The sequence below is a fragment of the Duganella sp. HH101 genome (assembly GCF_001758795.1).
Lineage (GTDB): Bacteria > Pseudomonadota > Gammaproteobacteria > Burkholderiales > Burkholderiaceae_D > Rugamonas > Rugamonas rivuli.
In genome coordinates, this window is sequence record NZ_LRON01000007.1 from 1 (window position 1) to 114636 (window position 114636).

The 114636-nt window shown below is 66.0% G+C and carries 96 protein-coding genes (1 of these 96 only partly in view); 45 read left to right on the forward strand and 51 right to left on the reverse strand.

Features of this window, described 5'->3' with window-relative positions; all coding sequences use genetic code 11:
• The 3 genes from DUGA2_RS33485 to DUGA2_RS13045 form a co-directional block, all read left to right on the forward strand.
• A partial coding sequence (locus DUGA2_RS33485) for a diguanylate cyclase domain-containing protein (protein ID WP_141753259.1) occupies positions 1–186 on the forward strand: 186 nt, incomplete at its 5' end.
• Positions 183–1940, forward strand: a complete 1758-nt coding sequence (locus DUGA2_RS13040) for a bifunctional diguanylate cyclase/phosphodiesterase (RefSeq protein ID WP_070269689.1) — start codon at positions 183–185, stop codon at positions 1938–1940. The genes DUGA2_RS33485 and DUGA2_RS13040, both read left to right, overlap by 4 nt.
• A gap of 208 nt (positions 1941–2148) precedes the next feature.
• On the forward strand, positions 2149–4734 hold the full coding sequence (locus tag DUGA2_RS13045; protein ID WP_070269690.1) for a glycoside hydrolase family 2 protein: 2586 nt from the start codon (positions 2149–2151) through the stop codon (positions 4732–4734).
• 2 nt (positions 4735–4736) lie between these two features.
• Here the strand turns inward: DUGA2_RS13045 and DUGA2_RS13050 are convergent, their stop codons facing one another.
• From DUGA2_RS13050 to DUGA2_RS13070, 5 genes are all read right to left on the reverse strand, one after another.
• Positions 4737–5432 (reverse strand): hypothetical protein, encoded by a 696-nt coding sequence (locus tag DUGA2_RS13050; RefSeq protein WP_083296310.1) that lies wholly within the window; start codon positions 5430–5432, stop codon positions 4737–4739.
• Positions 5433–5742: 310 nt separating this feature from the next.
• Positions 5743–8181: a GH92 family glycosyl hydrolase gene (locus DUGA2_RS13055; protein WP_070269692.1), complete on the reverse strand. Its 2439-nt coding sequence runs from the start codon at positions 8179–8181 to the stop codon at positions 5743–5745.
• A gap of 134 nt (positions 8182–8315) precedes the next feature.
• Positions 8316–10352 carry a glycoside hydrolase family 97 protein gene (locus DUGA2_RS13060; RefSeq protein WP_070269693.1) on the reverse strand — a complete coding sequence of 679 codons (2037 nt, stop codon included), beginning with the start codon at positions 10350–10352 and terminating at the stop codon, positions 8316–8318.
• Positions 10353–10413: 61 nt separating this feature from the next.
• Positions 10414–11325: a carbohydrate kinase gene (locus tag DUGA2_RS13065; protein ID WP_070269694.1), complete on the reverse strand. Its 912-nt coding sequence runs from the start codon at positions 11323–11325 to the stop codon at positions 10414–10416.
• Entirely contained in the window at positions 11318–12535 is a 1218-nt protein-coding gene (locus tag DUGA2_RS13070; RefSeq protein WP_070269695.1) for an AGE family epimerase/isomerase, read from the reverse strand. Before DUGA2_RS13070 ends, DUGA2_RS13065 begins: the two co-directional genes overlap by 8 nt.
• 284 nt (positions 12536–12819) lie before the next feature.
• On the opposite strand from DUGA2_RS13070, the gene DUGA2_RS13075 reads away from it, so the two are divergent.
• Positions 12820–14139 carry a sugar MFS transporter gene (locus tag DUGA2_RS13075; RefSeq protein ID WP_070269696.1) on the forward strand — a complete coding sequence of 440 codons (1320 nt, stop codon included), beginning with the start codon at positions 12820–12822 and terminating at the stop codon, positions 14137–14139.
• 4 nt (positions 14140–14143) lie between these two features.
• On the opposite strand, the gene DUGA2_RS13080 is transcribed toward DUGA2_RS13075, so the two are convergent.
• From DUGA2_RS13080 to DUGA2_RS13100, 5 genes are all read right to left on the reverse strand, one after another.
• Positions 14144–14362, reverse strand: a complete 219-nt coding sequence (locus DUGA2_RS13080; protein WP_070269697.1) for a hypothetical protein — start codon at positions 14360–14362, stop codon at positions 14144–14146.
• Positions 14363–14449: 87 nt separating this feature from the next.
• Positions 14450–15388: a PaaX family transcriptional regulator C-terminal domain-containing protein gene (locus tag DUGA2_RS13085; RefSeq protein WP_070269698.1), complete on the reverse strand. Its 939-nt coding sequence runs from the start codon at positions 15386–15388 to the stop codon at positions 14450–14452.
• Positions 15385–16719, reverse strand: a complete 1335-nt coding sequence (locus tag DUGA2_RS34030; RefSeq protein WP_070269699.1) for a permease — start codon at positions 16717–16719, stop codon at positions 15385–15387. Before DUGA2_RS34030 ends, DUGA2_RS13085 begins: the two co-directional genes overlap by 4 nt.
• Entirely contained in the window at positions 16716–16976 is a 261-nt protein-coding gene (locus tag DUGA2_RS13095; protein WP_070269700.1) for a DUF2249 domain-containing protein, read from the reverse strand. The genes DUGA2_RS34030 and DUGA2_RS13095 overlap by 4 nt, the downstream gene beginning before the upstream one ends.
• Entirely contained in the window at positions 16973–17440 is a 468-nt protein-coding gene (locus DUGA2_RS13100) for a hemerythrin domain-containing protein (RefSeq protein ID WP_070269701.1), read from the reverse strand. Before DUGA2_RS13100 ends, DUGA2_RS13095 begins: the two co-directional genes overlap by 4 nt.
• Before the next feature lie 150 nt (positions 17441–17590).
• Between DUGA2_RS13100 and DUGA2_RS13105 the strand changes: the two genes are divergently transcribed.
• From DUGA2_RS13105 to DUGA2_RS13115, 3 genes are read left to right on the forward strand one after another with little or no spacing between them, the layout of a single operon-like run.
• Complete coding sequence (locus tag DUGA2_RS13105; protein WP_008449166.1) at positions 17591–18628, forward strand: peptidase U32 family protein; 1038 nt, start codon at positions 17591–17593, stop codon at positions 18626–18628.
• A 14-nt stretch (positions 18629–18642) separates the two neighbouring features.
• Positions 18643–19545 (forward strand): U32 family peptidase, encoded by a 903-nt coding sequence (locus DUGA2_RS13110; RefSeq protein WP_083296311.1) that lies wholly within the window; start codon positions 18643–18645, stop codon positions 19543–19545.
• Positions 19542–20039, forward strand: coding sequence for an SCP2 domain-containing protein (locus tag DUGA2_RS13115; protein ID WP_070269702.1), 498 nt, complete (start codon positions 19542–19544; stop codon positions 20037–20039). Before DUGA2_RS13110 ends, DUGA2_RS13115 begins: the two co-directional genes overlap by 4 nt.
• On the opposite strand, the gene DUGA2_RS13120 is transcribed toward DUGA2_RS13115, so the two are convergent.
• Genes DUGA2_RS13120 through DUGA2_RS13130 form a run of 3 tightly spaced genes read right to left on the reverse strand, consistent with a single transcriptional unit; the run spans position 20036 to position 22962 of the window.
• Positions 20036–20743: an anaerobic ribonucleoside-triphosphate reductase activating protein gene (locus DUGA2_RS13120; protein ID WP_070269703.1), complete on the reverse strand. Its 708-nt coding sequence runs from the start codon at positions 20741–20743 to the stop codon at positions 20036–20038. The genes DUGA2_RS13115 and DUGA2_RS13120 overlap by 4 nt on opposite strands.
• A gap of 1 nt (position 20744) precedes the next feature.
• A complete protein-coding gene (gene nrdD, locus DUGA2_RS34795; RefSeq protein WP_008449159.1) occupies positions 20745–20924 on the reverse strand; it encodes an anaerobic ribonucleoside-triphosphate reductase in 180 nt (59 codons plus the stop codon).
• 28 nt (positions 20925–20952) lie between these two features.
• Positions 20953–22962, reverse strand: a complete 2010-nt coding sequence (locus DUGA2_RS13130; protein ID WP_083296312.1) for a ribonucleoside triphosphate reductase — start codon at positions 22960–22962, stop codon at positions 20953–20955.
• Positions 22963–23204: 242 nt separating this feature from the next.
• On the opposite strand from DUGA2_RS13130, the gene DUGA2_RS34475 reads away from it, so the two are divergent.
• The 3 genes from DUGA2_RS34475 (at position 23205) to DUGA2_RS32615 (ending at position 24555) form a co-directional block, all read left to right on the forward strand.
• Positions 23205–23441, forward strand: a complete 237-nt coding sequence (locus DUGA2_RS34475) for a monooxygenase family protein (protein WP_070269704.1) — start codon at positions 23205–23207, stop codon at positions 23439–23441.
• Between the two features lie 131 nt (positions 23442–23572).
• A complete protein-coding gene (locus DUGA2_RS13140) occupies positions 23573–23986 on the forward strand; it encodes a nuclear transport factor 2 family protein (protein ID WP_070269831.1) in 414 nt (137 codons plus the stop codon).
• Between the two features lie 53 nt (positions 23987–24039).
• On the forward strand, positions 24040–24555 hold the full coding sequence (locus DUGA2_RS32615; protein ID WP_071658903.1) for an AAA family ATPase: 516 nt from the start codon (positions 24040–24042) through the stop codon (positions 24553–24555).
• On the opposite strand, the gene DUGA2_RS13150 is transcribed toward DUGA2_RS32615, so the two are convergent.
• The 4 genes from DUGA2_RS13150 to DUGA2_RS13165 form a co-directional block, all read right to left on the reverse strand.
• Positions 24548–25135, reverse strand: coding sequence for an SCO family protein (locus tag DUGA2_RS13150; RefSeq protein ID WP_070269706.1), 588 nt, complete (start codon positions 25133–25135; stop codon positions 24548–24550). The two genes, DUGA2_RS32615 and DUGA2_RS13150, sit on opposite strands and share 8 nt — an antisense overlap.
• On the reverse strand, positions 25132–25941 hold the full coding sequence (locus DUGA2_RS13155) for a formylglycine-generating enzyme family protein (protein WP_070269707.1): 810 nt from the start codon (positions 25939–25941) through the stop codon (positions 25132–25134). Before DUGA2_RS13155 ends, DUGA2_RS13150 begins: the two co-directional genes overlap by 4 nt.
• A complete protein-coding gene (gene nirK, locus DUGA2_RS13160; RefSeq protein WP_229212167.1) occupies positions 25938–27314 on the reverse strand; it encodes a copper-containing nitrite reductase in 1377 nt (458 codons plus the stop codon). The genes DUGA2_RS13155 and nirK overlap by 4 nt, the downstream gene beginning before the upstream one ends.
• Before the next feature lie 207 nt (positions 27315–27521).
• Positions 27522–29795 (reverse strand): nitric-oxide reductase large subunit, encoded by a 2274-nt coding sequence (locus DUGA2_RS13165; RefSeq protein WP_070269709.1) that lies wholly within the window; start codon positions 29793–29795, stop codon positions 27522–27524.
• A 186-nt stretch (positions 29796–29981) separates the two neighbouring features.
• On the opposite strand from DUGA2_RS13165, the gene DUGA2_RS13170 reads away from it, so the two are divergent.
• The 7 genes from DUGA2_RS13170 (at position 29982) to DUGA2_RS13200 (ending at position 38374) form a co-directional block, all read left to right on the forward strand.
• Positions 29982–30428, forward strand: coding sequence for an Rrf2 family transcriptional regulator (locus tag DUGA2_RS13170; RefSeq protein WP_070269710.1), 447 nt, complete (start codon positions 29982–29984; stop codon positions 30426–30428).
• Positions 30429–30511: 83 nt separating this feature from the next.
• A complete protein-coding gene (locus DUGA2_RS13175) occupies positions 30512–31786 on the forward strand; it encodes a nitrate/nitrite transporter (protein WP_070269832.1) in 1275 nt (424 codons plus the stop codon).
• A gap of 25 nt (positions 31787–31811) precedes the next feature.
• Positions 31812–33197, forward strand: coding sequence for a NarK family nitrate/nitrite MFS transporter (locus DUGA2_RS13180; RefSeq protein WP_070269711.1), 1386 nt, complete (start codon positions 31812–31814; stop codon positions 33195–33197).
• A gap of 13 nt (positions 33198–33210) precedes the next feature.
• Positions 33211–34629, forward strand: coding sequence for an oxygen-independent coproporphyrinogen III oxidase (hemN, locus tag DUGA2_RS13185; protein ID WP_070269712.1), 1419 nt, complete (start codon positions 33211–33213; stop codon positions 34627–34629).
• Between the two features lie 7 nt (positions 34630–34636).
• On the forward strand, positions 34637–35317 hold the full coding sequence (locus tag DUGA2_RS13190) for a Crp/Fnr family transcriptional regulator (protein WP_070269713.1): 681 nt from the start codon (positions 34637–34639) through the stop codon (positions 35315–35317).
• 9 nt (positions 35318–35326) lie between these two features.
• On the forward strand, positions 35327–35989 hold the full coding sequence (locus tag DUGA2_RS13195; protein ID WP_070269714.1) for a carbonic anhydrase: 663 nt from the start codon (positions 35327–35329) through the stop codon (positions 35987–35989).
• A gap of 165 nt (positions 35990–36154) precedes the next feature.
• Entirely contained in the window at positions 36155–38374 is a 2220-nt protein-coding gene (locus DUGA2_RS13200; RefSeq protein WP_168167783.1) for a hypothetical protein, read from the forward strand.
• A 143-nt stretch (positions 38375–38517) separates the two neighbouring features.
• Here DUGA2_RS13200 and DUGA2_RS13205 read toward each other — a convergent pair whose 3' ends face one another.
• A complete protein-coding gene (locus tag DUGA2_RS13205) occupies positions 38518–38739 on the reverse strand; it encodes a DUF3079 domain-containing protein (RefSeq protein ID WP_070269716.1) in 222 nt (73 codons plus the stop codon).
• A 1-nt stretch (position 38740) separates the two neighbouring features.
• Positions 38741–39127, reverse strand: coding sequence for a hypothetical protein (locus DUGA2_RS13210; protein WP_070269717.1), 387 nt, complete (start codon positions 39125–39127; stop codon positions 38741–38743).
• Between the two features lie 221 nt (positions 39128–39348).
• Here DUGA2_RS13210 and DUGA2_RS13215 point away from each other — a divergent pair, with 221 nt between their 5' ends.
• The 9 genes from DUGA2_RS13215 (at position 39349) to DUGA2_RS13255 (ending at position 51068) form a co-directional block, all read left to right on the forward strand.
• Positions 39349–39690 carry a hypothetical protein gene (locus DUGA2_RS13215; protein ID WP_070269718.1) on the forward strand — a complete coding sequence of 114 codons (342 nt, stop codon included), beginning with the start codon at positions 39349–39351 and terminating at the stop codon, positions 39688–39690.
• Positions 39691–39857: 167 nt separating this feature from the next.
• The gene (locus DUGA2_RS13220; protein ID WP_070269719.1) at positions 39858–43565 is read left to right on the forward strand and encodes a nitrate reductase subunit alpha; all 3708 of its coding nucleotides are present in this window, start codon (positions 39858–39860) and stop codon (positions 43563–43565) included.
• Positions 43562–45118, forward strand: coding sequence for a nitrate reductase subunit beta (gene narH / locus DUGA2_RS13225; protein ID WP_070269720.1), 1557 nt, complete (start codon positions 43562–43564; stop codon positions 45116–45118). Before DUGA2_RS13220 ends, narH begins: the two co-directional genes overlap by 4 nt.
• Positions 45111–45788 (forward strand): nitrate reductase molybdenum cofactor assembly chaperone, encoded by a 678-nt coding sequence (gene narJ / locus DUGA2_RS13230; protein WP_070269721.1) that lies wholly within the window; start codon positions 45111–45113, stop codon positions 45786–45788. The genes narH and narJ overlap by 8 nt, the downstream gene beginning before the upstream one ends.
• 10 nt (positions 45789–45798) lie before the next feature.
• Positions 45799–46482 (forward strand): respiratory nitrate reductase subunit gamma, encoded by a 684-nt coding sequence (gene narI / locus DUGA2_RS13235; protein ID WP_070269722.1) that lies wholly within the window; start codon positions 45799–45801, stop codon positions 46480–46482.
• 10 nt (positions 46483–46492) lie between these two features.
• Positions 46493–47239, forward strand: coding sequence for a peptidylprolyl isomerase (locus DUGA2_RS13240; RefSeq protein ID WP_070269723.1), 747 nt, complete (start codon positions 46493–46495; stop codon positions 47237–47239).
• 137 nt (positions 47240–47376) lie between these two features.
• Entirely contained in the window at positions 47377–48351 is a 975-nt protein-coding gene (moaA, locus tag DUGA2_RS13245; RefSeq protein WP_070269724.1) for a GTP 3',8-cyclase MoaA, read from the forward strand.
• An 86-nt stretch (positions 48352–48437) separates the two neighbouring features.
• A complete protein-coding gene (locus DUGA2_RS13250; protein ID WP_070269725.1) occupies positions 48438–50378 on the forward strand; it encodes a type IV pili methyl-accepting chemotaxis transducer N-terminal domain-containing protein in 1941 nt (646 codons plus the stop codon).
• A gap of 24 nt (positions 50379–50402) precedes the next feature.
• On the forward strand, positions 50403–51068 hold the full coding sequence (locus DUGA2_RS13255; protein ID WP_070269726.1) for a response regulator: 666 nt from the start codon (positions 50403–50405) through the stop codon (positions 51066–51068).
• A gap of 14 nt (positions 51069–51082) precedes the next feature.
• Here the strand turns inward: DUGA2_RS13255 and DUGA2_RS13260 are convergent, their stop codons facing one another.
• Positions 51083–51349, reverse strand: a complete 267-nt coding sequence (locus DUGA2_RS13260; protein ID WP_070269727.1) for a heavy-metal-associated domain-containing protein — start codon at positions 51347–51349, stop codon at positions 51083–51085.
• Between the two features lie 186 nt (positions 51350–51535).
• On the opposite strand from DUGA2_RS13260, the gene DUGA2_RS13265 reads away from it, so the two are divergent.
• Both DUGA2_RS13265 and DUGA2_RS13270 read left to right on the forward strand, forming a co-directional pair.
• Complete coding sequence (locus DUGA2_RS13265) at positions 51536–52741, forward strand: NnrS family protein (protein ID WP_070269728.1); 1206 nt, start codon at positions 51536–51538, stop codon at positions 52739–52741.
• 6 nt (positions 52742–52747) lie between these two features.
• On the forward strand, positions 52748–55279 hold the full coding sequence (locus tag DUGA2_RS13270; protein ID WP_070269729.1) for a cation-translocating P-type ATPase: 2532 nt from the start codon (positions 52748–52750) through the stop codon (positions 55277–55279).
• Here the strand turns inward: DUGA2_RS13270 and DUGA2_RS13275 are convergent.
• Positions 55276–56373, reverse strand: a complete 1098-nt coding sequence (locus tag DUGA2_RS13275) for an acyl-CoA dehydrogenase (protein WP_070269730.1) — start codon at positions 56371–56373, stop codon at positions 55276–55278. The two genes, DUGA2_RS13270 and DUGA2_RS13275, sit on opposite strands and share 4 nt — an antisense overlap.
• A gap of 141 nt (positions 56374–56514) precedes the next feature.
• On the opposite strand from DUGA2_RS13275, the gene DUGA2_RS13280 reads away from it, so the two are divergent.
• Positions 56515–57444: a Gfo/Idh/MocA family protein gene (locus DUGA2_RS13280; RefSeq protein WP_286162309.1), complete on the forward strand. Its 930-nt coding sequence runs from the start codon at positions 56515–56517 to the stop codon at positions 57442–57444.
• 6 nt (positions 57445–57450) lie between these two features.
• On the opposite strand, the gene DUGA2_RS13285 is transcribed toward DUGA2_RS13280, so the two are convergent.
• The 5 genes from DUGA2_RS13285 to DUGA2_RS13305 form a co-directional block, all read right to left on the reverse strand.
• On the reverse strand, positions 57451–58590 hold the full coding sequence (locus DUGA2_RS13285; RefSeq protein WP_070269731.1) for an ABC transporter permease: 1140 nt from the start codon (positions 58588–58590) through the stop codon (positions 57451–57453).
• Between the two features lie 3 nt (positions 58591–58593).
• Positions 58594–61344, reverse strand: a complete 2751-nt coding sequence (gene rbbA, locus DUGA2_RS13290) for a ribosome-associated ATPase/putative transporter RbbA (RefSeq protein ID WP_070269732.1) — start codon at positions 61342–61344, stop codon at positions 58594–58596.
• Entirely contained in the window at positions 61341–62414 is a 1074-nt protein-coding gene (locus DUGA2_RS13295) for an HlyD family secretion protein (RefSeq protein ID WP_070269733.1), read from the reverse strand. Before DUGA2_RS13295 ends, rbbA begins: the two co-directional genes overlap by 4 nt.
• Positions 62411–63934 carry an efflux transporter outer membrane subunit gene (locus DUGA2_RS13300; protein WP_070269734.1) on the reverse strand — a complete coding sequence of 508 codons (1524 nt, stop codon included), beginning with the start codon at positions 63932–63934 and terminating at the stop codon, positions 62411–62413. Before DUGA2_RS13300 ends, DUGA2_RS13295 begins: the two co-directional genes overlap by 4 nt.
• A gap of 151 nt (positions 63935–64085) precedes the next feature.
• On the reverse strand, positions 64086–65489 hold the full coding sequence (locus tag DUGA2_RS13305) for a bifunctional enoyl-CoA hydratase/phosphate acetyltransferase (protein WP_070269735.1): 1404 nt from the start codon (positions 65487–65489) through the stop codon (positions 64086–64088).
• 128 nt (positions 65490–65617) lie between these two features.
• Here DUGA2_RS13305 and DUGA2_RS13310 point away from each other — a divergent pair, with 128 nt between their 5' ends.
• Positions 65618–67369: an alpha/beta hydrolase gene (locus tag DUGA2_RS13310; protein WP_070269736.1), complete on the forward strand. Its 1752-nt coding sequence runs from the start codon at positions 65618–65620 to the stop codon at positions 67367–67369.
• A 45-nt stretch (positions 67370–67414) separates the two neighbouring features.
• Here the strand turns inward: DUGA2_RS13310 and DUGA2_RS13315 are convergent, their stop codons facing one another.
• From DUGA2_RS13315 to DUGA2_RS13340, 6 genes are all read right to left on the reverse strand, one after another.
• Positions 67415–68266 carry a universal stress protein gene (locus DUGA2_RS13315; RefSeq protein WP_070269737.1) on the reverse strand — a complete coding sequence of 284 codons (852 nt, stop codon included), beginning with the start codon at positions 68264–68266 and terminating at the stop codon, positions 67415–67417.
• 9 nt (positions 68267–68275) lie between these two features.
• Complete coding sequence (locus tag DUGA2_RS13320) at positions 68276–69118, reverse strand: universal stress protein (RefSeq protein WP_070269738.1); 843 nt, start codon at positions 69116–69118, stop codon at positions 68276–68278.
• Positions 69119–69294: 176 nt separating this feature from the next.
• Positions 69295–69798: a flavodoxin gene (locus tag DUGA2_RS13325; RefSeq protein WP_070269739.1), complete on the reverse strand. Its 504-nt coding sequence runs from the start codon at positions 69796–69798 to the stop codon at positions 69295–69297.
• Between the two features lie 80 nt (positions 69799–69878).
• Positions 69879–71294 carry an efflux transporter outer membrane subunit gene (locus DUGA2_RS13330; protein ID WP_070269740.1) on the reverse strand — a complete coding sequence of 472 codons (1416 nt, stop codon included), beginning with the start codon at positions 71292–71294 and terminating at the stop codon, positions 69879–69881.
• Complete coding sequence (locus DUGA2_RS13335; protein ID WP_070269741.1) at positions 71291–74422, reverse strand: efflux RND transporter permease subunit; 3132 nt, start codon at positions 74420–74422, stop codon at positions 71291–71293. Before DUGA2_RS13335 ends, DUGA2_RS13330 begins: the two co-directional genes overlap by 4 nt.
• Before the next feature lie 28 nt (positions 74423–74450).
• On the reverse strand, positions 74451–75608 hold the full coding sequence (locus DUGA2_RS13340) for an efflux RND transporter periplasmic adaptor subunit (RefSeq protein ID WP_070269742.1): 1158 nt from the start codon (positions 75606–75608) through the stop codon (positions 74451–74453).
• A 129-nt stretch (positions 75609–75737) separates the two neighbouring features.
• Here DUGA2_RS13340 and DUGA2_RS13345 point away from each other — a divergent pair, with 129 nt between their 5' ends.
• A complete protein-coding gene (locus DUGA2_RS13345) occupies positions 75738–76475 on the forward strand; it encodes a response regulator (protein WP_070269743.1) in 738 nt (245 codons plus the stop codon).
• A complete protein-coding gene (locus DUGA2_RS13350; RefSeq protein WP_070269834.1) occupies positions 76475–77560 on the forward strand; it encodes an ATP-binding protein in 1086 nt (361 codons plus the stop codon). Before DUGA2_RS13345 ends, DUGA2_RS13350 begins: the two co-directional genes overlap by 1 nt.
• Before the next feature lie 6 nt (positions 77561–77566).
• On the opposite strand, the gene DUGA2_RS13355 is transcribed toward DUGA2_RS13350, so the two are convergent.
• Together DUGA2_RS13355 and DUGA2_RS33115 are read right to left on the reverse strand one after the other, a co-directional pair.
• On the reverse strand, positions 77567–77959 hold the full coding sequence (locus DUGA2_RS13355; RefSeq protein ID WP_070269744.1) for a nuclear transport factor 2 family protein: 393 nt from the start codon (positions 77957–77959) through the stop codon (positions 77567–77569).
• Between the two features lie 78 nt (positions 77960–78037).
• Entirely contained in the window at positions 78038–78670 is a 633-nt protein-coding gene (locus DUGA2_RS33115; RefSeq protein ID WP_070269745.1) for a PEP-CTERM sorting domain-containing protein, read from the reverse strand.
• Between the two features lie 184 nt (positions 78671–78854).
• Between DUGA2_RS33115 and DUGA2_RS13365 the strand changes: the two genes are divergently transcribed.
• Together DUGA2_RS13365 and DUGA2_RS13370 are read left to right on the forward strand one after the other, a co-directional pair.
• Positions 78855–79913 carry an AraC family transcriptional regulator gene (locus DUGA2_RS13365; protein WP_070269746.1) on the forward strand — a complete coding sequence of 353 codons (1059 nt, stop codon included), beginning with the start codon at positions 78855–78857 and terminating at the stop codon, positions 79911–79913.
• Positions 79914–80050: 137 nt separating this feature from the next.
• Complete coding sequence (locus tag DUGA2_RS13370; RefSeq protein WP_070269747.1) at positions 80051–81178, forward strand: nuclear transport factor 2 family protein; 1128 nt, start codon at positions 80051–80053, stop codon at positions 81176–81178.
• Between the two features lie 188 nt (positions 81179–81366).
• Here the strand turns inward: DUGA2_RS13370 and DUGA2_RS13375 are convergent, their stop codons facing one another.
• A complete protein-coding gene (locus tag DUGA2_RS13375; protein WP_229214681.1) occupies positions 81367–82161 on the reverse strand; it encodes an ABC transporter substrate-binding protein in 795 nt (264 codons plus the stop codon).
• A gap of 279 nt (positions 82162–82440) precedes the next feature.
• On the opposite strand from DUGA2_RS13375, the gene DUGA2_RS13380 reads away from it, so the two are divergent.
• Complete coding sequence (locus DUGA2_RS13380) at positions 82441–83487, forward strand: porin (protein ID WP_070269835.1); 1047 nt, start codon at positions 82441–82443, stop codon at positions 83485–83487.
• Positions 83488–83555: 68 nt separating this feature from the next.
• Here the strand turns inward: DUGA2_RS13380 and DUGA2_RS13385 are convergent, their stop codons facing one another.
• From DUGA2_RS13385 to DUGA2_RS13395, 3 genes are read right to left on the reverse strand one after another with little or no spacing between them, the layout of a single operon-like run.
• Positions 83556–84023, reverse strand: a complete 468-nt coding sequence (locus DUGA2_RS13385) for a response regulator (RefSeq protein WP_008449070.1) — start codon at positions 84021–84023, stop codon at positions 83556–83558.
• Positions 84020–85852 carry a CHASE3 domain-containing protein gene (locus DUGA2_RS13390; RefSeq protein WP_070269749.1) on the reverse strand — a complete coding sequence of 611 codons (1833 nt, stop codon included), beginning with the start codon at positions 85850–85852 and terminating at the stop codon, positions 84020–84022. The genes DUGA2_RS13385 and DUGA2_RS13390 overlap by 4 nt, the downstream gene beginning before the upstream one ends.
• Positions 85849–86625 (reverse strand): LuxR C-terminal-related transcriptional regulator, encoded by a 777-nt coding sequence (locus DUGA2_RS13395; protein WP_070269750.1) that lies wholly within the window; start codon positions 86623–86625, stop codon positions 85849–85851. Before DUGA2_RS13395 ends, DUGA2_RS13390 begins: the two co-directional genes overlap by 4 nt.
• Positions 86626–86764: 139 nt before the next feature.
• Here DUGA2_RS13395 and DUGA2_RS13400 point away from each other — a divergent pair, with 139 nt between their 5' ends.
• Positions 86765–87262 (forward strand): SgcJ/EcaC family oxidoreductase, encoded by a 498-nt coding sequence (locus tag DUGA2_RS13400; protein WP_070269751.1) that lies wholly within the window; start codon positions 86765–86767, stop codon positions 87260–87262.
• Positions 87263–87280: 18 nt separating this feature from the next.
• On the opposite strand, the gene DUGA2_RS34800 is transcribed toward DUGA2_RS13400, so the two are convergent.
• The 7 genes from DUGA2_RS34800 to tssK all read right to left on the reverse strand — a co-directional run bounded on the left by DUGA2_RS34800 (position 87281) and on the right by tssK (position 96018).
• A complete protein-coding gene (locus DUGA2_RS34800) occupies positions 87281–87406 on the reverse strand; it encodes a hypothetical protein (RefSeq protein WP_286162310.1) in 126 nt (41 codons plus the stop codon).
• Positions 87406–88020 carry a M949_RS01915 family surface polysaccharide biosynthesis protein gene (locus tag DUGA2_RS13405; RefSeq protein ID WP_229214682.1) on the reverse strand — a complete coding sequence of 205 codons (615 nt, stop codon included), beginning with the start codon at positions 88018–88020 and terminating at the stop codon, positions 87406–87408. Before DUGA2_RS13405 ends, DUGA2_RS34800 begins: the two co-directional genes overlap by 1 nt.
• Positions 88021–88097: 77 nt before the next feature.
• On the reverse strand, positions 88098–88931 hold the full coding sequence (locus tag DUGA2_RS13410; RefSeq protein WP_070269753.1) for a hypothetical protein: 834 nt from the start codon (positions 88929–88931) through the stop codon (positions 88098–88100).
• Positions 88932–88934: 3 nt separating this feature from the next.
• Positions 88935–90962: a LysM peptidoglycan-binding domain-containing M23 family metallopeptidase gene (locus DUGA2_RS13415; protein WP_070269754.1), complete on the reverse strand. Its 2028-nt coding sequence runs from the start codon at positions 90960–90962 to the stop codon at positions 88935–88937.
• Between the two features lie 9 nt (positions 90963–90971).
• Positions 90972–93893, reverse strand: coding sequence for a type VI secretion system Vgr family protein (locus DUGA2_RS13420; protein WP_070269755.1), 2922 nt, complete (start codon positions 93891–93893; stop codon positions 90972–90974).
• On the reverse strand, positions 93893–94657 hold the full coding sequence (icmH, locus tag DUGA2_RS13425; protein ID WP_070269756.1) for a type IVB secretion system protein IcmH/DotU: 765 nt from the start codon (positions 94655–94657) through the stop codon (positions 93893–93895). The genes DUGA2_RS13420 and icmH overlap by 1 nt, the downstream gene beginning before the upstream one ends.
• A 14-nt stretch (positions 94658–94671) precedes the next feature.
• Positions 94672–96018, reverse strand: coding sequence for a type VI secretion system baseplate subunit TssK (gene tssK / locus DUGA2_RS13430; RefSeq protein ID WP_070269757.1), 1347 nt, complete (start codon positions 96016–96018; stop codon positions 94672–94674).
• A gap of 267 nt (positions 96019–96285) precedes the next feature.
• Between tssK and DUGA2_RS13435 the strand changes: the two genes are divergently transcribed.
• From DUGA2_RS13435 to DUGA2_RS13475, 9 genes are read left to right on the forward strand one after another with little or no spacing between them, the layout of a single operon-like run.
• Positions 96286–96888, forward strand: coding sequence for a M48 family metallopeptidase (locus DUGA2_RS13435; RefSeq protein WP_070269758.1), 603 nt, complete (start codon positions 96286–96288; stop codon positions 96886–96888).
• A gap of 35 nt (positions 96889–96923) precedes the next feature.
• Positions 96924–97427, forward strand: a complete 504-nt coding sequence (gene tssB / locus DUGA2_RS13440; protein ID WP_008449055.1) for a type VI secretion system contractile sheath small subunit — start codon at positions 96924–96926, stop codon at positions 97425–97427.
• A 2-nt stretch (positions 97428–97429) separates the two neighbouring features.
• Positions 97430–98914 (forward strand): type VI secretion system contractile sheath large subunit, encoded by a 1485-nt coding sequence (gene tssC, locus DUGA2_RS13445; RefSeq protein ID WP_008449054.1) that lies wholly within the window; start codon positions 97430–97432, stop codon positions 98912–98914.
• Positions 98915–98948: 34 nt separating this feature from the next.
• The gene (locus DUGA2_RS13450; RefSeq protein ID WP_008449053.1) at positions 98949–99440 is read left to right on the forward strand and encodes a type VI secretion system tube protein Hcp; all 492 of its coding nucleotides are present in this window, start codon (positions 98949–98951) and stop codon (positions 99438–99440) included.
• 26 nt (positions 99441–99466) lie between these two features.
• The gene (gene tssE, locus DUGA2_RS13455; protein ID WP_008449052.1) at positions 99467–99958 is read left to right on the forward strand and encodes a type VI secretion system baseplate subunit TssE; all 492 of its coding nucleotides are present in this window, start codon (positions 99467–99469) and stop codon (positions 99956–99958) included.
• 1 nt (position 99959) lies between these two features.
• Positions 99960–101804 carry a type VI secretion system baseplate subunit TssF gene (gene tssF / locus DUGA2_RS13460; protein WP_070269759.1) on the forward strand — a complete coding sequence of 615 codons (1845 nt, stop codon included), beginning with the start codon at positions 99960–99962 and terminating at the stop codon, positions 101802–101804.
• Complete coding sequence (gene tssG, locus DUGA2_RS13465) at positions 101768–102850, forward strand: type VI secretion system baseplate subunit TssG (protein ID WP_070269760.1); 1083 nt, start codon at positions 101768–101770, stop codon at positions 102848–102850. Before tssF ends, tssG begins: the two co-directional genes overlap by 37 nt.
• Before the next feature lie 27 nt (positions 102851–102877).
• Positions 102878–105541, forward strand: a complete 2664-nt coding sequence (gene tssH, locus DUGA2_RS13470) for a type VI secretion system ATPase TssH (RefSeq protein WP_070269761.1) — start codon at positions 102878–102880, stop codon at positions 105539–105541.
• An 11-nt stretch (positions 105542–105552) separates the two neighbouring features.
• Positions 105553–106230, forward strand: a complete 678-nt coding sequence (locus DUGA2_RS13475) for a hypothetical protein (protein ID WP_229214683.1) — start codon at positions 105553–105555, stop codon at positions 106228–106230.
• Positions 106231–106255: 25 nt separating this feature from the next.
• Here the strand turns inward: DUGA2_RS13475 and tssA are convergent, their stop codons facing one another.
• The 6 genes in view from tssA to DUGA2_RS13505 are tightly spaced (at most 36 nt apart) and all read right to left on the reverse strand, a layout consistent with a single transcriptional unit that may run on beyond the window.
• Positions 106256–107299 (reverse strand): type VI secretion system protein TssA, encoded by a 1044-nt coding sequence (tssA, locus tag DUGA2_RS13480; protein WP_070269762.1) that lies wholly within the window; start codon positions 107297–107299, stop codon positions 106256–106258.
• Between the two features lie 16 nt (positions 107300–107315).
• A complete protein-coding gene (locus DUGA2_RS13485) occupies positions 107316–108113 on the reverse strand; it encodes an OmpA family protein (protein WP_070269763.1) in 798 nt (265 codons plus the stop codon).
• Between the two features lie 2 nt (positions 108114–108115).
• Positions 108116–109102: a type VI secretion system-associated protein TagF gene (gene tagF / locus DUGA2_RS13490; RefSeq protein WP_070269764.1), complete on the reverse strand. Its 987-nt coding sequence runs from the start codon at positions 109100–109102 to the stop codon at positions 108116–108118.
• Positions 109099–113022, reverse strand: coding sequence for a type VI secretion system membrane subunit TssM (gene tssM / locus DUGA2_RS13495; RefSeq protein WP_168167790.1), 3924 nt, complete (start codon positions 113020–113022; stop codon positions 109099–109101). The genes tagF and tssM overlap by 4 nt, the downstream gene beginning before the upstream one ends.
• Positions 113023–113055: 33 nt before the next feature.
• Complete coding sequence (locus DUGA2_RS13500; RefSeq protein ID WP_229214684.1) at positions 113056–114435, reverse strand: hypothetical protein; 1380 nt, start codon at positions 114433–114435, stop codon at positions 113056–113058.
• A 36-nt stretch (positions 114436–114471) separates the two neighbouring features.
• Positions 114472–114636 carry the 3' portion of a M15 family metallopeptidase gene (locus tag DUGA2_RS13505; protein ID WP_008449031.1) on the reverse strand. 675 nt of this gene lie beyond the right edge of the window, so 165 of the gene's 840 nt are visible here — the last part of the coding sequence; the start codon falls outside the window, past its right edge; its stop codon occupies positions 114472–114474.

The window sequence follows — 114636 nt, forward strand, 5'->3', positions numbered from 1 at the left end:
GAGTTGGCGCCATCGCCGGCGGCGGCGCCGGCGATCGCCTGCACCGTCAGCGTCGGCGTGGCCGCCATGGACGATGGCGTGGGCGGGATCGATGCGCTGATCAAGCGCGCCGACCAGGCCCTGTACGCGGCCAAGCGGCGCGGCCGCGACCAGGTCGCCGCCTGGGGCGGAGCGGAGGCGCCATGAGCAGCGACGCCGAAGCCGCCTATGAGGCGCTGATCCAGTTTCTGTACCGGGCGCCGGTGGCGCTGATCCAGCTGCAGAGCGACGGCGCCATCGAGATGCTCAATCCGATGGCCGCGCAATTGCTGATGCCGCTGGCGCCGCAGGGCGACTTGCTCAATCTGTTTACCGTGCTGGCGCCGTATGCCGACGATTTGCCGCGCCTGTGCGGCAGCTTTGCCGCCAGCCACGGGGTGATATGCGAAGGGCGGCGCCTGCTGGTGACGGCGGCGCGGCCGCAGGCGGGCGCGCCGGCGGTGCTGTCGCTCGGGCTGCTCAAGGTCGACGATGGGCGCCTGATGGCGGTGCTGGCCGATGTGACCCAGGAGGTGGCGCGCGAGCAGCGGCAACTGGCCAGCCGGCTGGCCAGCGCGGCCCGGGTCGACGTTTTGACCCAGCTGCCCAACCGCGCCGGCGCGCTCGGCATGCTGCAGCGCATGGTGCAGCGGCCGCGGCGGGCGGAGGACGCGGCCGGCGCGCTGCTGTTCATCAATCTGGACCGCTTCAAGCAAATCAACGATAGCCACGGCAACGAGGCCGGCGACCGGGTGATGGTGCTGGTGGCGGAGCGCTTGCGCAGCACGCTGCGCGCCAGCGACCGCGCGCCGGGGCGGCACGGCGCCAGCGAACTGGCGGCGCGGGTCGGCGGCGACGAGTTTGCCGTGCTGCTGGACGGGCTGCCGGGGCCGGACATCGCCGAACGGATCGCCGCCCGCCTGCTCGACCGGCTCAGCAAGCCCTACCAGCTGGGCGCGCAGGAGCTGGCGTGCAGCTTCAGCATGGGCATCGTGCTGCTCGGCGCGGACGCAGACGGGGCGGAAGCCGACGATCTGCTGCGCGATGCGGCGACCGCGATGGCGGTCGCCAAGGCGGGCGGCGGCGACCGCTACGCGGTGTTCGCGCCGGCCATGCGCGAACAGGCGGCCTTGCGCGGCGGCCTGGAAGCGGACTTGCGCCACGCCGTCGAGCGCGGCGAATTGTTCAACGTGTACCAGCCGGTGGTCGGCTTGCAGGCCGATGGCCAGGTCGACCGCGCGGCCGGGGTCGAGGCGCTGGTGCGCTGGCGCCACCCGGTGCGCGGGCTGGTGGGGCCGGTGGAGTTCATCGGCGTGGCGGAAGAGTGCGGTCTGATCAGTGCGATCGGCGAGCAGGTGCTGGCGGCCGCCTGCGCCGACTTTGTCGGCTGGCAGCGGCAGCTGGGCGCGCGGGCGCCGCGGCTGCTGGCGGTCAACCTGTCGCGCGCGCAGCTGGCGCAGCCCGGCTTGTGCGGCCGGGTCGGCGCCATCCTGCGCGCCACCGGCATGCCGGCCGAGCGTCTGCAGCTGGAAATCACCGAGAGCCTGGCGGCCCAGGGCCAGGACATCCAGCAGCAATTGCTGGAATTTAAGGCCATGGGCATCAAGCTGGCGCTCGATGATTTCGGCACCGGCTATTCGTCCTTGTCCAGCCTGCATTTGCTGCCGGTGGATACGGTCAAGATCGACCGCTCGTTCGTCAGCGCGGCCGACACCAGCCGCCACCACGAAGTGCTGATCGAAGCGACCGTCAAGGTGGCGCGCAGCCTGGGCATGAGTACGGTCGCCGAGGGCATCGAGACGGTCCAGCAGGCGGCCGTCGTGCGCCGCCAGGGTTGCGATAAAGGGCAGGGCTATCTGTACAGCCGTCCGCTGGCGGCGGAGGCGCTGATGGCGTGGCTGATGGCGGAGCATAGCCTATAAGGCGCCGCTGCCTCTGGCCGGCGGACGCGGCAGCAGCGCCAGCGCCAGCGCGAGATGGTCCGGCGCGTCAGCAGCGCGGCGTTCGCGCTGGAGGCGGGCGGCCGTGTTTATTAAAGCGGCCTAAACGCGGCCGGGTTTTGGCGGTTTTTGCAAATTTCATTTTTCGCGATGGTATAAATACACTGCCCAAAATGAAAACGCCGCAACCATGACCTCTATCGTTTCCCTGTGCTCGCATGCCGACGGCGTGCCGGCGCGCGACTGGCAGTTCCGCCTGCCGCCTTCCGATCCCCAGGCCGCAGGCCGCGCCGCGCTGACCGAATGGCATGCGGCCACGGTGCCCGGCCATGTGCACACCGACCTGCTGGCCGCGAGGCTGATCGCCGATCCCTACCAGGAGCACGAGGAAGCGGGGCTGCAATGGATAGGCAACGCCGGCTGGGAATACCGCCTGCGCTTCGACGTCGACGCGGCGACGCTGGCGCACGGTCGCCAGCAGCTGGTGCTGGACGGCGTCGACACCTATGCCGACATCTGGCTCAACGGCGTCAAGCTGCGTTCGACGGCCAACGCCTTCCGCGGCTGGCGCCTGAACGTGCGCGGCCTGTTGAAGGCCAGCGGCAACGTGCTGCTGGTGCAGCTGCAGTCGCCCATAGGCCGCATGCTGCCGGCCGTGCAGGCGATGCCGCACAAGTTGCAGGGCAATTACCCGTCGCCCTACGGCGACGAGCCGCGCGATGCGATGACGGCCAACTTCGTGCGAAAGCCGGGCTATCACTACGGCTGGGACTGGGGGCCGCGCTTCGTCACGGCCGGCATCTGGCGTCCGGTCAGGCTGGAGACGGGCGACGTCGCGCGCCTGGCCGGGCTGCACGTGCAGCAGCTGGAAGTGAATGCGGAGCGCGCGCGCCTGAACGTGCAATGCTCGCTGCGGCTGGACCGGGCCGCGCCGCTGAAGCTGCAACTGACGCTGCTCGATCCGGATGGGCGGCAAGTGCGCAGCGTTACGCGGATGCTGGCGCTGCCGGCCGGCGTGCAGCGCGAGCAGTTCACGTTGCAGGTCGATCGTCCGCGCCGCTGGTTCCCCAATGGCTACGGCGAGGCCGCGCTCTACACGCTGCTGGTGCAGGTCAGCGATGTGAACGGCGCGGTGCTGGAGCAGCGCCGCCGCGTCGGCCTGCGCAGCGTGGAGTTGCGGCGCGCGCGCGACCAGTGGGGGCGGCAGTTCCATTTCGTCGTCAACGGGATTCCGGTGTTCGCGAAGGGCGCCAATGTGATTCCCTTCGATATGTTCCCCAACCGGGTCAGCCCGGCGGCGATGCGCGCGATACTGAAGTCGGCCCAGGCGGCCAACATGAATATGCTGCGCAACTGGGGCGGCGGCTACTACGAGTGCGAGCAGTTCTACGACATCGCCGACGAGCTGGGCCTGATGGTCTGGCAGGATTTCATGTTCGGCGGCGGCGTGGTGCCGGCCTACGATGCGCGCTTCCGCAGCAATGTGCTGTTCGAGGCGTTGCAGCAGGTGCGCAGGTTGCGCGAGCATGCCTGCGTCGTGCTCTGGTGCGGCAACAACGAGGAGGAGACGGCGTGGAAGGATTGGGGCATCGGCGCCAAATTGAAGGCCGAGGCGCCGGAGTTCGCCGCCACCGTCTGGGACGGCTATGTGCAGTTGTTCGGCACGCTGCTGCGCAAGGTGGTCGCCAAACATGGCGGCGGCGCGGGGTACTTGTCCAGCTCGCCAAGCAACGACCTGGACGGGCCGGCCAACGATTCCAACAACGGCGACAAGCATTACTGGGATGTGTGGGCGGGCTCCAAGCCGGTCGAGGAATATCAGCGGGAGACGCCGCGCTTCATGTCGGAATTCGGCTTGCAGGCGTGGCCGGTGGCCGCCACCATCGACAGCGTGATCGCGCGCGAGCATCAGCAGATCGACTCGCTGCAGGTGCGCGCGCACCAGAAATTCCTGGCCGGCGCGGGCAACGATCGGATCTTGCTCTATATCCGCGCCAACTACCGCGAGCCGGCCAGCTTTGCCGACTTCGTCTACCTGAGCCAGGTGATGCAGGCCGAGGGCATAGAGCTGGCCAGCCTGCATCACCGCGCCAATATGCCGCGTACGATGGGTTCGCTGTATTGGCAGCTTAACGATGTGTGGCCGGGGGCTTCCTGGGCCAGCGTCGATTATTACGGACGCTGGAAGGCGCTGCAGTTTCATACGCGGCGCTTCTTTGCGCCGGTCATCGTTGCGGCCAGCCGCGATGGCGGTGTGACGCGGGCGACGCTGGTGTCGGACAGCCAGCAAACGCAGATCGGCGAGCTGCGCATCCGCGTGATGGACTTGCATGGCCGCTGCCTGCGCGAAGAGGCCGAGCAGCATGTGATGCGGCCTGTTTCGGCGACGCGGGTGGCGAGCTACTGCGATGACTATCTGCTGGGGGAGCTGAGCCCGCGCCGTCACGTGGCGGTATTTGACCTGACGGTGGGCGGGCAGCTTGTGTCGCGCAGCGTGGTCTACTTTGTGGCGGCCAGGGAGCTGGATTTTCCGGAGCCGGCTTTGCACGCCGAGTTGAGCGAGCAGGCAGGGCATGTGTACCTGCAACTGTCGTGCAAGGCGCTGGCGCGTGCGGTGTGGGTGGAGTTCGAGGGGCTGGATGTCGAGCTGTCGGACAACGCGCTGACCTTGCTGCCCGGCGAGCGGCGCGTGCTGCGCATCGGTGGCGTTGGTGGCGCCAACATCGCCGATCTGCGTCGTTGTATGAAGCTGCGCCATTTGGGCGCGGCAGCCTGATTTCAGGAGGTGGTTTTTGCCGCGCGCCGCTTGCGGCGGCGGGCGCTTCGTCCGGAGCCGCTGCTGGACTGTGTGCCGTTGCCGGGCGTCGCTGCCGGCGCGCCGGGTGGGCGGCCGCTGGATAGTCGCGGCGTTGTTTGGCGCGCTGCCGGACTGGCTGTGCGGCGCTGTGATGGCTGCGTGGGGTGGTCTTGCGCCGGTTCGATGGCCTTGTGGGCGCGCTGGCTATCCTCCTGCGCCTCGCCCGCGAGCATACGCGTGATCGCCGCTTTCCGCGCCGCCCGGCAGACATCGGCCAGCAGCCATGCGTCGCTGCCCGGAAGGCGCAGCCAGACGGCTTTCCATGCGTTGCGGTTGCCGCTGCCCTGCAGGTTCGCAAAACACGACGGCGACACCGCGTGTTTGCCGTACTTGATTTCCGTTCCTTCCACGGTGGCGAAGTATTGCTGGCGGTCGAAGCTGGCGCGCAGCCTTGTTCCTTCGGGAAGAAACACCTCCTTCCATTGGTAGCCTGTTTCGGATAGCGCCGCCGGTTGCTGTGGAGGTGGCGGGGGCGGATTGATGTAGTTGCGGATGGCCTCGCAGACGAAGGGCTCCAGGCCGAAAGTATCCGACCAGAATTTGCCGGTGAATTCGCCCAGCTCCAACAGTACGTCGTCGGGCACGCGGATCGGGAATTGAAGGCTATGAGTAGGCATGGGGGTTCCCAAAAATCGGGTTTTTACTAAGCGCTGCTAACCACCGCTAAGCAGTACTACAGCGCGCTAAGGCTTACTAAAATTGCCGTACCGATCGCTAATCGATACTAAAATTTTGAGGCCTATATGCGTTAGAACCGATTAGTAGCGGTTAGTTCCCAATTAGTGCGAACTCTGACGAAATATCGATGGTTATCATGAGGTAGTAGCGGGTAGCGCGTTTTAGTAAAACCTCAAAAAAAACGAACCACCCCCTGTATCCTCCGATCATGTCTTCGGGGCGACGCGCCGCGGCGTCGCCCGCGTGCTATCAGTTTGCGTCCGGCGGTACGCTGGCGGAGCTGCTGCCCCAGTGCGCGGCGGCCGGGTCGGTGGACAGTTGCATGCGCAACTGGCCGCCGCGCTGCAACTGTTCCCAATCCAGCCAGACCTTGTCGTGCGGACGGGCGTTCCAGCTCAGCTGCGTGACGAAGGAGGGCTGTGCCTCCGGCGACAGGGCCGACGCTGCGGCAGGCAGTGCATCCTTCTCGATGCTCAACTGCTTGCCGTTGCCCAGGTCGACCTGCGCCTTGGCGAACTTGGGCTCATGCAGCAGGAAGCGGCCGCTGCCCGGCGTGGACGGGTAGATGCCCAGCGCGCTGAACACATACCATGCCGACATGGTGCCCAGGTCGTCGTTGCCGGTCACGCCGTTAGGCGCATTGCTGAACAGGGTTTCAGCGGCGCGCAGCACGGTCGCGGTCTTCCACGGCTGGCCGATCAGCGTGTACATCCATGGCGCATGCAGGTCGGGCTCGTTGTTCGGATTGTAGTGGTACTGGTTGTAGTAGTTGTACGCACCCATCACCCATTCCTTGCGCACCGCCTGGAAGGGATCGGCGCGCAGCGCGTCGTAGGCGAAGAAGGCGTCGAGGCGGCGCGCGGTCTGCTCGCGTCCGCCCATCGCCTTGACCATGCCGCCCACGTCCTGTTGCACCAGCCACTGGTACTGCCAGGCCGTGCCTTCGTGGAAACCGTGCTCGGCGCGCGGCGTGTAGCTGCCGTCGATCTCGGTGTACCACTGGCCGTCGCTGGTCTTGGCGCGTGGGAAACCCTGGAAGCCCAGCGCCTTGTCCTGCGCCGTGGCATCCCACACATTGCGCCAGTTGCCGGCGCGCTTGCGCAGCAGCGCCGCGTCGTCCTTCTTGCCCAGCGCCTCGGCCATGAAGGCCAGCGCGCCGTCGGCCTGCGCGTATTCCATGGTGGCCGAGCCGCCGTGGTGCGGATCGACATCCATGCCCTTGGCGCGGAACGACAGGTCGTACTGCACATAGCCTTTGGACAGGTAGCTCGGGTTGCCGGCGCGGCCTTCGTTGCGGCTGCCGAACGGCGGCACGCCGAAGGCGTTCTCGCGCAGCGCCGCGTATGCCTGCTGCTCGCGGCCCTTCAGCGCGCCGTAGCGCCACAGGTCGACCAGGAAAGGCGTGACCGGATCGCCCGTCATCACGTTCGATTCGAAATTGGCGTAGCCCCAGCGCGGCAGCCAGCCACCCTGGTCGCGGATCTTCAGCACGGAATCGGCGATGTCGCGTGCGCGCTCGGGGCGCAGCAGCGCGATCAGCTGGTTCTGTGCGCGGTAGGTATCCCACAGCGAGAAGAATTCATAGTAGGTGGACTTGCCTGACGTATGAATGCGGTCGTCGTAGCCGCGATAGCGGCCGTCGCTGTCGTTGCCGGTCAGCGGTTGCAGCAGCGAGTGGTACAGCGCGGTGTAGAACACGGTGCGCTGGTTCTGGTCCGCGCCTTCGATGTTGACCGACTTGAGTTCCTGCTGCCACGCCTGCTGCGCCTGCTCGCGCATCTGGTCGAAGCTGCGCGGCGCGCCCTGGGCGTAGGCGTCGGCGCGCAGGTTGCGGCGGGCGCCGTCGGCGTCCACGTGCGAGATGGCGCTGATCGCCGTCACCGCCTTGCCGTCCTTGACGTCGAAGGTGAACCAGGCGCCGTGCGGGCGGCTGTCGCCTTGCTGGCTCAGCAGCTTGGAGCCGGGCAGGCCGCCGTTTTCATTCCACACGCCGTGCGCGCTGAACGGACGGTCGAACTCCATGCGGAACCAGGTGGCGTACTGGGCGCCGCCGCAGAAGCTGCGGGTGACGATCTTGCCTTCGACGGTGCGCTCGTCGACCACGCGCAGGCTGCTGCCGACCACCGAGTGGCGTTCGTTGGCCTGGCCCAGGTTGACCAGCACATGGCCCTGCGCGGTGCCCGGCGCGAAGGTGTAGCGCTCGGCGGCGGCGCGGGTCAGCGCGGTGGTCTCGGCGACGATGCCGCCGTAGCTGGTCAGCTTGACCTTGAAGTAGCCGGCTTCGCCGACTTCGCCGTCATGGGTGTAGTCGGCGGCGTATTTCTTGTGGTCGAAGCCGCCGGGTTTGCTGATATCGAAGTTGCCGCCGGGCCCGATGCTGCCGGTGACGGGCAGCACGGACAGCTGGCCGCCTTGCTCCCAGCAGCCGGCGCCGGACAGGAAGAAGTGGCCGAAGCCGCGTATCTTGGGATCGGTGTAGTGCCAGCCGGCGTAGTGCTCGCCGATGGGGCTGACCTGCAGCATGCCGAACGGCGCCGATGCGCCGGGGAAGGTGTTGCCGTCGTCCTGGGTGCCGATGAAGGTGTTGACCGGCGCGGCCGGTGCGGCGGCCTGGCTGATGCAGGCGGTGCCGAGCAGGGCGCCCGTCAGCAGCGGCAGCAGGGATTTGGACGGTGGGAAGATGTGCATTACGGTTTCCTCAGTGTGCGGGTGTCAAGTTGCATATGCTTGCATGTATAGCATCGGCAAAAATCGGGGTCAACGCGGGCGGAAAAACGGCGGGCAGTTTAACGGCTTTTAGTAAACACGGCCCGCCGTGGCGCTTACTTGTCGAGCGCCTTGAAGCGCACGGCCGCGCCGCCGCCCGGCGCCAGCCACAGCGCCAGCATGTCTTCGCGGCCGACCTCGCGGGTTTCGATGACGATGTCGTAGGGGTTGGTGTCCCAGTCGGCCTTGGCGCCGTCGCGGTAGATCTGCGCCTGGTAGCGCCTGGACGGCGCCAGGAAGTCCAGCTTGAGGTTGAGCGTGCGCGCCGTTTCATTGGTCAGCGCGCCGAGGAACCAGTCGGCGCCGCCGCGCTGCTGTCGCGCCATGGCGACGTACTGGCCCACTTCGCCGGCGATGGCGCGGCTCTGCTCCCAGTCGGTCGGCACGTCGACGATGAACTGGAAGGCGTCGCGCCGCGCTTCGTAGTTTTCCGGCAGGTCGGCGGCCATGTGGATGGGGCTGTACAGCACCACGTACAGCGACAGTTCCTTGGCCAGCGTCGAACGCACGCGGTTCTCGGACTTTTCGCCGTTGGGCTTCAGGTTGAAGATGCCTGGCGTGTAGTCGAACGGCCCGGACAGCATGCGCGTGAACGGCAGGATGGCGGTGTGTTCGGGCGGGTTCGGCGGGAAACCCCAGGCGTTGTATTCCTGGCCGCGCGCGCCTTCGCGGGTGATCCAGTTCGGATAGGTGCGGCGCAGGCCGGTATCCTTGATCGGCTCGTGGGTGTCGATGCTGATGTGGCGCTTGGCCGCCTGCTCGACCGAGCGCAGGTATTCGCCGGCCATGTACTGGCCGTCGTGCCATTCGTAGCGCACGCGGCCCTGCTCGTCGATGCGTTTGATCTTGGCGTTGTCGGCCACGTAGCCGGTCTTCACCTGCGTCACGCCGTTGTCGCGGTAGTAGTCGTAGGCGGCGTCCATCTGGCTGGCGTAGTGGCTGACCGCGCCCGAGGTTTCGTGGTGGCCGATCAGCTGCACGCCAGTCTTCTTGCCATAGGCGGCGATGGCTTTCATGTCGAAGTCGGGATAGGGCTGGGTGAACTTGAACAGGTCGCCGTTGTCCGGCCATTCGCCGTCCCAGCCCACGTTCCAGCCTTCGACCAGCACGCCGGAGAAGCCGTACTTGGCGGCGAAGTCCATATAGCGCTTGGTTTCGGCGGTGGTGGCGCCGTGCTTGTCGCCGGACGACCAGGTCTTCTGCCACAGGTGCATGGCCCACCAGATGCCGACGTACTTGCCCGGCTTGACCCAGGAAACGTCGCCCAGCTTGTTCGGTTCGTTCAGGTTCAGGATCAGGTCGGAGTTCAGCAGCGACGGCGCGTCCGGCGCGATCTGCACGGTGCGCCATGGCGATTTGAAGTCGGTGCGGGTCTTGACCTTGATGCCGTCATACCACGGCGTCAGGTCGGCCTTGAAGACGCCGTCGCGCTGCTGCGCCAGCGTCATCGACGCGTAGTCGGTCAACGCCGCTTCGTGGATGCTCAGGTGTACGCCCGAGGCCAGGCGCATGGTGAACGGCGTTTCGACGTGCACGGCTTCGCGCAGCGAGGTGTTGCGGTACAGGTATTCCAGGCTGCGCCAGGCGCGGGCGGGGATCCACCAGGCGCGCGTGGCGTCGACTTCGGGCAGCACGAATTCGCTGGATTCGTCGACGATCTCGACCTGGTCCATGCCGGGCTGCTTGGGCACCTCGTAGCGGAAGCCGATGCCATCGTCGAACACGCGGAAGCGTACGGTGAAGCGGCCGGTGCCGCCGCCGTTGTTGCCGCCGAAGTCCACGCGCAGCTCGTTGTGTTTGTCGCGCACCAGCTTGCGTTCGCCCCAGGGCTGGGTCCATTGCGTGTCGGCCGAGGCGGGCGCGCTGGCGACGATGCGGTAGCCGTCGCCAAACGCGGCCTGGTCCTTGAACACCAGGCCCAGGCGCGAGTTGGCGATGACTTCCTTGCCGCGGTAGCTGACCTTGTAGCTGGGATGGGCGCGGTTGTCGCTGACGGTGACGACGACGGCGCCGTCGGGGGATTGCACGCTCAGGTCGGCGGCGCCGGCAAGCGGCGCTATCAGGGCGAGCAGCAGAATGGTACGGGTATGCATGGAGGCGGCTCCAGGTGATCGGTGGTGAAAAGGGCCGCGCCGGACCGGCGCGGCCTGGTGCTTACAGCAGTTGCAGGATCGCGGCCAGCGACGGCGGGGTGGCGCCGTGGCCCTGGCAGGCGGCCGCGCCGGCGGCCACCGCGAAGCGCAGGTGTTCCTCGGGCGTGTCCAACGGCTTGCGCATCAGACTGTACAGCAAACCGGCGATGCTGGCGTCGCCGGCACCGACGGTATCGGCCACCGTGACCGGCACGGCCGGCACGCTCCAGCGTTGGGTGCCGATGTGCAGCTCGGCGCCGGCCTCGCCACGGGTGTAGAGGCAGATGGCGTCCGGATTCCAGCTGCGCAGCGTGGCCAGCGCAGCGTCGAGGTCGAAGGTGCGGAACAGGCCCGCCAAATCCTCGTCGGACACCTTGATGACGTCGGCCAGCCCGGCCATGCGGCGCAAGGTGCTGTCGTAGCCGGCGTCCATCAGGTTGCGGAAGTTGGGATCGTAGCTGATGCGCACCCCGGCGTCCTTGAGCGTCTGCGCCAGCGCCACCAGCTTGCCGGCCAGCGGCTCGCGGGCCAGGCTGATGCCGCCGAAGTGCACCCAGCGCGCCTGGCCGATCCAGCCGGCCGGCAGCTGCGCCGGATCGAAGTGCAGGTCGGCGCTGTCGCTGCCGATGAAGAAGTAGCTGGGCGGCGAGCGCCGGTGCACCACCGCCAGCAGCGGCGCCTTGGGCAGGCGCTGGAGGAAGCGCAAGTCCAGCCGCGCCGCCGTGCTGGCCTGCCACAGCGCCTCGCCGAACACGTCGGTGCTGATGGCGCCGGCGAAGGCGGTCGGCACGTCCAGGCCGGCCATCACGCGCGCCACGTTCCAGCCGGAGCCGCCGACCTGGCTGGTCCAGCCGTTGCCGCCGTCGGCGTCGACGATCATGTCGGTGAGCGCCTCGCCGGCCACGACAAAGCTCGGCAATGCGACATCAACCATGCTCGTTGCCCAATACGTTCAGCACTTCGTAGCAAGCGCCCATGGTGTGGTAGTCGGTCTTGCCGGCCGGGCTCTTGTAGATGCAGATCTTGCTGTTGTCGGCCGCCAGGATGCGGTACCAGGCGCCGTGCTTGTGGTCGACGAAATGCTGCCAGCTGTAGTCCCACAGGCGCTGGTACCAGTCCCAGTAGACGGCGTCGCCGCTGTGGTGCGCCAGCAGGGCGGCGGCGGCCAGCGATTCGGCCTGAACCCAGAAATACTTGTCGCCGTCGCAGATCGAACCGTCCGGCGCGAAGCCGTAGTACAGGCCGCCGTGTTCGGCGTCCCAGGCGCTGCCGACGGCGGCGTCGAACAGGGCGCGGGCGCGTTCCAGCAGCCATTCCGGCGAGCGCGCCAGGTGGGCCTGGTGGCGCTCCAGGATCAGCAGCAGCTTGCACCACTCGGTCAGGTGGCCCGGCTGGTAGCCCCACGGACGGAAGATGTTGTTGCGGTTGTCCTTGTTGTAGTCGGCGTCGACCGACCAGTCGGCGCGGTAGTGTTCCCAGATCAGGCCGCCGGACAGGGCCGCCTGGCGCACCGTGATGTTGTGCGCCAGCGTCTCGGCGCGCAGCAGGTAAGGGCGGTGGCCGGTGGCCTCGAAGGCGGCGATCAGCGCCTCGCAGGCGTGCATATTGGCGTTCTGGCCGCGATACGGCGCCAGTTCCGACCAGTCGCCGCTGGCTTCGTCGGCGTACAGGCCGTGGCCCTCGTCCCAGAAGCGCTGCTCCATCAGCGCGAAGGTTTCGGCGATGTAATCGTTGGCCTCGCTCACGCCGGCCATGCTGGCGTGGGCGTAGGCCAGCAGCACGAAGGCCAGGCCGTAGCAGTGGTTGGTGGCATCGGTGATCAGCTTGTCGGTGCCGTTCCAGCACAGTTCCCAGGCGTAGCCGCCGGTCTGCGGGTTGCGGTGCACGTCGCGCAGGAAGTCGATGCCGTGGCGTACGCGCTGCTGGTATTCCGGCTGGCCGAAGTGGCGATAGGCCATCGCGTGGTTGAAGATGAAGCGCGTGCTGCTGACCAGGTGGCGGGTGTGGCGGTCGTAGACCGTGCCGTCGTCCTGGTAGAAGTGATAGAAGCCGCCGCTCGGGTCGACGCAGCGGGGATCGTAGAAGGCCATCGTGTGGCGCACATGCGCCAGCAGTACATCGCGGGAGAGGAAATTCGGGGCCATTATCGCTTGTGGTTAGTTTGCGGGGATGGTCTTGGTGGACCGTGGCGCGATTTAATCACAGCGAAAAACGCCGCAGAGGGGGAATCTTTCCCGGACGGCTCAGTTTATCGCGTTTCACTAAACACGCTGCTGTTCGCCCCGCGCGCGACGCCTCGCTTGTTTAGTGAATCTCGCGAAACTGGCGCCCCTGTCGAGGCAGTGTTTGACCTGGCTGCGGCGGCCATGGAAAATTCGTGGCGCCGGCTGGACAGGCGACAGAACAACAAGACCACGGAGATCGAAACATGGAACATATTTCAGGACTGGGCGTCGCCCAGCGCGGCGATGGTGATACTCAGGAGGGCGGCAGCAACACCGCGCCCTTGATGATCGTGACACTGCTGTTTTTCCTGTGGGGGCTGCTGACGTCGCTAAACGACGTGCTGATTCCGCACCTTAAGGCGGTGTACTCGCTGAACTATGTGCAGGCGATGCTGGTGCAGTTCTGCTTCTTCGGCGCGTATTTCATCGTCTCGCTGCCGGCCGGCATGCTGATCAAGCGGCTGGGCTACCAGAACGGCGCTGTGGCCGGTTTAGTGATCGCCGCAGGCGGCTGCGCGCTGTTCTACCCGGCGTCGACGGGCGGCTACGGCATGTTCCTGTTCGCCTTCTTCGTGCTGGCCGCCGGCATCACGGTGCTGCAGGTGGCGGCCAATCCCTATGTGACGGTGCTGGGCGATCCGGCCACGGCGTCGAGCCGCTTGAGCCTGACGCAGGCGTTCAATTCGCTCGGCACGGCCATCGCGCCTACGCTGGGCGGCTTGCTGATCCTGTCGGGCGGGGTGCTGACCGAGGTGCAGTTCGCGCAACTGCCTAGCGTTGAGCAAGTGGCTTATCAGGCCCAGCAGGCCGGTTCGGTGCGTGGCCCGTATCTGGCGCTGTGCGCGGCCTTGCTGATGCTGGCGGTGCTGTTCGCGCTGGTGCGTCTGCCGAAGATTGCTTATGCCGACACCACGGCGCAGGATGAGGCGCAGGACGCGCCGTTGAAGGCGTCGCTGTTCTCGTACCGCCATCTGGTGCTGGGCGCGATTGGTATCTTCGTGTATGTCGGCGCCGAGGTGAGCATCGGCAGCTTCCTGATCAACTTCCTCGGCGAGGCCGATGTGGCCGGCCTGGCGCCGAGCGCGGCCGCGCACTATGTCAGCTACTACTGGGGCGGCGCCATGGTGGGACGCTTTATCGGCTTCGCCGTGATGCGCTACATCAGCCCGGGCAAGACGCTGGCTTTCAATGCCGCCGTTTCCATCGCGCTGATTTTGCTGGCCATCCTGAGCAAGGGCCATGTGGCGATGTGGGCCGTCATCGCGGTGGGCGTGTTTAATTCCGTCATGTTCCCGACCATCTTCAGCATGGCGCTCAACGGCCTGGGCCGGTTCACCGGACAGGGTTCGGGCGTGCTGTGCATGGCTATCGTCGGTGGCGCCATCGTGCCGTTCGTGCAGGGTTATGTGGCCGATGTGGCCGGGCTGTACACCTCGTTCCTGGTGCCGGCCGTTTGCTACTGCTACATCGTGTATTTTGGCGTCAAGTACGCCGCCATGTACCGCAACGCGCCGAAGGCCTGAGCGGTCAGCGCTTGCCGGCCGGGATCGCGGCGCCGGCCGGTGGGGCGGGCGTGCCTGCCGCGCCGAACAGCGCTTCGACCATCGGGTCGCGGCGCACCGTCAGCTTGCTGGCGCGCAGCGGATAACAGGTGTCGTCGATCAGGCGGTGGACACGGCTGCCTTCGCGGCTGATCGTGATGCTCAAGGTAGGACCGTTGTAAAAGTCCTCTGCCATAGACTCCATGCTTTTTCTCCTGGAATGGATGTGGGTATTGTGGCCGGACGCCGGCCGGCGGCGCAATCGGCAATAAGGACTAGGCCTGGCCCCGCCTTATGCCGCCACCAGACTGTCCGATGTGAGTAGCGCGCGCCGCAGCCGCGGCGCGGCGGCTGCCGGCTGGCCCGCCGCCGCCACGGCCGCCGTCACCGCCTGGATATGGCGCCGCGCCTGGCTCGCGCAGCCGCAGTACAGCGCGGTGTAGGCCTGGTAGGCCGCCATCGCTTGCCATGTCGAAGGCAGCAACTCTTGCGGCAACAGCGGATCGCTGCGGCGGCAGTGCTGGTAGCCGTGGCTGACCAGCAGCCGTATCAAGAAAGCCTGCTCATCGCTGATGGCCCCATGCTGGGCCAGCAGCTTGCGCAAGGGCTGGAAGCGTTGCTGGAACTGGCGGTACAACGCATCGGCCGCGTCCAGATCGCAATCGCTGCGGCCGAACAGCGGCTGGCGCATCGCCGCCGCCAATTGCGCGCCGCCGACATCGAACAATGCCAAACCATGTTCTTCCGACGCCGGCATGTCGCGCTCGACACCGGCCCTGACCCGGTAGGCCGTCGGCCGCGCCAGCAGGTTGGGCGCGAGCTGGCAGTAATCCAGTGTCAGCAGACGCTTGCGCACCGCGCCGTAGCGCGCCGCGCTGATGCCGCCGCTGTTGACCAATATGGTCCAATCCTCGCCGAAACTGCGGGCCGGCGGTATGTCCAGCCGCTGGCGCGCAGCCGCGACGGCCTGTGCGGTGGCCGGAGCCAGCCGGCACAAGCTGCGCCTGCCGTGCCGCTCGACCCGCACCGCCTGATGTGCTGCCAACCGGAACAGGGCCGTGCGTATCGCCCGCTCCTGGAAACCCAGCGGCTCCATCAGCGCGATGGCGCTGCCCAGCCACTGGCTGTTCTGCCCGAACAACTGGGCTTCGCTGAACATCAGGATCAGCATGGTGTTCAGGCGTGGCCTGGCTTGTTGCAGACAGGCGTCGAGATAACTGGTGGTGCTCATGTTGTTGCGCTTACAGAAAAGGATGGAGCGGGCGCAGCGCGCAGCCGCCAGTACAGGCGTGCCGCGCCGGCCAGGTTGAACCACAGCCACAGGCAAGACGCGCACATCAGCGCCGCCGCCGGCCGCGCCAGCACGTCCGGCTGCCAGCAGGCGGCCGCCAGCGACAGCAGGGCCAGGACATGGGTCCAGAACTGGCGCTGCGCGCGATGCTCGGGAATGATCTTGCTAATGCCGGGCAGCTTGCAGCGCGGGTCCGGCGCCGCCTCGCGCAGGTGATACCAGGCGAGGAAGGGCACGATCTTGTACAGCATGCCCTGCACGGCGGACTGCGCGAAGCCGGCCACCAGCAGCACGCCCACCAGCAGGGGCCGCACATTGGAAGCCTGGCTGTCCGGCCACAGCCACACGGCCAGCGCGGCCAGCAGGCAGGCCATGGCGGTGCGCCAGTACAGCGTGGTGGGATCGGCCTTGGGACGCTTGCGGCGCGCCAGCAGGTACAGCGTGCAGCCGCCGAACAGGCCGTAGCCCGCCGCCAGCAGTACCTGGCTGGCCAGATGGAACAGCCGGCCCGGTCCGGCCAGTCCGCTCGACAGCGACACCGCCGTCAGCAGCAGGAACAGCGCCGTGGTGTAGCCGCCGGTGAGCAGCGCCGGGTAGGGTGGCGTCACCATGAACATCGGCACCACCTGGAAGGCGATCGCGATCACCAGCAGGCCGACCCAGCCCTGCAAACCCCACATGGCGTGCAGGTCGGTCAAACGTTCCAGCGGCCAGCTGGCCGCGCCGGGCCAGGCGAAGGCGCCGGCCAGCATGCCGCCCAACACCATCGTCACCACCAGCGCCGCCAGCGCCAGCCGGATGCCGGCCATCACCGCGCCCGCGCCGGGCGCATGCGGACGCCACATGCCGACCGTGCACGCGCCCAGGAACAGCAGCAGCGCGCCCAGCAGCGCCGCCATCGCGCAGCGGAACAGCACCGGCTGCTCCAGCCAGAAGGCGGCCGCCAGCAGCAGCGTGCCCACGCACAGGCCCGCATGCACCAGCGCGCCCACGGTGCGCGCGCGCGGCACGGCGATGCCGCCGACCACCGGCAGCATCTGCAACAGCGCGCCCACCATCGTCATGCTGAGGCAGCCCAGCACCATCAGGTGCGTCAGCGCCAGCGTCTGCGGCGACCAGCGGCTCAGCAGCGCCGCCGGCCCCTGCCACGCCAGCAGCGCCGCCGCCAGCGCCGCGAACAGCGGCGCGCTGAGGAAGTAGCGCATCGGCAGCGACAGCGGCGGATTGTGTTCGAACGACAGCGCGCGCTGCGGAGCGTCGGCGGCTTTCATGCGGAGGCGGCGTCCGGCACCAGCCAGATCAGCACTTCATAGCGCTGGTCGGCCTGCGGCGTGGTGCGGTGCTGGTAGCCGTAGCGTTGTAGCACGCGGTAGAGCGGGATCGGATCGCGGTCGATCAGCACGCGCAGGCGCTCGTCCGGGCCCAGCGTGTCGATCGCTTCGAGGATGCGCACCATCGGCTCGGGCGGCTCCATGCCGCCCACGTCCAGCAGGCGGGTGCTGCCCAGGTGTTCGGCCGGCGCGTTCATGCGGGACTCCCGGCTTCGGCTTCGGCCAGCGCCAGGCCTTCCATGCTGGCGACGATGGCCTCGGCCTGGCCCGCCAGCACGCGGTCGGCGTGCGGATACAGGATGCCTTCCTCCTTCAGGTTGTGCTGGCGCATCAGCACGCGCAGCGTGTCGGCATGGTCGAAGAAGGCGTCGCTGTCGCGCCGCAGGATGGCAGCGCGCATGTGGTCCAGCTCGGTGCGCAGGTGGCCGTGTTCGGCGCGCATGACGGCGGTGGGGCCGTAGGCGTTGCCCATGGCGCGGTCCAGGCAGGGGAACAGGATGCGCTCTTCCTTGTCCAGGTGGCGCTCGAACATCCGCAGGAACAGCGTGAAGCGGGGCGCGGCGGCGGTCCAGTCGCGGCGGGCGATATCGGCCTCGGCCAAGGTGTATTGATCGTCGCAGCGGCGATGATCCTGATCGAGATAGTGGGCGATCGTATGCATGCTGTTGTCCTTCGTTATGTGCTGGTAGGCATTGTCCCACCCGCTGAAGCGGAATTTCTTTGATTCACATCAAGGATTTCCGGCTTGACGGCGGGATACAGTTCGTTCGCCGTTTGGCCATGATTTTTTTACCCGTGCCTGATCCCCCACATGAATCGAACCGACTCTTCCGTTTCCACTCCCACGCGGCCCATTGAGCTGGTGTGTCCCGCCGGCAGCCTGCCGGCGTTGAAGGCCGCCGTCGATCTGGGCGCCGATTGCGTCTACCTGGGCTTCCGCGACGCCACCAATGCGCGCAATTTCGCCGGCCTCAACTTCGACGACGCCGCCATCGCGGCCGGCATCGCCTACGCCCACGAGCGCGGCCGCAAAGTGCTGCTGGCCCTGAACACCTACCCACAGCCCGACACCAGCGCGCTGTGGCGCAGCGCCATCGACCGCGCCGCTGCAGCCGGCGTCGACGCCGTGATCCTGGCCGATCCCGGCCTGATGCAATACGCCTGCGACCACCACCCGTCGCTGCGACTGCATCTGTCGGTGCAAGGCTCGGCCACCAACGCCGAGGCGATCAATTTTTACCAGCGCCACTTCGGCATCGCCCGCGCCGTGCTGCCCCGCGTGCTGTCGCTGGCCCAGGTCGAGCATGTCGTGAAGAACACCGATGTCGAGATCGAAGTGTTCGGCTTCGGCAGCCTGTGCGTGATGGTCGAGGGCCGCTGCGCGCTGTCGTCCTACGTGACCGGCGAATCGCCCAACACCCACGGCGTTTGCTCGCCGGCCAAGGCGGTGCGCTGGCAGCAGAACGCCAACGGCCTGGAGTCGCGCCTGAACGGCGTGATGATCGACCGCTACACGCCGCAGGAAAACGCCAGCTATCCGACGCTGTGCAAGGGCCGCTTCGAAGTCGAGGATGAAACCTATTACGCGGTCGAGGAACCGACCAGCTTGAATACGCTGGAATTGCTGCCGCAGCTGCTGGAGATGGGCGTGCGTGCGGTCAAGATCGAAGGGCGGCAGCGCAGTCCGGCCTATGTGTCGCAGGTGACGCGGGTGTGGCGCGAGGCGCTCGACCAGTGCATGGGCAATGCCGCGCGCTACTCGGTCAAGCCGGGCTGGATGTCCGAACTGAACACCCTGGCGGAGGGGCAGCAGCACACGCTGGGCGCCTATCACCGCTCGTGGAAATGAAACCTGGAGTCACCATGATGAAACTTGCATTGGGTCCGCTGCTCTACTATTGGCCGCGTGCCGAAGTGATGGCGTTTTATGAAGAGATCGCCGCAACGCCGGTCGATATCGTCTACCTGGGCGAAACGGTGTGCTCGCGCCGCCACGAACTGCGCGCCGCCGACTGGCTGGAACTGGCGGCCATGCTGGAGGCGCGCGGCAAGCAGGTGTTGCTGTCCTCGCTCGCGCTGATTGAATCGAGCGCCGACTTCGGCGCCCAGCGCCGGCTGGCGGGCAACGGCCGCTACCGGGTTGAGGCCAACGACATGGGCGCGGTGCAGCTGTTGTCGGGGCAGGGCGGCTTTGTCGCCGGCCCGCACCTGAACATCTACAACCCGCCGACGCTGTCGCTGCTGCACGGGCTGGGCGCGCAGCGCTGGGTCATGCCGCTGGAGATGGGGCGCAGCGGACTGCGGCATATGCAGGCGCAACGCCCGGCCGGCATGGAGACGGAAGTGTTTGCCTTCGGCCGCATGCCGCTGGCGTTTTCGGCGCGCTGCTTCACCGCCCGCAATCGCAACCTGCCTAAGGACGATTGCCGCTTCAGCTGCATCGAACATCCCGACGGGCTAATGATGCGGACCAAGGAGAAGCAGGAATTCCTGGTGTTGAACGGCATCCAGAGCCAGTCCGCGCTGGTGTACAACCTGATCGGCGAAATGGACGAGATGAGCGCGATGGGCGTCGATGTTGTGAGGCTGAGCCCGCAGTCCCAGCATATGCCGCAGATTATCGCGGCCTTCGACGCTGCGCGTGGCGGCGCCTCGCAGGCCACGCCGACGGCGCAAGCCATGGAAGCGCTGCTGCCGGCCGCCGCCTGCAACGGCTATTGGTACGGCCAGCCCGGACTCGACTATCACCTGGAGCACGCAGCATGAATCCCGTCACCACTCATCAATCGGGCGGCGCGGCGCGGCCGCTGCCTGCCGCGCTGGCGGCGTTCGGCCGTCTGCTGCCGGCCTATCCCGGCGCGTTCCTGTGCGTGGCCGCGCTGAACCTGGTGCTGCGTCCGCAGTTGCCGGACGATGTGCGCGCCAGCCTGCAGGGCAAGCATATGCGCGTGTGCGTCACCGATGCCGGCGTGTCCTTCGACTTTACGTGGCGCGGCCAGGGCTTTGCGCCGTTGCGCTCGGCGGGCGAGCCTGACCTGGAAATCGGCGCCTGCACGCGCGACTTCATCGCCCTGGCCCGGCGCGAGCAAGACCCGGATACGCTGTTCTTCTCGCGTCGCTTGTCGATGCAGGGGGATACGGAGTTGGGATTGCTGGTCAAGAACACGCTGGATGCGACCGCGCTGCCGTTGACGGAACTGGGCAAGCAGGCCTTGACCCGCTTGCTCGACAGTCTGCCGGGCCGTCGCGCCCGCGCCTAATGGTTGCGGCGCACGCTGAAGCGGGAGAACAGCGGCGCGATGCGCGCCAACAGCTCGTCGCCGGGATAGCCGGCGACGGCGCTGGTCAGCAGCGCCTGGTCCTGGCAGCCGGTGGCGCGGAATTCCTGCAACACATAGTTGTCGACGCCCAGTTCGGATAGCGTGTGCGCCAGCGCCGTCAGTCGCGCCGGCGGCAGCTGGGCCGGATGCACGGTGGTGCGGCACTCGTAGTCGACACCGCTGGCCAGCACGGCGGCGATGCTGTCGCGCACCGGATCGCCGCTGCCGGCCACGCCGATGACGGCGGCGTAGTGGGCGAACGGCGCCTTCACGTCCAGCCCCACCCAATCGAGCAACGGCAGCAGGCCGGCCAGGCGCTCAGGATAAATGCCCGCCGTTTCCAGTCCGATCTTGAAGCCCAGCGCCCGCACCTGGCCGATGGCGCTTGCCAGCGCCGGGTCCATCGTGGCCTCGCCGCCGCAGAACACCACCGCATCAAGCAAGCCCACGCGCCGTTCCAGCGCCGACAGAATGTCCGCCCACGGCAGCGGGCTGGCGTTCGTGCGCGGTTGCAGGTGCGGGTTGTGGCAATAGCCGCAACGCCACGGACAACCCTGCACGAACACCACGGCCGACAGCAGGCCGGGATATTCGGTGGCGCTGAACGGCGTGTAGCCGCCCACCTTGAGGCTGGCCTGGCCCATGTCAGCGGCCCGCGTTGACAGCGGCTTCGCTGAAGAATTTGCGTTCATGGAACTCGCCCTGCTTGCCGATGTTGAAAGAGGCAAGCGGACGGTGATAGCCCATCACGCGGGTCCAGATTTCGCACGGTTGGCGCTCTGCGTTGTCGAGTTCGGCGATGGTGGTTTGTGGCAGATTGTTCATGAGAGTTCCTTGGTTGGGTTTAAAAAATTCAGGCATGGACGGCCTGTTTGCGGGCCAGCAGTTCGGCATCGCATTTCGGGCAGTAGGCATGGCTGCCGTTCAGGTAGCCGTGCTTGGGGCAGATCGAGAAGGTCGGCGTGACCGTGATGTAAGGCAGGCTGAAACGGCTCAGCGCGCGCCGCACCAGCGAGCGGCAGGCGTCCGCGCTGGACAGCGCCTCGGTCATGTACAGATGCAGCACCGTGCCGCCGGTGTACTTGCGCTGCAAGGCGTCCTGCTGCTCCAGCGCCTCGAACGGATCGTCGGTGTAGCCCACCGGCAGCTGCGAGGAGTTGGTGTAGTAGGGCATGTCCGCCGTGCCGGCCTGGCGGATGGCCGGATAGCGCTTGCGGTCTTCCTTGGCGAAGCGGTAGGTCGTGCCTTCGGCCGGGGTGGCTTCCAGGTTGTACATATGGCCGGTTTCGGCCTGGAACTCGACCATGCGGGCGCGCACGTGGTCGAGCAGGCGCAGCGCCAGTGCGCGGCCCCAGTCGCTGGTGATGTCGCGCTCGCCGCGTGTATCGAAATTGCGCACCATCTCGTTGATGCCGTTCACGCCCAGCGTGGAGAAGTGGTTGCGCAGCGTGCCCAGGTAGCGCTTGGTGTAGGGGAACAAGCCATTATCCATATGGCGCTGGATCACCTTGCGTTTGATTTCCAGGCTGTCGCGGCCCAGTTCCAGCAGGCGGTCCAGCGCGGCAAGCAGGCCGTCCTCGTCGCCGCGATGCAGATACCCGAGGCGCGCGCAGTTGATGGTGACGACGCCCAGCGAACCGGTCTGCTCGGCCGAACCGAACAGGCCGTTGCCGCGCTTGAGCAGCTCGCGCAGGTCCAGCTGGAGGCGGCAGCACATCGACCGTATCATGTTCGGCTTGAGCTCGGAGTTGATGAAGTTCTGGAAGTAGGGCAGGCCGTAGCGCGCCGTCATCTCGAACAGGCGTTCGGCGTTGGGGCTGTCCCAGTCGAAGTCCTTGGTGATGTTGTAGGTCGGGATGGGGAAGGTGAAGGCGCGGCCTTTGGCGTCGCCGGTCATCATGATCTCGATGTAGGCGCGGTTGATCATGTCCATCTCGGCTTGCAGCGCGCCGTAGGCGAACGGCATTTCCTCGCCGGCGATGAGGGGGATTTGCTCGCGCAGGTCGTCCGGGCAGACCCAGTCGAAGGTGAGGTTGGTGAACGGCGTCTGCGTGCCCCAGCGCGACGGCACGTTGAGGTTGTAGATCAGCTCCTGCATGTACTGCTTGACCTCGTCGTAGCTGAGATTGTCCTTGCGCACGAAGGGCGCCATGTAGGTGTCGAAGGAGCTGAAGGCCTGGGCGCCGGCCCATTCGTTCTGCAGGGTGCCGAGGAAGTTGACGATCTGGCCGATGGCGCTGGACATGTGGCGCGGCGGGCTCGATTCCACCTTGCCCGGGACGCCGTTCAAGCCTTCGTTGAGCAGGGTGCGCAGCGACCAGCCGGCGCAGTAGCCGGCCAGCATGTCGAGATCGTGGATGTGCAGGTCGGCCTCGCGGTGGGCGCGGCCGACTTCGGGCGGATAGACGTGGTTGAGCCAGTAGTTGGCGATGACCTTGCCCGACACGTTGAGGATCAGCCCGCCCAGCGAGTAACCCTGGTTGGCGTTGGCGTTGACGCGCCAGTCCTGGCGGTCGAGGTATTCGTTGATCGAGGCGGCGACGTCGACCAGCGCGTGGCGGTCCTGGCGCAGCGTGGCGTGCTGTTCGCGGTAGACCACATAGCGGCGCAGGGTGTGGCGGTAATCGGCGTCGTAGAGCACGCGTTCGACGGTGTCCTGTATCAGCTCGACGGTCATGTGGTCCTGCGGGTGCAGCGACGACAGGTGGAGCAGCGCGCACTCGGCCAGGTGGCGGGCTTCGGGCAGGTCGAACTCGCCGCTGGCGCGGCCTGCCTTCAACAGCGCCGCCTCGATCTTCGCCAGCGAAAAGGCTTGCTCGCTGCCGTCGCGTTTGGTGATCTGCGTATGAAACAATCCTTGCATGCTTTCTCCTTGATCCCATATCTAGTTGGTTTGAGAAGGTTATGCACTAGATATGGTGCCGTCAATTGAGGAAGACGCAATGTTGTGATTTCTTGATCTAGATTCCGCTGGACCGGCAAAAAGGCTCATGGGCGGTCGCTTTTCGGCGGTCGGGAAGCGGCAGAAACTTGATCTGGTAAGTTGTCAAACAAGCTACAATAGCTGGCATCCGGGTGCCGGACACTAATCGAATGGGAGTGTAGATGATTCATTCCGAACGCCTGACCGCTGAAGTGGAGGGGGACTTCGTGGTCTTCCTGATTGGCATGCGCATCAACAAGCCGTGGAAAATCCACAAGTGGCTGCCGGTCGTGCTGGCCACGTGGGGAGGGTCAAGTCTGACATTTGGACACGAGCTCGACAGTATCGGCATGCTACGGCTGGGGCCGTGTCCAAATGTCAGACTTGACCCCATTGTTGTGACCTCATTGTTGGGATAGCGGGAATTTTGCAAATGCTTTAAAGTTAACGTCGCCATTTTGATAATGGTTCCGGCCTGGCCGGATCAGGGGCACCCAGCCTGGTGTCCGTTCTATGCAGGGATTACATCGCTCACGAGAGGAAGTATTTCATGTCGAACCTTCAAAAGATTGGTGCACTTTTCGAAGCATATGCAAGCAAGAATGTCGCTGCGGTCAGCGATGTCATGGCGGAAGATATCGTCTGGCGCATTCCCGGCCATCACCCTCTCGCCGGCGAGAAGCGCGGCATCAGGGAGGTGCTGGCTTTCTTCGATCAACTCGGAAAAGCCGAGTTTCAGGCTCAGCCCTACGCTATCGCGGAGCAAGGCGACTATGTTATCGACCACCACCGGGGATGGAGTACTGCTGGCAGCGGCCTGGACTTGACCTGGTGCCTGGTCTTCCGGTTCGAGCACGGAAAAATCAAGGAAGTGACCAACTTCTGCTCAGACCAGCACAAGGCCGATCTGTTCTTCCATGAGCATTACCGGCTCAAGCCTATCCCCGAGCGTCTGGCAGAGTAAATCCTGACTGCGGACACCATTTTCACCGACTTTAGCAGGGCCATTCATTCATCATGCCTACTGTCTACTTAATCGAAGGTCCAGTTGGAGCCGGGAAGTCTACTTTCGCCACTCAACTGGCCTCGCGTACTGAGGGCGTCCACATCGCACTGGACGAGTGGTTCGTGAGACTGTTCAGTGCCGACCGCCCCGCCGGAGAATTCATACCTTGGTATGTTGAACGGAAAGATAGATTGGTCGATCTTATCTGGGACCATAGCCGGCGCCTTTTGGCAGCGCAGAAGGATGTCATCCTTGAGCTCGGACTGATTCAGCGCGGGCCGCGCATAGAGTTTAGCCGCAGAATCAGCCATAGTGGGCATGCTCCTGTTCTTCATATACTGGATGCTCCGATCGATGTCCGGCGCGAGCGGGTACGGCGGCGGAATACTGAAAAGGGCGCGACGTTTTCGATGATCGTGCCGGACCATGTATTCGATATCGCAAGCAGTCTTTGGGAGGCGCCTGATGACATCGAATGTGATGAGTTCGACGTAAAATTCGTCAATCGCCAGACCTCCACTACCTGATCAACGCAGCCACCCGCTTGACGAACGCCGGATCAGGTTCGGCATCGAGCCGGGTGGTGTCCACCTGCACCGTGCCGCTGGTGTCCAGCAGCGCGATGCGGTTGGTGTGATTGATCTCGCCGCTCTCCAATACCCGATACTTGATGTTTAACACAGCCGCCAGCGCGCGTGTCTGGCTGTCGCCGTCCGCTACCACCAGCCGGAACTGCGACGAATCGAGCTGATGCATCTTCAGCAGCCCTGACAGTGTGGCCGGCGTGTCGTGGCGCGGATCCAGGCTGATCATCAACACCCGCAGCCGCTTGCCGTCCGGCCCCAGCGCGGCTACCGTGCGCTTGAGCGTCTCGATGATGATCGGGCAGGCCGCGTGGCAGTCGCCGTAGAACATGGTGATCAGTACCGGCGTGCCCGCCATGTCGCGCAGGGTGAAGTGTTGTCCTCCGGCGTCGGTCAGCGCGGCGTCGAGGCGGTAGATGGAGTTGCCGGGCAGGGTGGCTGCGGCCGGGGCGCTCCAGGCGTGCAGCGGCAGCAGCAGCGCGGCGGCCAGCAGGGCGCGGCGTATGGAGGTGAGCTGTTTCATGGTTTGCTTCCTTGATCGTGAGGGACGGGATCGCGCACGCAGCGGAATCCCAGGTTGGCGCCGTCCTGCCTTGCTTCCATCGCGGACAGCAGGGCCAGGCGCATCAGAATCGCGTAGTTGCGGCGGTCGGCCAGCGAGACGGCCGCGCCACCACAGTAGTCGAGCATTTTTTGGTCGCCGTTGGCGCGGCTGTCGGCGTTGACGAACAGGCCGCTGTAGTCTTCCACCCATTCCCATACCAGGCCGTGCAGGTCATGGATGCCGTAGTAGTTGGCCTCGCCGGCCGCCACGCTGTGCGGCGGCTGCTTGCCGGCGTCGGCGTACCAGCCGAGGATGTGGGCCAGCCACTCGGGATCGTCGCGGGCGTCGGGGCGGCCGGCGTCGGCCGCGGCGGCGAATTCCCATTCGTACCAGCGCGGCAGGCGGCCGCCTTCGGACTCGCAATAGGCGCGGGCGGCGTACCAGCCGACGCGCACCACCGGGGCGTCGCCGGCCAGCGGTGCGTAATCGGTGGCGCTGCGCCAGCCGGAAAGGTAGCTGGGCGCAGCCATCAGTGCGGGCACGAGGCCGGGCTGCCAGGCCGGTGTGCGTTGAAGGAAAGCTGCGAACTCGGCGTTCGTCACCAGCCGGGTGCGCAGCAGATAGGGCGCCACGCCGGCCGGCGCCGCCACGCCGTCGGCCGGCAGCACGCTGCGCAGCGTGCCGCCGGCGATGGCGCGGTAGTCGGCGTCCGCCGCCATGCCGCTGCCGGCCGGCAGGGCCAGCAGGGCCAGCAGGAACGGCATCAGCGCGGCGCAGGGCTTCATGGCTGACGCGACCTGCGCATGTCGCGCACCTGAGCCGGCGTCACGACTGGCGTGCCCTTGTTCATGTCGACGCCGACATAGTTGATGACGGCCGCGATGTCGTCGTCGCTGAGGTCTTGCGGCGGCATCACGCCGTTGTAGTGCTCGCCATTGACGACGATCTCGCCATTGCGTCCGTTGAGCACGATGTGCGCCATCTCATACGGCCGCTGCTGGAAGAAGTCGGAATTGGCCAGCGGCGGGAACACGCCGGGCACGCCCTTGCCATCCGCCTGATGGCAGGCTGAGCAGTTAGCGTCGTAGACCGCCTTGCCGCGCAGCTGCTGGGCGCGGTCGGCCGCCGTCGCGACGGGCTTGGCGACAGGCTTCTCGGCCGGCTTGGCCGCAGCCGCCGTAGCCGCTCCGGGCAGCGCTTTCTTGATGCCCTTGCCGTAGATCTCAGGCCGCTCCGGGCCGCTCACCGCCATCAGACCGATGGCGCCCTTGTTGAAGGCGCGCGTCAGCGAATGGTCCACCAGCGTCAGGTTGCCCGGCACGCGCGGCGTGAATTCGACGATGGTCGAACCGCCCGACGGCACCATCGTCGTCTGCACATTCTCCTGGTAGTGGCTGCCGCCCTCGGTGTAGACGCGGTCGAAGATGGCGCCGATCACGTGGAAGCTGGAGGTGATGTTGGGACCGCCCACGCCGAAGTACATGCGCACCTTCTCGTTGGCCTTGGCGGTCAGCGCGTTGGCGCCTGTCAGCGCGCCGTCGGCGCCGTTGAACAGCACATAGGTCGGTTTTTCATCGATGGCCTTCTGCATGTCGAAGCCCTGCAGGCCGGGCGCGCGATAGGCGCCGTTGGTGTAGAACTCGCCTTGCATCACATAGTATTCGCGGTCCACCGGCGGCAGGCCTTCCTTCGGCTCGACCAGGATCATGCCGTACATGCCGTTGGCGATATGCATGCCGACCGGCGCGGTGGCGCAGTGGTACACATACAGGCCGGGCGCCAGCGCCTTGAAGGTGAAGCTGGCTTCGTTGCCGGGCGCGATCAGCGTCTGCGCGGCGCCGCCGCCAGGGCCGGTGACGGCGTGCAGGTCGATATTGTGGGGCAGCTTGTTGTCAGGCAGGTTGAGCAGGTGCAGCTCGACGGTGTCGCCTTCGCGCACCCGTATCATCTTGCCCGGCACCGTGCCGCCGAAGGTCCAGAAGGTGTAGCGGGTGCCGGGGGCGATCTCGCGCTCGACTTCTTCCACCGTCAGGTTGACCACGACCTTGGCCGGGGTCTTGCGGGTGATCGGTGGCGGCAGCAGCGGCGGCGCCAGCAGTTCCTGGGTGATGGTGGGCAGCACCGCCTCGGGGGCGGCGGCCAGGTTGGCGTGGGTCATGGCCAGTACGGCGCCGGCAAGGCCGGCCGCGACCAGTTTCAATTGCGTTCTCATTTTTATGTCGCCTTTGGTTGTTGGCGCACTCTCAGTTGAGTGCGCATCCATGCTAGGGGAAGCAAACGGCAAAATCCTTGACCTGGGTTGTCGAATTCGACATTGGCGGCCGGAGATGTGGAGCGGGGCGGCAGGCCGCCCCGCGAAGAACGATCAGGCGCGGTCTGCGGACACTGCCGCCAGGCGGGCCTTGTTGCCACGCGCCGTCAGCAGGCGCCAGGCGAACAGCGCCAGGAACAGCGTGCCGATGGCGAACACCACGTCACCGGGTACGCGCATCCAGACCAGCGTTTCCATCAGCTTGGAGTGGATCACTTCCGGCGAACGCGCAAACCACATGCCGGTGCTGACGCTGGCCCAGGCCTGGTAGATGCCGGCCGGCACCAGCGAGATGAACACCATCATCGCCAGGCCGAGGTTCAGGCACCAGAACATGACCTTGAGCAGGGCGTCGGACCAGGCCAGGCGGTCGCACAGGCCGCGCAGGCAGAACAGCAGCAAGCCGATGCCCAGCATGCCGTACACGCCGAACAGCGCGGCATGGCCGTGCGCCGCCGTTATGTTCAGGCCTTGCATGTAGTACAGCGCGATCGGCGTGTTGATCGAGAAGCCCAGCAGGCCGGCGCCGACGGTGTTCCAGAAGCCGACCGCGATGAAGCACAGGATCGACCACTTGTAGGTGCTGACCCAGGGCGCGGCCTTGGAGCGCTGGTAGTTGCGCCAGGCTTCGACGCCGATCATCGACAGCGGCACCACTTCCAGCGCCGAGAACATGGCGCCGATGGCGATCACGAAGGTCGGGGTGCCGGTGAAGTACAGGTGGTGCAGCGTGCCGAGGATGCCGCCGAACAGGAACACGATGGTTTCCAGCACGATGGCGCTGTTGGCGGTGGATGCGCGGATCAGGCCCAGGCGGGTGAACAGCAGGGCGATGACGGCCGTGGCGAACACTTCAAAGAAGCCTTCGACCCACAGGTGCACCAGCCACCAGCGCCAGTATTCGATCATCGAGTAGTGGGTGTGACGGCCCCAGGTCAGCGAGGTGGCGTAGAAGCCGCCGATGCACAGCGCAGCCAGGAACACCATGACGATCAGGCCACGGCTTTCCGACTTCTTGACCAGTGCCGGCCACAGTGCGCGGCCCAGCAGCGTGACCCAGAACAGCAGGCCGACGAACAGCAGGATCTGCCAGATGCGGCCCATGCTGGTGAATTCCAGGCCCTGGTTGCCCAGCCAGAAGGCGAAACCGGTGCCCTTGTGTTGCAGCGAACCGAGCCAGCCCATGGCGGTCGAACCGACCACGATGAACAGCAGCGCGTAGAACAGCAGGTTCACGCCCAGCTTCTGGAACCTGGGCTCGTGGCCGGAGATGGCCGGTGCGATGTACAGGCCGGTGGCCAGCCAGGCAGTGGCGATCCACAGCACGGCGAACTGGGTGTGGATGGTGCGGCTGACCACGAACGGCAGGATCTGCGCCAGCGGGTAGCCGAAGAAGCTATGGCCTTCGACCGCGTAGTGGGCGGTGATGACGCCCATGCCCACTTGCGCCAGGATCAGGCCGATGACCACGAAGAAGTACTTCTTGGTCGCCAGCATCGATGGCGTAGGCTTGAGGTTGAACAGCGGATCGGTCTTCGGCGGCACCGGATCGGCTTCTTCCTTGGCTGCCGAATGCACCATCACCATGGCGGTGATGGCGCCTATCATCAGGATGATGCTGGCGATGGACCAGATGCCGGCGCCGGCACTGGGACGGTTGTCGATCAGCGGTTCGTGCGGCCAGTTGCTGGTGTAGCTCAGGTCGACGGAACCGGGGCGGTCGGTGGCGGCGGCCCAGGCCGACCAGAACACGAAGGCCGGCAAGGCCTTGAGGTCGTCCGGATCGGGCAGCGAATTGGCGTTCATCGCGTACTGTTCGCGCAGATGGTCCAGCGCGCGGTCGTCGCCGAACAGGCTGGTGTAGTGGCTGGCGACTTCACGCACGGCGGCGGCGCGGTCGGCCGACAGCACGATGGTGCCGGTGGCGGCGTCATAGCTGTTGCGGCGCATTTCCTCCTTCAGCCGGGCGTTCAGCGCGGCCTGGTTGGATTTGCTCAGATCGTCGAAGCTGGCGCCGAAATCGCGCTTGGCCCAGATCTGGCGCAGCGCCAGCGCCTCGCGGTGCAGCCAGTCGGCCGACCAGTCGGGGGCGACATAGCTGCCGTGGCCCCAGACTGTGCCGAGCTGCTGGCCGCCGGCCGACAGCCAGGCTTGCTGGCCGCGGTCGACCTGGCCTTCGCCGAACAGCTCGTTGCCGTCGACGCTGGTGATGTGTTTGGGGATGGGCGGCGCCGTCAGGTAGATTTCCGCACCCACCCAGCCGAGAACGGCGAAGGAGAGGGCGCAGATGATGGCGAGCCAGGTCCAGAGCTTGCGTGTGGCGTGCATGGCATGGTTCCTTAAGTTGGCTGATGAGAGGATGGAGCGCGAACCGGCGATGGCCGGATCGACGGAGCCGATTCTAGGCGCGGCGCTTAAACATGTATATTCGATCCCGGTTTTTCTTGATCCAGGTTATGAACAAATATTTTGGATGCATGAATAATGGCGCTGCCCTCTACAACGGAGTCCACCATGCGCCTGACCGCCTTCACCGATTACACCTTACGCACGCTGATCTACCTGGCAGGGCAGCAGGACCGGCTGGCGACGATCGCTGAGATTGCCGAGCGCCACGGCATGTCCAAGCACCACCTGACCAAGGTGGTGTACCAGCTGGGATTGACGGGCGTGATCCGCACCGTGCGCGGCCGGCATGGCGGCATCGCGCTGGCGCGCGCGCCGTCGGCCATCCGCATCGGCGAGGTGGTGCGGGCCAGCGAGCCCGACTTCCACATGGCCGATTGCTTCGACGCCCGCCAGGCCACCTGCGTGCATGCGGGCCGCTGCTGCGTGCAGGGCATGCTGGGGCAGGCGGTGCTGGCCTACCTGTCGGCGCTGGACGCGGTGACGCTGGCCGACATCGCCTGTCCGGTCGAGGCCGTGCCAGTCCAGGCCCAAGACCTAGTTCTTTTGGCCTAGGCCGCTAGCCTGTTTGCAGTGGCGGTTTGGCCGTCCTGCCGATGGTCGGCGGCCAGCCCAGCGCTTACCCTGATGCCATCCCTATGTCCGTCAGGAGATTCAAAGTGTCTAACAATAACAAAGCCGTCCAGGTGCTCGCGAGCAGCACGGTGTCGTTCACGATCTGCTTCGCGATCTGGATGATGTTCGCGGTGCTGGGCATCCCCATCAAAAAAATGCTCGGCTTGAACGAAACCGAATTCGGCCTGCTGGCCGCCATGCCAGTGCTGAGCGGCTCGCTGGTGCGCGTGCCCTTGGGCATCTGGTGCGACCGCTACGGCGGCCGCATCGTCTTCTTCCTGCTGATGCTGGCGACCGTGCCGGCCATCTACCTGGTCGGCCTGGCCACGCAGTTCTGGCAGTTCCTCGTGCTGGGCCTGTTCATCGGCCTGGCCGGAGGTTCGTTCTCGGTCGGCACGCCTTACGTGGCGCGCTGGTTCTCGCGTGAGCGGCGCGGCCTGGCGATGGGCATCTTCGGCGCCGGCAATTCCGGTTCGGCGCTGACCAAGTTCGTCGCTCCCGCCATCATCGCGGCCTGGGGCTGGCAAGCGCTGCCCACCGTGTATGCGGTGACGATGCTGGTGACGGCGCTGCTGTTCTGGGTGTTCTCCGCCACCGATCCGTCGCACCAGAGCGGCGCCAGCGTGCCGCTGTCCGAACAGCTCAAGGTGTTGAAAGACCGCCGCGTGTGGCGCTATTGCCAGTACTACTCGGTGGTGTTCGGCGGCTACGTCGGCCTGGCGCTGTGGATGACCAAGTACTACGTCGGCGAATACGGTTTCGACCTGCGCCTGGCGGCGCTGCTGGCGGCCTGCTTCTCGTTGCCGGGCGGCGTGCTGCGCGCGCTGGGCGGCTGGATCTCGGACCGCTACGGCGCCTACAAGGTCACGTGGTGGGTGATGTGGGTGTGCTGGGTTTGCTTCTTCCTGCTGTCCTACCCGCCGACGGCGATGATCGTCAAGACCACCCACGGCGACGTCCACCTGCAACTGGCGCTGACGCCGTGGATGTTCACCGCGCTGCTGTTCGTGGTCGGTACCGCGATGGCGATCGGCAAGGCCTCGGTCTTCAAATTCATCGGCGACGATTTCAGCGACAACATCGGCGCCGTGTCCGGCGTGGTCGGCCTGGCCGGCGGCCTGGGCGGCTTCGTGCTGCCGATTCTGTTCGGCGCGCTGCTGGACCTGACCGGCGTGCGTTCCAGCGCTTTCATGCTGCTGTACGGCACGGTCTGCGTGTCGCTGGTCTGGATGCATTACTCGTTCCGGCCAACGGCAGCCGAACAGCCGCAGCCGCTGGCCGGCGCTGTGCCTGCCTGAGCCACAACTATTCAAGGAGAAAATGATGAGCAAATACATGATTAACACGTGGGAGCCCGAAAGCCCCGCCTTCTGGGGCAGCGGCGGCAGCAGCACCGCCAACCGCAACCTGTGGATCTCCATCCCCGCGCTGGCGCTGGCGTTTGCCGTGTGGATGGTGTGGAGCGTGGTGGTGGTCAACCTGCCGGCCATCGGCTTCCAGTACAGCACCAACCAGCTGTTCTGGCTGACCGCCTTGCCGGGCCTGTCCGGCGCCACGCTGCGTATTTTCTATTCCTTCATGGTGCCCATCTTCGGCGGCCGCAAGTGGACCACGATATCCACCGCCTCGCTGCTGATTCCGGCCATCGGCATCGGCTTCGCGGTGCAGGATGTCACCACCGGCTACCCGACCATGCTGGCGCTGGCGCTGCTGTGCGGCTTCGGCGGCGGCAACTTCGCTTCGTCGATGGCCAACATCAGCTTCTTCTACCCGAAAGCGCAGAAGGGCTATGCGCTGGGCATGAACGCCGGCCTGGGCAACCTGGGCGTGTCGGCGGTGCAGTTCGTCGTGCCGCTGGTGATTACCGGCAGCGTGTTCGGCGCGCTGGGCGGCGATTCGCAAAGCGCCACCAAGGCCGGCCACACCACCACGCTGTGGCTGCAAAACGCCGGCTTCATCTGGGTGCCGTTCATCGCCGTCAGCAGCCTGCTGGCGTGGTTCGGCATGAATGACCTGGCGTCGGCCAAGGCTTCGTTCGCCGACCAGGCTGTCATCTTCAAGCGCAAGCACAACTGGCTGATGTGCTGGCTGTACACCGGCACTTTCGGTTCCTTCATCGGCTACTCGGCCGGCTTCCCGCTGCTGATCAAGACCCAGTTCCCTGATGTCAATCCGCTGCAATACGCCTTCCTCGGCCCTCTGGTCGGCGCGCTGGCGCGTGTGGCCGGCGGCATCATCTCCGACAAGCTGGGCGGCGCCCGCGTGACCGTGTGGACCTTCGCCAGCATGATCGCGGCGGTGTACGGCGTCATCACCTTCCTGCCGCACGGCGGCACGGGCGGCAACTTCAACGGCTTCTTCTGGATGTTCATGCTGCTGTTCGCCGGCACCGGTGTCGGCAATGCCTCGACCTTCCGCATGATCCCGGTGATCTTCCTGACGGAACGCCAGCGCGCCGCAGCCGGCCAACCGGCCGCCGTGCAACAGCAAGCCATCGTCGATGCCAACAAGGAAGGCGCGGCGGTGCTGGGCTTTACCTCGGCCGTGGCGGCCTACGGCGCCTTCTTCATCCCGAAGAGCTACGGCACCTCGATCGCCATGACCGGCGGCCCGGATGCGGCGCTGTGGTGCTTCATCGGCTTCTATGTCAGTTGCATCGCCATCACCTGGTGGTGCTACGCCCGCAAGAACGCGGCCATGCCTTGCTGAACGGAGTCCTGTCATGTCATCCGCCAGAGTGATTGCACTGACCCCGTCCGTCGAATTCGACGCGGCGCTGGTGCGCAAGTTGAACCAGATGGGACCGCGCTACACCTCGTACCCGACCGCGGACCGCTTCGACGGCGGATTCGGCGCGCAGCAGTACCGCGCCGCCGTGGCCGGGGTCGATCCGGCGGCGCCGCTGTCGCTGTACGTGCATATCCCGTTCTGCGCCTCGCTGTGCTACTACTGCGGCTGCAACAAAATCATCACCCAGGACCGCGACAAGGCGGTCGAGTACCTGGATTACCTGTATCGCGAGATCGCGCTGCAGGGCAGCCTGCTATACGGCCGCCGCCGCGTCGACCAGCTGCATTTCGGCGGCGGCACGCCAACCTATCTGAGCGACGGGCAGATGGGCGACTTGCTGGCGACATTGCGCGGCCAGTTCGCGTTCGCGCCGGATGCGGAGGGCGAGTTTTCCATCGAAGTCGATCCGCGCACCGTGACGCCGGCGCGCATCGCCACCTTGCGCAGCCAGGGTTTCAACCGGATCAGCCTGGGCATCCAGGATTTCGATCCGGCGGTGCAGCAGGCGGTCAACCGCATCCAGTCCTACGAGCAGACGATGGAAGTGTTGCAGGCGGCGCGAGACTGCGGCTTCCGCTCGGTCAGCGTGGACCTGATCTACGGCCTGCCGCTGCAAAGCGTGGCCAGCTTCGGGCCGACGCTGGACAAGATCGTCGCGGCGCGGCCCGACCGCGTGGCGGTCTACAACTACGCCCACATGCCGCAGCTGTTCAAGTCGCAGCGCCTGATCAAGGCCGAAGACTTGCCGGACGCCGACACCAAGCTGGCCATGCTGGGCCTGTGCATCGAGCGGCTGACCGAGGCCGGCTATGTCTACATCGGCATGGACCACTTCGCGCTGCCGGACGACGACCTGGCGCGCAGCCAGCGTGAAGGCAAGTTGCAGCGCAACTTCCAGGGCTATTCCACCCATGCCGATGCGCCGATGGTGGCGCTGGGCGTGTCGGCCATCAGCGCGGTGGGCGCCAGCTACAGCCAGAACGAGAAAACCCTGTCGGCTTACTACGAGCGCCTGGACCGGGGCGAACTGCCGATCGCACGCGGCATCGAACTGAGCGCAGATGACCTGCTGCGGCGCACCGTGATCGGCCAGCTGATGTGCGATTTCGAGCTGGACTACGCCAGCCTGGCGCTGCCGGAAGGCGTGGCCGCCGCCGACTACTTCGCCGCCGAGCTGGAGCGCCTGAAGCCGCTGGAGGAGGAGGGCTTGCTATGCATAGGCAGCAGGGGATTGCGCGTGAAGATGCGCGGCCGCCTGCTGATACGCAATATCTGCATGGCCTTCGACCGCTATCTGCACGCGCCGCGCGCGGAAGGCCCGCAGCCGGTGTGGTATTCGCGAACCATTTGAGGCAGGTATGGAAAAGAACAAAATCAAAGTGCAGACCTTCCTGGCCAGGGTGCCGCTGTTTAACTCGATGGGGGCGGAAGAGCTGTCGCGCATCGCGCTCGGCACCACCGAGCTGCGCGTCGAGCGCGGCGGCACCATCTTCCAGCGCGGCGACGATTGCGTCGGCTTTCACCAGGTGGTGTATGGCCAGGTCAAGCTGGCGTTCACGTCGCTGGCCGGCGGCGAGAAGGTGATCGAGCTGATCGGCCCGGGCCAGAGCTTCGGCGAGGCGCTGATGTTCATGGGCAGTCCCTACATCGTCTCCGCCCAGGCCACCGAGGACACGCTGCTGCTGCACGTGGCCAAGCCGGCGATCTACCGCGAGATCCACGCCGACCCCGAGTTCGCGTGCAAGATGCTGGCCGGCCTGAGCCAACGCATGCACAGCCTGATGTGCGACATGGAGTCGTTCTCGCTGCGCTCGGGCACCCAGCGGGTGGCCGGCTATCTGCTCAAGGAGCTGCACGAGGAAACCGGCGGCGAACTGACGCTGCCGGCCACCAAGGCCGTGCTGGCCTCGCGCCTGAACCTGACGCCCGAGCACTTTTCGCGCATTCTTGCCGATCTGAGCACGCAGCAGCTGATCGCTTTCAAGGGACGCAAGATACACATCCTGGACGTGCCTGCGCTGCGGCGCTGCGCCGCCTGAAGGACAAGCATGCAAGACATCGAAAAATTCATCAGCGGTTTCGGCCGCTTCCAGCAGCAGTATTTCAACAACAGCGAAAGCCCTTACGGCACGTTGCGCACGGGCCAGCGTCCCGGCACGCTGCTGATCGGCTGTTGCGATTCGCGGGTCGATCCGGTGCTGCTGACCGGCAGCGATCCGGGCGACATCTTCGTGGTGCGCAATATCGCCAACCTGGTGCCGCCGTGCACGCCGACAGCGTCGGCCGGCGTCAGTTCGGCGATCGAGTTCGCCGTCTGCGAGCTGGAGGTCGAGCGCGTGATCGTGCTGGGCCACGCCGGTTGCGGCGGCATCCGCGCGCTGATGGCGCCAAGGCCGGCGCAGCGCGAGACGGATTTCGTCGGCCAGTGGATGCGGATTGCCGAGCCGGTGGCGCAGCGCGTGCGGCGCGACCTGGCGCATCGCGGCAGCGCCGAGCAGCACCATGCGTGCGAGCTGGCCAGCATCCTGCTGTCGCTGGACAATCTGCTGACCTATCCGTGGCTCAAGCGCCGCGTCGACGAGGGCAAGCTCAAGCTGCACGGCTGGTACTTCGATTTGCAGAGCGGGGCGCTGATGGCGTACTCGCCGCGCCGCCAGCAGTTCCTGCCGCTGGTGTGCCCGCTGACGGGGCGGGAGGCGCTATCGGCCTAGTCTGGCATGTCATGCTGGCGTACCGGCTGCCGTGCATGATACGGAATGCGCCGGGCGGTTTGTATAGTCTTCTTGGACTGGTCTTTTGGTGCTGTTTTCTCAACTACCTCGACGTACAATTGGCGCATTCAAATTGGACTCTGGAGGAAAGCAATGGCAGACAGCATGCAGTTGAAAATGTTATGGCTTGGCGAGCAGGCGCTCAGCAGTGGCGACGTCGCCGGATCGCCGGTGCGGGTGTTCGACCTCGGCCAGCCGTCGGTGCAATGGTATATGGAAGCGCAGCCGCTGCAGGATCAATGGCTGGCACTGCGCTGCATTTTTCACGGCGGGTATTTCTCGACAGGGGCGCAAGGGCTGCTGCTCACCGAGCCGGCGTCGCCGTCCGAACTGCATAGCCCCGACGGCTTGAACAGGTTTGGCTTCAGGCTGGTACCGGAAGGAAATCGCGTCCTGTTGATGAACCGCGCCGGCCTGTTTGCCGTCGGCGATGGCGCCGGCGGCTTTGTGATGTCGTCGACCGGCGAGGGCGCTTTGTTCACGGTACAGGACAGCACCATGGACACGTCGACCTTCAAGGACCAGGTCAATGCCTGCTTCAACCGCGAGCAACTGCCGCCGCAGGCCGACGGCGCGCCGCACGATCATCGCGTGCGCGATGTGCAGTGGGATGACAAGGAACACGAACGGCTCGTCGCCAACGCCTTCGCCATCGTCAAGGCCCATGGCGCCATCCCCGGCGCCAGGCGGGCAACCGAGTTGTTCAAAGAGGAAGCCTTCAGGGGTGGTCTCTTCAAGGGCTTGCGCGATGCCGACGACAAGGGGGAGTACAACGATTCTATCGGCATCATCCCCACCTACAAGTCGCACTTCTTCAATCCCGCGACCGGCAAGAACTGGTGGGGCGACACGGCGCCCACGGCCTTGACCCAGGCCATCGTGTTCGCCTACAAGTCGCTGAGTTACTGTGCCTTGCTGGAGGACCAGCCCCAGCAGCCGGAAGCGCAGTTGAAGGAATGGCGCACTCAGGCGGGATATGCCTTAGGCCTGGCACTGCACTATGTCACCGATCTGAGCCAGCCGATGCATGCCGCGAATTTCATCAACTGGCCCTTGTCCGGCGACTGGCGGCATAGCGGCTTCGAAGCACTGGCCGAACTGGTGGGCGCCAAATTCCAGCTCGATCCCGCTTCCGTGCGCGCGGACCAGATCGATCCGGACAGTTTGAATTGCCATAGTCTGAAAGATCTCATCATGGCGCTGTCGCAGCAGCAAAAGGCACTCTACGACAGCAAGCTCAAGCCCCTGCTGGCGCGCAAGGTGCGGATCGTGCATGGCGCGCATGGCGCGCATACCTTTTACGACAATACGTTCACGGAAGAGGAGTGCGGCGCCATCCTGCGGCCCTCGTTGCACACCGGGCAGTTGTATGCCGCGGCTTTCCTGCTGCAATGGGGACGTATCACCGATGTCTGGAACTACGTCAGCGTGTTCAACCGCGCCCACAGTTCCTGGGCGCCCACCTTCTTCGCCTACAAGGGGAAGACCTGGGTAGGCTTCACCGATTCGGATCGCTGGCGGGTCGTCTTGCAGCCGCTCGATCAAATGGATCGCTATCCCGAGGGATCGATCGTGGTCGGACCTGCTGCCACGCCGGCGGTGGGCTTCGAGAGCCCGGCCATCGCGGCGGGGGATGACACCATCATGGTGGCCTACCACGACAAGGGCAATCAGGATCTCTACGTCTGCCAGGCCAGCGGCGAACTGAGCGCGAGCAGCAGCTGGGACAGGACAAAATTCAGCACTGCCCGCATCAAGGATTTTACGAATCCGGCCATGGCGCGCCTGGGCGACGAACTGGTGCTGGCCTGGGCCGACTACGGCGACCGCATGCCCGGCAGCGGGGACCGGGACGGACTGTATGCCAGCTACTACAATCTGAAGACTGGCGGTTCCTGGAGCAGCCCTGAAAAGCTGCCGGGACGCGACACGCAACGCTCACCGGCATTGGCGGTCTACAACGATCAACTGGTGATGGCCTGGAGCGGCTACCACGGCGGCACGCCGATCTTTTCCGCCAGCCTGGCCAAGGGCAGCCGCAACTGGTCGTCCCAGGTCAGGCTGGCGGACGACACCGCGACAGACCGTGGGCCGGCCCTGGCGGTGCAGGAGGGCGTGCTCTACTTGCTGTGGCGCCGTGGCGACCGTGTCTTTTACGCCACGGGCAACAGCTATGCCAGCTTCAGCCAGGCGGCCTTGCTGCCAGTCGATAATTGCTGGTCGCATCAGGATGTACGGGCGTTCGGCGGTGCCGACAACAAGACGATCTATGTCGGCTGGAACGAGAACTGGCAAATGAAATACACCACCCGCAGGCTGACGTAGGATCGGGAGGGCGGCGGTGCGACCTGGTCGAAGGCGTACATCAGGGCCGCGATGCCAACCTGGCCGGGCGCATCGTTGGCGTAGTCATTCCTGGGTTGGCGCGGCCGGGCCTATAGTCTGTTTGACCTGCTTGCCTGGCGCGCTCAGGTCTGGGCGGCCGGCGGCGGCTGGCCGTCATCGTCGGGGTTCGGGGCTGGCGGGGCATTCAGGCCAAAGCTTTCCCAGCCCTCGCCGAATAGCTCGTAGGGATGCTGGCTGCGATCCGAACCGTTCCCGCAGATCATGGCGTTGGCCGGGCAATAGCGGTCGCAGCCCCAGCAGATCAGCTCGGGCCGCGCCGGGCGCAGCGGGAAGATCTTCGCCATCTCAGGCGTAGCTCATCAGGTCGCCCTGGCGGTCGAAGGCCAGCAGGCGGTCCATCTGTCCCTGCTGGATCGCGCCCAGCATCTTGTTCAGCGCGACATCGGTCTGTTGGGCGTCGGGCAGGCGGCCATCCCTGCCGGACAGGGTGGTGATCAGCAGCACGTCCCATGGCTGGCCCATGTGCTGGGCTTCCTCGGCCAGGTTGGCGAAGGTGTCCAACTCGCCGACCTGCTTGTCGACGCACATGACGGGCACCAGCGTGGTGCGCGGCGACATGCCGGGCGCGGCGCCCGGTTCCGGTTCGGCCACTGCAAAGGTCAGCAGCAGGCGTTGTGGCTGCGCCTGGACGGCGGCGGCGATCAGCAATTCTTCAAACGTGGCGATGTTCATAAACTTCCTCCATATGCAATGGCGCGCGCGACGCGGCGGCCCAGGCTCTATGTATAACGCGGACCGGGGCCGCTGCCCATCGACATGAATGACTAGTCGGCCTAGTTCCTTTGCCTTGTTGGCCGCCCGGCAGCGCTTGATTCAAGTCAAGGACCGGCACGTGGCGCCCGGCCAATAATGGCGGCGCGGCCCGCACTGCGGCCGGATGCAAAGGACGAGGAATGAGGTTCACCAGGAAATATCGGACGGCTGGCCGGCTGGCCGTCGCGCTGGCGGTCGCCGCCGGAACCGGATGGATGTGGCAGGGCTACGGCCCGGCCGCCAGCGGGCCATGGACGCCGCCGTCCGGCGCGCGTTGCGAGGCGCCCGCCGCCGCGCCGGACATCGTCGGCCAGATACGCTACGACAGCGGCCTGGTGCTGCGCTATTGCAGCGTCGGCGCCATGCTTGCCCAGCTGGGCGCGCTGGAGCAGCCGGGCCTGGTCCGCGCCGCCGCCGTGCGCGCCGCCGATGGCCGCTGGCTGCCCGCCTGCACCGGCCACGATTGCGCCGGTGCGCTGTGAACTAGTCACTTCGGCCTAGTCCCCCTAGTCCTTCTCGCGCCGCCCGGCCGCCTTCTTGCCGATTCACACCAGCGTCCGCTCTCCTTAGACTGCAATCATCGTCGAGTCCATGCATGTTGCATGCGACCGCATGCCCGGTCCCCGCCGGGTGCAAGTTAGGAGGCAGCATGAGTCACTTTCTGGATCGCCTGAAGTTCTTCAATAAAACGGTATCGACCTTTTCCGACGGCCACGGCGCTGTCGTGCACGAGGACCGCACCTGGGAAAACGCCTATCGCCAGCGCTGGCAGCACGACAAGATCGTGCGCTCCACGCATGGCGTCAACTGCACCGGTTCGTGCAGCTGGAAGGTCTATGTGAAGAACGGGCTGATCACCTGGGAAACGCAGCAAACCGATTACCCCCGTACCCGTCCCGACCTGCCCAACCACGAGCCGCGCGGCTGCCCGCGCGGCGCCAGCTATTCGTGGTACGTGTATTCGGCGCAGCGCGTCAAGTACCCGATGGTGCGCGGCCGCCTGATGGAAATGTGGCGCGAGGCGCGCAAGACGATGGACCCGGTCACGGCCTGGGACTACATCAGCCAGAACCCGGAACGCGCCGCGCTGTACAAATCGGTGCGCGGCCTGGGCGGCTTCGTGCGCGCCACCTGGGAAGAGAGCAACGAGATGATCGCCGCCGCCAATGCGCTGACGATCAAGAAATACGGCCCGGACCGCATCGTCGGCTTCTCGCCGATTCCCGCCATGTCCATGGTCAGCTATGCGGCCGGCACGCGCTACCTGTCGCTGATCGGCGGCGTGGCGCTGAGCTTCTACGACTGGTACTGCGATTTGCCGCCGGCCAGCCCGCAGGTGTGGGGCGAGCAGACCGACGTGCCGGAATCGGCCGACTGGTACAACTCGACCTACCTGATGGTGTGGGGCTCGAACGTGCCGATGACGCGCACCCCCGACGCCCACTTCTACACCGAGGTGCGCTACAAGGGCACCAAGACGGTGGCCGTGTCGTCCGACTTCGGCGAGATGGCCAAGTTCGGCGACATCTGGCTGGCGCCCAAGCAGGGCACCGACGCCGCGCTGGCGATGGCGATGGGCCACGTGATACTGAAAGAGTATCACGCGCACCACCAGTCGGTCTACTTCAAGGAATACGCCAAGCAGTACACCGACTTCCCGATGCTGGTGCTGCTGAAAGAGCAGAACGGCAAGCTGGCGCCGGAGTACTTCCTGCGCGCCTCGCACCTGGCCAACAACCTCGACGAAACCAACAACCCGGACTGGAAAACCCTGGTCATCGACGAGGCCAGCGGCCGCATCGTCGCGCCGGCCGGGTCGATCGGCTTCCGCTGGGGCGAGTCCGGCAAGTGGAACCTGGAAATGAAAGAGGGCGGCAACAACGCGCCGGTCGATCCGCAGCTGTCGCTGATCGCTTGCAGCGATGAGGTGCTGGCGGTCGGCTTCCCTTACTTCGGCGGCAAGGACAGCAGCGATATGCTGATGCGCAACGTGCCGGTCAAGCGCCTGACGCTGGCCGACGGCAGCACCGCGCTGGTCGCCACCGTGTTCGACCTGACGCTGGCCAACTACGGCATCGACCGCGGCCTGGGCGGCGGCAACGTCGCCACCGGCTACGAGGACGACGTGCCTTACACCCCGGCCTGGCAAGTCAAGCACACCGGCGTCAAGGCCGCCGATGTCATCACCGTGGCGCGCCAGTTCGCCGAGAACGCCGACCAGACGCGCGGCAAGAGCATGGTCATCGTCGGCGCCGCGCTGAACCACTGGTACCACATGGACATGACCTATCGCGGCATCATCAACATGCTGATGATGTGCGGTTGCGTCGGCCAGTCGGGCGGCGGCTGGGCGCACTACGTGGGCCAGGAAAAACTGCGTCCGCAAACCGGCTGGACGCCGCTGGCGTTCGCCCAGGACTGGAACCGTCCGATGCGCCAGATGAACGGCACCTCGTTCTTCTACGCGCACACCAGCCAATGGCGCCACGAGAAGCTGCACACCGAGGAAATCGCCTCGCCGACGGCGGGCCCCGATGTCGCGCCGATGACGCTGCTGGACTACAACGCCAAGGCCGAGCGCCTGGGCTGGCTGCCATCGGCGCCGCAGTTGCAGACCAATCCGCTGGAAGTGACGCGCGCCGCCGCTGCGGCAGGCATGAGCCCGGTCGACTACGCGGTCGGCCAGATCAAGGACAAGAAGCTGGAGTTCTCCTGCGACGATCCGGATAATCCGGCCAACTTCCCGCGCAATATGTTCGTGTGGCGCTCCAACATCCTGGGCAGCTCGGGCAAGGGCCACGAGTACTTCCTCAAGTACCTGCTGGGCACGCAGAACGCGCTGATGAGCGACGAGGACGACTGCATCAAGCCGCGCGACGTCAAGGTGCGCCCGGCCGCAGAAGGCAAGCTGGACCTGCTGGTGGTGCTGGACTTCCGCATGTCCACCACCTGCCTGTACGGCGACATCGTGCTGCCGACCGCGACCTGGTACGAGAAGGATGACTTGAACACGTCGGACATGCATCCCTTCATCCATCCGCTGTCGGAAGCCGTGCAGCCGCTGTGGCAATCGCGGTCGGACTGGGAAATCTACAAGGGCATCGCCAAGAAGTTCGAGGAAATCGGCGGCGCCTACCTGGGCACGCAGCAGGATCTGGTGCTGACCCCGCTGATGCACGATACGCCCGGCGAACTGGGCCAGCCGTTCGACCCGAAAGACTGGCGCGCCGGCGAATGCGAACCGGTGCCGGGCAAGACCATGCCGAACTTCACCGTGGTCGAGCGCGACTACACGCAGATTTACCAGAAGTTCACCTCGATCGGCCCGCTGCTGGAAAAAATCGGCAACGGCGGCAAGGGCATCAGCTGGAAGACCGGCCACGAGGTGGACGTACTGCGCGGCATCAACCGCACGGTGACGGCGCCCGGCGTGGCGCACGGCCAGCCGCGCCTGGATACCGCCATCGATGCGGCGGAAATGATCCTGTCGCTGGCGCCGGAAACCAACGGCCACGTGGCGGTCAAGGCCTGGGATGCGCTGTCCAGGATTACCGGCCGCGACCACACCCATCTGGCGCTGCCACGCGAGCATGACAGCATCCGCTTCCGCGACGTGCAGGCGCAGCCGCGCAAGATCATCTCCTCGCCGACCTGGTCGGGCCTGGAGTCGGAAGAGGTCAGCTACAACGCCTGCTACACCAATGTGCACGAACTGATCCCTTGGCGCACGCTGACCGGCCGCCAGCAGTTCTATCAGGATCACCGCTGGATGCGCGATTTCGGCGAGGGCATGTGCGTGTACAAGCCGGCCATCAACACCAAGACCACGGCGGCGATGCTGGGTGCTCAGCCGAACGGCAACAAGGAAATCGCGCTGAACTTCATCACGCCGCACCAGAAGTGGGGTATCCACTCGACCTACTCGGACAATCTGCGCATGCTGACGCTGTCGCGCGGCGGCCCGCACGTGTGGCTGTCGGAGACCGACGCCAAGGCGGCCGGCATCGCCGACAACGACTGGATCGAGGTGTTCAACGTCAACGGCACGCTGACTGCCCGCGCCATCGTCAGCCAGCGCGTGCCGGAAGGCATGACCTTGATGTACCACGCACAGGAAAAGATCATCAACGTGCCTGGCGCCGAGATGTCGGGCAAGCGCGGCGGCATCCACAACTCGGTGACGCGCGCCGTCACCAAGCCGACCCACATGATAGGCGGCTACGCCCAGCTGTCGTGGGGCTTCAACTACTACGGCACGGTCGGCTCCAACCGCGATGAATTCGTGTTGGTGCGCAAGATGAACAAGGTCGACTGGCTGGAAGGCCCGTTGAAGGAAACGAATGGGAGCAAAGCATGAAAATTCGCGCGCAAATCGGCATGGTGCTGAACCTGGACAAGTGCATCGGCTGCCACACCTGCTCGGTCACCTGCAAGAACGTGTGGACCAGCCGTGACGGCGTGGAGTACGCCTGGTTCAACAACGTCGAGACCAAGCCCGGCATCGGCTATCCGAAGCACTGGGAAAACCAGGACAAGTGGAACGGCGGCTGGCGCCGCACCGACGCCGGCAAGATCGAGCCGCGCCAGGGCAGCCGGCTGAAGATCCTGGCGCAGATTTTCGCCAATCCCAACCTGCCGCAGATCGACGAGTACTACGAGCCGTTCACCTACGACTACGAGCGCCTGCAAAACGCGCCGTTGTCGGAAACACCGCCGACGGCCCGTCCGATCTCGGTGTTGACCGGCAAGAAGATGGAAAAGATCGAGTGGGGTCCGAATTGGGAGGATGACCTGGGCGGCGAATTCGCCCAGCGCAGCCAGGATACGCTGTTCAACAACATGCAGAAGGAAATGTACGGCACCTTCGAGAACACCTTCATGATGTACTTGCCGCGCCTGTGCGAGCATTGCCTCAATCCGACGTGCGTGGCGTCTTGCCCGTCGGGCTCGGTGTACAAGCGCGAGGACGACGGCATCGTGCTGATCGACCAGGACAAGTGCCGTGGCTGGCGCATGTGCATCTCCGGTTGCCCGTACAAGAAGATCTATTACAACTGGTCGTCCGGCAAGGCCGAGAAGTGCACCTTCTGCTACCCGCGCATCGAAGCGGGCCAGCCCACGGTGTGCTCGGAAACCTGCGTCGGCCGCATCCGCTACCTGGGCGTGCTGCTGTACGACGCCGACAAGATCGAGCAGGCGGCCTCGGTGGCCGATCCGCGCGACCTGTATCCGTCGCAGCTGGGCCTGTTCCTCGATCCGCACGATCCGGCCGTGATTGAGGAAGCGCGCCGCCAGGGCATCCCGGATTCGTGGCTGGAATCGGCCAAGCGTTCGCCGGTGTACAAGATGGCGGTCGAGTGGAAGGTGGCGTTCCCGCTGCATCCCGAATACCGCACGCTGCCGATGGTGTGGTACATCCCGCCGCTGTCGCCCATCCAGGCCGCCGCCGAGTCCGGCCGCATGGGCAAGAACGGCATCCTGCCGGACACCGCCAGCCTGCGCATCCCGGTGCAATACCTGGCCAACCTGCTGACGGCGGGCGACCAGCAGCCGGTGATACGCGCCTTGGACCGCATGCTGGCGATGCGCGCCTATATGCGCAGCAAGCATGTGGCGGCGGTGCCCGACCTGGAGGTGTTGAAGCAGGTCGGACTGGAGGCGGAGATGGTGGAGGACATGTACCACATCATGGCCATCGCCAATTACGAGGACCGTTTCGTGATTCCGAGCAGCCACAAGGAAATGGCCGAGGACAGCTTCAACGAGAAGGGCAGCTGCGGCTTCAGTTTCGGCAACGGCTGCTCGGACGGCGTCAGCGACGCCAGCCTGTTCGGAAAACGCAAGCACGGGTCGGAGATCTTCATGTCGATGCCGAAGTCACGCAAGAAAAAGGAGAACCTCGATGTCTGACCATACCAACGAAGCCCACGGCTATTGCGTGCTGTCGGCGCTGCTGCTGTACCCGGAACCGGAGCTGCTGGCCGAGCTGCCGGAGCTGGACCGGCACCTGCTGGACACGCTGCCACGCTGGCACGCCGCGCTGGAGGGGCTGATGCTGCACATGCGCCGCACCGCGCTGATCGACTTGCAGCAGCAATATGTGATGACCTTCGACCGCAACCCGTCGCATTCGCTGCATCTGTTCGAGCATATCCACGGCGAATCGCGCGACCGGGGGCAGGCGATGGTCGACCTGCTGGCCGAGTACAGCAAGCACGGCCTGCAAATGGTCGGCAACGACTTGCCGGACTATGTGCCGCTGTTCCTGGAATACCTGTCGCAGCTGGAGCAGGCCGAGGCGCAGCGCGTGCTGGGCGACGCCATTCATGTGCTGGCCTACATCGGCCGCAAGCTGCACGCCAACGGCAGCCCGTATGCCTGCGTGTTCGACCTGTTGCAGACGCTGACGCCGGTGCCGGCCGAGGAATTGAGCGAGCCGCCGGTGCGCGACATGGACGAGGCGCTGGAAACCTTCGGCCCCGGCGCCGACGGCATCGAACCGCTGCTGGCGCCGGCCATGGGCGGCGGCGCCCATCCGGTGCATTTCTATCCGAAGGCGGCGGCGCCGCAGCGTCATTGAGGAGAATAATATGAACTATTTACATCAATTCTTGTTTGGCATCTATCCCTATATCGCGCTGGCCATCTTCTTTGTTGGCAGCCTGATCCGCTTTGACCGCGAGCAGTACAGCTGGAAGTCCGAATCCAGCCAGACGCTCAACAGCGGCATGCTGAAGCTGGGCAGTCCGCTGTTCCATATCGGCGTGCTGGGCCTGTTCTTCGGCCACATGGCCGGCCTGCTGACGCCGGTGTGGGTGTGGGATACGCTGGGCGTCACCCACGGCGCCAAGCAGCTGGTGGCGATGGTGGCCGGCGGCGTGATGGGTTCGCTGTGCCTGGTCGGCCTGCTGATGCTGATCGCCCGCCGCCTGAGCAACGACCGCGTGCGCGCCCGCAGCACCTTCAAGGACAAGCTGGTGCTGGTGTGGCTGCTGGCGACCTTGCTGCTGGGGCTGTCGTCGATCTTTGTGTCGGCGTCGCATATGGACGGGCACATGATGGTTCTGCTGATGAGCTGGGCGCAGCATGTGGTGACGCTGCGCGGCGACGCCGCCGGCTTCATCGAGGAAGCGCCGCTGGTGTTCAAGCTGCATCTGTTCATGGGCATGTCGCTGTTCGCGATCTTCCCGTTCACCCGCCTGGTGCATGTGTGGAGCGGCTTCGGCGCCGTCACCTATTTGAGCCGCGCTTATCAACTGGTGCGTCCGCGCTGAGGAGACGATCATGGGTATCGCAGTCAATGGCGTCGACATCGACGACAGCGTCATCGCGGCGGAGCTGCCGCACCAGGCCAAGGCGGACAACCCGCTGCGCCAGGCGGTGCACGAGGCGGTGCTGCGCCAGGTGTTGTTGCAGGAGGCGGACCGGCTGGGCATCGCCGGCGCCGATGAAGATGAGCGCATCGAGAAGCTGTTCGCGCAGGAAGTGGTGGTGCCGGAGGTGGACGAGGCCAGCAGCCTGCGCTACTACCAGAGCCAGCCGCAGCGTTTCCGCAGCGGCGATCTGGTCGAGGCGCGCCACATTCTGTTCCAGGTGACGCCGGCGGCGCCGCTGGAGCTGCTGCGCCAGACGGCGGAGCTGATCCTGGCCGAGCTTCAGGCGCGGCCGGAGCGCTTCGAGGAGTTGGCGCGGCAGTATTCGAACTGCCCGTCGGGTGTGGTGGGCGGCAGCCTGGGGCAGCTGGCGCGCGGACAGTGTGTGCCGGAATTCGATGAGTTGTTGTTCCGTTTGCAACAGGGCGAGCTGGCCGGGCGCTTGCTGGAAACGCGTTTCGGCTTGCATATCGTGCAGGCGCAGCGGCGGGTGGAGGGCGCGATGGTGCCGTTTGCCGCCGTGCAGGCGCAGATTGCCGACGAGCTGCGCCGGCAGTCCTGGCAGCGCGCCTTGCACCAGTACCTGCACATCCTGGTCGGCCGCGCCGACATCCAGGGCGTGGAACTGGACGGCGCGCAGTCGCCGCTGGTGCAGTAACGTCATTCCCGCTTTCGCGGGAAGGACAGGGGGCGTCTAGTCATTTCGAACTAGGCCGGCTAAGCCGTCATGCGCAGTGGCAGGACGCTTCCCGGCCGCTACAATGGCCTCACACCATTGAAAACAGGAGAGCGACGATGTTAAGCGACCGTTTTGGTCGATCGATCGACTATCTGCGGGTGTCGGTCACGGACCGCTGTGACCTGCGCTGTACTTATTGCATGCCCAAGGATTTCAAGGGCTATGAAGACCCGCCCGACTGGCTCAGCTTCGACGAGATCGAGCGGGTGGTCGCAGCCTTCGCGCGGCTCGGCACCTCCCGCGTGCGCCTGACCGGCGGCGAGCCGCTGACCCGGCGCAACCTGCCGCAACTGGCTTCCCGGCTGTCCGCGCTGGACGGCGTGCGCGACCTGTCGCTGTCGACCAACGGCACCCGGCTGGCGCGCTACGCCGAGGCGCTGGCCGCCTCCGGCATCTCCCGCGTCAACGTCAGCCTCGACACGCTGGACCGCGAATGCATGGCCGGCATCACCGGGCGTGACTGCCTGCCCGCCGTGCTGGACGGCCTGCAAGCGGCCAAGGCAGCCGGACTGGCGCCGGTCAAGATCAATATGGTGGCCATGCGCGGCGTCAACGACGCCGAGATCGATGCCATGGCCGCGTTCTGCATCGAGCAGCAGTTTGTGCTGCGCCTGATCGAAGTCATGCCCATGGGCGAGACGGGCCGCAACACGGCCTATCTGAACCTGGCCCCGGTGCAGGCGCGGCTGGCGGAAAAATTTAATCTGGTGCCGCAGGCGCTGGAACTGGGCGGCGGGCCTGCGCGCTACTGGGCCACGGCCGACGGCAGCGCCAGCATCGGCTTCATCACGCCGCTGTCGCAGCACTTCTGCGCCACCTGCAACCGCGTGCGGCTGGCGGTGGACGGCACGCTGTACCTGTGCCTGGGCCAGGAGCAGCAGTATCCGCTGCGCCCCTTGCTGCGCGGCGGCGCCAGCGATGCCGAACTGGAGCAGGCGATCCGCGAGGCCATCGAACTCAAGCCCCAGCAGCATGACTTTGGCCAGGCACCGGCCAAGATCGTGCGCTTCATGTCGCAGACCGGTGGATAGCCTGCTCACCGCGCGTGTATACTTGCAACTCGGATGTTGAATAACGGAGCAACCATGTCCCATATCGCCCGCCGGCGCATCACGCCGTGCTGAAGCCGACGCTGTTCGCCGGCTGGCAGAAATTGTCGACCCGCATCGTCGGCCTGCTGCTGAGTTTTCTGGCGGTCGCCCTGATGGTGATCGGCGGCACGCTTTTGCTGTCGTGGCAACTGGAAGGCAGCGCCGCCGCGATCAATGTGGCCGGCAGCTTGCGCATGGATAGCTACCGCCTGGCGATGCTGGCGATGCAGGTGGAGAACGGCGGCGGCCGCACGGCCGCAAGCACCCAGTTGAACGCCCAGCTGGGCCGCATCGACAACACGATGGCGCTGCTGCGGCGCGGCGATCCGCAGCGTCCGCTGTCCCTGCCGCCGACAGCCGCGATCCGCACCGCCTATGCCGACGTCGAACAGCAGTGGCGTAGCGTGCTGGCGCCGCCGGCGCGCGCGCTGGCGGCGGCCGAAGCCGTGCCTGCCACCCAGCAGCAACTGATACGGCAGCGCACCGAGGAGTTCGTGCAGCGCGTGGACCAACTGGTGCAGCGCATCGAGCGCGACAGCGAAAACCGCACCTTCTGGCTGCGCGCTTCGCAATTGTCGTTGCTGGCCCTGGCCCTGGTGGGCACGGTCAGCATCATCTACCTGCTGTTCGACATGATCGTGGCGCCGGTGACGCGGCTGCAAGCCGGCATGGACCGGATGCGCGAACAGGATTTCAGCGTGCGGCTTCCCGTGGACAGCAATGACGAATTCGGCATGCTGGCGCGCGGCTTCAATCAGATGGCCGACAAGCTCAAGGATTCCTACCAACACCTGGAGCAGCGGGTCAATCTCAAAACGTCCGAACTGGAACAGCAGAACCGCGAACTGGCGCTGCTGTACGACAGCGCGTCCTTCCTGCAGCAGGCGCAGTCGGCGGAGGCGATGTGCGAGGGTTTCCTGCAACGCATCAGCGAATACTTCAAGGCCGACGCCGGCTCGGTGCGCATCCTCGATCCCAACCGCGACAACCTGCATATGCTGGTGCATTGGGGCTTGTCGGAGAAACTGGTCGAGACCGAGCGCTGCCTGAAAGTGGGCGAATGCCTGTGCGGCGAGGCGGTGGTCAACAAGCTGGCCGTGATCCACGACCTGCGCCGCAAGGACGACCGCAATATGCTGCAATGCCACCGCGAAGGTTTCGCGACGATTTCGATCTTCCACATCTTTGCGCAGCGCCAGCATCTGGGCTTCTTCAATCTGCACTTCCGCGCGACGACGGTGTTTTCCGCCGCGCAGACGGCGCTGCTGGAGACGCTGGGCCAGCTCCTGGGCACGGCAATCGAAAACCTGCGCCTGCAAGGGCGCGACCGCGAGCTGGCCATTTCCGAGGAACGCAACCTGGTGGCGCAGGGCCTGCACGACAGCATCGCCCAAGGCTTGAACTTCCTGAACCTGCAGGTGCAGATGCTGGAGCAGTCGCTGCAGAACCAGCGGCTGGACGAGGTCGAGAGCATCGTGCCGGCGCTGCGGGCCGGCGTCGAGGAGAGCTACCAGGATGTGCGCGAGCTGCTGCACAACTTCCGCACCCGCCTGCAAGAAGGCAATCTGGTGACGTCGCTGGAAACAGTGGTCGACAAGTTCCGGCGCCAGAGCGGTATCGCGGTCGATTTCGAGGCCGATTCCGACGGCGCGCCTTTCCCGCGCGAGCACCAGCTGCAATTGCTGTTCATCGTGCAGGAAGCGCTGTCGAACGTGCGCAAGCATTCCTCGGCCAGCCAGGTATGGGTCAGCCTGGTGGACGAGCAGGACTTTACGCTGAGCGTGCGCGACAACGGCCATGGCTTCGATCCTGCCGCGCTGGAGTCGCTGGGCGAGGCCCATGTCGGCATCAACATCATGCGCGAGCGGGCGCAGCGCATCGACGCGCAGCTGCACCTGAAGTCTGCGCCGGGCGCCGGCACCGAGGTGGTGCTGCGCTTGCCGCGCGCCCAGCGCCGCGCCGCATAAACCTATCAAGAAAGGCTGGAACCGATGGACAATGATGCAAGCCCTATCAGCGTGCTGCTGGTCGACGACCATACGCTGTTCCGCAGCGGCATACGCTCGCTGCTGCAGCGCCACCCGGAATTCGCGGTGGTGGGCGAGGCGGCCGACGGCTTCGAAGGCGTCAAGCGCGCGCAGCAGCTCAAGCCGCAGGTGATCCTGCTGGACTTGAACATGCCCGGCATGTCCGGCGTGGAAACGCTGCAGCTGCTGCGCCAGGATTGCCCCGACAGCGCGATCGTGATGCTGACCGTGTCCGAGGATGCGGAGGACTTGAGCGTGGCGCTGAAGGCGGGCGCCAGCGGCTATCTGCTGAAGAATATCGACACCGACTACCTGACGCGGGCGATACGCCGCGCCGCCGCCGGCGAGACCGTGGTGGCCGAGGCGATGACCGCCAAGCTGGTGGCCCAGTTGCAGAATGGCGCGGCGACGCCGGCGGCGTCCGAGCTGGACAAGCTGACGCCGCGTGAACGGGAAATCCTCGATTGCCTGGCGCGCGGCGAGAGCAACAAGGGCATCGCGCGCACGCTGGACCTGGCCGAAAGCACGGTCAAGATTCATGTGCAGAATGTGTTGAAGAAGCTGAAGCTGAGCAGCCGGGTGCAGGCGGCTGTGTATGCGGTCGAGCACCGCATGCACGGCGGCGGTTGAGACGTGGTGGCTGTCTAGCCGCCGCAGCAGCCGCCGCAGCAGCCGCCCGCTGCGGCCGCCGGCGCGGCCTCGGTGGCGGCGCTGGAGGCGTAGCCGGCCATCGCCAGCTTGCGCATCAGCAGGTGCGGCGAGGTCAACGATTCATCGATGCGCGCGCTGGCGCGGCGGTCGCGCAAGGAGACGCGCACATCGCTGACGCCGTCGATGTCGCCGAGTACGCGGGCGATGATGTCGGCGCAGGCTTCGCCGTCCATGCCGTCGATAATGAGTTCTGTTTGCATAGTATTCCTTGGTTATTGGTGACACGCAGACAGCCTAAGCCAAAGCTCGCCGGCGGTCGATAGCAGGACGGCAAAAGCGGCGGGCAATTGGATTTTCCTTGATCCAGGTTATGCGAAATGGGCGTCAACTTTCACCGCGCGGCGGCTGCGACCACAATGGCCGCATACTCTTACAGGATGTAGATCATGAGCTTGCTCCATATTGAAGAACCTGCCGGGAAAGCCGGCGCATGGGATGGCAGCCATCCCCTTTGGCGGCTGGGCTTCCGGCCGTTCTACCTGGTCGCTGCGGGCTTCGCGGCGCTGGCGATTCCGCTGTGGATGCTGCGCTACCTGGGCTGGTGGCCGGCCGGCGCCGAAAGCTGGCTGCATGTCGGCTTCGCCTGGCATATGCACGAGATGGTGTTCGGCATGGCGGCGGCGGTGGTGGTGGGTTTCCTGTACACGGCCGCGTTCAACTGGACCGGCAACTGGACGCCGGTGCGCGGCAAGCTGGCGGCGCTGGTGGCCTTGTGGCTGCTGGGCCGGCTGGCGATGCTGCTGGCGCCGCCGCTGGCCGGCGCGCTGGTGGACTGGCTGTTCCTGCCGGCGGCGGCCTGGCCGCTGTGGCGCGTGATGCAGAAGGCCGGCAACCGCCGCAACTACTTCCTGGTCGGCCTGCTGGTGCTGATGGCGGTGGCCAACGGCGTGTTCCATGCCGTCACGCTGGGCTGGCTGGCGGTCAACCCGATCGCGCCGGTGCAGGCGGCGATCCTGGTCGTCGTGCTGATGGAAGGCGCGATCGGCACGCGCATCATTCCCATGTTCACCCGTAATGGCGCTCCGGGCACCACGCCTATCGTGCAACCGAAGCTGGACAAGTGGTCGCTGGGCTTGCTCGCGGCGTTCGCGCTGGGCTGGGTGGCCGGCGTGCCGGCCTGGCTGATCGCACCGGTCGGCGTGGCGGCCGCCGCGCTGGTGCTGCTGCGCCTGTGGCGCTGGCAGGCGCTGAAGACGGGCCGCGTGCCGCTGCTGTGGATCATGCACCTGTCCTACGCGTGGATCGCCGCCGGGCTGGTGCTGCTGGTGCTGTCGCGCTGGCAGATGGTCAGCGCCAGCGCGGGCTTCCATGCGCTGACGGTCGGCTCGATGGCCGGCCTGATCCTCGGCATGATGACGCGCACCACGCTGGGTCACACCGGCCGGCCGCTGCGCGCGGGCAGGGCGGAGACCGCGATGTTCGCGCTGATCCAGTTCAGCGCGCTGACCCGGGTGTTGTCGGCGCTGGGCTGGGATGGCGGTGTCGGCACCCTGGTGCTCAGCGCCGCATGCTGGACCGTCGCTTTCAGCCTGTATGCCTATGTCTATGCGCCGTACCTGACCAGTCCGCGCGCGGACGGCAAGCCGGGCTGACGCGGCATGAGCGGGCCGCACGACCTGGAAGGCTTGACATGTTCCGAGGCCGCGGCCCGGCTGCTGGCGGACGGGCCGAACGAGTTGCCGGCGTCGCGCCCGCTGGGCGCATGGCGGCTGCTGGTGGACGTGGTGTCCGAGCCGATGTTCCTGTTGCTGGTGGCCTGTGGCGGCGTCTACCTGAGCCTGGGCGACCGTGGCGAAGCCTTGATGCTGCTCGGTTTTGTGCTGGTCGTGATCGGCATGACCTTCTTCCAGCAACGGCGCACCGAGCGCTCGCTGGAGGCTTTGCGCGACCTGTCCTGCCCGCGCGCACTGGTGATACGGGATGGACGGCAGGCGCGCATCGCCGGCCGCGAGCTGGTGACGGGCGATCTGGTGCTGCTGGCCGAGGGCGACCGCGTGCCGGCGGACATGGAGCTGACCGCCGCCTCCAATCTGACGGTCGACGAGTCGATGCTGACGGGCGAGTCGGTCCCTGTGACCAAGCACGCGGCGGCCGAAGGCGTCGGGGAGGCCGAGCGGCGTGTGTACTCCGGCACGCTGGTCACGCAAGGCACGGCCAGCGGCATCGTCGTGGCGACGGGCGAGCGCAGCGCGCTGGGCCGCATCGGCGCGTCGCTGGCGACGCTGGGTGTCGAATTGACGCCGATACAATTGGAAACCCGGGGCGTGGTCAAGACCGTCGCCGTGGCCGGTCTGTGCCTGGCGGCCTGCCTGGCCTTCGCCTACTGGTGGTTGCGCGGCGACTGTCTGCAAGGCTTGCTGGCCGGCCTGACGCTGGCGATGGCGATCCTGCCGGAGGAACTGCCGGTCATCCTGACGCTGTTCCTGGGACTGAGCGCGCGCCGGCTGGCGCGCGAGCAGGTGCTGGCGCGCAGCATCCCGGCGATTGAATTGCTGGGCGCGACCAGCGTGCTGTGCGTGGACAAGACCGGCACCTTGACCGTCAACCGCATGGAAGTGTCGCGGCTGTGGTCGGAGCAGGGCGACTACCTTTGCCTGCCGCCGGGCGCGGCCGCGTTGCAGGAGGAGCTGCACGGCTTGCTTGAATATGCGGTGCTCGCCAGCCACCGCCGCGCCTTCGATCCGATGGAGCACGCCATCGGCGAGGCCGGCGCACGCCTGCTGGCCAATACCGAACATCTGCATGCCGACTGGATGCTGATCGACGATTACCCCTTGTCGCGCCAGATGCTGGCGATGTCGCGGGTGTGGCGCTCGCCGGACCAGTCGGCCTATCTGGTCGCCGCCAAGGGCGCGCCGGAAGCCATCGTCGACCTGTGCCACATGGCGCCGCAGCGCGCCGCCGCCGTCGCCGCCCAGGTCGCGGCCCTGGCCGACAGCGGACTGCGGGTGATCGGCGTGGCCCGCGCCACGTTCCCGGCGTCGCGCCTGCCGGACAACCAGCATGATTTCGATTTCGAGTTTCTCGGCCTGGTGGCGCTGGAGGACCCGGTGCGGCCGGAAGTCCCGCAGGCGGTGGCGCAATGCCATGCGGCGGGCATGCGCGTGGTGATGATCACCGGCGACCATCCGGCCACGGCGCTGGCGATTGCGCGGCAGGCGGGCATCGCCGACGGCGCCGGCACGCTGCTGTCCGGCGAGGAGCTGGCGGCGATGGACGATGCGGCGCTCCGGGCCAGGCTGGCCGGGACGACGGTGTACTGCCGGATCGCGCCGGAGCAGAAGCTGCGCCTGGTGCAGGCCTTGCGAAGCGAGGGCGACATCGTCGCCATGACCGGCGACGGCGTCAACGACGCGCCGGCGCTGAAGGCGGCCAGCATCGGCGTGGCCATGGGCGCGCGCGGCAGCGACGTGGCGCGCGAGGCGGCGGCGCTGGTGCTGCTCAAGGATGATTTCTCGTCGCTGCTGTTGGCGGTGCGGCACGGCCGCCGCCTGTTTGCCAATCTGCGCAAGGCGATCGTGTTCATCGTCGCGGTGCATGTGCCCATCGTCGGCTTGTCTATCCTGCCGGTGCTGCTGGGCTGGCCGATACTGCTGATGCCGGTACACATACTGTTCCTGCAACTGGTGATCGATCCGGCCTGTTCCATCGTGTTCGAAGCGGAGCCGGTCGAGGCCGGGGCGATGGCGGCCAGGCCGAGAAGCCGGGACCAGCGCCTGTTCGACCGCGACCTCCTGATCCGCGGCCTGCTCCAGGGCGGCGGCTTGCTGCTGATGTTGATCGTCTACCACGTGCTGTTGAGCGGGGCCGGCATATCGGAGGCCGGTGTCCGCACCACGATCTTCGTCACGCTGATCCTGGCCAACCTGGGGCTGATCCACGCCAACCGCAGCTGGACGCCACGGGGCCGCGAGCGGCGCGTGTCCGCGAACCGGCCGTTCGCCTGGATCGGACTGTCCGCCTTGCTGCTGCTGGCCGTGGTGCTGGGCGTGGAGCCGATCCGGGACATGTTCGCCTTCGCGCTGCCCGGGGCGGCGGCGCTGGCCATGTCGGTCCTGGTCGCCGCCCTGGGCGTGGCGTGGTTCGAATCGGTTAAGTGGGTGCAGGCCCGCTGGCGGTGGCCGGCCTAGGGCAGCAGCAAGGAATGCTGGCTGGCGGTGTGGAAGTCGCGCCAGACGCGGTTGATGGTACTGTCCTCGTGCGCCGCGTACAGGCCGCAGTAGGGATACAGCTCGTCGACCGCAGCGCGCGAGGCGGCCACCAGCGCCAGGGAGCTGGCCTGCACGGCGTGCATGGCGTCGGCGTCGAGCTGCGTGCCGTCAACCACCTGCGTCCAGCTGCGGTCCAGCACCGCGTAGAAATGCGTGCGGGCGGAGGCCAGGGCGCTTTCCTTGTCCCGCAGCAGCGCGGCGACTTCCGGCACCTCCAGCAGCGGCAGGTCTTTCACCGCGTGCCGGCGGCGGCGCATGCAGGGCTCGGCCAGCCGCACGAAATGGCCCGCCATGCCCGCGATATTGGCCGCCAGCGTGACATAGGCCAGCGAGTAAAACGGAAAACGGTATAGCGGCCCGTCCGCCGTCGCGGCATCGGGGCGGATGGCGAAGCCGTGCTGTTCGCTCACCCAGGCGCCGTCGACGCGGTAGCTGTGCGAGGCGCTGGCGCGCATGCCGATGCTGCCCCATGACGGCACGATCTGCACCTGTTCCGCCGGCACCAGGAAGGCGCGGATGCGCGGCGCGCCGTGCTCGTCCAGCAGCGGCTGGCCGTTGGCGCGCAACACGGCGTTCAGCGTGAAATGGGTGGCCATCGGGGCGCCGCTGGCGTAGTCCCAGCGGCCGGTGATGCGGAACCCTGCGGCTTCCCCATCGACTTCCTGCTCGGCATAGCCGGTCGGGGCGCCGCTGCCGCCCAGGCAGACGCGCTTGCCGCCTATGATGTCGCGCGCCAGCGCCGGCGGCAGGAAGCCGGCGAACCAGCCGGCGCCCGCGCACAAGGTCAGCACCCAGCCCATGCTGCCGTCGACGGCGGCCACGGCTTCCTCCAGCCGCACCGCGTCCGGCAGCGGCAGTTCGGCGCCGCCGCTGGCGCGCGGGGCCAGCATTTTGAGCCAGCCGCGCCGATGCAGCAGCGCTTGCTGGATCGGGTGCAGGAAACGGGCGGTGTCCGCCATGGCGGCGTAGCGTTCGATGCGGCGCGCGTCGCGCGCGAGGAGGTGAGGTGTCATGCCCGGTATTTTCGCATTATCGGCCGTCGAGCGGGGACAGCCATTCCATTTCCGTATGTTTGCAGCGAGAAAAATGATTGGTATCCCCGGCGCGGGCGTCGTAGCATGATGGCGCGCAATCTCCCATTTTATGAAAGACTGATGATGTCAGCAATCAAACTCGCGATCGTCGGCGTCGGCAAGATCGTCCACGACCAGCACCTGCCGGCCATCGCGGCCAACGCCGATTTCGAACTGGTGGCCTCGGCCAGCCGGCATAACACCGTGCCTGGCCTGCCGGGTTTCACCTCCATCGAGGCCATGCTGGCGGCGGTGCCGGAGATCGACGCCGTGTCGCTGTGCATGCCGCCGCAGTACCGCTACCAGGCGGCGCAGGTCGCGCTGGCGGCCGGCAAGCACGTGTTCCTGGAAAAGCCGCCGGGTGCGACGCTGTCGGAAGTGGCCGACCTGGAGGCGCTGGCCGCCGCCAAGGGCGTGACGCTGTTCACCAGCTGGCATTCGCGCTACGCGCCGGCGGTGCAGCCGGCCAAGGCCTACCTGGCCGCCCACGCGCCGACCGCCATGCAGGTCAGCTGGAAGGAAGATGTGCGCCAGTGGCACCCGAACCAGGAGTGGATCTGGCAGGCCGGCGGCCTGGGCGTGTTCGACCCGGGCATCAACGCGCTGTCCATCGTCACCGAAATCCTGCCGGCGGGGATCTTCCTGAACCGCGCCACGCTGGAGTTCCCGGAGAACCGCGACGCGCCCATCGCGGCCGAACTGCATTTCCAGGACGCTGCCGGCATGCCGGTGCACGCCCAGTTCGACTGGCGCCAGACCGGCCCGCAAAGCTGGGACATCGTGGTGCAGACCGCCGACGGCGAACTCAAGCTGAGCAACGGCGGCGCCCGCCTGTGGGTGCACGGCGTCGAGCAGCCGCTGGAGAAGGAGGCGGAATACCCGTCGCTGTACCGCCGCTTCGCCGAGCTGGTCCGCGCCGGCCGCGCCGACGTGGACGTGGCGCCGCTGCTCCACGTGGCCGACGCCTTCATGCTGGGCCAGCGCAAAGTGGTGGCCGCCTTCCACGACTGACGCCGTTCAGGCCATCTGTCCGATGGTCTTGCGGAAGCGTCGCAGCGACAGCGCGAACAGCACCGCGCCGATCGCCGCCAGCGCCAGCAGCTGCGGCCAGATCACGCCCAGGCCGGCGCCCCGGTACAGGATGGCCTGGGCCGCCGCGACGAAATGCGTGGTCGGCGCCGCCAGCATGATGTCCTGCACCAGCGCCGGCATGCTCTCGCGCGGCGTGGAGCCGCCCGACAGCAGTTGCAGCGGCAGCAGCACCAATACCAGCAGCATGCCGAACTGCGGCATGCTGCGCGCCAGCGTGGCCAGGAAGATGCCCATCGAGGTGGTGGCGAACAGGTGCAGCGCCGTCACCAGCACGAACAGCGCGATCGAGCCGCTGATCGGCACCGCCAGCGCGCCCTGCACGATGAACACCAGCGCCGCCAGCGCGGCCAGCACCACCACCGTCCCCATCGACCAGACCTTGGCCAGCATGATTTCCATCGGTGTCACCGGCATCACCAGCAGGTGCTCGATGGTGCCGTGTTCGCGCTCGCGTATCAGCGCCGCGCCGGTCAGGATGATGGACAGCATGGTGACGTTGTTGATGATCTCCATCAGCGAGCCGAACCACGACTGCTCCAGGTTGGGATTGAAGCGCATGCGCAAGTCCAGCGCCACCGGCGGCGCGGCGGCTTCCTGCTGGCGGCGCAGGAAGTCGCCGACCTCGGCGCCGACGATCTGCTGGATGTAGCCGTTGCCGGTGAAGGCCTGGCTCATGCGTGTGGCGTCGACGTTGAGCTGTATCGTCGGCGCCCGTCCGGCCAGCGTGTCGCGCTGGTAGCCGGGCGGGATGGCCAGCACGAAGGTGTAGTCGCCGTTGTCCAGGCCGGCGTCGGCCCGGGCCGCGCTGACCAATGACGGCGTGCGGAAATGCGGCGGGTAAAAGCCGGCCGCGATGCGCGCCGACAGCGGCGAGCCGTCCAGGTCGACGATGGCGATGGCGGCGTTGTGCAGGCTTTCCGGCATCGCCGTCGCCGCCACGTAAATCGACAGCGAGAAGGTGTAGACGATCAGCACCAGCATGGCCGGATCGCGCAGCAGGCTCCACAGTTCCTTGACGCCCAGCCGGTAGATGTGCGCCAGGCGCGTGTTCAACGGTGTACGCATGGTTCAGCGCTCCTGCTTGTCGAGCAACAGCACCGACGCTGTCAGGATGACCGGCACTGCCGCCAGCAGCGGCCACAGCGATCCGCCCAGCTCGGCCAGTCCGAGCGCCTTGCTGAACACGCCCCGGCTGATGGTCAGGAAGTGGGTGGCCGGGTAGATGCGGCCGATCAGCGCGCCCGCGCCGCTCAGGCCGGACACCGGATTGAGCAGCCCGGCAAACTGCACGCAGGGGATGACGGTGCCGATGATGGTCACGAACAGCGCGGCGATCTGGCTGCGGGTGAAGGTCGACACCAGCAGGCCCAGGCCGGTGGCGCACACCACGTAGACCAGCGCGGCCAGCGTCAGCGCCGCCAGGCTGCCCTTGACCGGCACGCCGAACACGGTGGCCGCCAGCAAGGTCAGCAGCGCGAAGTTCAGCATGCCCAGCGCGATATACGGCAGCTGTTTGCCGAGCAGGAATTCCAGCCGCGTCACCGGCGTCACGTACAGGTTGAGGATGGAGCCCAGCTCCTTCTCGCGCACCACCGACAGCGCGCTGAGCATGGCCGGTATCATCATCAGCAGCATGGGGATCACCGCCGGTATCATGGCCGGCAGGCTCTTGACGTCGGGGTTGTAGCGGTAGCGCGTTTCCAGCGTGCCGGCGCCGGCCAGCTTCATGCCCAGCCGGTGCTGCGCCATGTCGGCCAGCCACAGCTGGTGCATGGCTTGCACGTAGCCGCGCGTGGTCTCGGCCCGCATCGGCATGGCGCCGTCGACCCAGGCGCCTATCGTCACCGGATCGCCGCGCTGCAGGGTGCGGCCGAAGCCGGGCGGGATCTCGATCGCCAGCGCCAGTTCGCCGCTGCGCATGCGGCGGTCGAGGTCGTCGTAGTCGGCCAGCGGCGCGTGCTCGACGAAGTAGCGCGAGCCGGACAGGTTGAGCGCGTAGTTCTGGCTCAGGCCGCTCTGGTCGCGGTCCAGCACGGCGTAGGACAGGTTTTCCACGTCCATATTGATGCCGTAGCCGATGATGAACATCAGGATCGCCGTCCCCAGCAGCGCCAGCGTGGCGCGCACCGGATCGCGCCGCAGCTCCAGCGTCTCGCGCAGCGTGTAGCTGGCGGCCCGTTGCAGGCTGCGGCGCCAGCCGGCGCGCGGCGCGGCCGGCGCTTGCGTGGCTGCTTGCGTTGCCTGTTGCGGCGGCGCGCCGGTCTGCGGCGCCGGGCCGGCCGCTTCCTCCAGGTAGGCGATGAAGGCTTGTTCCAGCGTGTCGACGCCGCGCATGGCCGGCAGTTCGGCGGGCGCGGCGCTGACCAGCACGCGGCCCGCATGCATCAGCGAGATGCGGTCGCAGCGCTCGGCCTCGTTCATGAAGTGGGTCGAGATGAAGATGGTCACGCGGTCGTTGCGGGCCAGGTCTATCATCAGGCGCCAGAACATGTCGCGCGCGACCGGGTCGACGCCGGAAGTCGGTTCGTCGAGGATCAGCAGCTCGGGCTGGTGCACCATGGCCACCGCCAGCGACAGGCGCTGGCGCACGCCCAGCGGCAGCGCCTCGGGCAGCGTGTCGAGCGCGGCGGTGAGGCCGAAGCGTTCGGCCATGTCGGCCACGCGGCCGGCGATCTGCGCCTCGGGCACGCTGAACATGCGCGCATGCAGCACCAGGTTTTGCGCCACCGTCAGTTCGCCATACAGCGAGAACGCTTGCGACATGTAGCCGACGCGGCGGCGCGTGGCCATGTCGCCGGCGTCGACCTCGGCGCCGAACAGGCGGGCGCTGCCCTCGGTCGCGGGCAGCAGGCCGGTCAGCATTTTCATCGTGGTCGACTTGCCGCAGCCGTTGGAGCCGAGGAAGCCGAAGATCTCGCCGCGGCGGATGCGGAAGTCCACATGGTCGACCGCGACGAAATCGCCGAAGCGCATCGTCAGGCCCTGGGCTTCGATGGCGATGCTGTCGCCGCCAGCCTCGGGCTGGAACGGCGGCACCGTGACCGCCTGGTGGCCGCCGCGCTTGTCGGCCGGCAGCAGCGCGATGAAGGCCGCCTCCAGCGTGGTGGTGGCGGTGCGGGCGCGCAGTTGCTGCGGCGTGCCGGTGGCCAGCACCTGGCCGGCGTCCATCGCCACCAGCCAGTCGAAGCGGTCGGCTTCCTCCATGTAGGCGGTGGCCACCACCACGCTCATGGCGGGGCGCTGGCGGCGTATGCCGGCGATCAAGTCCCAGAACTGCGCGCGCGACAGCGGGTCGACGCCGGTGGTCGGCTCGTCGAGGATCAGCAGGTCGGGATCGTGGATCAGCGCGCAGCACAGGCCCAGCTTCTGCTTCATGCCGCCGGACAGCTTGCCGGCCGGGCGTTGCAGGAAGGGCGCCAGGCCGGTGCCGGCGGTCAGCTGGTCGATGCGCTGGCGGCGGCTGGCGGCGTCGTGGCCGAACAGGCGGCCGAAGAATTGCAGGTTTTCCTCCACCGACAGCGTCGGATACAGGTTGCGGCCCAGGCCCTGCGGCATGTAGGCGATGCGCGGGCAGACGGCGTCGCGGTGGCGCTTGCTGTGCATGTCGCCGCCCAGCACCGTCACCGTGCCTTGCTGCACGGCGCGGGCGCCGGCCACCAGCGACAGCAGGCTGGACTTGCCGACCCCGTCCGGTCCGATCAAGCCTATCATGCGGCCGGCCGGCAGATCGAGGTCGATGCCGGCCAGCGCGCGGGTGGCGCCGTATTGCAGCGAGACGCCGCGCAGCCCGGCGACGCCGGCCGCCAGCGCGTCGCTCATTGCGGCACCCTGACTTCCAGGTCGGCCGGCCATGGCGTGGCGGCGTCAAGCCGCACCCAGGCCACGCCGGGCAGGCCGGTCTTGACCAGCTTCATGTGCTTTTGCAGCAGCGCCGGATCGATCTGGGCCTTGACGCGGAACATCAGCTTCTGGCGCTCGCTGGTGGTTTCCACCGTCTTGGGCGTGAACTGCGCGGTGCTGGCGACGAAGGATATCTTGGCAGGCAGCACGTACTGCGGCGCGGCGTCGAGCACCACGCGCACCGGCGCGCCCAGCGCCAGCTTGCCGGCGGCCTGCTCGGGCACGAAGAAGGTCATGTAGACATCGGCCAGGTCGACCAGGTTGAGCACCTTGCCGCCGCCGCCCAGCACTTCGCCCGGCTGGGCGATGCGGTACTGCACGCGGCCGGCGCGTGGCGCGGTCAGCGCGCTGTCGGCCAGGTCGACGTCGATGCGGCCGACGGTGGCCTGGGCCGCCGTGACGGCGGCGCGGGCGCCGGCCACCTGGGTGCGCGCCGCCTCGACCGCGCTGGCGGCGGCCGCCACCTGGGCGCGGGCGGCGCGGATCACGGCGGTCATGGCGCGCACGCGGCTGCGGTCGTCATCCAGTTCCTGTTCGGACGAGGCGCCTTCGAGCACCAGCGTTTCGGAGCGCTTGAGGCGGCGCTGGGCCGCGTCCAGTTCGCTTTCGCGCTGCACCACCAGCGCTTGCGCGGCCTGGTGGTCGCTCTCTCGCATGGCGACCATGGCGTCGGCGCTGGCGACGCCGGTTTGCGCCTGGGCCTGGCGGGCGGCCGCTTCGTCGCGCTGGGCTTGCAGCGAGGTCGCCTGCATATGGCCGAGCACCTGGCCGGCGCTGACGAAGTCGCCTTCGTTGACGGCGATGTCTTGCAGGCGGCCCGGCAGCTTGGCGGCGACGTCGATTTCGGTCGCTTCGATGCGGCCGTTGCCGCTGGTGAATTCGGGGCCGGGGCCGGCGGGATGCATGCGGTGCCAGGCGTAGGCGCCGCCGCCCAGCAGGGAGGCGGCAACGGCGACGGCGGCGAGTTTGCGGATCAGGTCAGGTGTCATGTGTGGTCGGGGGCAAGGTCGGTGGAAGCGGCCAGCGGCGCGGCGGCGACGGCGGGATCGCCGCCGAGCGCGCTGTACAGGGCGATGCCGGCGCCGAGCGCGGCGCGGCGCAGCTGTATCAATTGCTGCTCGGCGCTGAGCAGGTCGCGCTGGGCGTCGAGCACGTCGAGGAAGGCGGCGGCGCCGTTGTCGTAGCGCAGCTGCGACAGGCGGGCGCGCTCGCGCTGGACTTGCAGCGTGCGTTCGGCGATGGTCAGTTGCCGGCCCAGCCAGGCTTGCGCCGACAAGGCGTCGGCGACGTCGCGGAAGGCGCCCTGGATGGTCTTCTCGTAGTTGGCGATGGCGCTGTCGCGGCGCGCTTCGGCCAGGCTCAGGTTCTGGTGGCGGCGGCCGCCGTCGAACAGCGGCAGCGTGATGCTGGGCGCGAAGGTCCATGCGCGGCTGCCGCCGGCGAACAGGCCGTCGAGCTCGGCGCTGGCGGTGCCCAGCGCGGCGGTCAGGCTCACTTGCGGGTAGAACGTGGCGCGGGCCGCGCCGATGTTGGCGTTGGCGGCGCGCAGCTGGTGTTCGGCGGCGACGATGTCGGCGCGGCGCTCCAGCAGCGCCGACGGCAGTCCCGGCGCCAGCGCGGGCAGCGTGTCGCCAAAGGCCGTGTCGGCCGATGTGTTGGCGGACCTGGCCGCGTTCGGCGCATCGGGCGGGGCAGGCGCGTCGGGCGTCGCCGCCAGCGATGCGCTGCTGCCGACCAGCAGTTGCAGCGCGTGGCGCTTGCGGTCGCGTTCCTGTTCCAGCTGGCTGGTCAGCGCTTGCGCTTGCAGCAGCAGGGTTTCCACCTGCGCCAGGTTGAGGCGCGAGGTGGCGCCGACCGCCACCCGGCGCGCGTAGATGCGGTAGCTTTCCTGGCGCGTGGCCAGCGTGCGGCGCGCCAGGGCGATGCGCTGGTCCATTTCGCGCACGTCGAAATAGCCTTCTGCCACATGGGCGATCAGCGCCATGGCGACGGCGCGGCGGGCGGCGTCGCTGGCCAGGTACTCTTCCAGGGCGGCGCCGCGCAGGCTGGCCAGGCGTCCCCACAGGTCGAGCTCCCAGGCGCTCACGCCCAGGCCGGCCTGGTACTGGCTGGTGATCATTTCCTTGCGCGTCAGGCTGAGGTCGGCGGGCACCTGCTGGCGTTGGCCGGACGCTTGCGCGGCGACCAGCGGCAGCCGGGCGGCGCGCTCGATGCCGTAGGCGGCGCGGGCTTGCGCGACCCGTGCAATGGCGATGCGCAGGTCGCGGTTCTGCGTCAGCGCTTCGGCGATCAAGGCTTGCAGCGCCGGCGCGGTGAAGTAGGCGCGCCATGCGGGCAGGGCGCTGTCGGCGGCGGCGATGGCGGGCGCATCGTAGCTGGCGGCGACCGGCAACGGCGGCCGCGCATACTGCGGCGCCAGCGAAGCGCAGCCCGCCGACAGCAGCGCGGCGGCCAGCGCTGCCGTGGTCACGGCGGTGCGCGGCCTGGCGAACGGCGCGGGCTTGAACATGGTGAAACTCCTTGTGATGGGAAAAGTAGTGCCGCCTGTCAAGCGGCGAACGCAGTGTAAGGCGGCGGCACAGGCGGTGTAATTGATGTAGATCAAATTTCAACGGATGGACGGCGGCCTGTGCTGGCCGCCGCCGTTGCCGGGCGGGCGGCTACGGCCGCTGCTGGCGGTAGCGGTGGGCCAGCAGCAGCGCCAGCGCGGCCGAGGCGGTGCGGGCGGCGGCGTCGCCGGCGCGGCTGGTCAGGGCGATTGGCACGGCCGCGCCCAGCACCACGCCGCAGACGGCGGCGCCAGCCAGGTATTCGAGCTGCTTGGCCAGCAGGTTGCCCGCCTCCAGGTCGGGCGCGATCAGGATGTCGGCATGGCCGGCCACCGCCGAGGCAATGCCCTTGGCGCGCGCGGCCACCGGCGAGATGGCGTTGTCGAAGCCCAGCGGGCCGTCGAGCAGCGCGCCGCTGATCTGGCCGCGCTCGGCCATCTTGCACAGCGCCGCCGCGTCCAGCGTGGACGGCAGCTTGGACGTGACCGTCTCGACCGCCGACAGGATGGCGACCCGCGGCTCGGCCGTGCCCAGCGCGTGCGCCAGGTCGATGGCATTCTGCACGATGTCGACCTTCTCGGCCAGGCCGGGCTGGATGTTGAGCGCGCCGTCCGAGATCAGCAGTACCTTGTCGTACAGCGGCACTTCGATGCGGAACACGTGAGACAGGCGGCGCGCGGTGCGCAGCTTGGGCTCGGCCAGCACGGCGGAGATCAGCTCGTCGGTGTGCAGGCTGCCCTTCATCAGCATCTCCACCTCGCCGGCGGCGGCCATGGCGGCGGCCCGCGCCGCCGCCGCATGGCTGTGCGGCACGTCGACCAGTTCGATGCCGTCCAGCGCCAGGCCGGCGGCCTCGGCCACCGCGCGCAGCCGCGCCTGCGGCCCGACCAGCACCGGCACGATCAGGCCGTGGACGCCGGCGTCGAGGGCGCCGCGCAGCGAGGCTTCGTCACAGGGATGGACCACGGCGCAGCGGACCGCCGCCAGCGGCGCGGCGGCCGCCATCAGGCTGGCGTAGTCGGCGTGCACCTGCGACAGGCTCAGCGGCGGCAGGTGGATGCGGGGACGGCGCACCTTGGCGACCGGCGCGATGACAGTCGCCACGCCGGTCAGCACCACGGCGCCATTTTGATTCTTGATCTCGCAATCGAGCAGCACGTGCTTCTTGGCCTCCTCCTTGGCCGTCACCGTGGCCGTGATGCGCAGCTCGTCGCCGATGCGCACCGGCTTGAGGAATTGCAGCGTCTGCGACAGGTAGATGGTGCCGGGGCCGGGCAGCACGGTGCCCAGCAGGCGCGAGATCAGCGCCGCGCCCCACATGCCGTGCGCGATGACGCCGTGGAACAGCGTCTTGTCGGCGTACTCCGGGTCCACGTGGGCGGGGTTGACGTCGCCGGACACGGCGGCGAAGGCGGCGATGTCGTCCTTGCCCAGCGTGCGGCTCAGGCGGGCGCACTGGCCGACCTGGAGTTCGTCGTACGTGATGTTTTCGATGAGGTCGTCTGCGTCGTTCATGGCAGTGGGAAGTGGTGGGCGATGCCGGGCAGTCTAGTGAGCGCGCTTGCGGAAGTATTTGATCCAGATCAAATACTTCCGGGTCGCCCCCCAACCATAATCCATCCATCGTCTATCCAGGAGGACTTGTGAAGAATGCACAGTTGAAAGTAGTTCCGGCCGCGCCGACACCGGCGCCGGCCCCGACGGTCGCGCCGCGCGCCAATGCGCTCGACCTGTATGTGCAAAGCCGGGTGGCGCGCCTGACCGGCGGCGTGTCGCCGATTGCGATGTCGCTGGCGTTCCAGGACTGGTGGCAGCACCTGGCCGTGTCGCCGGGCACCTGCAGCGAGCTGGCGGCGCAGTGCATCGGCGGCCTGGCCGGCGCGGCGGCGCCCGAGGACGGCGCCGGCGGCGATAGCCGTTTCGATAACTTTGCCTGGCGCCAGTGGCCGTTTTCGCAGTATGTACACGGGTTCAAGCAGGCCGAGCGCTTTTGGGCCCAGGCCACCACCGGCGTGCGCGGCGTGGCGCCGCACCATGCCGAGGTGGTGGCGTTCACCGCGCGCCAACTGCTGGACATGTATTCGCCGTCGAATTTCCTCTGGACCAATCCGGAGGTGTTGCAGGCCGCGGCCACCAGCGGCGGGCGCAGCCTGATCGATGGCGCGCTCAACTGGCGACGCGACCTGTGCCGCCACTTGGCGCCGCCCGGCATGGCGGTGCCGGAACCGGTCGGCGCCAGCTACGTGCCGGGGCAGGACGTGGCCGTCACGCCGGGCGAGGTCATCTACAGCAATGAGTTGATGGAGCTGATCCAGTACACGCCGCAGACCGAGCAGGTGTACCGCGAGCCGGTGCTGATCGTGCCGTCGTGGATCATGAAGTACTACATCCTCGACCTGTCGCCGCACAATTCGCTGGTGCGTTATCTGGTGCAGCAGGGCCATACGGTGCTGATGCTGTCCTGGCGCAATCCTGGCCAGCACGACCGCGACATGGGCATGGACGATTATCTGCAACGCGGCGTGTTCGCCGCGCTGGAGCAGGCCGACCGGCTGGGCGGCGGCGAGGCGGTGCATGCGGTGGGCTACTGCCTGGGCGGCACGCTGCTGGCGATCGCCGCCGCCGCCATCGATTCCGGCGAACATGCGCCGCGCGGCAAGCTGGCCTCGGTCTCGCTGCTGGCGGCGCAGACCGATTTCAGCGAGCCAGGCGAACTGGGGCTGTTCATCGACGACAGCGAACTGGCGCTGCTGGACGCGCTGATGTGGGACCAGGGCTACCTCGACGGCGACCAGATGGCGGCCTCGTTCCAGCTGCTGCACGCGCGCGACCTGGTGTGGTCGCGCATGATGCGCGAGTACCTGCTGGGCGAACGGACGGCGCCGAACGATTTGATGTCGTGGAACGCCGACAGCACGCGGCTGCCGTTCCGCATGCACAGCGAATACCTGCACGGCCTGTTCCTGCGCAACGACCTGGCCGAAGGACGCTACCGGGTGCAGGGCAAGCCGGTGGCGCTGGCCGACATCCGCACGCCGATGTTCGTCGTCGGCACCGAGCGCGACCACGTGTCGCCATGGCGTTCGGTGTACAAGATCCATCTGCTGACCGGCGCGCCCATCGATTTCGTGCTGGCCTCGGGCGGGCACAACGCCGGCATCGTCTCCGAGCCCGGCCACGCCGGCCGCAGCTACCGCAGCCATCCGGCCGGCGGCATCGGCTACAACAGCCCGGACGAATGGCTGTCTGGCGCCGACCGCAGCGAGGGTTCGTGGTGGCCGCACTGGCAGCAATGGCTGGTGCGCCGCTCGGTGCGGCAGCGTGTCGCGCCGCCGGCCATGGGGCTGGGAAGAGTGTTGGGACCGGCTCCAGGACACTTCGTCATGGAGCATTGAAGAAGAAGGGCCGCACCGGGTGCGGCCCTTTTACTTAGTGCGAGATTAATGCGAGATCAACACCGGCAGCGTCATCTCGCGCAGCACGCTGCGCGTGGCGCCGCCCAGCAGCGTTTCATGCAGGCGCCGGTGGCCGTAGCCGCCCATCACCAGCAAGTCGCAAGCCCGTTCGGCCGCCGCGCACAGCAGGGCTGAGCCGGTGTCGACGGTGGTGAACTCGCGCATCACGTCGACCCGCAAGCCGTGGCGCGCCAGGAACAGCGACATGTCGGCGCCCGGCTCGCTGCCATGGCGGGCCGGGTCGCGGTCGGGGTTGAGCACCAGCAGCGTGATGCGCTCGGCCAGCCGCAGCAGCGGCAGCGCGTCCGTGAAGGCACGCGCCGCCTGGGCGCTGCCGTCCCAGGCCAGCAGCGGATGGCGCGCCAGCGTGGGCGCCGGTGCACCGGCCGCGCTGGCCGCGTTCGGCACCAGCAGCAGCGGCCGCCCGCTTTGCAGCAGCAGTTCCGGCGGCAGCGGACGGTTGACGCCGAACTGGATGTCGTCGGGGTCGGTCTGGCTCAGCACCAGCAGGTCGGCATAGCGGGCGTGCAGCAGCAGGGCGCTTTCGGCGTCGTCCTCCTGCAGGCTGCTGGACCATTTGCCGATGCCGGCCGCCGTGGTGTCGCGCTCGAAGGCGGCGAGCGCGCCCGCCGCCTGCCGGCGCAGGTGGTCGAGGATGTGGGGCGGCAGCGGCCACGCGCCCAGCGTGTCGTCCCACTCGGCGTAGCGCGAGAGGCCGGTCGTCGCCACGCCGGTCAGGTGGGCGCCGGTGGCTTGCGCCAGCTGAGCCGCCAGCGCATAGCGGGCGGGGGCGTGCCGCGATTGGTCGCAATGCACCGCGATGGTCTGGTAGCTCATCGTCGGGCCTCAGTGCGACATCAGGACGGGCAAGGTCATCGACTCAAGCAGCGTGCGCGTGACGCCGCCCAGCACCATTTCGCGCCAGCGCAGGTGGCCGTAGGCGCCCATCACCAGCAGGTCGGCGCCGAGGTCGGCCGACAGCGACAGCAGTGCCTCGCCGACATTCATGCCTTCCGGCTTGGGCTGCTGCAAGACCTCGACCTTGACGCCGTGGCGCGCCAGGAACAGCGCGATGTCCGCGCCAGGCTCGGCGCCGTGCACGCCGTACTGGCGCTTGGGATCGAACACGGCCAGCGTCACGCGGGCGCTGCGGCGCAGCAGCGGCAGTGCGTCGGTGACGGCGCGGGTGGCGGCGCGGCTGCCGTCCCAGGCCACCAGCGCGTGGCGGTCGATGTGCGGATATTTGCCGACGTAGGGCACGACCAGCACCGGCCGGCCGCCGTACAGCGCCAGGTAGGCCGCCAGGCCCGGCCCCAGCAGCAGGCCTTCGTCGCCCGGCTCGCTCTGGCTCAGCACCACCAGGTCGGCGTAGCGCGCCTGCAGCACCAGGCCGTCCTGGGCCGCGTCGTCGCTGATGCGGCGCTCGTAGCGCGTGCCGGCCGCGCTGGCCTGGGCTTCGAAGCGGTCCAGCGCCTGCTCGGCGCTGCGCGTCAGGTCGTCGATCTGGTCCTGCGGCACCATGCCGGCGTACATCATGGCGCTGTTGCGGTAGTACTCCGACAGCACGCCGGTCGCTGCCGCGCCGATCAGGTGGGCGTCCTGCTCGCTGGCGAGCCGGGCCGCCACGGCGACGCGCTCGGAGACGGTGTCCGAGTTGTCGACGTGGACGAGGATGGATTTGTAGGACATGGCGTACTCCTGGTCTGTTGAAAAACTCAGGCTAACAAACGCTATTCGCAAAATATATGATGTGGATCAAATTTCCGGCAATACCTCATATAGTTCGGTGTGGCCGAAGCCCTGCTCGTAATCCAGCACCGAAATGATGGTTGGCGTGATACGGACGAACACGGCGCCCGGCCAGGTCACGCTTTGGCCGCCGCCTCGCTGTCGCGCACGACGGCCAGCTCGTCGGCGAAGCCCGCCAGCGTCGGCATATAGGCATCGCTGAGCACGTCGCGCTGGCGCAGGCTCATGCTGGCGACCGGCAGTTTGTTGCACAGCTCGGCCATGGCGGTCAGCACGTCGGCGCCGCCGCTGCCGCCCATGGTGCAGAACAGGCCGATGCGGCGGAAGTGTTCGCGCTGTTGCCGGATGTAGCTGCGCATCGGTGCGCTCATGCGACCGGCCCAGACCGGCGTGCCGAGGATGACGAAGAGGTAGTCGGCGGGGCGGTGCTCGGGAGCGGCGATGTCGGCGGGCTGGCGGCGCAGGGCTTGCCAGGCCGAGCGCAGATAGCCCGTTACACCGGTGCGCGGGCGCACGTCTTGTATGCGCTCCAGGTCCGCGCCGCAGGCCTGGGCGAGGGCGGCGGCCACTTTGGCGGTGACGCCGGAGCGGGAGTAGTACACGATCAGGACTGGTTTCATGGCGGCTCCTTGCGTGGCCCGCTATCGGACCCCGCTGGTTAGACCGCGAGACGGCGCCATAGTTCCGGCGCCGTCGAACTTCAGCTGCTGCTCAGGCCTCCGCCCAGCGCCTTGTACAGCGCTACCGCATTGCCGAACTCGTTGCGGCGCAGTTCCAGCAGGTTTTGCTGGGCGGCGTACAGCAGGCGCTGCGCATCCAGCAGTTCCAGCCGGCTGTCCTGGCCCGCGTCGTAACGCAGGCGGGACAGCGCCAGGCGCCGCCCGGCGGCTTGCACCACGCGCGACTGCGCCTCTATCTGGCGGCCGTAGGTGGCCCGGCCCGCCAGGCCGTCCGCCACTTCGCGGAACGCGGTCTGTATCGCCTTTTCATACTCGACCACGGCGGCGGACTTGCGCACCTCCGCCAGCCTCAGCTCCGAACGCAGCTTGCCGTGGTTGAACAGCGGCTGCGTGATCTGCGGCGCGAACGACCACACGCGCTGGCCGCTGTCGAACATGCCGGACAGCGACGGACTGGCGTATCCCAGGCTGGCGGTCAGCGAAATCTGCGGGAAGAAGGCGGCGCGCGCCGCGCCGATGTCGGCGTTGGCGGCCAGCAGCCCCTGTTCGGCCTGGCCGATGTCGGGACGGCGCGACAGCAGGTCGGACGGCAGGCCGGCCGGCAGTTGCACCAGCACCGGCTGCTTGTCCAGCGCCACGCCCGGCGGCAGGCCGGCGGGCGCGTGTACGCCGGTCAGCAGGTCGAGCGCGTTGCCCGCCAGCGCCACGGCGCGCAGCCGCGCCTCGCGGTCGGCCTGGGCGGTGGCGACCTGGCCTTCCGCTTCGGCCACGTCCAGACCGCTGCGCTGGCGCGCGCTCTTCAGCTGCTGCGCCAGCTCCAGCGAGCGCTGCCAGTCGGTCAGCGTGCTTTCGGTCAGCAGCAGCTGTTCTTCGGCCAGGCGCTGGGCGAAGTAGGCGTCGGCCACCGCGCCGACCAGGGCGATCTGCGCGGCGCGGCGGCTGGCGTCGCTGGCCACGTAGCGGGCGAATGCTGCTTCGGACAGCGCCGCCACGCGGCCAAACAAGTCGAGCTCGAAGGCGCTGACGCTCAGGCCCGCGCTCTTCTGGCTGCCCACCGAGGCGGCCGATCCGCCGCCCGCCGGACTGCGCTGCCGGGACAGACCGGCGTTGGCGCTCAGCGTCGGCAGGCGGGCGCTGTCCTGGATGTCGAACTGCGCGCGCACGGCCTGCACGTTGAGCAAGGCCAGCCGCAGGTCGCGGTTGTTTTTCAGCGCCAGGTCGATCAGCGATTGCAGGCGCGGATCGCCGAACATGGTTTTCCAGCCGAGGTCCGCGCCTGTGCCGGCCTCGGGCGGGCTGGCGGCGAGGCCGCCGAAACTGGCAGGCACCGGCGGCAGCGGTTTCTCCAGCACCGGCGTCAGCGAGCAGGCGCCCAGCAGCAGGGCCAAGGCCAGCGCGGCCGGCGCCTTGGCTGGGATACGAGGTTTGCACATCATGCTTGTTTCTCCACGAGGTCGGCCGCCGGCTGGCGCTTGGCGCCGAACCGTTCAACCAGGCCTACTACAACGACATAAAATACCGGCACAAAGAAGATCGCCAGGATGGTCGCGCTGACCATGCCGCCGAACACGCCGGTGCCGATCGCGTGCTGCGTCTCCGAGCTGGCGCCGCCGGCCAGCATCAGCGGCAGCACGCCGAGCGCGAAGGCCAGCGAGGTCATCAGGATCGGACGCAGGCGCAGGCGGGCCGCTTCGATGGCCGATTCCACCAGTCCCTTGCCCTGCTGGTGCAGCTGGCGCGCGAACTCGATGATCAGGATCGCGTTCTTGGCCGACAGACCGATCACGGTGATCATGCCGACCTTGAAGAACACGTCGTTCGGCATGCCGCGCATCATCACGGCGGCCACGCAGCCGATCAGGCCCAGCGGCACCACCAGCATCACCGACACCGGTATCGCCCAGCTCTCGTACAAGGCCGCCAGCACCAGGAACACCACCAGCATCGACAGCGCCATCAGCATCGGCGCTTGCGCCGCCGACTGTCTTTCCTGCAGCGACACGCCGGCCCACTCGACCGCATAGCCGGGCGGCAGTTGCTTGGCCAGGTTTTCCATTTCCGCCATGGCCTCGCCGCTGGATGCGCCGGGCGCCGCGCTGCCGCTGATGCGCGCCGTCGGATAGCCCTGGTAGCGCACCATTTGCAGCGGCGTCTCGCGCCACTGCGGCGTCACCACTTCGCTCAGGCGCACCATGCCGCCGGCCGCGTTGCGCACGTGCAGGCGCAACACGTCGTCCAGCTGCATGCGGGCGTTGGCGTCGGCCTGGATGATCACCTGCTGCATGCGGCCACGGTTGGGGAAGTCGTTCACATACTGCGAACCCATGGCCACCGACAGCGTGTCGCTGATGCTGGCGAAGCTCACGCCCAGCGCTTCGGCTTTCTGGCGGTCGATGTCGAGGCGGATGCTGGTGCCGTTGGGCAGGCCTTCCGGATAGACGCCGGCCACCAGCTTGCTGTGCGCGGCCAGGCCCAGCAGCTTGTCCTGCGCCGCCTTCAGCGCGGCTTCGCCCTGCGCGGCGCGGTCCACCAGGCGCAGCGAGAAGCCCGACGAGTTGCCGAGGTCGTCGATGGCCGGCGGCATCACGCTCATCACCATGCCTTCGTTGGTCTGCGACATGGCGGCCTGGGCCAGCGCCACTTCTTCCTGCACGGTGGCGCCGTTGCGCTTGTCCCAGTCCTTCAGCATGGTGAAGGCGATGGCCGCGTTCGGGCCGCTGCCGGTGAAACTCCAGCCCAGGATGGACTGGTTGTTGGCGATGCCGGTGCGCGAGGTCAGATGGTCCTCGTACTGCTTGACGATATCGAGCGTGCGTTCGGTGCTGGCGTCGGACGGCAGCTGGATCGAGGTGATGAAGTAGCCCTGGTCTTCTTCCGGCAGGAAGGAGGCCGGCAGCACGCGGAAGGCGAACACCAGCATGCCGACCAGCACGGCGAACACCAGCATCACGCGGCCGGAGCGTTTGATCACGCGCGCCACGCCGCTTTCGTAGCGCAGGTTCATACGGTCGAACTGGCGGTTGAACCAGCCGAAGAAACCGGTCTTCTGATGATGGCCCGGATCGACCGGCTTGAGCAGCGTGGCGCACAGGGCCGGCGTCAAGGTCAGCGCCAGGAAGGCGGAGAACAGGATGGACACTGCCATCGACAGCGTGAACTGGCGATAAATCGCGCCCACCGAGCCGCTGGCCAGCGCCATCGGAATGAACACCGCCGTCAGCACCAGCGTGATGCCGATGACCGCGCCGGTGATCTCGCGCATGGCCTTGGAGGTGGCGGCCTTGGGCGACAAGCCCTCGGTCGCCATCAGGCGCTCGACGTTCTCGACCACGACGATGGCGTCGTCGACGATGATGCCGATGGCCAGCACCATGCCGAACATGGTCAGCACGTTGACCGAGAAACCGAGCAGCAGCATGATGGCGAACGTGCCCAGCAGCGCGATCGGCGCGACGATGGCCGGGATCAGCGTATAGCGTATCTTTTGCAGGAACAGGTACATGACCAGGAACACCAGCACCATTGCTTCGATCAGCGTGTGGATCACCTTCTCGATGGAGATCTTGACGAAGGGAGCGGTATCGAACGGCACCGAGTAGGCGATGCCGGACGGCAGCGTCTTGCTCAGCTCGTGCATGCGCGCACGCACGGCGTCGGCGGTCTTGACCGCGTTGGCGCCGGGCGACAGCTTGACGGCGGCGCCGGTGGCGGCGCGGCCGTTTTCACGCGTGGCGCTGGCGTAGTTCTGCGCGCCCAGCTCGACGCGGGCGACATCGCCCATGACGACCTTGGAGCCGTCCAGGTTGGCGCGCAGTACGATGGCGGCGAACTCTTCAGGCGTCTGCAACTGGCCCTGCACCGTCAGCGGGATCGAGACGCGCTGGCCGGCCAGCGACGGCGTGTCGCCGATGCGGCCGGGGGCGATCTGCGCGTTCTGCTGCGCCACCGCCGTGCCCAGGTCGCTCATGGTCAGCTTGTAGGACAGCAGCTTGGCGGGGTCGACCCAGATGCGCATGGCTTTCTCGGCGCCGAACAGCTGCACCTGGCCCACGCCGGGGATGCGGCGCAGCTCCTCGACGATGTTGCGCGCCATGTAGTCGCTGAGGTCGATCTCGTCGTACTTGCCGTTGGAAGCGCTGAGGCCGACGATCATCAGGAAGCCGGAGCCGGCCGATTCGACCGACAGGCCGTTCTGGCGCACCGCCTGCGGCAGGCGCGGTTCGACCGACTTCAGGCGGTTCTGCACGTCCACCTGGGCCAGCTCGGGATTGGTGCCCGGCTTGAAGGTGGCGGTGATCTGCGCCGAGCCGGAAGTGTCGGCCGACGATTCGAAGTACAGCAGGTTCTTGACGCTGGACAGGTCGCGTTCGATCAGGCTGACCACCGCGTCGTTCATGGTCTGCGGCGTCGCGCCCGGATAGCTGGCCGAGATGGTGACGCTGGGCGGCGCCACCGACGGATAGCGTTCCACCGGCAATTGCGGAATCGCGATCAGTCCGAACAGGACGATGAAAATGGCGATCACCCAACCGAAGATCGGGCGGTCGATAAAGAATTGAGGCATGGGGTATTCCTATCTGATCCTTGCGGTATTAACGCTGCGCCGCCGGGGCGGCCACGTTGGCCAGGGTGGCGGCTTGCCGCTTCCATGGCGAGATGTCGAGCTTGGTGTCCGGCTGGATGCGGTCCAGTCCTTCGACCGCCACGCGCTCGCCGCTCTTCAGGCCTTGCGTGACCAGGTAGCTGTGGCCGACCAGGCCGCCCAGCTTGACCTCGCGCAGCGCGGCCTTGCCGGCGGCGTCCAGCACCCAGACGCGGGTGGCGCCGGCGTGCAGCACGGCCTGCTGCGGCACCAGGATGCCGTCGGCGTCGGCCATGCGCCCGATGCGGGCGCGCACGAACATGCCGGGCAGCAGCTGGCGGTCCGGGTTGGGCACCAGGATGCGCAACACCATGTCGCCGGTGCCGGTGTCGACGTTGATGCCGGAGAACAGGATGCGCGCTTCCAGGCCGTAGCTGTTGCCGTTGCCGTCCAGGATGGTGGCCTTGGGCGGATGGGCGGCGTCGCCGCGCAGCGTGCGCAGCATCGAGGCCGGCTGGCGCACGTCCACATACACCTGGTCGATCTGCTGCACGCGGGCCATCGGCGTGGCGTCGGTCTGCGCCACCAGCGCGCCTTCCGTCACCAGCTCTTCGCCGATGCGGCCGGAGATCGGCGCCGTCACCGTGGCGTAGCCGACGTCGAGGCGGCGCCGCGCCAGCGTGGCCTTGGCCTGGGCCACTTCGGCCTGGGCCTGGTCGCGCTGCGAGACCGCGTCGTCATAGCTTTGCTGGCTGACGGCGTCGGCCTGCACCAGCGGGCGGATGCGCTCGGCCTGCAGTTTGGCGCGCACCAGCGCCGCCTCGGCGCGTTGCAGCGCGGCGGCGGCGGTGTCGGCATCGGCCTGGAACGGCGCGGTGTGAATCTGGAACAGCGGCGCGCCGGCCTTGACCTCGGCGCCTTGCTCGAACAAACGGCGCTGGACGATGCCGCCCACCTGCGGCCGTATCTCCGCGGTGCGGAAGGCCGTCACGCGGCCGGGCAAGTCCTCGGCCAGTTCCACCGGGCCGGCGGACACGGTCATGGCCGTCACCTTGGCCGGCGGCGGCGCTTCCTCGGGCGGCGCCTGGCGGCAGGCGGCCAGGGTCAGAAGGGTGAGCCCGGACAGCAATGCCGGCAGGGCCTTGAGTTTGTTGTTCTTGATTTGCATAACGAGTCGTCCAAAGTGTTTTCCCTCCACGAGGGAATGCAGGGTAGCGACTTTAATGGTGCTACGTGATCTATCCATTGAGGAAATATGGAGATATGATGGAGAACGTTACTTTTTTTCAATGAATCCATGCTCAATCCCCATTCCCCGGTTTCCGCAGGCGCTGCGGGCGGCCCGCTGGTGCTGATCGCCGAGGACGAATCCGAAATCGCCCAGATCCTGCAAGCCTACCTGGCGCGCGACGGCCTGCGCACCGTGCACGCGGCCGACGGCCGCATCGCGCTGGATATGCACCTGTCGCTCAAGCCCGACCTGGTGCTGCTGGACGTGCAGATGCCGCGCGTGGACGGCTGGAAGGTGCTGGCCGAATTGCGCCAGCGCGGCGACACGCCCGTCATCATGCTGACCGCGCACGACCAGGACATCGACAAGCTGATGGGCCTGCGCATCGGCGCCGACGACTACGTGGTCAAGCCCTTCAATCCGGCCGAGGTGGCCGCGAGGGTAGGCGCCGTGCTGCGCCGCGCCGCCGCCCGCAACGCGCCGCCGGCGGCCGGCCTGCTGCGCTGCGGCCCGCTGGAAATCGATCTGGAAACCTACCAGGCCAGCGCCGAAACGGCCGGCCAGCGCACGCCGCTGAACCTGACGCTGACCGAGTTCCGCCTGCTGACCCACATGGCGCGCGCGCCCAAGCGGGTGTTCACGCGGGCCGAGCTGCTGGTGGCTTGTCTGCCCGAAGGCAATGCGTTGGAACGCACGGTGGACAGCCACGTCAGCAAGCTGCGCAAGAAGCTGGAGGATTGCGGCATGAGCGGCGTGCTGACCAGCCTGCGCGGCGTCGGCTACCGGCTGGAGGATGCGGAATGATGCGCGGTCCCGGCCTGAACCGGCAGATCACACTGGCCATGCTGGCGGTGTCGCTGGGCATGACGCTGGTGGTGCTGCTGGGTTCCTACGTGTTCTACGCGCTGGTGATCGAGTACCGGCCGGACCTGCTGTCCGGGCCGAGCGACATGATACCGACCAGCACGGAATGGGTGTGGATGGCGTCGGTGACGATGGTCGCGCTGGTGTTCGCGGTGTGGGCGTCGGCGCGGCTGGCGCGGCGCATCCTGGCGCCGCTGAACTCGGTGGCCGACAGCGTGCGCCGCGTCGCCCATGGCGACCTGGCCGCGCGCGCCGTGGCCGGCGACCGTTCGCTGGGCGAGACCGCCTTGCTGGTCGACGACTTCAACGCCATGGCCGAACGCCTGCAGCGCATGGAGCGGGAAATGGTGACGTGGAACGCCGCCATCGCGCACGAGCTGCGCACGCCGGTGACGATCTTGCGCGGCCGCCTGCAAGGGCTGGCCGAGGGCGTGTTCCAGCCCGATGAAAAACAATTCCGCGGCTTGCTGCACCAGGTGGAAGGGCTGTCGCGCCTGATCGACGACCTGCGCATGTTGAGCATGTTCGACAGCGGCCACTTGAAGCTGGAGCTGGCCGACTGCGACCTGGCCGGCTGCATCCGCGACGTCGCGCACTTGCTGGCGCCGGAGCTGGAACGTTCGGGCTACCGCTTGGCGCTGGACCTGGCCGAGGGCCGCATCTGCTGCGACGCCGCGCGCATGCGGCAGATCCTGCTGGCCTTGCTGGACAACGCGGGCCGCTATGCCGATCCCGGCGTGATCCGCATCCGCACGCGGGTGCTGGGCGCGCAGTACTTGTTGCAGGTGGAGGATGCCGGTCCCGGCATCGATGAGGAGCTGGAAGGCAAGCTGTTCCTGGCCTTCCATCGCGGCGAGCATGCACGTGCCGGCGCGGTGGGCGGCAGCGGGCTGGGGCTGGCGGTGGTGCGCGCCATCGCCGAGGCGCATGGCGGCGTCGCCTCCTACCGGCGCGGCCACCATGGCGGTGCGATGTTCGAGATTGCCTGGCCGATGCCGATGCCTGGCCCGGCTGCGCTCAGCTAAACCGCTTCAGGTGGGCTGGCCGTGGAAGGCCTTGTTGGCGATCTTCCAGCCGTCGGCGGTCTTGAGCAGCACGAAATAATCGACAAAGGTGGTGGCGCCGTGCACCAGCGTGATGCGGGCGCTGGCCGCGCTGCCATGGACTTCGATCCAATCGACCGTGCGGCGGCGCTGCGCCTCGTCGGCGGCAGGCGTGCCTTTGAAGCGCTCGCAGTAAGTCGCCAGCGGCCACGAGGTGAATACGCCTTCGCGCATCGATTCGATGTGGGCCGTCGGCAGGAAAGCCTGGCGCATGAAGTCGGCGTTGTCCTGGGCGTGGCCCTGGAAATAATTCTGTACCGGCTCCAGCGCGGCCAGTTGTTCGGCGTTGAAGCGCGGTTGCGCGGCTTGGGCGTTATCCATAGGGTGTCTCCTGGTTGAGAGGGCATCCTACGTGACGCCGGCGCGGCTGTGGCAGGGCCGCGCCGATAGCATCTATACTCAGCCGGCGATATCGCCGCCCGCACGCGCGCGGCGGCGGGCGACCACGCCCAGCAGGCCCAGGCCTACGGCCAGCATGCCGTAGGTGGCCGGCTCCGGCACGGCGCTGACCTTGATGTTGGCGTCCGGCGCGAAGTCGGCCAGGCGGCCCAGGCCGCTGACCCGGCTGTCGATCGACCACACGGTCCAGGTGTAATCCTTGAACGCCAGGCCTTTCGACGGCAACAGCGAGGCCGAGACGGTGGAGTAGATCTCGTTGCCGACGATGTGGGTGTTCAGGGCGTTGGCGCCGGCGTTGCCGGTGCCGTCGGAGCGCAGCGTCACGGTCGAATTGAAGGTCACGCCCGGCAGGCCGACCGAGGCGAAGGGCGCGTTGGTGGAGCCGCCCACGTCCAGCCCGAACACATAGGCGGCCCCGGCCACGCCGGCGATCGGTCCGGCGGCGGTGGTGCGGAACACGAACTCGTTGGTGGCGGCGTTGTAGCCGACATCGGCCGACAGCACGTCGAACGCGGCGGTGTGGCTGCCGGTGTAGACCGCGAGGAAGTCGCCAGCCGGGTCGGCAACGGCGTGGGCGTTGGCGGCGGCGGCGATGCCGGCCAGGGTGATAGCCTTCAGTAGCAGTTTTTTCATGTCAGTTGTCCGTTCTGGGTTGTGGGAGGCGAGCCTGGGCGCGCGAACCGTGTATTCCAGACAACTGGCAAAAGGTTTTAAATCGCATCAATATATTTTCGGCGACGGCGTATCGCCCTCGGGCTAAGGCACCCGGTTTGTGTCTATACTTGAGTTCGACGAATAAAAATCCACGGCATCCTCAATGATCGCTCGCCAACTATTGTTTCTGTTTAGTGCCTTGGGAGCCATCAACGGCATTTTCCTGGCCGTATATTTTTTCAGCCGTCGACCGCGCCGCCTTGCCGACTGCATGCTTGGCGCATTGCTGCTTGCGGTCGGGATCCGCACCGCCAAGTCCACCTTCCTCTTTTTCAATCCGACTATCGCGCTTGAATTCCGCCAACTGGGCCTGTCGGCCTGCCTGCTGATCGGCCCTTTGACCTATCTTTACGTTCGCTACTATCTGGCCAGCTTCTCTCAGCAGCCGGCGGATCGACAATGGCGCTGGCATCTTGGTTTTTCTTTCCTGGTCATTGGCGTCGGCGTTGCCTTTCCATATTCGGCATATCGTCACATATGGGACAATTCGAGTTATGGAATTCATGCTTTCTGGCTTGGCTATCTGTTGGCGGCCGGCAGGGCGCTCTGGCAAGCACCCCGCGAGCTGATCGAGGCAGGACGCCGGATATCGACCAACACCTTTCTTTTATTGAGCGTCTACTTCGGCAGCTGGGTCATTTTGGCAGCGTACGCGAGCACGCCATTCACGTCCTATATTGTTGGCGCGTTGTCCTTTACCTTTTCGCTACACGTCGCCGTCCTGGTATTCCTGCTGCGTCGGGAATCCCTGGCTCCTTCCGACGCCAAGGAGAAGTACCGGAACCGCAAGTTGATGCCCGAAGATGCGCTTGCCGTTCTCGCTACGCTTGATCAGCTCATGACCGGGCAGAAATTACATCTGAACCCCAATCTGAGCCTGGCCCAGCTCGCAAAAAGAGCGGGATGCACTCAGGCAGTTGTGTCGCAGGTTCTGAATGACAAGCTAGACAAGAGCTTCAATGCATACGTCAATGAGTACCGCATCGCCGATGCGAAGAAGTTGCTAAGCGACGAGCCGCAATTGAACTTGGAAATCGTTGCCGAGCGTTGTGGGTTCAATTCCAATTCCACCTTTTTCGCCACCTTCAAGAAGCTCGTCGGACGGACGCCCGCCAGCTTCCGAGCCGAATCCGCGCAGTCGAACGAGACCACTTCCGCCTGAAGCCTCTCCGGAATCGCGATTCCGGAGTCTGAAACCATGCTTTACGAATGCGGTTGCCTGACTTCTCCGATAGATTATGGACCACCAACGACCGGGAACGATCGTTGCTCCGATAAACGTCAATTCAGGGTAAAGTCATGAGTCAGTTTCTATTGCGAGCGGTATTGCTTTGTTTGTTTTTCACCGGTGCCGGCGTCGGAAAGGCCGCTCCCGCAGGCAACGACGAGGAGGCGGTGGGCGAGACCGTGCGTCTGTATTTGCATGGCACCAGCTTCAATCTGCGCAGCGACATCGACCAGGCCTTCTATGCGACCGCCCGTCTGTATCTGGACGGCCAGGGCGATCTGGTGCGGGAGATGAGCGCTCCGGAATATGCAAAACTGTTTTCAGAAGAGAACAGAGCGCAATTTAATGGCCGGTTCGGACGCTTGATCAGCGTGGATGTGACGGGCACCGTGGCCACCGCCAAGGCCGAGATCCTCATGCCGAAGCAGGGAGTCCGCTATGTCGATGTGTTCCTCTTAAAAAAAATCGCTGGCACTTGGAAAATCGTCAGCAAGTCGGCCTACCGCGAGGACGCCCCGCGCCATGCGCGGAAGGTGTTGCTGGTCGTGTCGAATGCCCATCAATATCCCGGCACCAAGGTCAATACGGGCAATAATTTCCCCGAGCTTGCCTATACCTTCGATGCGTTTCGTAAGGCAGGCTACGCTGTCGACTTCGTCAGCCCGGACGGCGGCGCCGTGCCGCTGGAAATGATCAATACGTCGGACGAGCTGCTGAAGCGGCATCTATACGACAGCGATTTCATGTGGGCGCTCGCGCATACCAAGCCCGTGTCCGAGGTCAAGGCCGACGGGTATGCGGGCATCGTTTTTGCCGGCGGCGGTGCGGCCATCGTCGGTGTCCCGGAGAACAAGGCGCTCCAGGATATTGCGCTGCGCATCTATGAACAGCAGGGCGGGGTGATCGCCGCAATCTGCCAGGGCACCGAGGGCATTTCGAACTTGAAGCTAAAAGACGGCACTTTCCTCATCCAGGGTAAGGTGCTCACCTCTTTCCCGGACGCCTACCTCAACAAGGAATCGCCGGTGTTCAAGGCTTATCCCTTCTCGGTGGAAGGCAGCATCAAACGCCGTGGCGGAAAATTCGTGCATGGCGCGAATGGAAAAAGTCATGTCGAGGTCGATGGCCGGGTGGTGACTGGCATGAATTGGGAGTCGTCCGTAGGCGTGGCTGAATCGATGATTCGCTTGTTCGAGTAGCCAGTACTTCCGGCCCATGACCAAGAGGGCGGCCAGTCGTATCGAACCCACCCAAAGCGTTAAATTTGCGCTGGCAGCGCAAGCCTCATGGTGGGGCAGGCCTGATCGGATGGCATGTCGGGAGTCGGGCCTTGGGCCAACTGGCTGAGATTGGCGCGGTTCACGCGATGATTGTTTAAATAAAAATATTAACGCGGCGCGCCGGCGCGCCAAGGGTCGTACCAGAGTTCGCTGCGGGAAAGCGGGGTCTCGGGCGACAGCTCCGGATTGCGCAGCTGGATCAGCCGGCGCTGCAGCAGGTTGGCGCGTTCGATGGTTTTGCCCTTGTAGCGGCGGAATAGTTGGTCCAGCGTGCCGTCGCGTATCATCATTTCCAATCCGGCCAGTATGCGCTGGGCCAGTTGCGCGCCTTCGGCGTCGCGCCGCACGAAGAAGTAGCGCGGCAGCGGGTAGTGCAGCAGTATGCCCGGCTCCAGCGCCAGTTGCGGATGGCTGGCGCGATGTTCGTCGAGTTCGCGCAGCGCTTCGTCGACCGCGCGCGAAAAGTAGTCGAAACGTCCGGCCGTGAGCATGCCGAACAGGCCCTCGTAATTGGCGCCTTCGATCACCGTTATCCCGGCCGCCCGCAGCACCGCCACATCGGCCCAGTCCTTGCCTTGTCCCACCCGCAGCGGGCGCAGATCCTGCAGATCGCGTACGCGGGAAAAACGTTCGAGGTCGTCCGAGCGCACCAGGAAAATGCGGTAGCCGAGCAAGCCTTTGTCGACCGGAATGCGGATCGGCAGGAATTGCTTTTCCAGCGCCAGGCTGGTGGCGCGCACGAAAATATTGATGCGGCCCGCCGGCGTCGCCAGCTCCTGCGTGACGCGCGCGGGCCCCATCGGGATCGTCGACGGACGCATGGTGCAGGGGCCGTATTGCGGCGTGGTTTTGTTCAGCGCGGTGCGCAGCACGTACCAGTCGTACTGGTAGCGGCTGTCCATCTGGATCGGGCTTGGCGGAAAAACAAGGTTGCACTCGGCCGCCGCGCTGGCGGCACAGAGCCACGCCAACAGCACTAGCGTGCTTGCGGCACGGGCGTATGAAAGCAACATTGCGGATGGCCCTCGATGGAACAGTTAGCAACGCAGTGTCCCATATCGCCGAAGCCGATCTCAAGCGATATTTGTAGCGCTGCGGCATCAGTCGTTTTTTCGGAACAAAACTTGGCCGGTCCTTGCGGCGCTGCCGAAAACGGCGCAGGCTTGAATCCGGAGGCCGCCATGAAACGCTGCATCGTTGTGGGCATGTTGATTGTTCAAGCTGGACACGCGGCGGCGCAGTCGAGCGTGCGCTTGTACGGCATACTCGACGCCGGCATCGACTACACGTCGGCGGCCGCGCCGTCGGGCGGATCGCTGGTCCGGCTCACCTCGGGCGGCTCCAACACATCGCGCTGGGGCCTGCGCGGCAGGGAGGACCTGGGCGGCGGCTTGTCGGCCGTGTTCCAGCTCGAAGGCACGCTGCTGCTGGACGCCGGGGCGGCGGACGGCCCCCTGTTCAAGCGCCAGGCCAATGTGGGACTGGAGGGCGGCTTTGGGCGCGTGGTGGTTGGGCGCTCCTTCACCACCGTGCACGACCTGGTCACGGTATTCGATCCGCTGGCGCTGGCGCAGTTTTACTCATGGACGGTGTCGGCCAGCGCGGTCAGTCCCAACAAGTATGGCTATACCACTTCGTTCGACAATATGGTCAAGTATCTGGGCCGCTTCGAGGCGCTGCAGGTCGGGCTCAACTACGGCTTCGGCGAGCAGCCCGGATCGGCACACGACAGCGCCAGGGGGGCGATGTCGCTGTGCTGGTGTGGCGCTCAGTGGAGCCTGATGGCGACCTGGGAGCAGGTCAACGGCAATGTGGCGGCGGCCAGCGGTCGGCGCGATGTCAGCACGGTGGCGCACGCCGGCGCCATCTATCAGCAGGGCGCATACAAATGGATGGTGGTGGCGCGCAGCTACAAGCTGGCGTCGGGCGCGCCGTCGACTGCGGACGTCGAGGCGCTGACCAGCTGGGCCGGGCTTAATTACACGGTGTCGAACACCACGCTGACGGCCGCCTTGTATCACGTCGATGTCCGGCGCGTGGCGGCCGCGTCCGATCCCACCATGCTGGTGCTGGGCTGGCGGCTGGCGTTGTCGCCGCAGACTGATTTGTACAGCATGGCGGCCTACAGCAAGGCGCGAAACGGCCAGCTGGCGGGCGTGCTGCGCGATCTGCCTGGCTATGCGAACAGCCAGCGCGGCCTGGTGGCCGGAATACAGTACCGGTTTTGAGCTGGCTCGGCAGTGGCCCAGGGCCAGGCCCGGCCATTCCCGCTTTCCCGTGAACGACCGGGCTGCGGTTAACGGCGGCTGCGGTAGCTTTGCGGCGCCAGGTCTTCCTTGGGCGCCAGCGCTTGCAGGCGCTTGTACAGCACCCGCGTTTCCAGCAGGTTCCACACGCGCAGCATCGCTTCCAGCGTATCGAAGGGCTTGGTCAGGAAATCCTTGGCGCCCAGGGCCAGCGAGCGGCGCTTGGCCTCGGCGGTGGCGTCGGCCGTGATCACCAGCACCGGCCGGAAATCGTAGGGATCGCCGCGCCGCTTGAGCCGCTCCAGCACCGCATAGCCGTCCAGGTCGGGCATCATCAGGTCCAGCACGATCAGGTCGGGATCGAAGGCGGTGTACAGGTCGAGCGCGGTCCTGGCGTCGGTGGTGCCGACCACGTGGGTCAAGCCTTCGCCGATGAACAGGTCTTCCAGCAGCCGCAGATTGGCGGGCTGGTCGTCGATGATCAGGATGCGGGAGGCCAGGACTTCGTTTTCCATCATGGTGTTTGCTCCATCAGGTCCAGCAGGGCGAAGAAGGCGGGGACGTTGAGCGGCTTGGACAGTTGCGCAGTCGACGTATCGGCAGCGCCGCCCAGCACCACCGTCTTGCGGGCGCAGGCGCGCAGTTCGGCGTGCTCCAGGCCCGCGGCCGCCAACAGCAGGTCCGGCTGCCGCAGGCGGGCCAGCGCCAGGCCGCCCGCTACGTCGGCGGCGGTGGACAGGCGCCAGTGCGGGCGCCGCTGCATCAGCGTGGCGATCAGCGTGCGGGTGGCGGCATCGTCGTCGATGCAGACCAGGCTGTGGGTCGTGGCGATGGCAGGCGCGGCCGCTATTTCAACCGGTGCTGCGCTGGCGATGGCGGCGGCTTCGGGTGCCGTCGCGGCCGGCAGAGTCAGCGTGAAGCGGGTGACGGCGCCGGGCTGGTGGCGGATGTCGCCGTGCATGGCTTGCATCAGGCTTTTCGATACCGCCAGCCCCAGTCCGGCGCCTTCGGTCTTGCCGCGTTCGATGCCCAGGCGGTCGAAGGGCGTGAACAGGCGGTCCTGCATGGCGGCGGGGATGCCGGGGCCGCTGTCGTCGATGTGGACGGCGATGACGCTGCCCTCCTGCGAACAGCTGATGCTGACGCTACCGCCGGCGGCGCCGTACTTGATGCCGTTGGAGACCACGTTCAGCAGCACCTGCCGCAGGCGCTGGCGGTCGGCCATCACGGCCAGCGCGGTCGGCTCGTGCCGCAGCGTTACCGAGCGCTGCTGCGCCAGCGGCAGCATCAGCGCCAGCGCCTCCGCCACCAGCGGCGCCAGCGCCACCGGTGCGCGCTCCAGCGTCAGCTTGCCGGCCTCGATGCGGCCGATGTCCAGCACTTCGTCGATCAGCGACAGCAGGTGCTGGCCGGCCAGGCGGATCTGCACCGCGTGCTCGTGGTCGCGTGGTTCGCTGAGTCCGCCTTCCAGCAATTGCGCGTAGCCGAGGATGGCGTTGAGCGGCGTGCGCAGCTCGTGGCTGGTGCGCGCCAGGAACTCGGTCTTGGCCTGGCTGGCCGCCTGCGCCGCCGTGGCGCGCCCGGCCAGCAGCACGCTGGCCTGGTGCAGACGGTCGGCCAGCTGGCCCAGTTCGTCGGTGGTGGCCAAGGTCGGCTTGAGCGGCAGATCGCTGTTCAGGCGCTCGGCGTTCTCGGCGGCCAGCCGCACCCGGCGCACCAGGCCGAAGGTGAAGGTCAGCGTCGCCAGCGCGCCGGTCAGGCCGGCGGCGATCACGGCGATGGTCATCCACAGATTGCGGTTGGACGCCTGCTGCAAGGCCAGCGTGCGCTTGGCCACCAGTTCCGTTTCATGCACGTTCATGGCGCCGATTTCCGCGCGCAGCTGGTCGAGCACCTGCTTGCTGGCCAGCAGATGCTGTTGCAGTTCGACGCTGCTGGCATGGCGCTGGCCGCGCAGTTGTTCCAGGCTATCCAGCTTGTTCTGCAACAGCGGCCGCACGCGATCGAGGCGGCTGCGCTGTTCGGGATCGTTCACCGTCTCCTGCAGCCTGGCCATGGTGGCTGGCAGCTGCCGCGTGGCGATGCGGTACGGCGCGAGGAAGTCGTCGCGGCCGGTCAGCAGGTAGCCGCGCACGCCGGTGGCCGCTTCCGCGATCTGGGTGTGCAGGCGCTGGATGTCGGCCTGGACCTGCATGGTGCGCAGCATGTCGGCGGTGGCGGCGGCGGTGCTGCGTTCCAGCGTGTAGCTGGTGGCGGCCGAGCCCAGCAGCAACGCCAGCGAGGCCGCGATGATGACGCCGCCCTTGACGCCCAGCGACCAGTGGCGCGGGTGGAGCAGGGCGCTCATGCGCCGAGTCCGAAATCGGCGGCGCGCACGGCGGCCTGGGTGCGGTCGTGCAAGTCCAGCTTGTGCAGGATGCGTTCGACGTGGACCTTGACGGTGCCGGCCGCGATGCCCAGGTGCTCGCCCATGGCGGCGTTGGTCCAGCCGCTGGGCAGCAGCGCGAACACTTCCAGCTCGCGCGGCGTCAGCAGCTTGAGCGCGGCGGCCGCTTCCGGCGCGGCCACGCGCGGCGTCGCCTGCCGTGGCGTGGACAGGGCGGCCGCCAGCAGCGTCGCCAGCGTCTGCAGCGTGGTCAGGTCGTCGGCGCTGGGCGGCGGCGCCGGATGGGAGCTGAGCAGCGCGAGGACGCCGCGGTTTTTTCCGTCCATGCACAGCGGCACCAGGATTTCCAGTCCTGCCCATTGCTCGCGGCCGATGCGCAGCGCGCTGGCGACGTCGTGCCGCACCGTCGGCGCTTGCGGTCCGGGTTGCAGCGCCGTTTGCAGCGCCGCAGCGTGGCTGAGATGGGCGCCGACCGGCAGCGTCTGGCCCTGGCTGGCGCACACTTGCAGGCCGTCGTCGCGGCTTGTCATCAGCAGGCCGTCTTCCAGCGACAGGAAGGCCAGCGACTTGGCGAGGATGGTGGCCAGCGCGCCGGGACGCACGCCTTCGGCGGCCAGCACGCCGGCGGCGTCGGTCAGCAGGCGCCAGCGGGCGACGCTGCTTTCGATCTGCCGGTAGCGGCTGCGCGCGGCGCGGGCGGTGGGGAGGGCGGTGTCGGTGGTCATGGGCGGCATAGGGTTGTTTCGGGAATTATATGCCACTCGGCATATGCCGCCACCCCCGAGCGGCAGATTTTTTGTGTGGGCGCCCACGCGATACTGGTTTCATCGGCGGCCAATACCGCGCTAGCCGTTTTCTCAACTGGAGCTGACTATGAAACGTATTCTGATCACCCTGGCCATGGCGGCAAGCGGCCTGGCGCAAGCCGACACGACGCAGCCGCCGAAAGTTTATATGGAAGTGGCGGCCGCGCCGGCCAACGCCCGCGAAGCCGAGATCGCCGGCCTGTTCGACCGCTGGAATGCCGCGCTGGCCTCGGGCGATGCCGAGCAGGTGACGCGTCTGTATGCGCCGGATGGTGTGCTGGAGCCGACCGTGTCGAACGAGGTGCGCTCCACGCCGGCGGGCATCAAGGACTACTTCGTGAAGTTCCTGAAGATGCAGCCGGCCGGCACCATCAACTATCGCCAGATCCGCCTGCTGGGTGCGGACGCGGCGCTGGATACGGGTGTGTACACCTTCAAGCTGACCAAGGACGGCAAGCCGCAGCAGGTGCAGGCGCGCTATACCTATGTGTACAAGAAGGTCGATGGCGCCTGGAAGATCCTCAACCACCACTCGTCGGCGATGCCGGAAGCCGTGGCCAAGTAAGCAGAAGTGAAGGCCGCCTTATCGCTTGACCCGGCTTTCGGGTTTGACGGCGGCCTCTTTCTTCAGCACCGATTCGACCGTCAAGTCCTTGCTGTTGGCGTAGAATTTTTGGCCGACAGGCTTGAGCAGGTAGAACAGATACATTACCTACGGATGTCGACTGAAACGACTTTCCAGACTTGATCCATATGCTGTTTGTAGGCGACATTGGCGGGTGAGAGCAGGAGCCTGTCATATCGGCGCTCGCCACCGAATTGTTCCTGACCGGGAAGCTTTACAATGGAGTTGCCGCGAATCGCAAGCTTGGTCGTTCCTTCTCGCAGTATCACTTTGATCGTGTAAAAGTCGATGCCACCACCGCAAAAAAGTTTATACGGTATGGTGACTTCAGCCTTGCCGTCGCCATTCAGGTCGGTGACGCTGACGCCGGAGGAAAAGAAATCGGCAGCAGAGTCCAGGCCAGGGCATTCCACGAAGTCGTGCAGGGCCCACTCTGCCTTCCACAGGTCTGCCTGCTGCGAATAGTAAGCAGCATCAAGTTCAATGTGCTCAACTCGGCCAGACTTGGGTCTGGCCGGAGAGGGGCTGCCCTTGCGGGTAAGAACCAGCACATGTTCGCCATCCTTGTCGTGGATGCGGCGAGCCATTATCAGATCACCGACGTAGGAAATATGTCGGGACGCCAGAAATGCGGCATCTGCAGTTTGGCTATCTGGCGCGGGCAGGCTGGCATGACAGGCTGTGCTCTGAACAAGCATTAAGCTTGCCTGAAGGAATGTGAACGATGCGTGCTTCACCATGGACCTTGGTGCGGAGCTTGAGCTATGTGCATACGCTACCTGGCCAATTTTCCTGGAACGAGCGGTAGGACGCCACCTTCGCACATCTCGTCTTCCACGCCCTGTCCTTTCGGAGCGCTGAGATTGGTGCACAGCAGTACCTTCGCGCCAGACTTCTCGGTGCTGCGGACGTAGCTGTTGTGCAACACGGTGGCGGATGGCTTGTTGTCGGAGGGCTGCGTGCCGGACCAGTCAAAGCGGTAGCCGTTAGGAATGAGCTTGAGCGACGGCACTGGCTTGGCGTCCGGCATGCGGGCATTCTTGTCGGTGACGGCGGCGCGCCAGATGTTGCGCATTGCGGCCGTCTCGGCATCGTACAGGTAGTAATCGACACCCATGTGATACCGGCCGGGTGCTATTTCCGCTTGCAGGCAGGCCATCCGCACCAACGCATGCGCCGCCGATGCCTCGACGATCTGGATCGAATATTCCGGACAGACCGAACTCTTGTCTCCGAGCGGCGAAGCGATGCCGAACGTATGTTGCAGGCCAGCCTTGCTGAAACTCAGTTGTCCCAACTTCGGATCAAGACGCATTTCCAGTCCAGCCGCTTTCACAACCGGCATCTTGAGCCGTTCGGGTTTGGTCGAATCCGAGTTCAGACGAATCGATGCCCAGCGGCGCTGGTCGTCGTCTCCTTCACGGATTTCGTTCGAGCGCGCGGCCCCTTCGCGAAGGCGCTGCTCTTGAGGATCCTCGCCGGTCGCGGTGTTGCCGCAAGGAGTGCTGGTACAATTTTGCGTCTTGACGGGCGAGCGCGCGTCCTGGGCGCACGCCGGCAGGAGCGCGGAACTGATGATCAACGGCAGGCAAAGCAGTAATTTCTTCATGGTCTATGGATTGTTGGTGCAATTTTGAATGAACAGCAGCGGATCGACGCGGTTGTCGAGGCCTCCGCATTTTTTGAGCGCGTCTTTCCGGACTTCGAAATGCAGGTGCGCTCCCAAGGCGATTGACTTCATTGCTTTCGCATTGCCGCTGCAACCCGATCTTCCGATGGGGTCGCCGGCGTAAACCTTGGTCTTCGTTTTTTTTGGCATCTCGCTGAGGTGGGCGTAGAAGAAACCGATGGTCTTGGCGCCCGGATTGACCTTGCGGAACACTGCGGCTTGCGCCGGTGGCAGGTCGTCGATGCCTACTTCCAACACCAGCGTATCTCCATATGCATAGCTGGCGTTCGGCGCTTTGCTGGTATGCACGACGCCATTGGCCACTGCAAAAATCTCCGTGCCCGGATCGGCAAGCAGGTCGATACCCTGATGACAACGCTTGCCGCCCTCCCGCGTCCAGCCGAACTTGGCGCCGGTTTTGCTGGCCAGGTGGGCGGTGCGCAGTGTGCAGACGGCCAGCGGATCATGCCATTTTGCACCATTGCCGGCAGTGGCGCCAGTCGTGGTCGTCGCGGACGCACCGGTAGCCGGCGCTCCTGCCGCCGAGGCAGGCGGACTGGCCCCCGCAGGTACTTGCTTGGTCGTCGCCGTGCCCTGTTTGGTCGCCGGCGGGTTCTTGGTCGTGGCAGCCGCCGTAGCCTTCGGTTTTGGCTGCGCTGGCATCGGTTGCGACGCCAGCGCAGATAGGATAGCTGCCGCAGTACGCGGCGCTTTCAGGAATTTTTCCTTGTCCTGCACCACAAAATTGTTGACGTTGATTTTGGCGTCCGTATAGCCCAATAGCCATCCCTTGTAAGCTGCTCGCGGATCGTCATTATATTGTTCCAGCAGCTCGGCCACTTTTTTCTTGCTCGCCTTGGACGTGCCCAGTTGCTGCTCCAGCAGATCCTGCGCATCGTCCCGTGACAGCTGATCGCCTATGCCGACCAGACGCAGCGCACCTTTCAAACCCTCGTGATGCAGCAGGTAGGCGAGCTTGGCCTTATCCTCGGGCGGCAAGCCGTCGACGTTGAACTTGGTCTTTTTGGCGAAATTCTTCAGATTCAGCTTGGCGTAGGTGGCTGCGGCATCGATGGCGTAACGTGCTTCCAGGCGCTTGGCCAGCAGCTGTGTTTCGCTCCACTTCTGGCCGTCCTTGTAGAGCAGCGAGCTTGGGTCGGCATATACGTCCTTCCAGGCCGCGCCGAAAAACTGCGTCAGACCTTGCGCCTTGCTGGGAGAAGACTGGTTCGATTTTTCCTGCCACACGCCTTCGATCTTGGCGGCTTCCGCATGTATCATCGCCGCCAGCGACTGCGGCGTCAGGTCATGGGCTTTGGCGGCATCGATCAGATAGCGGCGGAAGGGTTCGTTGCCTGCTTGAAGCCGTAGATTGGCTTCGGTGTAGATGGTCGCAACGCCTTGAACCGGCTTGCCCGCTTCCACGCGGGTTTGCTCTTGCGCGGTCTGACCTTTCGCCAGCTGGGCGTTGTTGGTGGTGCTTTGCCTGACCGCATCTGCGCTTGAGGTAGGCGTGCCGCGTTTGTTCTGCAAGGCCCCGTCTACTTTGACCTGGCGCGAATCCAAGTGCAGATTCCATTGGCCGATCGGCAGGATTTCAAGGTCCAGCACCGGCTCCATCTTCTTGCATAGATCCTCGACCCAGACCTTTAGCCCGCGTGCATGGTCCAGTATGCCCAGCGAGAGGGAATTGCCGTTGAGCGCATGTTCCTCCTCGCGGCCGTCATAGGCCACCTTGACGCGTTTGGGCGTGACGCCTTTGAAGTCAAGTCCGCGAAACTTCAACTTGACCTGCGTGTCCGGCGTGGCTGCCCCTTCGGCTCCCGGTATGAGCAGCAGCTGTCCTTCGTGTATCAGGTGCAGCTGCTTGCCTTTCAAATGGTTGGCCGAGGCCAAGGCCTGGACCGTCACGCCGTGTTCCCTGGCGATCTTCCATAACGTATCGTGTTTGGCTACGGTGTATTGTTCCATATTAGATCTCTAAAGGTGTTCGGTGTCGCGATCTTCGTCCAGCTCACCCGGCTCGAATGAGGACTCTTCGTCTTCGTCGTGATCGCCGACTTCCTCGAACTCGGCGGACCAGCCCTCATAGCCGACCAGCGCAAGGTATTCCTGGTTAGTCGGTGCGGTCAGCACCGGTGCAGTGCCGCTATCCGGCAGGGTGCGTTTGGCGATTACCTGATTGTTCTTCTTGTCGTAGAACGTCACCAGGGCATCTTTCAAACCCTCTCCTTCGGCGCTGAAACCCATGATCGTAATTTCGTGCGGACCCGGTACATCGGCCGGCATTTTCTGGAAGGTGCTGAGCAGCGTTGGCTGGTTCGGCAGCACTGCCGCCTTCGAGGCGCCGGCTTCAAATACATGTTGACCACCCTTGACGGTAAAGTTGCCGGGGCAGGCAAACGTAATGTCGCCACCTTCCAGCGTGATCGACGACTGGCCAGCTTGCAGCACGATCTTCTGATTGGCCTTGATCTCGATGCTGTCGTTGACCGAGATGACGGTGATCGATTTATCAGCCAGGATCTCCAACTGGTCGGTGTGCGACTCCAGCGATACTGGCCCATTGCCGGCGATGGCCTGGATGCCGCCCGCGTGCGAGAAATAGCTCGCCGCGTTGGCCGCCACCGACGATACCGTGTACCCGGCCGTCATGTGCACGTCGCCCTGCGTTACCCAGTGCAGCTGCTGGCCCGCGAACAGCACGGTCGATGCCGGCGTGGCCCAGTTGATGCTCGATGGAGCGTCCATCAGCACCAGCGGCGCGCCGAATTTTTCCACCGGCTTGGCCGCATCGAGATCGCGCGCGCCTTCCTTGGCCTTGGCGGCCTGCTGGCCGTTGACCGCGCCCGCATGCTTGCCTTTATCCTTGGGATCGAGCTGCGCGATGAAATCCTTGTGCGCCTCTGCGGCGGGCTTGCTGGACAAGGCCAGCTGCTGCGTGGCCGCGTCGCTGAGCCGCTCCGCCAATTCCTTCGACGACTTCAATGAACCCAGCGCCTCGTCCGCATCCATCTGCGTCGAGGTCACGCCGCTGCCTTGCGCGGCGCGCGCGCTGGTGGTCAGCAGCACGCCTTCGGCGCCGCGCACGGTGGCCCACGCATCGGTGCGCAGTTCGAAGCCGCTGCCGCGATAGCTGCCGCGCTGCGCCGCACCGGGCGATTGCTGGACCAGGTAGCCCAGGTTCAGCTGCGTGGCGGCGCTGCTGGTGGCAAGCCGCGTGCGCACCTGGCCGGGCGTGTCGTCCAGCTGCCACTGGTTGTAGCCGCCACCGTCGAAATTGTGGCTATGGATGCCCGACAGCGTACCCGCATGATTCGCGCCCGAGTCCACGCCCGCCGAAAACGGCGGCATGTCGGCGCCGGTGTACAGCTGCGCGACGACCATAGGCCGGTCCATGTCGCCATCGATAAAATCAACCAGCACCTCGGTGCCGATACGCGGCGTGAACTGCGAGCCCCAGTTCGGGCCGGCCAGCGCTTCGGCCACCCGTACCCAGGTGCCGGAGCTTTCGTCGCCGGGCGCGTTGCCCTTGCTGTCGGTATTGTGGCCCATGCCGCCGGCATTGGCGCCTTGCCCGCGCTGCCAGCTGAACTGGATCTTGATCTGGTGATCGCGGTCGGTGGTGGCGACCGCGCCGGCGAGGCCGACCACCACCGCCGTCTGCGGCCCCAGCGCGGTGCTGGCATGCGGCGCGGCGGTGGCGCGCGGCACCACGGCCACGCTGTCGCGCACGCAGCCGAAGCTGTTGCGGTAGGTGCCGTTTTCGATGTCGCCGCCGACCAGCGACGTCAATGTCTTGATCTGCGCCTGGAAGTTGTTGCGCGCCTCGTGGCGCACCCATAGCACCACGAAGCGGTTGTCGCCGTCGGCGTAGCGTTCATGCTGCGTCAGCTGGAAGCCGTGGCCCGCAGCCAGGCGGCGCACGGCGCCTTTGCCTTCGAAGACCTTGTTGTCCAGCTCCAGCGCCTGCAACATCAACTGGCTGTGCGGATCGGCCGCGATGCCGTTGTCGGCGCCGCTGGCGATGCGTTCGCCGCTGCCGTCGTACACGGCCAGCACCGGCAGCTCGCCCGCATCCAGGCTCGATGCCTGTTCGGCGGACGGCGCCAGCAACTGCGCCGGGTCCCAGCTACTGATGCTGATGGCGTTGGCCTGCACCTGGCGCCGCGCCGAGAAGTGGTCGATGGCGTCGTCGGTGTCGGTGGCGCGCACGCCGTGGAAGCGGATCTCGGCGTTGCCCGGCGTATCAGGTGCGCGCGCCTTGCTGTCGAAGATGACCAGCTTGTGTTTGGCCTGTCCGTCCTGGCTTTCGTCGTCCGCCTGGTCGTGCTCGAAGCGCCAGCTCAGGCCTTCGGAGGCCAGCAGGCGCGTGAAGAATTCCAGGTCGCTTTCGCGGTACTGCGTGTAGATGGCGCGTGGTTCCAGCGTTTGCGTGACGTCGAATTCGAAGCGCAGTTGCGGATAGTCGGCCAGCAGTTCGGTGATGATGTCCTGCGCATTCTTGTCCTGGAAAATATAGCTGTCGCGGCGCAGCCGCAGCAGCGCCAGCGCAGGTTCCAGGTGCAGGCGGTAGCGCGCCACGCCGCCATCGGCGCCCAGCCATGCGGCTTCGGTGCAGATGCCGTGCCAGGCGCGCTTGCCGCCGTCCGGTTGCAGCAACGTGACCGTCAGTTCTTCACCGATGAAGATGGTCAGATCCAGATCGGTCGATACGCTCAGCGCGTCGACATCGAACGCATACAGTTCGTTGACGTCTTCGCGGCCGCTGAAGTGTTCGGCCATCAGCGATTCGGGCAGGCCCGAATCCTGCGCGCTGGCCAGCGTGAGCAGGCGGGCGTGCTGGCTCAGGCCCGTGCCGAACAGGCCTAGCGCCGAGGGAAGTTGTGACTGCAGGTCCATTAGGGCAGTGTGATGGTCAGGTTGGCGGCGCGCGGAGCCAGTTTGACCACGTCGTTATACGCGTTCATGCGGCTCTCGGCATTGTGGTTCAGCGAAGTGCGCAGGCCGATGTAACCCAGCACGCAAATCAGGCCGAACACGGAGCACAGCACCCACACCGGCAGGTCGCTGCGCAGCTTGTGCTTGATCTGGTCCGGCCGCTCGGCGTGCGGCGCGAAGCCGCCGCGCTTGCCCTTCATGTGGGCGATCTCGTCGCCCAGGCGCGAGGTCAGGTAGTTCAGTTTTTCCGAGCCTTCGAGGATGTACTTGCCCTGGAAGCCCAGCAACAGACACATATGGAACACCTCCAGCGCCTGCAGGTGGGCGCTGCCGCGCGCGCGCAGGTTCTCCAGGCGGTTGTAGAAGTTCTCGCCGGCCAGCTGGTCGCCGAACAGCACCAGTTGCAGCGGCCGGCGCTCCCACGCGTCGCGGATGCTGAAGCTGGAGCGCAGGATGATCTCGTCCACGGCCGCGCAGAACGCATATTTGGCGTTGTCGACATCGTCCGGCGAGGCGTTCTGCTTCTTGGCGCCGCGGCCGAAATCGTCGAGGAAGGCCGCCATCTTGCGGGCGAACTCGCCGTCGTCCTGCGGGCCGTTGCCGTTCCTGAGCATGAACAGGGCGTAGAAGCCGTCGTACATCAGGTCGAGCAGCGTTTGCGGTGCGCTGGCGGCGCTGGGCGGGGCGCCTGCGCCCATCAGGGAAGGTGCGGTAACGGTATTCATGGTTGGTCCTCAGTTCAGGAAGTAACGGCCACCAGGTCCAGCTTCAGGTCGTGGATGCCGCCGGGGACGTAGATGGAAATCGATTGGGCTTGCAGCATGCGCTCGTACATCTGGCCCTTGGCTTCGAGCGCGAAGTAGCAGGCGTCCGGACGCACCGGCACGGCGGCCGGCACCTGCGGCGAATGCGACAGGCGCACGCCGGGCATGGCCGACAGCACGAATTTTTCGACGTCGTCGGGCGCGCCGATCTTGAAGCGCAGCGGCACGATGTCCACCAGTTCGCTGGCCGGCAGGTCGGCCGAGACGGCGATGTAGAAGGTGGTCTTGTCGTCGATCTTCTGCGAGTCCAGCATGCCGTGGTGGTACGAGGGCTTGACTTCCTTGAGCGCGATGGCGAAGTACTTGGATGAGATCACCGTGTCGAGCAGCTCGCGGATGATCTGGTGCAGCGTGGCGAAGGCCGGGCCGGGATCGTTGTGCTGGTAGGGCGGCAGGTCGGCCAGGGTCCAGCTTTTCGAGAAGGTCATCAACGCGCCGGCCAGCGACAGCAGCTGTTCGTACAGCCGTTCCGGGTGCAGCGCCGGATGGTGGAAGTAGTGCGACAGCGAGGCGAAGGCCGAGCTGGCGGTGTGCAGCAGCCAGAAGGACGACATGTCGCCGGAGCGGAATTCGATCACATGTTTGCTTGGCTCGCGGTGGTGGCCGTACAGCGCGCTGACCTTGGCCTGCAGCGCGTCGATCAGGCGGCGCAGTTGCAGGAACAGCAGCGGCGAGCTGCGGACCGACAGGCTGGGAGCGACGAAGGACGCATCCAGTTCGAAGCCGCCGGTGGCCGCGCGGCGCAGGCGCAGCAGCGGGAAGTGCGTGTACGAATCGCGCGGTTCGAATTCCGATACGAGGCGCACGGTTTTTTTCAGGTAGCTCAGCTGCGCCGACGCCGCCTGCGTGTACAGGTCCGGCGTCTCGCGGTTCGATTGCAGGAAGCGCACCGCATTGCCGTTGGCGCCGTTGGCGGCGTCGCCGAAATTGCCGCCGAATGGCTTGAACGCGGGCAGGGCGGCGTAGAAGGTCACGCTTTGCTGCGATTGCAGCATCTGGCTCAGGTCCACGGTATCCGGCAGCTCGTCGTCGCCGGGCGCGCTATACAGCTCGCCGTCCTGGAAGCGCAGCGACAGCTCCAGGATGCGCAGCGTGTTGTTGGCCAGCGCATCGCGGTCGATCTGGATCTGGTTCACGCCCCAGGCGTAGGGGTGCAGCGCCTGCATGCTGTGATGCAGGCGCTGCTCATGGTACTGGTCCTGTTGCTGGAAGTGCTGCGGGCGCAGGAACAAGCCTTCGCCCCATAAAATTTTGCTGCTCATGCGTGCGTCCTTGTGAGTGTGGCGCATTGATGCCATTTGTTAAGTAGCAGAACAATAACATTCCTTGCGCAATTGCCGCGCCCGCTTGGTTTCTATCGTGCGCATGCTTAAAAAATAAGCAACAAGACCTTTAAAGTACCAAAAAGTTCCCCTCAAACACAAAAAATTCAATTGAACGCGGTCAATAATAGATTTCTGATAACGTGGCGCCTGTTGGAAACAATTAGTGATTAAGCATTCTTTTTTGATATTTAGTTTGAGGACAGCATGAATACCGTTATCTCCCTCGGCCGCATCGGCCGCTTCATTGGCGCCGCTGTCTGCGCCGCATCGCTCAGCGCTTGCGTGACCGCGCCCATCTCCCAGAAAACTGCCATGCCGAGCATGGAAGATATGTTGGCCAAGGCCAGCCAGGTCAGCAGCTCCGGCCAGAAGGAACAAGCCATCACGCTGTGGAAAGAGGCCGCAGTCGCCTACCCGGCGGACAAGGCGCCGTGGACCAATATCGCGCAGACCCGCTACGAAGCCGGCCAGTACGGCGACGCCATCGTCAGCGCACAGGAAGTGCTGGTACGCGATCCCAACGACCGCCTGGCCAACAGCATCATCGCCATCAGCGGCCTGCGCCTGTCGACGCGCGCGCTGTCGGACCTGAGCCGCCAGAACAATCTGTCCGGATCGCTGCGCACCGAGTCGCAGGATCTGGCCAAGCTGCTGCGCGAGAGCCTGGGCGAGACCGTGCTGGTGCCGCCGCAACCTGCGCAAGCCGTCACGCCGGCGCGCAGCAACGCCACGGCCGCCAAGACCAAAAAAGGCAAGGCCAAGGCCGACGACGATTCGAGCGCCAATCCATTCAACGCGCTGAAGTAAGCAATCCGTATTTAACCCAACGATAGGGGAATCCCATGTCAAAAAATACCAGTGTCCAGAAAAAACTGCAGAAAATTCGCCCACCGCGGGTCCAGATGACCTATGACGTTGAAATCGGCGACGCCATCGAAAACAAGGAACTGCCTTTCGTGATGGGCGTGGTCGGCGATTTCGGTGGCAATTCGGAAGTCGAGCAGAAGCGCCTGAAGGATCGCAGCTTCGTCGGCATCGACCGCGATAACTTCGACGAAGTGTTGAAGGGCGTCGAGCCGCGCGCGGCCTACCGCGTCGCCAACGAATTGAGCGACGAAGGCGGCCAGTTCGCGGTCGACCTGAAATTCAAATCGATGGACGACTTCCGTCCCGAAGCCGTGGTGCAGCAGGTGGAACCGCTGCGCAAGCTGCTCGAAGCGCGCACCAAGCTGGCCGACCTGCGTAACAAGCTGGCCGGCAACGACAAGCTGGAAGACATCCTCAACGACGTCTTGAACAGCACCGAGAAATTGGCCGAACTGGGCCAGCAAACCACGAAAGCCTGATCATGTCCGCTCAACTGACTCCAGGCGGCGCTCCCGCCGCCGCCACCGAATTGGCCTTGCTTGACCAGATCGTCGAGCAGAGCAAGGTCGCCAAATCCAGCGCTGAACATGCGCGCGCCAAGGATTTGATTTCCGAACTGGTGAACCAGGTCATGGACGGCACCGTGGTCGTCTCCGACAACCTGGCCGCCACCATCGACGCCCGCGTCGCTGAGCTGGACCGCATGATCTCGGCGCAGCTGTCGGCCGTGATGCACGCGCCGGAATTCCAGAAGCTGGAAAGCAGCTGGACCGGCTTGAACTACCTGGTGCGCAACAGCGCCACGGGCCAGAACCTGAAGATCAAGATGCTCAACGCGACCAAGAAGGAATTGGTCAAGGACTTCCAGTCCGCGCTGGAATTCGACCAGAGCACCATGTTCAAGAAGGTCTACGAAGAAGAATTCGGCACCTTCGGCGGTGCGCCGTTCGGCGCGCTGCTGGGCGATTACGAGATCACCCGCCAGCCGGAAGACATGTACTTCATCGAGCAGATGTCGCACGTGGCCGCCGCCGCGCACGCGCCGTTCATCTCGGCCGCGTCGCCGGAGTTGTTCGGCCTGGAGAGCTACAGCGACCTGGGTAAGCCGCGCGACCTGTCGAAGGTGTTCGACACCGTCGAATACGCGAAGTGGAAGTCGTTCCGCGAATCGGAAGACTCGCGCTACGTCGGCCTGACGCTGCCGCGCTTCCTGGGCCGCCTGCCGTTCAATCCGGCCGATGGCGCCACCACCGAAGGCTTCAACTTCGTCGAGGATGTCGACGGCACCGATCACCAGAAATACCTGTGGTGTAACGCCGCCTACGCCTTCGGCACCAAGCTGACCGCGGCCTTCGAGGATTACGGCTGGTGCGCGGCGATCCGCGGCGTGGAAGGCGGCGGCCTGGTGGAAGACCTGCCGACCCACACCTTCAAGACCGACGAAGGCGAAGTCGCGCTCAAGTGCCCGACCGAGATCGCCATCACCGACCGCCGCGAAAAGGAACTGAGCGACCTCGGTTTCATCTCGCTGGTCCACTGCAAGAATACCGACTACGCCGCCTTCTTCGGCGCGCAATCGGCGCAGAAGGCGCGCAAGTACGCCAACGATGCCGCCAACGCCAATGCCGTGCTGTCGGCGCAGCTGCAGTACATCTTTGCCGTCTCGCGCATCGCCCACTACATGAAGGCGATGATGCGCGACAAAATCGGCAGCTTCGCCGCCGCTTCGAACGTGGAAGACTTCCTGAACCGCTGGCTGACCCAGTACGTGCTGCTGGACGATAACGCCAGCCAGGAACAGAAAGCCCAGTTCCCGCTGCGCGAAGCGTCGGTTCAAGTATCCGAAGTGCCGGGCCGTCCGGGTGTGTACCGCGCCGTGTCGTTCCTGCGCCCGCACTTCCAGCTCGACGAGCTGTCCGTTTCACTCCGTTTGGTCGCGGAGCTCCCTGCATCGACCAAGAACTAAGCAGTACTTACTTTAACAACTGAAAGGAATCACAATGGCAATCGACGTCTATCTGCAAATCGACGGTATCAAAGGCGAATCCGCCGATGCTACCCACAAGGATTGGATCGAGGTATCGACCGTTCAATGGGAAGTGCTGCAGCCTAAGTCGGCTACCGCATCGACCGGCGGCGGCCACACCGCCGAGCGCACCGAGCACAAAGATATCGTTGTCTCGAAGCTGGCTGACCTGGCTACTCCTCTGCTGCTGCAAACCTGCTCGTCGGGCAAAACCATCCCTAAGGCCAAGCTGGAATTCCTGCGCGCCGACGGCAATGGCGAGCGTATCAAGTACTTCGAAATCGAACTGGAAAATGTTCTGATCTCCAGCGTTGCACCAACCGTCAAGCAGGGCAACATCCTGACTGAAGACGTGGCGATCAAGTATTCGAAAGTGAAGTGGAAGTACACCCAACAAAAAGTTGGCGGTGGTTCGGGCGGTAACACCTCGGGCGGCTGGGATCTGTCGGCTAACAAAACCGCGTAATCGACTGACTGTTTGATGGGATACCGATGAAGGGTTTTACGCCGGGACTATTCGACCGGCTGATGGATATGCCTGTCAATGGCGCCTCCAGCGGCACGGTATCGCGTTTGTCGATCGAGGACTTGAAGGACTCGGTCGCGCGCGATCTGGAAGCGCTGCTGAACACGCGCACTGTGATCCCGGAGGAACTGCTGAAGCGGTATCCCGAATGCGGACGCTCGATCGTGACATACGGCTTGAACGACTTTGCCGGCTTGTCGCTGTCGAGCACCGACGACCGTGCTTTTATCTGCCGATGCCTTGAAAAAGCCATCGCGCGCCATGAGCCGCGCCTGCGCAATGTGCAGGCTTCGCTGGAACTGCGCGCCGATGCGATCAACCGCCTCAACTTCGCCATCACGGCGCTGCTGGTGGTCAGTTCGGCACATGAGCCGGTCAATTTTGACGCTGTGTTGCAGCCGTCCAGCCTGCACTACACCATAAGCAAGGCACGCCGCGTGGCGCAATCGGGAGCCTGAGTTGGACCAATTATTACCGTATTACGAGAGGGAGCTGGGATTCCTGCGCCGCTATTCGCGCGAATTCTCCGAACGCTACCCCAAGATCGCCGGCCGGCTGCTAATCGGCGGCGAGGTGTGCGAAGATCCGCACATCGAACGCATGATCGAATCGTTCGCGCTGCTCAATTCGCGCATCGCCAAACGGCTCGACGACGACTATCCGGAATTTACCGAAGCACTGTTCGAGGTGCTGTATCCGCATTATCTGCGGCCGTTCCCATCGTGCTCGATCGCGCGCATGGACTTCAGCGGCGCCGCCGCGCAGCTGACCACCGCCAGCGAAATCCCGCGCGGCACGCAGCTGACCACGCGCCCGGTGCGCGGCGCCGTGTGCACTTTCCGCACCGCGTATCCGGTGACGATCGCGCCGCTGGCGCTGACGCATGCGGCTTTCGCCGCCATCATCGACGCGCCGGAAGCGACGCGCACGCCGCCGAATGCGACGTCCAGCATCAGCCTGACCATCTCCAGCACTTCGCCCCAGGTTGGTGTGCCGCAGCTTGGCCTGTCGAAGCTGCGCGTGTTCATCGACGGCGAACCGTCCTTCTGCGCCGCGCTGCGCGACGCGCTGTTCATGCGCGGCGTATGCGCCTATGTGGAAGCGGACGGCAATGGCCGCTGGATACCGCTGCATAAAATCCCCGTCACTCCGGCCGGCTTCGAGGAAGAGGAATCGCTGATCGATTTCTCCGCCCGCTCGCACGCCGCCTACCGGCTGTTGACCGAGTATTTCTGTTTCCCCGAGAAGTTCAACTTCTTCGACATCGACCTGCATGCGCTGGCCGGCGTGCTGCCGTCAGGCTGCAAGTCGGTCACGCTGCACCTGGCCTTGTCCGGCATGCGCACCGATTCGAACACGGCCCGCATGCTCGGCACGCTGAACACCAACAACGTGCTGCTGGGCTGTACGCCGGTGGTCAACCTGTTCCGCCAGCGCGGCGAGCCGATACGCCTGACGCATACCACCGCCAGCTATCCGGTGCTGGCCGACGCGCGCCGCGCGTTCGCCTACGAGGTGCAATCCATCGACTCCGTGAAGCTGGTGCGGCAGACGCCGCAGGGCGAATCGGTGCTGGAGTTCCGCCCGTTCTACTCGCTGCGCCACGGCCAGACACCGGAAAAGAACGGCCATTACTGGGTCATGCGGCGCGACGACATCATCGCCGAGAAGAGCCCCGGCTATGAGACGCAGATTTCCATTGTCGATATCGATTTCGATCCGGCGGAGGTGGAAACCGACACCCTGAGCCTGGAACTGAGCTGCACCAACCGCGACCTGCCAGCCTCGCTGAGCTACGGCCAGCGTGGCGGCGATCTGTTCCTGGAAGGCGGCTCCAGCGTGCGCGCCATCAGCTTCCTGCGCAAGCCGACGTCCTCGCACCGCTTCGAACGCGGACGCGGCGCGCACTGGCGCCTGATCTCGCACCTGTCGCTGAACCACCTGTCGCTGAGCGACGGTGGCCTGGATGCGTTCCGCGAGATGCTGACGCTGTACGACCTGCCGCGCTCACCGTCGTCGCAGCGGCAGATCGGCGGAGTGCTGGCGGTGTCGCACAAGGCGGCCAACACCTGGCTGCCCGGGAATCCGTTCGCCTGCCTGGTGCGCGGCATCGAGGTCAGGCTGACCATCGACGAGGAAGCCTTCGTCGGCAGCGGCATCCACGCGTTCGCCCACATCATCGAGCGCTTCCTGGGCTTGTATGTGCACGCCAATAGTTTCACCCAACTGGTGATCGTATCGAATAAAACCGGAGAGGAGCTGTTGCGATGCACGCCACGAAGCGGCGATTTGAGCCTGCTGTAATCGAGCGGCTGTTTGCGCAGCCGTACCGGTTCGAATATTTCCAGGCCGTGCGCATGCTGGAGCTGTGGCTCAAGCGCCATGGTGCGCCGGGCGAGGGCGCGGTGGCGAACTACCTGCGCTTCCAGAATTCGACGTCGCTGAACTTCCCGGCCAGCCAGCTGGAAGCGATGCAGCCGGAGCCGCGCGATGTGCCGACCGACTCGCGCGCGTTGGCGGCGGCGCTGCAATCGACGCAGCTGAAGTACATCCGCATCACGCCGGCCTTCATGGGATTTTTGGGCAGTAACGGCACGCTGCCCGCGCACTACACGGAGCGCATCGCCGCGCACGCGCTGTACGAGAAGGACGAGGGGCCGCGCGCCTTTCTCGACACCTTCTCCAACCGTGCGCTGGCCCTGTTCTACGAAGCCTGGCGCAAGTACCGGCTGGAGCTGAAGTACCAGGTCGACGGCAAGGATACCTTCCTGCCGCTGCTGCTGTCGCTGGCCGGCATGGGCAACGAGTCGCTGCGGCGCCGGCTGTCCGACCACGGCGACGGCGTGCTTGACGAGTCGATCGGCTATTTCGCCACGGCCATGCGCCAGCGTCCGGCGTCGGCGGTGCAGATCGCGAAGGTGCTGTCGGAGTACTTCAACCAGCAGATCAAGGCCGAACAGTTCATCGGCTGCTGGTACGACGTGCCGCAAGAGCAGCAGACGGTGCTCGGCATGGGCAACGCCATGCTGGGCGCGGGCGCGATGGCCGGCTCGCGCGTGTGGCAGCGCGATTTGCGACTGCGGCTGGTGATAGGCCCGCTGGACCTGGAAGGCTACGAATCCTTCCTGCCCGGCGGTAAAGCGGCGAAGGCGTTGAAGAGCATGTTGACCATGTTCACAGGGCTGTCGCTGGAGTATGAAGTGCAGCTGGTGCTGCGCGCTGCCGACGTGCAGGGCGCGCGGCTTGAGGACAACCGCGTGGGCGGACGCCTGGGGTGGGACAGCTTCCTCGTCACCGACGCCCAGACGCAGGACCGCGCCGATGTGCGCTATGAGATTCATACGGTATAAAAACAGTATAAATAATAAGGAACCATCATGAGCATCAACCTGAAGACTTTGATCGGAAAACTGAACGACACCAGCCGCACGGCAGCCACCCGCGCCGCCAGCCTGTGCGTCTCGCTGGGCCAGTACGAGGTGGATATCGAACACCTGTTCCTGGCGCTGCTGGAGCAGCCCAAGAGCGATTTCGTCGTCATCGCGCGCCAGAGCGGCATCAGTGTCAGCATGCTGGAGGCGGACTTGCAGGCCGAGATCGCGCGTCTGAAGACAGGCAACTCGCGCACGCCGGTGTTTTCCGAGCGGCTGCCCAAGCTGTTCGAGCATGCGTGGCTGATCGCGTCGCTGGACCTGCAAGCGGGCCAGCAGGCGCAGATACGCAGCGGCCATCTGTTGCAGGCGCTGTTGACGGAGCCCGAGCTGGCGCAGCTGGCGTATCGTGGTTCCAAGCTGTTCGCCAAATTCGAAGTCGATCAGATCAAGCACAACCTGGACAAGCTGACCGCAGGCTCGGACGAGGCGGTCGCCGCCAACGCCGCCGCGACCGGCGAGCGCGAAGAGCTGGGCGGCGATCCGGTCGGCGACCTGTCGGCCAAGGCCGCATCGAAAACGCCGGCATTGGACCAGTTCACCACCAACCTGACGCAGCGCGCCCGCGACGGCAAGGTCGATCCGGTGATCGGCCGCGACATGGAAATCCGCCAGGCCATCGACATCCTGATGCGCCGCCGCCAGAACAATCCCATCCTGACCGGCGAGGCCGGCGTCGGCAAGACCGCCGTGGTGGAAGGCCTGGCGCTGCGCATCGCCTTGAACGACGTGCCGGATGTGCTGAAAGGCGTGGAGATTCATACGCTGGATATGGGCCTGCTGCAAGCCGGCGCCAGCGTCAAGGGCGAGTTCGAGAACCGCCTGAAGAACGTCATCGATGAAGTGAAGAAAAGCCCGCACGCTATCATCCTGTTCATCGACGAAGCGCACACCATGATCGGCGCGGGTGGCCAGGCTGGCCAGAACGACGCGGCCAATCTGCTCAAGCCTGCGCTGGCGCGCGGCGAACTGCGCACCATCGCCGCTACCACCTGGGGCGAGTACAAGAAGTACTTTGAAAAAGACGCCGCGCTGGCGCGCCGCTTCCAGGTCGTCAAGGTCGAAGAGCCGAGCGAGGAACTGGCCTGCGCCATGTTGCGCGGCATGGCGCCGCTGATGGAAAAACATTTCGGCGTACGCGTGTACGACGAGGCGATCACCGAGGCGGTGCGTTTGTCCCATCGCTACATCATGGGGCGCCAGCTGCCGGACAAGGCGATCAGCGTGCTCGATACCGCCTGCGCCAAGGTCGCGCTGGGCCAGAACGCCACGCCGGCCTTGATCGAGAACCTGGCGCGCAAGCTGGAACGCATCGCAGCCGAATCGACGTCGCTGCAACGCGAGCAGAGCACCGGCGGCGCCGCGCACGTTGCTCGACTGGCGGAACTGGAAGCCGGCCGCGTGGCCGCCGCCGCGCAGCATGCCGAGTTATCCGCACGCTGGGAGAAAGAGAAAGCGCTGACGGAGCAGATCAAGGCCGGCCGCGTGGTGCTGGAGGCGGGCGGCGAGGGCGGTGCAAGCCAGAGCAAGGATCTGCAGGCGCTGCAAGCGGAATTGAAGTCGCTGCAAGGCGAAACGCCGATGGTGCCGGTGCAGGTGGACGGCCACGTGGTGGCGGAGATCGTCGCCGGCTGGACCGGTATCCCGCTCGGGAAGATGGTCAAGGACGAGATCAAGACGGTGTTGAACCTGAAGCCGATGCTGGAACAGCGCGTGCTGGGCCAGCCGCATGCGATCGAAGCGGTGGCGCAGCGCGTGCGTACCTCGCGCGCCAACCTGGACGATCCGAACAAGCCGAAGGGCGTGTTCCTGTTCGTCGGACCATCCGGCATCGGCAAGACCGAGACCGCGCTGGCGCTGGCCGATGTGCTGTACGGCGGCGAGCGCAAACTCATCACCATCAACATGAGCGAGTACCAGGAGGCGCACAGCGTCTCGGGGTTGAAGGGTTCGCCACCGGGTTATGTGGGCTATGGCGAGGGCGGCGTGCTGACCGAGGCCGTGCGCCGCAATCCATACAGCGTGGTGCTGCTGGATGAAGTGGAAAAAGCACACCCGGATGTGATGGAGCTGTTCTTCCAGGTGTTCGACAAGGGCGTGATGGACGATGCGGAAGGCCGCGAGATCGACTTCAAGAACACCATCATCATCCTCACCTCGAACGTGGCTTCGGCCGCGATGATGCAGGCTTGCCTGAACAAGACCGGCGATGAATTGCCCGATCCGACCGCGCTGGAAGAGTTGATCCGCCCGCATCTGATGAAGCAGTTCAAGCCGGCCTTCCTGGGCCGCCTGAAGGTGATTCCATACTATCCGATTCCCGACGACGTGCTGGTGGAGATCATCAAGCTCAAACTGGGCAAGATCCAGCAGCGCATCAGCGTCAATCACAAAGCGGAGTTCAGCTACGACGAGGCGCTGGTGGAAGCAGTGCTGGCGCGCTGCACGGAAGTCGATTCCGGCGCGCGCAATGTCGACAATATCCTCAATGGCACGCTGCTGCCGGAAGTGGCCGAATCCGTGCTGACCAAGATGGCCGAAGGCGCCGTGATCAGCAAGATCAAGGTCAGCGCCAACAAGCAGGGCCAGTTCAAGTACACCGTTAAATAAGGAGATACACGATGATGAAACGCCCAGCCACTATTGCGCTGCTGATGTCCGCGCTGATACTGACCGCATGCCACAAGAAGGAGCAGCCGGAGGTCGCACCGGCGGCCGCCACGCCGGCGCCGGCGGCCGCGCCAGTTGCTGCCGCGCCGGCAGCGGAGCAGACTGCGGACCAGCAGGAAATGGCCAAGAAACAGGCGCTGCTCGACTACGGCACGATGGAAGACAAGTATCTGAACGACCCGAAGGGGCAATGGGCGGCGACTGCGAAAGCCAGTTCAACCTTCGGCGACGAGGATGGGAAGGAGCCATCGGAGGTCAACGTGGCGAAGAACGTCGTCGGTACCTCGGATGACCGCGATTGGACCAACAACAATCAGAACAAGGGTTTCGACTGGTTGGAAGTGGGCTATGCCAAACCGGTCAACGCGACCGAAGTGCGAGTGATCATCCCTGGCGGCGATGGCGTGGAAGCGGTGAACAAGGTGGAGTTGCAGGATACCGACGGCAAGTGGAACACCATCTGGACCGGCATCAGCGACGTCAAGCAGGACCGGCGCGGCAACCGCACCTGGTTCGTGCGCAGCTTCGAGAAGACTGCTTACAAAGTCAAAGGCGTCAAGATCACCATCGCTAACAACGTGCAGCATGGTTACAAGCGGATAGACGCGGTTCAACTGATCGGCGAATAAAAAAAAGGGGGGCTTCCCCCCTTTTTTAGTTTGGCGGCTGCACGCCCAGCATCTCTTCGATATGGGATAGCGAGCTTTCGTCCTTGATGACGGAACGCAGCCAGGTGTGCAGATCCTGTTCGCCGGCGTTGGCGGCTTTCTCCGCGAAGTAGGATACCGGGCTGTGTGGCTCGGTATCGCGGAAGAACTTCGCCACGGCGCGCAACTGTGCGATGGCCTGGGTGCGGTTGCGGATCGGGCCGGACACGCCTTCGCGCTGCTGCGGCGCCGCTACGCCCGTATCTGTGTGGGACGGCTGCTCGCCGGCATGGTCGTCCGCATGCGCCTCGGCGCCGTTGGATTTGGCCGCCGCCGGCATCACGTGCAGCATCGACTGCACGGCGTCGCGCGCGGCGGAGAAGCCGGGGCTGTCCTGGCCCAGCTTGGCATCCGCTACTTTCTCCAGTTGCAGCAGCGCGTCCATGCAGTATTGCGCGTCCGCCGAGAACTTGGCGACGAACTGCGCCGAGTTGGAACGCTTGGCCGCCTCCATGTCCGCCAGCTTCGGTGCGCCGGATTGGTCGTTGTCGCTGCCGCCGTTGGCCCGCTTGCGCGCCGTTTCGAAGTCGATGGTGGAATAGGCCGTGTTGCGGCCCTCCGTCAGCGGCAGCTCGCGGATCAGCGTCTTGGTGCGCGCCAATATCCAGCTTAGATTGCCGATGCGCTGGTCGTTGTCGCCGCCGTCCGCTTCCGGATACAAGCCCATGTCCCAGTATTGTTCAAACAGGCCTGCCAGCAGGCGATAACCTTCGCCCAGGCCGCGCAGGTGATGCTGCTTGGCGGCGGCTTCGGTCAGCCATACCGCCAATCGCAAGTCCTTGCTCTTTTCCGTCAACAGCGCTGCGCTGCGCTTGACGACGAAGTCCCAATCCGCTTCCTTCAACTCCGTCACCCATTCGCCTTGATCGAGCGAAGGGTCGTCGAACTTGCGCGCCTGCGCGATCGCGTCCAGGTCGGACGAGAAGGACAGGTCCTCGCCGGAAGGGCGGCTGTCGCTGATGGGGATGAGTAACTGCTCTGCTGAAAACATGATGTCCTCTTGTTGATTATTGGGCCATGCGGAATTCGATGCGGCGGTTGCGCGCGCGTCCGTCGGCACTGTCGTTGCTGGCGATAGGCCGGTCCGGGCCCTGGCCGCTGGCGGTCAGCAGGTCGCCGTTCAGGCCGTGGCTGGAGAAGTAGGCCTTGACGGTCTCCGCGCGCGCCTGGCTCAGGCCAAGGTTGGTGGCGCGCAGGCCGGCGCTGTCGGTGTGGCCGATGATCTCGACCTTGCGGCCTTTGAGCTTGAGCAGCGCGGCCAGCATCTCGTCGAGGATGGCTTTGCCTGCCGGCGTCAGCGTGGCCTTGCCGCTTTCGAATTCGACGGTGCGGTTGGCCAGCGTGGTGTCCAGGATGCTCTGGTCTGCCGCCGATACGCGCAGGCCGTTGTTGACGGTGTAGGTCGGATTGAGGCTGGTGGCGACGGTGCTGGCGATGCGCTGGCGCAGCGCCTCGTTGGCGACTTCGCCGCGCAGGCTGACGTTGCTGCCGTCGATTTTCAGCTGTCCGCGGCTGATCTGCTTCAAATCGGAGGTAATCAGCTTTTGTACGTAGCCGTTCCAGTTCGCCGGCATGGCGACCGGGCCGATGGCGATCTGGTCGACCACCTTGTCGGCGCCGTAGACTTCGCGCAGCTTGGCCAGCACGGCGGCCTTGCTGCCTTCGTCCGGCACGGTGCCGCTGGCGAGTACCTGGCCCGGTTCCGGCGCGGCGGGGGCCAGGCCGGGGTTCTGGGCGTTGGCGCCGGTGGCGATCGCGCACAGGCCGGCCAGCAGGGCTTGGGCTATCAATTGGTTAGAGCGCATGGTCAGGTTCCGATAAACGCCGCGCCGACAGAATCCAGCGCGGACTTGAGTGACAGGTTGGCTTGCGCCAGATAGGTGGACAGCTTCTTGATTCCGTAGTCGGAATCGATCTGTTCTTCCACCCAGTCCAGCTGTTCGAAGTCGATGTGATGGTCCAGCGCCGTTTGCGGATCCATGATCGCGCGCAGCGTCTGCGCCGAGGCGCCGCTGAAACCGAGCACCAGCGCCGGCCGCTGTTCGATGCGGGTGACGAACAGCGCCAGTTCGAAATCGGCGCGCGCCAGGAATGGCGTAATCAGGTGCATCCAGAAGGCGGCCACCAGGTTGCGGTACATGGGATCGGTCGGCAGCGGCAGCAGCAGGCTTTTCTCCAGGCGGCTGGAGCTGCTGGCCATAACGGGTTGCAGCAGCATGCCCAGCGCCAGCAGGATTTGCCGCGCCGAGCCTTTGAATCCGGTCTGCGCGAGCATCGCGTCGAGCGCGCCGATGGTCTGCAGTTCGAGGAAGTCCTCGAAGGCGGCGTCATAGGCGGCCGAACGCAGATCGAGTTCGACCAGGTGGCTGGCGGCGCTTTGCAGCGGCAGCGCGGGGTCGCCGGCTTCGCGCACGCTGGTGGTCAGCGCTTCCAGCCGATTCCACAGGCGCGTGAGCACCAGCGGGGAGTTCGGCACGAAGGCGGCCGGCTCATTGACCTCCATCGCGCCCATCATCAGGAAGGGATAGCGGCGGCTGGACTGGTCGCTGCTGGCGACGATGTGGCCGGCGATGGCGTGCCGGCGGCGAGGCCCGACGAAGGCGAAGTGCAGCGGCGCGACGGCGTCGTAGTTCAGCTTCCAGCGGGCGTCGGTGCTCATCAGTTCCATCGCCTGCGACAGCCAGTCATCCAGCACCTTGATCAGTGCCGGACTGTCGCTGCCCTTGACGAAGTCGCCACGGGTAGGAATCTTGCCGAAGTAGCCGACGCTGATCGGGGTTGCGCCGCGGCTCATTGCATGGCTCCCGAGGTGACGGTGGCTGCTGCGGTACGCGCCGGCGCGACAGGCGGCTTGGGCGCGGGTGTGGCCGCAGGCGCTGCCGCCGGAGCCGCCGGAGCGCTTGGCGCCGGCGGTGCAGCCGGCGTGGCCGCAGGCGCCGGTGCGGCAGGTGCGGCGGCGATGATCGATTCCGGCAGGCGCAGGCGCTTGAAGCCTTGTGCGGCTTGCACCGGTTGCGGCGCGGGGGCCTGCGTGGTGGCGACGATCTTCAGGTTGGCGGTGACGATCACGCCGGCGTTGTCCCAGCTCAGTTCAAACGCGCCGTTGTCCTTGCGCTTGCGTTTGGCGGCGTCGATCATTTTCTTCAGGCCGAAGTGGCCCGGTTCATTGAGCAGCACAACGTTACGGCCTTCCGGCGTGATGGCGGTGATCTTCGATCCAGGCACGCCCTGCGGGTTCGGCCAGGCCATGTGTACCCATGGCTGCGGCTGGCCGCGCCAGCGCAGCGACTGGCCGTCGATCTCGATGGTGAACTCGGTCGCGCCGGTGGCGCTCAGCGCCTGCAGGTCGAACATGGTCTGCGCTTCGCCGCCGTTGGACGCCGCCGTGTTGGCGACACCGGCCGCCGACAATGGAGCGATCCAGTTAGGGAAGGCCGCCACCACAGGCGGCGCCAGGTTGACGCCCATGTTGGCCCAGGTCTTGGCGCTCAAGGAATCGCCGCGACGCACCACCAACGGACCGATGGTGGTGTTGAAGAACTTGGCGATGGCGCCGTCCGGGCCGAAGATCTCGCCGATTTCCGCGTTGGTGGCTTCAGCACGGGACTCGGTGGCGAACGGGTATTTCAGCGCCAGGTTCTTGTTGAACGGTTGCAGTACCTGCGCGGACCAGACCTTGTTGATTTCGGTCTCGGTCGGCTTGACGATGACGGCGAAGGTCTGCATCAACGGACGAACGAGGATAGGTCGGATCGCCGCTTTCTGCGCGTCGGTCATCCCGGTCAGCATTTGCTCGTCGACGTATTTCAGCGCGTCGGCCAGTTCGGAACCGGTGCCGTCCAGCGTTTGCTGCATCAGTTGCTTGGCGCCCGGGCCTGGATCGCCCTGGTTCTTGATCTGGTTGAAGCGCGTGCGCAGCTTGGACATCTGGTCGATATAGCCGCGCATCAGCGAGGCATCCTTGTCCTTGGCGACAACCAGGCGGGCCACGCCGGAGAACTCGCGGCCCACGGGGCCCAGCGGCAGGGCGGCGTTCTGCACGTTGCTGCCGTTGGCGGAACCGAGGTTGACGTTGATCTGCGAAGGTTTCTGGCGCAGGATGGTTTCGCGGAACCAGCCGCTGACGCCGCGCTGCGCGCGTTGCAGGCCGGCGTCCAGCAGCGACGGGTTGTCCCACGAGGTTTGCTCGTAGACGGTTGTCACCAGCTTGTTGATCGGCGAGGTTTGCGGATCGCCCAGACGATTCATCGCGGCGGCGGCGGTGTCGAAGCCTTCCAGTTCGCGGATGGTCACGCCTTGTACGAACTTCTCCCATTCCTTGGCGTAGTCGTTCTTGTACAGCTCCACCAGCGATTTCTGGATTTGCTCAGGGCTGCCTTCCAGCGTCAGGTCATCCTTGGACGAGGTTTTCAGCACCCAGTCCGCGCTCTGCATTTCGCGGTTGGCCGCTTCGCGGAAGGCGTCCTGCACAAAGCCTTCCCACGCCTGGCGCGTGAAGCTGCCCGGAATGGCGTAGCTGCCCAGTACCAGTTCCTTGTCCTGGTCGCCGACGATGCGGGCCACGGTCATCGATGGGAAGCGGGTCGCGGCGCGGGCCTTGACGTCGGCGTAGACGCGTTCGCGGGCCGGCATGCCGCGCACCACGCGGCGCAGGTTGTCGCGGGTCTGGTCGACCAGCGCCAGTTTGCCGTCGAGCTGCGGCCACGAGGTGTCGTTGACCTGCGCCAGGTAGAAGGAGATCATGCGTTCGGCGCTGCGTATCATCTGCTCGCGCGGCATGGCGCCACGGTTCCCGTCCAGCCAAACGCGCCAGAAGCGGGTCAGCTGGTCGTTCAGGTGGCCGGCTTCGGCGCGCGATTTATCGCTCAGCATCAGGTAGGTTTTCAGCGCGTTGTAGGCGTCCTCCGCGTTGGCGGGCGAGGCGTCCTTGAACTGCGTGGCGCCGTTGTTGACCGGGGCTGCCGCGGTGGCGTCGGCGACGGCGGCCGGCGCGGCGTCGGCAGCCGCCGTCACCGGCTTGGCCATAGGCTGCAACTGCGACGCGCCGCTGTTGACTTCCGCCAGGAAGGACTCCAGCGACTGGCCGACAGGTTTCAGCATCACCTCGCGCACGCCGGCGAAGTATTCCTCGCGCAGCTTGCGGTCCAGCAGGTCGCCCTGGTACAGGCCCAGGCCCAGCGACAGCGGACGGTGTTCGCGGTAGTTGTCCAGTTGTTCGATGCGGTCCTGCAGGATTTCCAGCGCCTGGAAGCGCGATTGCAGGTCCATGCGGTTCTGCTGGACCTTGATGGCCTGGTCCAGGTCCGCCTGGACGTTGGCGACCAGCTGGCGGTTGTTCATATAGGACCAGCTCCAGCCGGCCAGCGCCAGGCCGACGAAGGCGGTGGCGGCGAAGAAGGCGGCGTAGCGCACGCGCGTCTTGGCCGGGCTGGCGTATTGGGCGACGAGATCCTTGTCCGCGAAGATCACTTTGCGGAACAGGTTAAGCAGGAAGTAGCCTTGTTGTTGATGGGTTTCTTCGTGTTCCTGCGGTTGCAGCTTCAGGTCGAAACGCTGGGCCACGCGGTGCGACGAGGCGGAAACGGATTCGCCTTCCTGCAGCGCGCTGGTGAAGTAGAAGCCACGGAAGACGGGCTTGAACTGGAAGGGGTTTTCTTCGAACAGCGTGGCGATGAAGGCGCGCAGCGACGGCTTGACCGAGCTGAATTCCAGCGGGAAGGTGAACACGCCGGGCGGCATGGTCTCGCGCCATTGCAGCGCCATATTGGCCTGGCTGAGGTCTTTGAGGCCGTCGTACAGCTCATCGAAGCGGGCGTCGAACTGGTCGAGTATCTGCTCGCTGGTGGTGGACTGGCTGTAGGGCAGGGTGGCGCCCCAGATCTTATCGCGCTCGCCGCGCTCGGCGTCCTGGAAGAATTCGTTGAAGCCGGTGATCAGGTCGGCCTTGGTGAAGACCACGTACACCGGCGCGTGCACTTCCAGGCGTTCGGTCAGTTCCTGCACGCGCTGGCGCAGGTTCTTGGCCAGGTTGATGGCGAATTCGGGACGGTTGCGCGTCAGTTCGGCGACGCTGACGGCGATGATGACGCCGTTGATCGGCGCCTTCTTGCGGTATTTTTTCAGCAGGTCGAGGAAGCCGAACCATTCGCCGCGGTCTTCGTCGACGACGGAATAGCGGCCCGCCGTATCGAGCAGGATGCCGTCGGTGGTGAAGAACCAGTCGCAGTTGCGGGTGCCGCCCACGCCTTGCACGATCTTGGTGTCGGCGAACGGGAACTGCAGGCCGGAGCTGGCGATGGCCGTGCTCTTGCCCGCCGCCGGATTGCCGATCACCATATACCACGGCAGCTCGTACAGCGCGGCGTTGCCGGAGAACTGGCCGATCTTCGATCCCTTGATGGTGGCGATGGCGTCCAGCAGGCGCTTGCGGATCACGTCCGTCTCCTGGCGCTGGGCCGGGTCAGGCTTGGCGGGCGTCTTGTTGACCTGCTGTTCCAGCATGTCGCCCAGTTGGGCGGCGGCGCGCTGGCGGCGATGGCGGCGCCATAGCCAGACGACGGCGCCGAACAGCAGCGCGATCGCCAGCACCGTCCAGGCGACGCTGGCCGGCCATTCGAAGATGGCTGCGGCGATCAGCAACAAGGCGGCGAAGGCCACCCAGCCGATCACGATCAGGCTGTTGCGGGTCGTCAGGAATTGCCAGGTTTTTTGCATCATGATTGAGGGCTCTAGAAAAATTCGGGAAAATCAAACTACTACGGGTGCTGCGGGGCCGATCACGGCGACGTCGCGCCGGAACGGGTCCAGATTGCTGATGCACAGGATGGCGGCGTTGCGGCTCTCCGCTTCCTGCCGCGCCAATGCCAGCGCGGTCAAATACGTGACGGCGCCGCAGCTGCCGCATCCGGCGCCGACGCTGAAGACGTCGGCGCCGGGATCGAGCTGCGGCGTCGTTTCCGACATTACGCCCATCAGCTCCATGACGCGGCTGGTGCGGTGGTCGGTGTCGGCGGTGATCAGGGCGATGGCCGATGCTTCGCGGCCCGCGCTGTGCAGCGCCTTGGTGCTCAGTTCCAGCAGCAGTTCGGCGCTGGCGCGTTTGGATTCGTCGGCGGAGTGGGCCAGGCGGCCGCTGTTCACGGCCAGCAGCTGCGGCAGTTGCGCGCCGGGCGCCAGCATCGCGGCTTGGGCCGCATCCGCCAGCAGCAGGCCGGCCGCGCCTTCGCCCGGGATCTGGCCTTGCGGATGGCTGGCATTGAACAATGCGGCGGCGCTGCCCAGGCGCTCGACGCTGTCGGCGCCGATGTGCGAGCCGCAGGCCACCACCAGCGTCAGCGCAGGCGGTTCGTCGGACAGCAGACGCGCCAGGGCGGTGCTGACTTCGGTATCGGCCGCGCCGCGTTCCGGCGCGACGGCGATGCGTTCTTCGGGCCAGCCGGCTTGCGTCAGCATGTGGCGCAGCCACAGGGCGGCGGCCTGGCGCTGCTCCGGCTTCCATTCGGCCTGCCATACGGGCTGCAATTGCAGCACCGGCAGCGGCGACGGCTCGCGCCGCGCCAGGCGTTCGGCATGCGCTGCCAGTTGCGGATGGCCGCTCAGAGGCGAGGACAGTTCGCTCACCACTTCGCTGCCCGCGCTGAGCGCACGCCATTGTTCGTCGCTGAAGTGCGGCTCCAGATCGTGCGCGGCCAGCCATTCCGACACTTCCTCGCGCAGCGGATCGGGATCGATGTCGGCGATGCGCGCGCTCATGATCGGATAACCCTGGTCGTCGTTCAGTTCGGAGTCCAGCGCAGGGCGGGCCTGGGCGCCTGCCAGCGCCGCGCCAAGTTCGGCAGCGGACATGCCGTGCGGTGCGCGCACGGCGGCCGCCACCAGCGACAGCGCCGGTCCGCGCGCCGGCTCGGCGGGAACCTCGGCCTGGGCCGCGGCGCCGCCCGAGGCAGAGGCGGCGGGCGCGCTGATGCCGCGATAGATTTTGCGGCCCAGCCAGAATACGGCCAGCAACGCCAACGGCAGCACCAGCAGGCACAGCACCAGGTCGTCGGTGGCCGGCATGCGGTTGTTCGCGCGCCAGTACCAGACGGCGCCCAGCCAACTGCCGCCGAACGCCAGTATCGCCATCATCAGAGTTTTAACCCATGCCGCCATTTTGCCCGTACCTTATCGTTTCATCACACCGGCCACACGCAGTTCCGTGTGCCCGAAATCCATCATCTTCCAGCGCCCGCCCCAGGTGAGGCCCAGCGACTCGGCCACTTCGCCGTACAGCTGGTAGCCGCGCATGGCCCACGGATCTTTTTCCGAGATCACCAGCTTGCCGTCGCG

Bases quoted from the DNA above. Each gene is read 5' to 3' on its own strand.
- DUGA2_RS13040 (WP_070269689.1), top strand. From the start codon at position 183: ATGAGCAGCGACGCCGAAGCCGCCTATGAGGCGCTGATCCAGTTTCTG.
- DUGA2_RS13045 (WP_070269690.1), top strand. From the start codon at position 2,149: ATGACCTCTATCGTTTCCCTGTGCTCGCATGCCGACGGCGTGCCGGCG.
- DUGA2_RS13050 (WP_083296310.1), bottom strand. From the start codon at position 5,432: ATGCCTACTCATAGCCTTCAATTCCCGATCCGCGTGCCCGACGACGTA.
- DUGA2_RS13055 (WP_070269692.1), bottom strand. From the start codon at position 8,181: ATGCACATCTTCCCACCGTCCAAATCCCTGCTGCCGCTGCTGACGGGC.
- DUGA2_RS13060 (WP_070269693.1), bottom strand. From the start codon at position 10,352: ATGCATACCCGTACCATTCTGCTGCTCGCCCTGATAGCGCCGCTTGCC.
- DUGA2_RS13065 (WP_070269694.1), bottom strand. From the start codon at position 11,325: ATGGTTGATGTCGCATTGCCGAGCTTTGTCGTGGCCGGCGAGGCGCTC.
- DUGA2_RS13070 (WP_070269695.1), bottom strand. From the start codon at position 12,535: ATGGCCCCGAATTTCCTCTCCCGCGATGTACTGCTGGCGCATGTGCGC.
- DUGA2_RS13075 (WP_070269696.1), top strand. From the start codon at position 12,820: ATGGAACATATTTCAGGACTGGGCGTCGCCCAGCGCGGCGATGGTGAT.
- DUGA2_RS13080 (WP_070269697.1), bottom strand. From the start codon at position 14,362: ATGGAGTCTATGGCAGAGGACTTTTACAACGGTCCTACCTTGAGCATC.
- DUGA2_RS13085 (WP_070269698.1), bottom strand. From the start codon at position 15,388: ATGAGCACCACCAGTTATCTCGACGCCTGTCTGCAACAAGCCAGGCCA.
- DUGA2_RS34030 (WP_070269699.1), bottom strand. From the start codon at position 16,719: ATGAAAGCCGCCGACGCTCCGCAGCGCGCGCTGTCGTTCGAACACAAT.
- DUGA2_RS13095 (WP_070269700.1), bottom strand. From the start codon at position 16,976: ATGAACGCGCCGGCCGAACACCTGGGCAGCACCCGCCTGCTGGACGTG.
- DUGA2_RS13100 (WP_070269701.1), bottom strand. From the start codon at position 17,440: ATGCATACGATCGCCCACTATCTCGATCAGGATCATCGCCGCTGCGAC.
- DUGA2_RS13105 (WP_008449166.1), top strand. From the start codon at position 17,591: ATGAATCGAACCGACTCTTCCGTTTCCACTCCCACGCGGCCCATTGAG.
- DUGA2_RS13110 (WP_083296311.1), top strand. From the start codon at position 18,643: ATGATGAAACTTGCATTGGGTCCGCTGCTCTACTATTGGCCGCGTGCC.
- DUGA2_RS13115 (WP_070269702.1), top strand. From the start codon at position 19,542: ATGAATCCCGTCACCACTCATCAATCGGGCGGCGCGGCGCGGCCGCTG.
- DUGA2_RS13120 (WP_070269703.1), bottom strand. From the start codon at position 20,743: ATGGGCCAGGCCAGCCTCAAGGTGGGCGGCTACACGCCGTTCAGCGCC.
- nrdD (WP_008449159.1), bottom strand. From the start codon at position 20,924: ATGAACAATCTGCCACAAACCACCATCGCCGAACTCGACAACGCAGAG.
- DUGA2_RS13130 (WP_083296312.1), bottom strand. From the start codon at position 22,962: ATGCAAGGATTGTTTCATACGCAGATCACCAAACGCGACGGCAGCGAG.
- DUGA2_RS34475 (WP_070269704.1), top strand. From the start codon at position 23,205: ATGATTCATTCCGAACGCCTGACCGCTGAAGTGGAGGGGGACTTCGTG.
- DUGA2_RS13140 (WP_070269831.1), top strand. From the start codon at position 23,573: ATGTCGAACCTTCAAAAGATTGGTGCACTTTTCGAAGCATATGCAAGC.
- DUGA2_RS32615 (WP_071658903.1), top strand. From the start codon at position 24,040: ATGCCTACTGTCTACTTAATCGAAGGTCCAGTTGGAGCCGGGAAGTCT.
- DUGA2_RS13150 (WP_070269706.1), bottom strand. From the start codon at position 25,135: ATGAAACAGCTCACCTCCATACGCCGCGCCCTGCTGGCCGCCGCGCTG.
- DUGA2_RS13155 (WP_070269707.1), bottom strand. From the start codon at position 25,941: ATGAAGCCCTGCGCCGCGCTGATGCCGTTCCTGCTGGCCCTGCTGGCC.
- nirK (WP_229212167.1), bottom strand. From the start codon at position 27,314: ATGACCCACGCCAACCTGGCCGCCGCCCCCGAGGCGGTGCTGCCCACC.
- DUGA2_RS13165 (WP_070269709.1), bottom strand. From the start codon at position 29,795: ATGCACGCCACACGCAAGCTCTGGACCTGGCTCGCCATCATCTGCGCC.
- DUGA2_RS13170 (WP_070269710.1), top strand. From the start codon at position 29,982: ATGCGCCTGACCGCCTTCACCGATTACACCTTACGCACGCTGATCTAC.
- DUGA2_RS13175 (WP_070269832.1), top strand. From the start codon at position 30,512: ATGTCCGTCAGGAGATTCAAAGTGTCTAACAATAACAAAGCCGTCCAG.
- DUGA2_RS13180 (WP_070269711.1), top strand. From the start codon at position 31,812: ATGAGCAAATACATGATTAACACGTGGGAGCCCGAAAGCCCCGCCTTC.
- hemN (WP_070269712.1), top strand. From the start codon at position 33,211: ATGTCATCCGCCAGAGTGATTGCACTGACCCCGTCCGTCGAATTCGAC.
- DUGA2_RS13190 (WP_070269713.1), top strand. From the start codon at position 34,637: ATGGAAAAGAACAAAATCAAAGTGCAGACCTTCCTGGCCAGGGTGCCG.
- DUGA2_RS13195 (WP_070269714.1), top strand. From the start codon at position 35,327: ATGCAAGACATCGAAAAATTCATCAGCGGTTTCGGCCGCTTCCAGCAG.
- DUGA2_RS13200 (WP_168167783.1), top strand. From the start codon at position 36,155: ATGCAGTTGAAAATGTTATGGCTTGGCGAGCAGGCGCTCAGCAGTGGC.
- DUGA2_RS13205 (WP_070269716.1), bottom strand. From the start codon at position 38,739: ATGGCGAAGATCTTCCCGCTGCGCCCGGCGCGGCCCGAGCTGATCTGC.
- DUGA2_RS13210 (WP_070269717.1), bottom strand. From the start codon at position 39,127: ATGAACATCGCCACGTTTGAAGAATTGCTGATCGCCGCCGCCGTCCAG.
- DUGA2_RS13215 (WP_070269718.1), top strand. From the start codon at position 39,349: ATGAGGTTCACCAGGAAATATCGGACGGCTGGCCGGCTGGCCGTCGCG.
- DUGA2_RS13220 (WP_070269719.1), top strand. From the start codon at position 39,858: ATGAGTCACTTTCTGGATCGCCTGAAGTTCTTCAATAAAACGGTATCG.
- narH (WP_070269720.1), top strand. From the start codon at position 43,562: ATGAAAATTCGCGCGCAAATCGGCATGGTGCTGAACCTGGACAAGTGC.
- narJ (WP_070269721.1), top strand. From the start codon at position 45,111: ATGTCTGACCATACCAACGAAGCCCACGGCTATTGCGTGCTGTCGGCG.
- narI (WP_070269722.1), top strand. From the start codon at position 45,799: ATGAACTATTTACATCAATTCTTGTTTGGCATCTATCCCTATATCGCG.
- DUGA2_RS13240 (WP_070269723.1), top strand. From the start codon at position 46,493: ATGGGTATCGCAGTCAATGGCGTCGACATCGACGACAGCGTCATCGCG.
- moaA (WP_070269724.1), top strand. From the start codon at position 47,377: ATGTTAAGCGACCGTTTTGGTCGATCGATCGACTATCTGCGGGTGTCG.
- DUGA2_RS13255 (WP_070269726.1), top strand. From the start codon at position 50,403: ATGGACAATGATGCAAGCCCTATCAGCGTGCTGCTGGTCGACGACCAT.
- DUGA2_RS13260 (WP_070269727.1), bottom strand. From the start codon at position 51,349: ATGCAAACAGAACTCATTATCGACGGCATGGACGGCGAAGCCTGCGCC.
- DUGA2_RS13265 (WP_070269728.1), top strand. From the start codon at position 51,536: ATGAGCTTGCTCCATATTGAAGAACCTGCCGGGAAAGCCGGCGCATGG.
- DUGA2_RS13270 (WP_070269729.1), top strand. From the start codon at position 52,748: ATGAGCGGGCCGCACGACCTGGAAGGCTTGACATGTTCCGAGGCCGCG.
- DUGA2_RS13275 (WP_070269730.1), bottom strand. From the start codon at position 56,373: ATGACACCTCACCTCCTCGCGCGCGACGCGCGCCGCATCGAACGCTAC.
- DUGA2_RS13280 (WP_286162309.1), top strand. From the start codon at position 56,515: ATGATGTCAGCAATCAAACTCGCGATCGTCGGCGTCGGCAAGATCGTC.
- DUGA2_RS13285 (WP_070269731.1), bottom strand. From the start codon at position 58,590: ATGCGTACACCGTTGAACACGCGCCTGGCGCACATCTACCGGCTGGGC.
- rbbA (WP_070269732.1), bottom strand. From the start codon at position 61,344: ATGAGCGACGCGCTGGCGGCCGGCGTCGCCGGGCTGCGCGGCGTCTCG.
- DUGA2_RS13295 (WP_070269733.1), bottom strand. From the start codon at position 62,414: ATGACACCTGACCTGATCCGCAAACTCGCCGCCGTCGCCGTTGCCGCC.
- DUGA2_RS13300 (WP_070269734.1), bottom strand. From the start codon at position 63,934: ATGTTCAAGCCCGCGCCGTTCGCCAGGCCGCGCACCGCCGTGACCACG.
- DUGA2_RS13305 (WP_070269735.1), bottom strand. From the start codon at position 65,489: ATGAACGACGCAGACGACCTCATCGAAAACATCACGTACGACGAACTC.
- DUGA2_RS13315 (WP_070269737.1), bottom strand. From the start codon at position 68,266: ATGAGCTACCAGACCATCGCGGTGCATTGCGACCAATCGCGGCACGCC.
- DUGA2_RS13320 (WP_070269738.1), bottom strand. From the start codon at position 69,118: ATGTCCTACAAATCCATCCTCGTCCACGTCGACAACTCGGACACCGTC.
- DUGA2_RS13325 (WP_070269739.1), bottom strand. From the start codon at position 69,798: ATGAAACCAGTCCTGATCGTGTACTACTCCCGCTCCGGCGTCACCGCC.
- DUGA2_RS13330 (WP_070269740.1), bottom strand. From the start codon at position 71,294: ATGATGTGCAAACCTCGTATCCCAGCCAAGGCGCCGGCCGCGCTGGCC.
- DUGA2_RS13335 (WP_070269741.1), bottom strand. From the start codon at position 74,422: ATGCCTCAATTCTTTATCGACCGCCCGATCTTCGGTTGGGTGATCGCC.
- DUGA2_RS13340 (WP_070269742.1), bottom strand. From the start codon at position 75,608: ATGCAAATCAAGAACAACAAACTCAAGGCCCTGCCGGCATTGCTGTCC.
- DUGA2_RS13345 (WP_070269743.1), top strand. From the start codon at position 75,738: ATGCTCAATCCCCATTCCCCGGTTTCCGCAGGCGCTGCGGGCGGCCCG.
- DUGA2_RS13350 (WP_070269834.1), top strand. From the start codon at position 76,475: ATGCGCGGTCCCGGCCTGAACCGGCAGATCACACTGGCCATGCTGGCG.
- DUGA2_RS13355 (WP_070269744.1), bottom strand. From the start codon at position 77,959: ATGGATAACGCCCAAGCCGCGCAACCGCGCTTCAACGCCGAACAACTG.
- DUGA2_RS33115 (WP_070269745.1), bottom strand. From the start codon at position 78,670: ATGAAAAAACTGCTACTGAAGGCTATCACCCTGGCCGGCATCGCCGCC.
- DUGA2_RS13365 (WP_070269746.1), top strand. From the start codon at position 78,855: ATGATCGCTCGCCAACTATTGTTTCTGTTTAGTGCCTTGGGAGCCATC.
- DUGA2_RS13370 (WP_070269747.1), top strand. From the start codon at position 80,051: ATGAGTCAGTTTCTATTGCGAGCGGTATTGCTTTGTTTGTTTTTCACC.
- DUGA2_RS13375 (WP_229214681.1), bottom strand. From the start codon at position 82,161: ATGGACAGCCGCTACCAGTACGACTGGTACGTGCTGCGCACCGCGCTG.
- DUGA2_RS13380 (WP_070269835.1), top strand. From the start codon at position 82,441: ATGAAACGCTGCATCGTTGTGGGCATGTTGATTGTTCAAGCTGGACAC.
- DUGA2_RS13385 (WP_008449070.1), bottom strand. From the start codon at position 84,023: ATGATGGAAAACGAAGTCCTGGCCTCCCGCATCCTGATCATCGACGAC.
- DUGA2_RS13390 (WP_070269749.1), bottom strand. From the start codon at position 85,852: ATGAGCGCCCTGCTCCACCCGCGCCACTGGTCGCTGGGCGTCAAGGGC.
- DUGA2_RS13395 (WP_070269750.1), bottom strand. From the start codon at position 86,625: ATGCCGCCCATGACCACCGACACCGCCCTCCCCACCGCCCGCGCCGCG.
- DUGA2_RS13400 (WP_070269751.1), top strand. From the start codon at position 86,765: ATGAAACGTATTCTGATCACCCTGGCCATGGCGGCAAGCGGCCTGGCG.
- DUGA2_RS34800 (WP_286162310.1), bottom strand. From the start codon at position 87,406: ATGTATCTGTTCTACCTGCTCAAGCCTGTCGGCCAAAAATTCTACGCC.
- DUGA2_RS13405 (WP_229214682.1), bottom strand. From the start codon at position 88,020: ATGCTTGTTCAGAGCACAGCCTGTCATGCCAGCCTGCCCGCGCCAGAT.
- DUGA2_RS13410 (WP_070269753.1), bottom strand. From the start codon at position 88,931: ATGAAGAAATTACTGCTTTGCCTGCCGTTGATCATCAGTTCCGCGCTC.
- DUGA2_RS13415 (WP_070269754.1), bottom strand. From the start codon at position 90,962: ATGGAACAATACACCGTAGCCAAACACGATACGTTATGGAAGATCGCC.
- DUGA2_RS13420 (WP_070269755.1), bottom strand. From the start codon at position 93,893: ATGGACCTGCAGTCACAACTTCCCTCGGCGCTAGGCCTGTTCGGCACG.
- icmH (WP_070269756.1), bottom strand. From the start codon at position 94,657: ATGAATACCGTTACCGCACCTTCCCTGATGGGCGCAGGCGCCCCGCCC.
- tssK (WP_070269757.1), bottom strand. From the start codon at position 96,018: ATGAGCAGCAAAATTTTATGGGGCGAAGGCTTGTTCCTGCGCCCGCAG.
- DUGA2_RS13435 (WP_070269758.1), top strand. From the start codon at position 96,286: ATGAATACCGTTATCTCCCTCGGCCGCATCGGCCGCTTCATTGGCGCC.
- tssB (WP_008449055.1), top strand. From the start codon at position 96,924: ATGTCAAAAAATACCAGTGTCCAGAAAAAACTGCAGAAAATTCGCCCA.
- tssC (WP_008449054.1), top strand. From the start codon at position 97,430: ATGTCCGCTCAACTGACTCCAGGCGGCGCTCCCGCCGCCGCCACCGAA.
- DUGA2_RS13450 (WP_008449053.1), top strand. From the start codon at position 98,949: ATGGCAATCGACGTCTATCTGCAAATCGACGGTATCAAAGGCGAATCC.
- tssE (WP_008449052.1), top strand. From the start codon at position 99,467: ATGAAGGGTTTTACGCCGGGACTATTCGACCGGCTGATGGATATGCCT.
- tssG (WP_070269760.1), top strand. From the start codon at position 101,768: ATGCACGCCACGAAGCGGCGATTTGAGCCTGCTGTAATCGAGCGGCTG.
- tssH (WP_070269761.1), top strand. From the start codon at position 102,878: ATGAGCATCAACCTGAAGACTTTGATCGGAAAACTGAACGACACCAGC.
- DUGA2_RS13475 (WP_229214683.1), top strand. From the start codon at position 105,553: ATGATGAAACGCCCAGCCACTATTGCGCTGCTGATGTCCGCGCTGATA.
- tssA (WP_070269762.1), bottom strand. From the start codon at position 107,299: ATGTTTTCAGCAGAGCAGTTACTCATCCCCATCAGCGACAGCCGCCCT.
- DUGA2_RS13485 (WP_070269763.1), bottom strand. From the start codon at position 108,113: ATGCGCTCTAACCAATTGATAGCCCAAGCCCTGCTGGCCGGCCTGTGC.
- tagF (WP_070269764.1), bottom strand. From the start codon at position 109,102: ATGAGCCGCGGCGCAACCCCGATCAGCGTCGGCTACTTCGGCAAGATT.
- tssM (WP_168167790.1), bottom strand. From the start codon at position 113,022: ATGCAAAAAACCTGGCAATTCCTGACGACCCGCAACAGCCTGATCGTG.
- DUGA2_RS13500 (WP_229214684.1), bottom strand. From the start codon at position 114,435: ATGATGGCGATACTGGCGTTCGGCGGCAGTTGGCTGGGCGCCGTCTGG.